The sequence below is a fragment of the Methylocystis sp. genome (assembly GCF_051061285.1).
Taxonomy (GTDB): Bacteria; Pseudomonadota; Alphaproteobacteria; order Rhizobiales; family Beijerinckiaceae; genus Methylocystis.
In genome coordinates this window covers 114,904-208,932 of record NZ_JBPFEA010000045.1, presented here as the reverse complement: position 1 = coordinate 208,932, position 94,029 = coordinate 114,904, and the positions used below count along the sequence as shown (strand labels likewise).

Here is a 94,029-nt window from a genome sequence, read left to right as displayed (position 1 = left end):
GAAAAGCTGGCGACGACTGCAAGGACAAAAGCTGTTGCCCAAGATCGTCAGCGGTGTAAAGTTCCGTGACGGAATCGAAATCGCGCGCGATCACAAATCCGCCGCTTGATTCACCCCGTCACCCAAAATCGCGCATAGCTCAGCGCTTCCCGAAAGAACTGTGACTCTTTTGCGCGATCGACATAGACGCTCGCATAGCCAGCGTTCAGCAACACTTCGCCGCTCCGCTCGACCGCGAGGCTATTCTCAAAGGCCTCGAGGGCGTCGGCATATTCCTTCTGACGCGCATAAAATTGGCCAAGCGTCGACCATCCGGCAGCATAGTCAGGATGCGTGTGCGTGAAGTTGACGAGCTCAGCGCGCGCGCGCGTCAGATCTTCCTGCTTTTCGTATGCAGACGACCTGGCGGTAGCGATTTCGAGTTCGACCGCCACCCTTTGCGCTGAAGGCAAATCTCCCCGGTCAAGCGCTTTTACAAAGTCCGCAAGCGCGCCAGCGGCGTCTCCGAGCGTTTTACGAAGATAGGCCCTTTGCGCATAGGCTTGGCCCGTGGCCTTGCCCCGCGCGATGAGCGCGTTTGACGCCCGTAGGGCCTCATCCGTATGGCCAAGCCCTGCAAGCGCGGCGATCGTCACGCGAAAAACGGCCTCGTCGGCTCGGGGGAAAGCCTCTGCCGCCCTGCCATAACGCAACGCGCTCACCCAATCGCGAGCGGCCAGAGCCTTGAAGGCCTTTTCAGCGACGAGCGTGTAGCGCGCCTCGTCAAGCGCCCGCGTGACGTTGAGCTTCTGATCGGCCGGAAGTCCATATTTCAAGGCCTGCTCGAAGTCTGTGACGGCGCCGCTCACATCCTTGGCCTGACGACGCATGAACCCGCGCTGTGCAAGAACCCTCGGGCTTTGCGGGACAGACGCAAGGTAGCGGTTCGCTTCCGCAAGCGCCTCAGCCTTGCACCCTTGGCGAAGAAGCGCCGTCAAGAGGAGGAGAACAGGCTCCTCCGCTTTGGGATCGAGACTATGCGCCTCTCTCGCCGCACGCACGGCCTCGTCCGGCCGCCCCGCTTTTAGCGCGTCATAGCCGCTGTTGAGCGCTTGCTGCAGGGGCGTCGCCTGCGCGCCGACCGGCGAAGCGCCGGGTTCATTGGCGCGTTCCGCCTCCGCAAGCGCGAGTTTTAGCCTCTTCACTTGCGCGGGCTCGAGGGCCGGCTGCGCGAGCGCGGCCCGGAAATCCGCAATGGCGCCGGGCAGGTCTCCAATCGTGCGCCGGCTGTATCCGCGCTGCGCGAGCAACGTCGAACTCGGCGTATTGTCCTTGATGAACGCATCCGCTTCTTTTACCGCTGCTTTAACCTGCCGTGATTTGGTCAACGCCGTCATGAGCGCAAATAGCGGCGCTTCGGCGTTTGGGTATTTGGCGCGCAGGGCGCGCGCCGCCTTCACCGCGCGAGCGTAATCGCGTTTCGCGATCGCTGCGTAAACCTCCGCGAGTTCGGCTTGCATAATGCTATCATGCTCAGCCTTGACAGCTTCCGCGAGCGCGTTGCGCAATGGCGACGTTTGGCTTGGCTCAATGTCGGGCGCGGCGAGCGCGGCTTCGAAATCCGCCGCCGCGCCTTTCAAGTCCTGCATGGCGCGACGCAAATAGCCGCGCTGGGCGAGAAGACGCCCGCTCGCCTTATTCTGCGAGATATAGCGATTCAGCTCGTCGAGGGCCGCCTGCGCCCGGCTCTGGCGGCTATAGGCTTCGGCGATAAGCCCGACGGGAGCTTCCGCTTTTTTATCGAGTTCGTGCGCCGCTCGCGCCTTCTCTATGGCTTCATTCAGCCGAGACTCGTTGAAGTCCTTATATGCGGCGCTCATTGCAAGATCGAAGAGCGCGACGTCGACTGCGGCGGCCTGCTCTTGGGTCAGCGCGCCGCTGTCTCGTGCGCTGCGCAGATCCGCCTCGGCGCCGGCGACGTCCATGAGTCGCTTGCGCAGATGACCGCGCTGAGCGATCAACGCCATCGAATGCTTATGGCTGGCGACAAAGGCGTTAATGACGTCAACCGCCTCGCTGGTTCGTCCCGATTTGTTCAGAATGTCGGCCAGCAGGCGGACGGGCATCTCGTATGCGGGCGCAAGGCTTCGCGCCCGCTGCGCGTATTTGAGGGCGCCATCGTAATCGCCCTTGGCCAGACGCGCGAACGCCAAGGCAAGCTCTTGGTAGCCGGGCTGGCCTGGCCGCGGCTCCTCGCGAACGCCGTCATTGTCGCCAGCGCGAGCTGCGATTGGCGTCGCGGACGCCAGCGCCAGCGCCAAAAATAGGATTGTTGCGCAAGGCCTTCGAAAAACCCGCCGCACGATTGCGCTCCATCTGCGTTGCAAAAAGCCGAGATTCCGACATCGGAATCTTCGAACGCGCGTCACGCGAATCAGGAACGAAACATATTGTTTTTGCTAACCTATAACCGCACATGAAGCAAAATCGGGCGGGCGCGCCTCGAACTCCGGGGCGATGGCTCTTCGCAAGGTCGCCGCATTCCCATGTTTTGCTTCGCACTAGAAATTGAATTTAAAATCTATACTTACGCCCATGGGACGCCCAGAAGGTTTGTACACGGAACCCAACCTCGCCGCACATGCAGGAGCAGAAGCAAAATGCAACTTATGGTGTTAATCCTCGTGCTGTTTACATTGATATCCCTCGCCGGCTTCATCGGAGCGTTCTTTTTTGGCGCGGCTGGAGCCGTCGCACTGATGGTGCTGGGTTTATCTATCTCCTTTATCGGAATAGCTTTTTTTACAGGCCGCTAAGATGTCGAAAAGTTCATTCGACAGCTCAGAACTTCTAATTTATACAGGCCACTAAACTGGCATCCCTGAGCAGAGCTGAGATGAACGCGTTGACAAACCTCATGAAAGCCGAAAGTCGCCTAACTAAATCAAAACTTTGCTGTTTATGCATCGTTGGGACACGACCCGAAGCCATCAAGATGGGCCCCGTCATCGCCGAACTCAATCGTTCGGATTGGGCATTTCCCTACGTGGTGACGACCGGCCAGCACGCTGATGTCGTCGAAGGAGCCCTAAAGGATTTTGGCGTGGTTCCTTCGCGCCGGCTGGACCTCGAACGTCGAAACGGCTCGCTGAATGAGCTGTTCGGCAAGGTGATCGCCGAGATGGATCGCGTGATCGACGAAGTTCGACCTGACTGCGTCATCGCCCAGGGCGACACGACGTCGGTTGCGGTCGTGTCGCTCGCCGCATTTCACAAGAGCGTGCCCTTCATGCACATAGAGGCGGGGCTCCGCACGGGAAAGCTCAACGACCCCTATCCGGAAGAGCTCAACAGGCGAATCGCCGGACTGACTGCGGCCATGCATTTCGCTCCGACCTCAGCGTCGCTCAATAATCTCCTGCGTGAAGGCGTCGTTCCTGGCGACTGTCTCGTCACTGGCAATACAGGCATTGACGCCTTGCTGCAGACGGCGGCGCACAAATTGCCTGCCCCGAAGGGGTTTCCGAATTTGCCGCGAGTCATTCTCGCAACGGCGCACAGGCGGGAGAGCTTCGGGGCGCCCATTGAAAACGCGCTGCGGGGCATAAGGGCGGCGGTCGACCGGCATGACGACCTCGGGTTGTTTTTCGTCAGCCATCCCAATCCGAACGCTCATGAGCCGGCGCGCCGGATTCTTGGCGGCCATCCGCGCATCGTGGTTACGGATGCGATCGACTATGGCGACATGGTCGCGGCGCTGAAGAGATGCTGGATTGTCGTCACCGACAGCGGCGGCCTCCAGGAGGAAGCGCCCGCGCTGGGAAAGCCCGTCCTCGTGCTGAGGAACACCACCGAACGGCCTGAGGCGGTTCGCGCCGGAGCGGTTCGCGTGGTCGGCACAAACTCCGCCGCGGTGTCGAGCGCGATCTCTCAGCTGTGCGACGACCCGGCGCTCTACGCCCGCATGTCTGTCCCGGTTTTCCCTTATGGCGATGGCCAGGCGGCGAAGCGGATCGTCGCCGCGATGCGTGCGCGTCTGGTGCGCGCGATTCCAGCATTGTCAGCGGCCTAGGCCGCTTCAGCGCTTCGCCGTGCCGACCCTTAGCGGCAAGGCGCACAAACAAAAAGTCCGACGCGCGCTCAATCTGCCGAACACGCGAGGCTGAAGAGCTTAAGGACGACTGATGTTTTTTGACCTGACCGACGCCACCGTCGCCTACGTCGACGCGCTGGTGGGACTTTTCCTTGTTTTTGGCGTCGCCATTATTCTTTACAGCCTCGACGATGTCTTCATCGACGTCGTTTACTGGCTTATGAGATTGTCAGGACGGATCCGCGCCGAACGATTTCAGCTTTCTGAACAGGCGCTGATTGAACAGCCGCAACGCCCCCTCGCGATCATGGTGCCGGCCTGGCGCGAAGAGGCTGTCATCTACGAAATGTTGAAGACCAACGCCGTCCATTCCGCGACGACGGTCTTTTTTGTTGGCGCCTATCCCAATGATGCCGCGACTCAGCTGGAAGTGCTGAGGGCGGCGGCGGAACTTCCGGAAAATGTCCGTCTTGTCGTCGGCCCGCACGACGGGCCGACAACGAAAGCCGATTGTCTCAATGCGATCATCGCGAAAATCGGCGAATATGAGAAAGCCTCGAACATAAAGTTTGAGGGATTTGTGCTCCACGACAGCGAGGATGTGATTCATCCGCTGGAATTTCCGCTGTTCAGCGCGCTCCTCGCCACCTTCGATTTCATCCAGATCCCGGTATATTCCTTCAGGCGCTCGCTCCTTCAGATGACCGCGGGCACCTATATGGATGAATTCGCGGAGTTTCATAATAAGGACCTGTTTGTCCGGCAGCGTCTTACAGGCGTTGTTCCGTGCGCCGGCGTGGCCGCCTGTTTCAGCCGGAAAGCGATCGAAGCTCTGAAGTCCTGGCGTCGGGGCGAGGTGTTCGACCCCATCGCTTTGACGGAGGACTACGACGTCGCCTTCGCCATGAAATCGCTTGGCCTGACGTCCGCGTTCGTTCTCAATGAGGCCCCCTATACGCTCGATATTCCGCTCGGGACCGATCAGGTGCAACGGATCGCAGCGCCGCTCGCGATCGCGACGAGAGAAAATTTTCCGAGCGACTACCGAGCCGCCTACCGCCAGCGCGCGCGCTGGCTTCTGGGAATCGGCTTCCAGGGAGCCGCGAAGCTCGGCTGGGGGAACACGCTTACCGAGAGAATCTTTTTTCTGCGCGATCGCAAGGGCATCCTGTCCGGCATCATCGCCGTCGTCGCCTATTTCCTGGCTTTCAACGCTATCGCGATCCTTGTCCTTGGAACATTCAGCGAAGAATGGCTTATCGCCGGCTACGCAATGCTCAACCCGACCCTGCGGCTGCTGTTTTTCATCAACATCATCTTGCTCATCAACCGGCTCGTTCAGCGCATGATCTTTACGAAAGTAATTTATGGGTTCGGCCAAGGGTTGATGGCGGCGCCGAGAGTCGTTTTTTCGAACCTTATAAATTTCTCTGCGGCATTGCGCGCCCTCTATATTTTCGTTTGGCGCCACAAAGTGCGCGGAGAACCGTTGAATTGGGACAAAACGAGCCACACCATTCCCGCGCAAAATGCTGAAACGGTTCGAGCTTAAATTGAAGCATCTGGAGCGCATAGCGTTCTGTCGGGGCCGTGATATGCCGCCCGTCGCGTAACCCGGCGGAGGCGCGAAACCGCCGAACTTCCGCTCGAGACATTCCGCGACGGCGGTCGTGACATTGCGCCGTCATTGTGCGCGCGAGCGGCGCGCCGGCTTATCCTCGAAATGAACGTGGGCGCCGTCCCTTTCGCGCGTGTTCGATGCGGAAGGCCGATGGCGGGGAATCTGCAGCAAGAGGTTGACAGACACCACTCTCGTGTAAATCTGATCGGGTCGCCTTTTGCCCAGGTCATGCAAATGACAGTAACGGTTACGGTTCCGAAAAAGGCCATGTCATGGGCCATCTTCGGATTTCTTGTCGCGGCGATCGGTGGCGCCGCCATCTCGCTTCAAAAAGAGGTGGCGGCGCAAACATCGGTCGAGCACACGCTCTTTGTGCGCTCGGCGCTTCTGCAAACTCTCTCCACCCTGCAGGATGCGGAAACCGGCCAGCGAGGGTTCTTGCTGACGGGCACCGAAGCGTTTTTGGAGCCCTTCCATAACGCCGATCGAACCATTGGCGAGCGTTTGGGCGCCTTAGAGCAGGCTATCTTCGACAACGAAGAGCAGATGCAACGAGTGAAACGTCTGCGTTCCGTCGTCGCAGACCGACTAGCTGCATTACAAAAACACATTCAAGAACGCGGAGCCACGCCGGACGCGACTTTCGCCGATCGTCTTAAAGACGGTAAACGTCTCATGGATCAGGCGCGAAGCGTTATCGGCGAAATGCTCACCGAAGAAGATCGGCTCTTGACGACGAGAAACGCCGAAATGCGCTGGACGCTGACGTTGACGCAGATTGGCGTTGCAGGCGCTCTCCTGTCAGCGGCTCTCCTGGGTTGGGCGACCCTCAAGGACCGACAGAGGCAGGTTGTCGAACTTCAGACAGCCAATGTCGCGCTTCGAATTGCGCTCAAGCAGGCGGCCGAGGAAAGCGAGCGCCGGGAGCGCGTGGAGGGCCAGCTCAGGCAGTCTCAAAAGATGCAAGCCGTCGGTCAGCTTACGGGCGGTCTGGCGCATGACTTCAACAATATGCTTGCCGTCATCGGTGGATGTCTTAACCTCGTAAAGCGCAAGATAGCGCGCGGCGAGATCGACAAGGATAGCTTGATCGATAAGGCCATGGAATGCGTTGATCGCGCCGCAGCCTTAACTCATCGCCTACTGGCCTTTTCGCGTCAGCAGCCGCTCGCGCCCCAGACCGTCGACGCCAATAAGTTGGTGGGCGGGATGGCGGAGATGATCCGACGCACGCTTGGCGAATCCGTCAACGTCGAGACGGTTCTCGCAAGCGGGGTCTGGCGGATCCACGTCGACCCCAACCAACTCGAGAGCGCGATTTTGAATTTGGCCGTCAACGCCCGCGATGCGGTGAACGATGAAGGCAAGGTGACGATTGAGACCTCGAACGCCTATATCGACGACCACTACGCGCGGGAACACGCCGAAGTGAAGGAGGGTCAATACGTATTGGTCGCCGTCAGCGATACTGGAACCGGCATGCCGCCGGAGGTTATCGCCAAAGCCTTTGAGCCATTCTTCACAACCAAAGGCCCTGGCAAGGGAACGGGGCTCGGCCTCAGTCAAGTGTTCGGCTTCGTCAAGCAGTCGGGCGGGCACATCAAAATCTATTCGGAGCCTGGCCAGGGCACGACGGTGAAGATTTATCTGCCGCGTTTCGTTGGCGAGGGAGAAGTCGCCGCTCAAAGCCACCAGGCAAACGAAATTCAAGCGGCCTTGAGGGGTTCACCGGAGATGCTCATCCTCGTCGTCGAAGACGAGGATCGGATGCGGAGCGTCGCCGTCGCGATGTTCAAGGATTTGGGGTATAGCGTGCTCGCTGCGGGAAGCGCCGCCGAGGCGCTTGCGCTTATAAACGCCAATCCTCACATCGATTTGCTATTCACCGACATCGTCATGCCGGACATGAACGGTCGCGCACTCGCGGAAGAGGCGCTGCGCCGTCGCCCCGATCTGAAGGTGGTGTTTACAACCGGCTTCTCGCGGAACGCCGTGATTCATAACGGCGTGCTCGATCGCGGCGTAAATTTCCTGCCAAAGCCATTCTCGATCGAGCAGTTGGCGCAGAAGGTCAGCGCTGTTCTTGGAGTGATGGAGGCCACCTGACGCCGCTCGCCGACAGCCAACGTCGTGCGCGGCTTCGGCTGGCGCTCTGTGGCGGTCGTCAGTGACGGCGCGGCTTGATCCCGCGGTCAGGCGTTTCCATCGCCGCCGGAGAGAATAGCGCCGGCGATGCGCCAGTTGGGAACGAAGCGCGCGGATGGCGGCGTTGCGGACGCGCTAATGATTTACGCACAAGTCCGGCGGAGGCGCAAAACCGCCGAACTCCCGCTCGAGGAGTTCGGCGAAGCCGATCGTGGTGCGATCTTCGAGGTAAGGTCCTATGATCTGCACGCCGATCGGCAAGCCGGTCTCGGTTCGATCGATCGGCGCCACGGTCGCCGGGAGGCCGGGGGTCGTGGCAAGCTCCGCCCACACAATCTGGGCGTCGAGGTAGGCGTAGGATCGGCCGTCGATCTCGATGCGTCGCGACTCGATCGGCGAATGGTCGTGTGGAAAAGCGGGCGTCGGCATCGCCGGGCAGAGCACGACGTCCCAGTCGCGAAAGAGCTCACGCCAGCGCTCCTGAAGCTCGCTCCGCGCCCCGTCGGCGGCGAGCCAATCCCGATGGCTGATGACCGCGCCGCGCGTACGTTCGGCCGCGAGGCTCCGGTTCCGGGGCGACAGCGCTGCGGCCGCGCTGCGAAGCCTGGCATAGACGCTGGGCCGCAAATCCGCGCCCCAAAATGCGGACAACAGCCGAACATAGAGACGCGCCGATTCGGCAAGGTCGGGCAGTAAGGGACTCGCATGCGCGAGTTTGGCCCCCGCACGGACGAGCCGCTCCGACAATCGACCCAGCGCCGCCCTCACCACGCTCGCGGTACGGCCAAGCGGATGCGTGTCGATGACGAGAACGCGGAAGTCCTTGAGGTTATCGTGCCGGGCGGAGGGCAGAGCCAGCCGGTAGCCGGCGCCGGCGCGTTCCTCGTCCGGCCCGGCGATCACATCGAGCGCAAGCGCGAGGTCCGCAGCGCTTCTGGCCATTGGACCGATGACCCCGAGATCGCAATGGCGCGGCAAGGGCGGCGCGCCCGGCGGGGTCAGTCCGCGATTAGGCACAAGACCCGATGTCGGCTTGTGAGCATAGACGCCGCAATAATGCGCTGGCGCGCGCAACGAACCGCCGCGGTCCGAGCCGATCGACAGCGGTCCGAAACCGCAAGCAAGCGCCGCCGCCGAGCCGCCCGAGGATCCGCCTGGCGTGAGCCGAAGACTCCAAGGGTTGTTGGTTGTGCCATAGATGTCGTTGTAGGTCTGCCAATCGCTCAGCATTAGCGGCACATTGGTCTTGCCGAGGATGACGGCGCCCGCATTCTTCAAGCGCGCGACGACCAAGGCGTCTTCTTGCGGCATGAAGCGCTTGAACTGCGGGTCGCCCCAAGTCGTCGGCAGTCCAGCAATATCGAAGGATTCTTTCACCGTCATCGGGACGCCAAGCAAGGCGCCCGTTCCGCCGCGAGACAGCGCGACATCGGCCGCCTTGGCCGCCTCGCGCGCGCGTTCGAAGTCTCGGGCGACGACGGCATTGACGCGCCGGTCCGCCGTCTCGATGCGCGCGATCGTGCGATCCGTGAGCTCCAGCGCGGAAATCTTTCGCGCCCGCAATGCGGCCAGGAGATCTTTAATCGTGCAGTAATCCCACTCCGATGCGGGAAGGGAATGGGTCTTCTGCGCCAACGCCCCGCGCGACCATGGGGCGGTCGCGGCCGCCAGAGCGGTTGTCGCTGCTGCGATCAAAACATCGCGTCGTGCTGCGCCAGTCATTGGACGTTCCCTGACCGTCGATCTGTCAGTCGCGCTGGCGACGCGCCGTCAATCGGCGACGGGCGTTGAATCGCTTTGAACGCCGCGTCCGATCGCGATCTGGCCGACCGACCCTTCGACGTGAAACGCGAGGCCCGTCATTTTGGCGAAGAGGTCGATGTCGCCGACGCCAATCGCACAGGCGCCGATCTCCATCTCCGCGGCCATCAGATAGAGCGTCTGCATCACCACGCCGACATGTTTCAGAACAAGCGCATAGGCGAAGCCGCTGTATTTCCAGGACACGCGGCCGAACCGCGCCGCCATCGTAATGAGGATTTGCGGGACCGCCGGCGCGCCCATGGCGAATTGCGCGTCCTCCAGCATCGCCGTAAGCCAATGCGCATTCGTCTCGATCAAAACAAGAGCGTGGCGGCTGGCGTCGTAATGATAAAAGCCGCGCGCCAAGCCCTCACATCGATCGACGGCGAGATAGAGCTCGAGTTCGTAGCTCGCGCCGCCCGACGGATAGGGACGAGGGGCGATCTCCAACTCCGGCTCATCCTGGCCATCGTCGGGCGCGCGCTCTCGCGATATGATTCTTGCGGCGCCGTCGAGAAGCCGCGCCACCTCCGCCAGCGTGATCGGGCGCCGCTCATCGAAGGCGCGGGTCGAGCGTCGGCGCCGCAGCAATGTCGCAAAGGCCGAAGGCGGCGGCGTCTCAAGCGTCTTCAGGTCGATCGCCGGCCCCGGCCAGCTCGGCCGCACCGCGGGCGGCGGCGCTGCGAGATCCGCGTAGGCGTAGAGGCCGCCGGAGGGATTGGCGTGCCGTCCATCGGTGCTGCGGGTGTGGAACAGCAGATCGTGGAAGTCCCATAGAACGAGATCGCCGTCGCCTTCGGCTGCGCGCAGCGCTTTGTCGGCATCGCGACCGGGCGTGAACAGAATCTGGCCATCGAGGAGCAGCGCCAGCAGCTCGACGCCCGGAAAGTCGGCTGAATCGCGGAGCTCTTTTACCGTGCGGGCCTCCGACAGATGAGCGATCATTGCTGTAACGCTTGGGTCGCACAGTCGGAAGAGCGCCATGGCGCGCGGCGATTCGAGCACCAGGTCGGCGCCGCGCCGCCGCATATAGGCAAAGCGCGACAGCGCGAGCGGGCGATCCTCGTCGATCTCGATTATCCGTGGCGCGTAATCGCGCATCTGCGGCTCGACGACGATGAGATCGGGACCGCTCGGCCCGCGAGCCAGGCGGTATTCAACGAGTCCGTAAAGCGCCAGCCTCCGGACGAGTTCGCCCATCTCCCCGTCCCGCTCCCCATCGAACGCCACGCCGGTCTCGAAGTCGGCGGCGCGCTCGGTGACATCGGCGGCAAACTTTCCGAACTCCACGGCCCGACCGTCGAAAAGGGCGGAGACGCCGCCCGTGGCGTCGCGTTCGAGCGTGACGCCCGGATTGAGTCGCGCGAAGAGCCGTGCCGGCGGCGCGGGCGGTTGGGAGGTTTCGCTAAGCAACTTAGGTGCGGGGGAACAAAGGGTTGACATCGGCTTCGCGCACTGGCCGCTTGCGCAGACCCAGCGCGATGGGCACGTCGTAGAGACGGCCGGGGCCGAAGCGGCGATAGAAATGCCGAAGTCCCGGAACGATCACCCGGACCACCGGCACATCAATATCCGGACGCGTCTGATCGAGGACGAGAAAATCATGTCCAGCCCGCGCGGCGAGCTTGACGCAGGCCAGCACCTGGTCGCGGCCGTCGAGTTGGGCGAAATTCTTGAACCGCGACCGCCCGAAAGACGCCTTGCCCTGCGGCCGCAGATAGGCGTGCTTGCGCAACGGCAGAGGGTCGCTTCCATAATCGTCGTCGGGCCCGGGCTCGGGGCGGCCGCCGAGGCTCTCGATGGCAAGAAACTGGTTGAGCTCGGTCATCGCGCGCAGCGTCGCGATCCTTGGATCGAAATGCGCGCCCGCCGCGACTTCGATATATTCCCGTCCGTCCTCGATCCAATGGGCGACGGCGACGACGACGGGAATGCCAAGATCGCTCGTTACGTCCAGCGCCCAGATGTCTCGGCCCATCTTGGCGAAAACGGCGCGAAGGTCGCGCACATAGCTGTCGCCAAGCTTATCGAGATCGATCTCTGGACGACGCGAACGGTTGTACCACCAGATCGCATATGCGTCCCGCTCAACGAGTTCGAGGAAACCCTGAATGATGGCCTCCTCGATCGTATTGCCCGCCGCGCAACCGTTCGAATCGGCGCTGATCTGATTGGCGCAGCCGGACTCGTGAAAGAAATACAGAAGGCCGGTGGGAACGTATTTGAAGCCCTCGTCGCGCAGCGACCACACTGGCGACCATTCCGTCTCCGCGGCGGGATCGAAGCGCTGTGCGCCCTCGCCGCAGCCGCCGCTTTTCGCGCTCTGCTCATATTGCGCGTCACTATAGAGCAGGATGTCGTTGGGCAGGATCGCCTCGCCGGCCGGGAAATCCGCGAATCGTCGGACGGTCCTGATCTCGTCGCCCTGGAAAATCCCGCAGTAGCGCTCGATCGCCTCCATCAGCGCGCTGGCTTCGCCCTGTTCAGCGACGCTGCCCTTGCCGTAGCTGTCTCCACTCAGCCCGGTCTGAAGGGCGTCGACGGTTTCGGGGCGCGGCGAAAAATTATGTCTGGCGACAAAGCTCGCGTCGAGCGGCTGTTGGCTCTTGATCCGATCGAGATGCGATACGACGCCAGTCAGCGGGCTCACATGCTTGCGATTGCGAGCAAGAGTGTCGCCCGGCGCGACCGATCTGTAGCCCCCGCTCGTCACAACGCTCGCGCTGCCGGCATGCAGCGGGATGGGCGTGGGCGCTCGCGCGGGATCGCGCAGCTCGGGGTCGCCGCAGCTTGGGCATTGCGGCCGAGCCGGCACATAATGGCGGGCGACGGTCGAGCCCATCAGATCCAGGCTCACGATATGCTGGTGCAGATCGGTGCGGAAGTCGCTGGCGATCGCCTTGGCGATCTCCGCGGCGGCGAGGCCAGCGCCGCTCAGGCCGAGCGGATGGGCGCCAAGCGGCGAGACAGCGACGCAGCGCGCCTCCTTGCGGCCCAAGAACGCCTTGACCTGTCGATTCCAGTTCATGCGATCGGCGAGGCATCTCCAGCAGGCGCTCTTGCCCGGGCTGAAGATTGGGCCGACCAGCGGGAAAACGCCGGAAGGCTGCACCAGCATCCAGTCCTGCTTTTTCTCGAGCCGCCGGCGGTTGAACTCCGCGAGCTGGCTTTCGAGATAATCGCCGACGAGCGCGATGGTCAGATCGCCGCCGCGTTTCACGACCTTAACGCCGAAAACGCCCAGGGCCTCCTCCAGCGCCCGCGCGCCGCCGATCCCGATGGCTTCGATCTGAACAGAGACCTTCTGCAGATTTTTCGCGGCGACGTCGGGCGGCAGGCCGAGACTCGCCCAGTAGGCCGCCGCAACGCCATCGGATGCGTCCATCGGGACGACGAAGCGGCGATCGAGCAGTCGCTTGAACGCCTCGTCGATTGAGTCGAGGGAAAACTCGGCGGAGAGCGCCTTGCGTATGGCGTCGGCGCCCTCTCCGGCGCCGATCCGCTCGGCCAGCGCGCAATAGAGCGCGCCACGAAGAAAAAACTTTCTGTCCTCCGAATAAAGACAGACCGCGTCAGGCGGCAGGACATAGACAGAAAAATTGGGCGAAAATCGAAGGACGTCGCCTAACCGCTCTTGTGAAACCGGCTTCGGCGCAAGCGGTTTAGATACGTCAATTGTCATTTGGCTGTCGCGCGCCCCCGTCTCGTCGCGCCCAGGAGCGACGAGATTTGTTCGATTCAGGAATCCGAGAGACGAACGTAGACTCACAGATCCGCGCGGAACATTATGTAAATGTTCCGCACGACCTGACTGCACGCCTCGCTTCGGCCCATGGCCATCGGGCCGAAGCGCCGATGGCCTATCGGAACCGACTCAGCCGTCAAATGTGCAGCGGTGCGTCACCCGCAACCACGGCAGCCGCAGCCGCGACAGCCACAGCCACGGCATCCGCCGCAGCCGCGACAGCCACAGCCACGACAGCCGCGGCAACCAACCCACCATGCGACCTGCTCGGTCTTCACGGCCGGCGCTTCTTCGCGATCGAAAAGGCGGAACGAATTCAGCCCCACGTCGAACACTTCCTGTTCGCGGAGGTCGATTGTGCGCGTCCGGCTCGTCGTCGGAGCCGTTGACGCCTCAGCAGGAGAACTATCAACGCAGGCGGCGCCTGCGAGCGACAAAGATACCCCCATCACGCCGAGGGCTTTCTTTCCTCGATGTTTGTTCTGTGGGTTGTCCGATGAGCGCGCCATAGACTCCTCCCAAAAAATCTCAAAAACCGCACGGATGCAGACAATAGCGCTCCTCGCGCGCTGGTCAATACTCATCCGGTAAATGGCGAGCCCGAATGTCTCAACGAACGCCGATCGAATGACGCCGGCTACGCATGAGCCCGCCATACCTCGCATCTTCAGAGATCACATCGTTAACGTCATGGACCGGCTCGCCGGAATATTAGCCCAGTCGACCCGGCGTATCGCCTCTTCGCGAACGCGCGATACGGCGGTGAACCGCATCCGAGGCCACGCGATCAAGAAACATGTTGGCCGCCGAAACTCCTGAGGCTGCCGCCCGGCTTCGGAGCGCCGACGAAGACTATTGGCGGCCTATGCGCCTTGGCGTAATGAACGAGTGGTCGCGCTACCGGATTTGTGCTGGGTTGGACCGCATGGCGGAGGCGCGAACAGCCGGAGCCGTCATATGCAGCGCGTAACGATAACGATCGACGAAGAGCTGATGAGCGCGCTCGATCAGTATATGGAGGCAGGCGGCCATCGAAATCGCTCCGAGGCCGTTCGCGATCTCGTCCGCGCAGGGCTGCTCAAAACGCCCGAAGCCGATGACAGCGCCCGCCCCTGCATGGCGGCGCTCGTTTACGTCTACGACCACGAGACGCGGCAGCTGTCGAAAAAACTGATGCATGATCATCACTCTCACGCCGACATGTCGATCGCGACGCTGCACGTGCATATCGATGAGGCGACCTGTCTCGAAGTGTCGCTGCTTAAGGGCCAGAAGACGGATGTCGAGCACTTCGCCGGCCATGTGATCGGCGAGCGCGGCGTTCGATACGGGCAGCTCGTCGTCTTGCCGGCGGATCTCGAGCAAGGCGAAGCGCCTCACGTCGATCGACAGCCGAGGGGAAATCACACGCATCACTCAAGCTAGATGTGAGATTGCAATATGTGGTCCATCCGGACGGGACCGAGGAAAATGGAGTTGCGAAGCTTCACCTTTTCCCGAAGGTCCGGATGAACATCCATAAGAAATGAACCGTTTGACGCCGCTCGGTCGAGCGGAATTGGCGCGTCGGGTGTTAGAGGTCTGCGAGCCGGTCGCCAAGGTCGCCCGTGACTTTCAGCGGGTCGTGCCGGCTAGCTCCTTAGCCCGCGCTGCGCTGCTTCACATAGCTGCGCAGGACGGCGTTGATGCGCCGCTGACAGCCCGGACCTTGCGCCTTGAAATAATCGATCAGGTCTTTATCGAGGCGAATCGAAATCGGCTGTTTTCTGGGAGGCATGACGACTTCTGCCTGGCTCCAGTCGATAGTCTCGAACTCCGCCCAATCGGGATCGGCTGCGACGGCGGCGTCAATTTCCGCTTCGGTCATTTTCTATCTCAACGTTATCCTTCGCTATCTGGCCGTGAGTCGGGCGGGCGAACCAAATGATCCCGGTGAATTCGCTCCCTGCCGCAAAGGAGTGCTAGGGAGAGCCGATGCGCTTTTCCCCTTCCTTCCTCGATGAGATACGGGCGCGGCTGCCCGTCTCCGAGGTCGTGCGCCAGAAGGTCAAGCTCAGGAAGGAAGGCAGAGAGTGGCGGGGCTTGTCGCCCTTCAACGCCGAAAAAACCCCCTCCTTTTACGTCAACGACCAGAAGATGCGCTGGTTCGACTTCTCCGCCGGGAAGAACGGCAACATCTTCGATTTTGTCATGGAGACGGAGGGGCTCTCCTTCCCCGAGGCGGTGGAGAGACTGGCGGCGCTCGCCGGCCTGCCGCTGCCCGTCGAGACCAAAGAGCAGCAGGAACAGGACCGACGGCGCGCGACGCTTGGCGAGGCGCTGGAGGCGGCGGCGGTCTTTTTCGAAAAGCAGCTCGCCGGCGCCGCGGGACGCGAAGCGCGCGCCTATCTCGACCGCAGACAGATTGCCTTGGCCGCGCGCGAAAAATTCCGTCTGGGTTTTGCGCCGGCCGAGCGTCATGCGCTGCGCGATCACCTCGCCGCCAAGGGCGCGAGCGTCGAAACGATGATCGAGGCGGGCCTGCTCGTCCATGGCGAGGATATCGCCGTTCCCTATGATCGGTTCCGCAATCGGGTGATGTTCCCGATCTGCGACCGCGCCGGACGGGTCGTCGCCTTTGGCGGACGCGCGCTGGAGATGGACGCCCAGGCCAAATATCTCAACTCCCCCGAGACGCCGCTCTTTCACAAGGGCGCGACGCTCTACAATCTGCACAACGCCCGCAAGGCGGCGCATGAGACCGGCGCGGTGATCGCCGTCGAGGGCTATGTCGACGTTATCGCGCTGACCGCCGCAGGTTTCCCCAACGCTGTCGCCCCGCTGGGCACGGCGCTGACGCCGGAGCAATGCGCCCTGCTCTGGCGCCTGGCCGAGGAGCCGATCCTCTGCTTCGACGGCGACAAGGCCGGATTGAAAGCGGCCTTTCGGGCGGTCGATACGGCGCTGCCGCTGATTGGCCCCGGGCGCTCGCTGCGATTCGTCCTTCTGCCGGACGGCCAGGATCCTGACGAACTGCTGCGCTCAAGCGGCGCGGAGGCGCTCGCGGAAGCTCTGAACCACCCGCTGCCGCTCGTCGATCTTCTGTGGATGCGCGAGACCGATGCGGCGACGCTCGACACGCCCGAGCGCCGCGCCGCGCTCGAGCGGCGGCTGCGCGAGATTGTCGGTCAGATCGGCGATGACGATCTGCGACGTCATTACCTCCAGGAGCTGGCGCAGCGGCTGGAGCGCCTCTTCGGCCGCGACCGACGCGGGCAGTTTCGACGCCCGGACGCGGCGCGGCGCGGCGCGAGCGGTCGCCGGCGCGCGTCCGACGATGGCCCCTTGACCATTGGTCCAGGCCTGGCGAATTCGCCGCTGTTTCGCGGCGTTAAGTCCGGGATTGCGCCGCGCGAGGCGCTTATCCTTCTGATTCTCATTAATCATCCAGATCTCATCGACTCCCGCGCGGAGGATCTGGCCACGCTTGATTTTGAGTCCGCCGACGCGCGCGACTTGCGCGACGCGCTCCTGCGATTCGCGGAAAGCAGCGCGGACGATAAGCTTGAGCTTCACCCGTTTCTGGCGTCGCTTGGACTTGCGCGGACGGTCGCCCGGCTCGAGGCGATGGCCGCCCATTCGACGCTCTGGAGCGTGCGCCCCGAGGCGGCGGCGGCGGACGCCGGCGAGAGCCTGCGACAGGCTTTCGCCTTGCATCGCAGATCATTGGCGTTAAATAGAGAGTTGCGCACGGTGCAAGCTCTGCTAGCCGAGAACCCCAACGAGCGGAATAATGCGCGGCTGAAGGATATTCAGACTCAGTTGTCGGCGCTAGATGGCGCAGAAGCTGCGGTGGAAGGATATGGATCGCTTTCCGGCCGGCCGTCGCGGAACTTGTGAAGTTAGCGCGGGGGTGAAGAGGGGACGGAAAGCGCGCCGCTAGAGGGCGGTGCGAGGGTTTGGTGCGGTCGGCCGGGCTTTTTCGTCCGCTTGCCGCGCTTTGGCGTAGAGAGGGCCGGCCTCTCTGGCTATTTTTGGAAAACTTGCGCCTTGCCTGGTTCGGGGAGCCGATCCGGGGCGAGGCGTTTGGAGCTTGTGGATGGCGAAGAAAGACGAAACTAAGGTCGAGAACGAAACCGTAGCGGCGACGGAGGCTTCCGACGGACCGCTTCTCGATCTCAACGACGCCGCCGTCAAGCGGATGATCAAGCTCGCGAAAAAACGCGGCTTTGTCACCTATGCCGAACTGAACGCGGTGCTGCCGTCCGAGGAAGTGTCGTCGGATCAGATCGAGGACGTCTACGCGATGCTCTCGGAAATGGGCATCACCGTCTCTGAAGGCGACGATCCGGACGACGTCGAGGCTGAGGAACAAGCCGCCGAAGAGGAAGAACCCGAAGGCGGCGAACTCGTCGAGAGCCCGCGCGCGACCGCGGTGGCGACGCGCACGTCGGAACCCGCCGATCGCACCGACGACCCCGTGCGCATGTATCTGCGCGAGATGGGCTCGGTCGAACTCCTGTCGCGAGAAGGCGAAATCGCCATCGCCAAGCGCATCGAGGCCGGGCGCGAGGCGATGATCGCCGGACTCTGCGAGAGCCCGCTGACCTTCCAGGCGATCATCATCTGGCGCGAGGAATTGGAAGCGGGCAAGGTCCTGCTGCGCGACATCATCGATCTCGAGGCGACCTACGCCGGGCCCGAGGGCAAGGCGGCAAAGACCGCTGAGCCGGCGCCCGCGGCCGACCTGGCGCCGGCGACGGCGCCGCGCACCCCGCCCGCCGGGCTGCAGGAGGACGTCCCGCCCGCCGAAGAAACGTTCGAGGAAGAAGACGACATGGAAAATTCCGTGTCGCTTTCGGCGATGGAATTGGAACTGAAGCCGAAAGTCCTCGAAACCTTCGCGCGCATCGCCGACGCCTATAAGAAGCTGCGTCGACTTCAGGATCAAAACGTCGAGAACAAGCTCAAGAACGAGACCCTGACCCCCGCTCAGGAGCGCAAATACAAGACGCTCAAGAAGGAAATCGTCGCCGACGTCAAATCGCTGTCGCTGAACCAGAACCGCATCGAAGCGCTGGTCGAGCAGCTTTACGACATCAACAAGCGACTCATCGGCTATGAGACGAAGCTCCTGCGGCTCGCCGACAGCCACGGCGTGATGCGCGAAGACTTCATCGACAAGTTCCACGGCTCGGAGCTCGACCCCAAATGGGTCATGCGCGTCGCCAAGCTTGGCTCCAAGGGCTGGAGGGAATTCGTCGCCGCGGACAAGGATCGCATCAAGGATCTGCGAACCGAGATTCACGCGCTTGCGACCGAGACGGGACTGGAAATCTCCGAGTTCCGCAAAATCGTGCATATGGTGCAGAAGGGCGAGCGCGAAGCCCGGCAGGCGAAAAAGGAAATGGTCGAGGCGAATCTGCGTCTCGTGATCTCCATCGCCAAGAAATACACCAACCGCGGCCTGCAATTCCTCGACCTGATCCAGGAAGGCAACATCGGCCTGATGAAGGCGGTCGATAAATTCGAATATCGCCGCGGCTATAAATTCTCGACCTATGCGACATGGTGGATTCGTCAGGCGATCACTCGCTCGATCGCCGACCAGGCGCGCACGATCCGCATTCCCGTGCATATGATCGAGACGATCAACAAGATCGTGCGCACCTCGCGCCAGATGCTGCATGAGATCGGACGCGAGCCGACGCCCGAGGAGCTTTCCGAAAAGCTCGCCATGCCGCTCGAGAAAGTGCGCAAGGTCCTCAAAATCGCCAAGGAGCCGATCTCGCTCGAGACGCCGATCGGCGACGAGGAGGATTCGCATCTTGGGGATTTCATCGAAGATAAGAACGCCGTGCTGCCGATCGAGGCGGCGATCCAGTCGAATCTGCGCGAGACGACGACGCGCGTTCTCTCCTCGCTGACGCCGCGCGAGGAACGCGTGCTGCGCATGCGCTTTGGCATCGGCATGAACACCGATCACACGCTCGAAGAAGTCGGCCAGCAGTTCTCGGTGACGCGCGAGCGCATCCGCCAGATCGAGGCGAAGGCGCTGCGGAAGCTGAAGCATCCGTCACGAAGCCGGAAGCTGCGGAGCTTTTTGGATAATTGACGCGACGCGCGGCTGAGAAACGAGGGATGACAAAGAAACCGGTCATTTTCACGATTTCCGCCGCAGGGGATGACGCGGCTTCGGTCTGGAGCGGCCATTGCGATGAAATTCCGGCGGCGGCTGACGCTCCAACGCTCGACGAACTCTTCGTGAAGATGTCGGCCATGGCGCTCGACCTGCTGGCGGACAATCATCCCGGCGTCGATCCGGCATCGGTATATTTGCAGATTTCCGCGCTGCGCGAGGTTGAATGGGCGGTCGCGTGATGGCGCCGCAGTTCGATCGTCCCCTGTGCGATTTATTGCGCGTCGCAGGTTGCATCATGGCGCGCCAGGGAAAAGGAAGTCACGAAATTTGGCATAGTCCCGTCACTGGACGCAATTTCGCCGTTCCCATCGGCATTCCCAGCCGCCACACCGCTAATGCCATTTGCGTCAGGCGGGACTAAAAAAAGCGTTTTGAACGATCACGCTGAGTCGGTCGCATTTCATACGGAAGCGATTGCGCAGACCAAGGCCGAACCTGCCTGAGGATGCTGCTCAGGGTTCTATCGGAGGGCTTGACCGCCACGGTCGTTCGGGTTTCACGGAATTTCACGGGAGTGCTATCGTAGCCTCTATGAACCCGCATCTCCGCCCGAGCGATCTCCCACTCTCGACCCAGGCCGCCGAAGGCATGCCTCGGCGCTGCTGGACCGTCGCGGAAATCGAGGAAATGGTCCGCGTCGGCATCATCGACGAAGACGAGCGCTTCGAACTGATCGGCGGGGAGGTCGTGCCCATGTCGCCCAAAGGGGCCCGGCATGAATGGATAAAAATCGAACTCAATCGTTTTTTTCAACGAGTTGCGCCGATCCATTTAAGCATTGCGCCGGAAACCACGCTGCGTCTTGACGCACGCACGTTCGTCGAGCCTGACTTCTGCGTCTTTCGTCGCGATCTCGATCTTAAGGCCCTCGACGGCCCCGCCGTCTTGCTTGCGATCGAAGTCGCGGATTCGAGCCTCAAATACGACAAGGGCCGCAAGATCGGCATTTATGCGGCGTATGGCGTTCGTGAAGTGTGGGTCATCGACGTCATTCGCGCCACGATCTGGGTTCACCGCCGATTGGGCGCGAGCGGCTACGCGGAGATCGCGGAGCTTCCGTCAAGCGAGCTTGCGACGCCGATGCTCGCGCCCGAACTTGCCGTGCGCCTGTCTGACCTCGGCATAGCGCCGACGTCGGACGAAGCCTAACTTTCGTCCCGCTCGATGCGCGAGTTCTTCTTCGTATCCGGCATCGTCGCGTAGACGATGAGCGAAATGAAGATCGCGGCGCTCGCATAGTAGAAGAACCAGCTCTCATGGCCATGCGCCTTGAACCAGAGCGCCACATATTCCGCCGAGCCGCCAAACAGCGACACCGTCGCCGCATAGGGCAAAGCGACGCCGGTGACGCGGATCGCCGCTGGAAAGAGTTCGGCCTTCACAACAGCGTTGATCGACGTATAGAGCGCGACGATCAGCCAGGCGCAGCAGATGAGCGCGAAGGCGATCCATGCGTCGCGCGCATTCTGAATGGAGGTCAGCAGCGGCGCGGTGAAGATCGTTCCCAGCACGCCGAAGGCGATGAGCATCGGCCGGCGGCCGACGCGGTCCGACACAGCGCCGTAGATCGGTTGAAGACAGAGCGCGAAGAGAAGCGAGCCGGCCGCAATCCACGTCGTCTCCGCATCGCTCAATCCGACGGAGAGCTTCAAGAATTTCTGCATGTAGGTCGTATAGACATAGAAGGCGACGGTGCCGCCGAGCGTCAGTCCAACGACCGTCGCCGTTTCGCGCTTATGCGCGAGGAGCGCGGTGAGCGACCCGCGCCGTCGTTCGGCGCGGGAGGCTTTGAAGGCGGGCGTCTCGACAAGGTCGCGGCGCATATAGAGCGCCACGATGGCGAGCAGCGCGCCGAAGGCGAAAGGGATGCGCCAGCCCCAATCGCGCAGCGCCTGAGCGTCGAGCGCGACATTCTGAAGGATGAGCAGCACGCAGAGCGCCAGCAGCTGGCCGGCGATCATCGTCACATATTGAAAGCTCGAATAGAAACCGCGGCGCTCGGGATGCGCCATCTCGGCGAGATAGGTCGCGCTCGACCCATATTCGCCGCCAAGACTGACGCCCTGTATGAGGCGCGCGACGAGCAGCGTCGCCGGCGCGCCGACGCCGATCGTCGCATAGGTCGGCGCGAGCGCGATGAGCAGCGAGCCCAGACACATCAGCAGCACCGAGAGCATCAGCGCGGCGCGCCGGCCGCGCCCGTCCCCGATCCGTCCGAAGACATAGGCGCCGATCGGCCGCATCAAGAAACCAAGCGCAAAGACGCCGGAGGCCGACATCATCTGCGCGAGCGGGTCTTCGCCAGGAAAGAATGAGTCGGCGAAATAAAGCGAAAAAGCCGAATAGACATAAAAGTCGTACCATTCGACGAGATTGCCGACCGAGCCGATCAAAATCGCGCGCAGTCGCGCCGCTTCGCTTTTAAGATCGATCGCCGCGTCATGCATGTTTTCTTCAGACCAGTTGGCTGGCGACGTTCACCATGAGCGCGAGGATCGTGGTGTTGTAGAAGAAAGCGACGATGCCATGCGTCGCCACCAGCAGTCTCATCGGCGACGAGCAGGTTTCTATGTCGGCCGTCTGAAAGGCGACGCCGATGACGTAGGAAAAATACAGGAAGTCGATGTATTGCGGCATCCTGGTGTTGGGAAAATGCAGTCCGCCTCGCGCCGTCGGCGGCTCGTCCGGATCATGCTCTTCCTCGAAGTAAAATTCATGCGCATAGTGAAAGGCGAATGTCAGGTGCAGGAACAGCCAGGAGTTCAGCACCGTGATGATGGTGAGCGCGACGGCTGCCCCCCTTTCCCAGCCTTCCATTGACTTCACCGAACCAAGCTCGACGACGACGGCGCCGAAAGAGGCGGTGGCGATTGCGGTCGTGAGCAACAGCATGACGACGCGGCCCTCGTCGAGATGCTGGGCGCGTTCGCGGATTGTATCGTGAGTGGCGCGGGCGATGAGCAGGTAGACGAGAACGAAATAGCAGAGCGCGACGGCGTTCCATGCGACGAGCGCGCGGGCGACCGGCTGCATCGCCTGCGGCAGAAGAAATCCGACGACGCCGCCGAAAGCGAAACTGAGAAAGAGCTGCGGGCGCGCGCGAACAATGCGAAATGGCGCCAGGATCGCCAACGCGCGCCGACGGGTCTTGGACAGTTCTTGTCGGCGCATCGGCGCGATTCCTCAGTTGCGCCGCGCGGCGACGAAACGGGCGGCCTCCGCCAGAACGTTCGTCGCCTCCCCCAGTCCTGTTTCGTGCAGCGCCGCCGTCGCTTCGGCGACCAGCGAGTCCCGTCTCGCGCGCGCGGCGTCGAGACCGAGAAGACCGACAAGAGTCGCCTTGCCGCGTTCGGCGTCTTTGCCCGCGCGCTTGCCAAGCGCAGCGCTGTCGCCCTCTGCGTCAAGAATGTCGTCAGCGATTTGGAACGCGGCGCCGAGCGCTTCGCCATAGCGCGTCAGCGCACGCGCCTGCGACACTGAAGCGCCGCCGAGGATGCCTCCGGCGTCGGCCGCGAAGCGTAACAGAGCGCCCGTCTTCATCGCCTGCATCTGCAAGGTTGCTTCGAGCGTGAGCGGCGTCGCGGCGGTTTCAGCGGCAAGGTCGAGCGCCTGTCCGCCGACCATCCCGCCAAGCCCCGCCGCGCGCGCCAAGGCGAGCACCAGCGCCGCGCGCACGCCGGCGTCAGGATGCGTCTGCGGATCGGCGACGACGTCGAACGCGTAGGTCAACAGCCCGTCGCCGGCGAGGATCGCCGTCGCCTCGTCGAAGGCCTTATGAGTCGTCGGCCGGCCGCGGCGCAGATCGTCATCGTCCATCGCCGGCAAGTCGTCATGGACGAGCGAATAGCAATGGATCATTTCAAGCGCGCAGGCGGTGCGCAGCGCCGCATCGCCGACGACGCCAAAGAGTCGCGCAGATTCGATGACCAGAAACGGCCGCAGCCGCTTGCCGCCGCCAAGCGACGAATAGCGCATCGCTTCGAGAAGGCGCGCGGGACGGGCGATCTCGCCGGGAAGCTGCGCAGCCGCGAGCAGCGCGTCGAGCGCAGATTCGGCGGCGTCGGCGGCGGCGTCGAGACGGCGCCTAAATTCCTCGGCGCATGCGGCTGCATCCATGAGAGCGATGTCCTTTAAAAGCAAACGACAATGGCTGCTAGCAAATTTACGTTCCAACCCCAAGGGCGCCATGCGCGCGCCTTTATGGCGAAAACCCGTCGCGTTTCGGGCTTTTCCTAAGCGGCGCGCGCCCGAATGTCGCACGATGTTGTATTTTTGCGACAGTCATTGCAGAGGGCATTTATTAAACTCCGCCCGACGCCAATGCGGCTTGCGGCATACCCAAGCGGCCGTCGGCCGCGGCGTCGGTAAAGACTCTCGCTGCGCGCATACGATCGGACTGATCCGGCGCCGCTTCGCCTGGATGCGGACGATCCAGCGTCACCCTAGGAGAAACGCATGAAGAAAGTTCTGCTGCTGACGACCGCCCTCATGGCGGCCGCGCCGCTTACGGCGTGCAACACGCCTGGTGAACGCGCAGCAGGCGGCGCGGTGATCGGCGGACTTGGCGGCGCGGGCATCGGCGCGCTCGCGTCCGGCGGACGCGCCGGCGGCACGCTCGCCGGCGCGGCGATCGGCGCGGCCAGCGGCGCCGTCGTCGGCGCGGCGACCGCTCCGCCGCGGCGCTGCGCGAAATGGGGCTGGGACTATTACGGCAACCGCGTCTGCGTCGCTTTCTATAACTACTAAGAGCGCGCCATTATTTTTAAAACCGCAGGCCCTTGCCTGCGGTTTTTCTTTTCCGCCCACGCGATCGCCACGCTCTGGGCGCCACGCTTCTTGATCTTGGAGTTGCGACCGCTAATTTGAGGCGAGCGGCGCCGCCTGGAGAGAGTTCATGCCAAGAGGCTTAACCAGACTGATGATTTTAGGGGCGATCGGTTTCTTTCTCGGCGCCGCGATCGTCGGCTATTACTCAGGCTGAAATTCTTCCCTCAGCTTGGCGTTCGATCTGAACGGAGGGAGCGCCGATCGGAATGAGCGCCGTCGGCCCTGCAGCGTTCCAGGCTGCAGAAGCTGGCGAAGAGTTGCGCGGCGAAGGAACGGCGCAGACGCGCCATATGCGGGGCGCTTGCGCATGAAGAGGCCGGCGGCGACGCGCCGCGCGCGGACGCAGGCGAGCTTGCGCGCTAATTATTGGTTAACCATGTTGATCTAAATGAGTGCAGACGAGGCGCAATCAGGAGACGTAGCGATGGCGATGAGCAACAGGACCAAGATTGGAATCATTCTGGCGGTTGGGGTTCTCGCCGGCCTCTCGTCGGCGTTGCTGTCCCTGCTGCTCTTGGCGGCAGCGGGCTTCCTGATCGCCTGGGGCCAGAATCCCAAAGGCGTTGAGGACTTTTTCGCAAGCCTTCCCTTGAGCGACTACAGCTCAAAAGCCTTCTCTCGCTTGAACGCGATCCTCTCGTAAGATCTCCCGCCGCGCGGCGCGCCTCGCGTCGCCATCCGTCCGCTTGATAATATAGAAAAAAAAGCCTGCCGGACCTCTCTGGCGGGCTTTAGCTGCGTGGAAAAGACGGCGCCGCTTTCGGCGGCCGCTCGCGTCCGGCGTCGAACTGACAGACAAATTATTGAGCTGGTGCTGCAAGAGAGGATTGAACTCTCGACCTCTCCCTTACCAAGGGAGTGCTCTACCACTGAGCTACTGCAGCGCTTGATCGCCCCAAACGCCTGAAATCGCGTCCGACGCGTTCGGCGTCTGTGTGCCACAGGGGCGCGCAAGTCGCAAGCGCGCGCGCGTCCAGCCCAGGCGGCGGCTGAACGCACGTTGATCGCGCCGCCGCGTCGGACGACCCCGCCGAAAACAGGTTGTGTTGTTCAAAATTACAACCTAGGATAGAAATATCGATCGATCATGTCGGCCCTTCACATCGAAGGCGCGTCCGCCCGGGTCGACGTCGCAATGCGCCGCGACGGAGGATCAATTGATTGAGAATTATCTTTCTGACGAACATTGGCAGGCCGTCGCTCCCGTCCTTCCCGGAAAACAAGGCGATCCAGGCTGTAGAGGCCGCGACAATCGGCTTTTTCTCGAAGCGGTGTTTTGGATTTTTCGCACCGGCTCGCCCTGGCGCAGCCTGCCGCCGCAGTTCGGCAAATGGTACACGACCTATACGCGCTACCATCGCTGGGACAGGAAGGACGTCTGGCCGCGCGTCGTTGCCGCGCTCAGCCACAACGGCAAATGCGATTTCCAATATGACAAATACGGGCTGCGCTTCGCGCCGTGCGATGAAATTGGCTTAGCCGAGCGCGCGCGAAACGATGCCGACGGGCGCCAGCGCGCCGTGGTCGGTCAATTGGTCGGAGTCTGAGACCAGCTACTGCGATTGCGATTGCGACTGGGACTGGCTGAAGGCCGCCGCCCGCCCGACGCGCACTTTGACGTCCAGTGTTTCGCCCGCGCCGCCCGAGTGCGCGCCGCGGATCGGCGCCGCGCCCAAATAGTCGAGCGCTACGGCGACGCGCACATGATTTTCCTGCGGCGCGACGCCATGCGTGGGATCGAACGCGACCCAGCCGAGATCCTCGACATAGGCCTCGGCCCATGCGTGGCCGGCGACCTGATCCTCGCCATCGCTGCTAAGGAAATAGCCGCTTACATAGCGCGCCGGCGCGCCGATCTCGCGCGCGCAGGCGATGAAGAGATGCGAAAAATCCTGACAGACGCCCTTGCGATGCTCGAAACATTCCGTCGCCGTCGTCGCCGAATGTGTGGCGGCGGCGTCGAATGTGAGTGACTCGTGAATCGCGCCAAGCAGCGCGTGGAGCTTCGCGAGCGTTCCGCTTTCCTTCGACGTCGTTTCGCGTGCGAAATCGCCGATCGCTGCGCTCGGCGTCGTCAGCGGCGTCTCGCGCATGTAAAGGATCGGCGGAAAGCGCTCGACCGCGCCTGACACGACTCCGGTCATGTCGAAGGTCGTCACCTCGCCTTCGACCACCGTGGAGATCGATTCGATCGGCCCATCGACAGAGAAGCGGTGAAGCGTATTGCCGAACGCGTCTTCCGACTGCACCAGTCGGCAATCGCGATCGACGTCGATGCGCCAATCGACGACATGCTGCCCATCGTGATTGCGCGGCGACAGGCGAAGATGCTGCACGGCCGTTCGCGGCGGCTCCGCATAGCGATAGGTTGTTTCGTGCCTTATGCGGATGCGCATCTGATGTCGCTCAGAAGAGATATTGCTCGGAAATGAGCGTGGCCAGTTGGTTGTTTTCAGTGATGAAGGACTGCACGAATTCGTGCAGCCCGCCCTGGAAGACGCTCTCCATACTCAGCTTTTCGAGCTTGCCATAGACGCCGCGGGCGTGACGCTGCGACACCCCCTGGCGCCCGTGGGCGCGGGCAAGATTGTCGAGATTGCGCACGATCGACTGATAGCAGGAAATCAGCGAGCGCGGCATCTCCGGTTTGAGGATCAACAGATCGGCGACGAGCCAAGGCTTCATGCTCGTGCGATAGACCCAGTGATAGGCGGTATGCGCCGATACGGCGCGCAGAATGGCCGACCATTGGAAATAGTCGAGCGAACCGCCGACGATCTCCTTCTCGGGCAGCAGCACATGATATTTGACGTCGAGCAACCGCGCCGTGTTGTCGGCGCGCTCGATGAACAGGCCGACGCGCGAGAACCAATAGGCGTCGTTGCGCAGCATGGTGCGATAGGCGCCGCCGTCATAGGTCAGCGACGTCTGCTTGATGACCTCGAGAAAGCGCGCAAGCTCCTGCGCGCAGGGGACGACGCCGCGCGACTCCAGCGCGCGCATTTCAAGATAGGCGTCGTTGATCGACTCCCACATTTCGATGGTCAACGCCGTGCGCACGGCGCGGGCGTTGGCGCGCGCCTGCTCCAGGCAGTTGCGGATCGATCCCGGATTTTCCGGCGCGAAGGTGAGAAATTCGATGACATTGGCTTCATCGACCGGACGTCCGGAGGCGTCGAACGCCAGCGCCGCGCCCGACGACAGCAGCACGCTTTCCCACTCGGTTTCTTCGCCGCCATAGGCCTTCGGCAGCGCGGCGAGGCGTCGCGACGCCTGAATGGCGCGCGCCAGAAAGTCGGCGCGCTCCATGTAGCGGGCGAGCCAGTACAGATTGTCGGCGGTGCGGGAAAGCATCAGCACGTCCGTTTATGAGTCGCTTTGGCGATCATCGGTGGTCGTTGCGGCATATGCGAGTTCTTATCACGCTTGCCCCATCGGCTCCTCGGCGACCCACGCGTCGTCGATCACCCAGGTGTCCTTGGTGCCGCCGCCCTGGCTCGAATTCACGACGAGCGACTTCTCCGTCATCGCGACCCGGGTCAGACCGCCCGGCACGACGCGGGCGCCATTGGCCCCCTGCAGCACGAAGGGCCGCAGATCGACATGACGCGGGGCGACGCCGGTCGCCATGGCGATCGGGCATGTCGAAAGCGCCAGCGTCGGCTGAGCAATGAAATTCTGCGGATGCGCCTTAAGCTTGGCGCGAAACTCCTCGATTTGCGCCTTGGCCGCATGCGGTCCCACGAGCATGCCATAGCCGCCGGAGCCGTTCACCTCCTTGACGACGAGTTCATCGAGATGGTCGAGCACGTAAGCAAGCGCTTCCGTTTCGCGGCAGCGAAAGGTCGGAACATTCTGCAGGAGCGGCGCTTCCCCTAAATAAAACCGAATAATGTCAGGCATGTAGGTATACATCGCCTTGTCATCGGCGGCGCCGGCGCCGACTGCATTCGCCAGCGTCACATTGCCTGCTTGATAGGCGCCCATCAGTCCGGCGACGCCGAGCGCCGAATCCGGCCGGAAGCACAGCGGGTCGAGGAAGTCGTCGTCGATGCGCCGATAAATGACGTCGACGCGGCGTGGGCCCTCGGTCGTGCGCATATAGACGACGTCGTCGCGAACGAAGAGATCGCGGCCCTCGACAAGCTCGACGCCGAGCTTATCGGCGAGAAACGAGTGTTCGTAGAAGGCGGAATTGTACTGGCCGGGCGTCATCAGGACGATCGTCGGATCGCCGTTGGCGCGCGGCGGCGCGACCGAGCGCAAGGTCGCAAGCAGCTCATCGGGATAGTTTTCGATCGGCGCGACGCGATGCAGCGCGAAGAGCTCCGGGAAAAGCCGCATCATCACTTCGCGGTTCTCGAGCATATAGGAGACGCCAGACGGCGTCCGCGCATTGTCCTCGAGAACGAAGAAGCCCTGATCGTCGGTGCGCACGATGTCGACGCCGGCAATATGCACGTAAATATCGTAGGGCACGCGCCGACCCGCCATCTCGGGGCAATAGGCGGGGTTGCGATAGACGAGATCGGCGGGAACGATTCCAGCCCTCAAGATCTCGCCGGCGCCATAGATGTCGGCAAGAAACGCGTTGAGCGCGGCGACGCGCTGGATCAGACCTTTTTCAAGCGTCGTCCATTCGCTGCGCGCGAGTATGCGCGGCAGGATATCGAAGGGAATGAGCCGCTCGGTGGCCTCCTGCGCGCCATAGACCGCGAAGGTGATGCCGATGCGACGAAAAAGCAGCTCCGCCTGCTCGCGCCGCGAGGCCAGGAGTTCGGGCGGGGTCTCCGCGAGCCATTGCGAAAGCTTGCGATAAGGGGCGCGGGTGCGGCCGTCCGCTCCAGCCAGTTCATCGAACTGCGTTATGCGTGAGTCCATTGCAAGAACTCCCTTTTGGCGGCCTCGGCTGGCGGCCTTTTTTGCAGTTCGAAGCAAGGACTGCGCCAATAGTCGCTGCGAAAATCTGTCACAGAGATCTACTATTTGGCCGAAGGATGATTCGCGCGGCGCTTGGTTTCTGGCGCAGCCTTATCGCCTATCCAACGGAGACGACGTCGGCAAGGTTCTTGAGAGCGCATGCACAGGCCTCGATCCTTCCTCACGTCGAGCGTCGGCGCCCCTCGACATGGAACGCCGGCGAGCGCCGCCGCGCGCCTGGCTTTTGTCGTCTCTCTTGGTTTTGCATTTTGCGCGCTGAATGCGAACGCGGCGCGCTGCGAAGACCGGCCGCCGGTCTTCAGCTGGGTCGGCATGTATATGGGCGCAAGCCTCGGCGGCGCCGTTCCGCTGCACGCTGGCGAGCGGCTGCTGCAGGCGACGAGCGGCTTCGGCGCGCCCGTCTTCGATCTTTATCCAAGTGGCGGGACGCGCCCAGGCGTCACCGTCGGCGCGCAGGTCGGCTATAATTGGCAAAGTGGCCCCGTCGTCTGGGGTTTCGAAACCGATCTCAGCCTTCTCGATGGCAGGCGCGGCCCGCATGGGCTTTTCCCCGCCTCGCCGGCCTATGTTCCCGGCCTTCCGGCGTATGCGCTCTCCGCCAATTCAAGCGCGAATTTCTTCGCGAGCATTCGCGGGCGCGTCGGCTACGCCTGGGACCGCTCGCTCTTCTATCTGACGGGCGGCGTCGCGGCGGGCGGCGCAAGAGGTCCGGCGACTCTGACGCTCGGCGCGAGAGGGCTCGATGCGATTTTCTCTGCGCCATGGTCGCAATCCTCTCGGATGAAATATGCCATCGGCGCCGGCTTCGAATACGCCTTCGCCGACAATTGGTCGGCGCGCGCCGAATATCTCTTCCTCAATCAGTCGCTGAACACACAGGTCTTCGACAATGGCGCCGGCTATTCCTATGTGTCGCGCATGCGCAATGAGAATCATCTGCTGCGATTCGGTCTGAATTATCATTTCGGCGCGAAGAGCGAGATTTCTGGCGAGTTGCACTACGGCCAGCACGCACATAACAGCCAAAATTCGGGCAATGGGGGGAACGCCGGCGATCCGGACGCCCCTGAACGCTACAGCGTGCATGCGCAGACGACGAATGTCGTCCAGGCCTATCCGCGGTTTCGCGCGCTCTATGACGGACCCAACAGCTTTCCTTCCGGCGGCAAGGCCAATGTCGGCTCAACCAGCGATCTATTTCTGGGCCTGCGCCTATGGGAGGGCGGCGCCGTCTATCTCAATCCCGAGATCGACGAAGGCTATGGACTGGCCAATTCGGTGGGCGCCGGAGCTTATGTAAACGGCGCCGTCGCTAAGGTCGGCCGAACGGCGCCCTATATGCGCTTCCAGCGTTACTTCCTGCGCCAGATCATCGGACTGAACGGCGGCGAGGGACAGCGCGATCCTGACGTCGGCTCCCGGAGCGAAGTGCTTGAATCGACGCAAAACCAGATTTCGGGCCGGGTCGACAAGGATCGCATCATCATCACGCTCGGAAAATTCGCCGTGCCCGACGTCTTTGACGACAATGTCTATGCGCACGACCCGACGACCGGCTTTCTCAATTTCGCCTTCAACGAGATGGGCGCCCTCGACTATGCGGCTGACGCCTGGGGCTATACTTACGGACTCGCCGCGGAGTGGAAGCAGGACTGGTGGACGGCGCGCGGCGGCGTGTTTCAGCTTTCGACGACCCCGAACGGTTTCGATATCGAACCGCAGCTGTTTCGACAATTCATGAGCATCGTCGAATTCGAGGCGCGCTATGATCTCTTCAGTCAGCCCGGCGCAATCAAGTTCCTGGCCTTTGGCGACAACGGCTATATCAGCAAGATCGACGACGTCATTCGTCACGCTTATCTTGCCGGCGAATTTCCGCCGAGCGTCGACACCGCGCGGGGACGCGCGGTCAAGACCGGCGGCGGCATCAACATCAAACAGCAGCTCGCGCCGCATCTCGGCTTCTTCTTGCGCGCCAGCATGGCCGACGGCCGCTACGAAACGGTCGATTACACCGACATTGATCGGCAGCTCTCGATGGGCGTGGTGGCCGGCGGCGCCTTATGGGGACGCGACGACGACGAAATCGGCGTCGCCGGCGCCTTCAGCGGACTACACGGTTCGCGCGTGCGCTATTTCGGGCTTGGCGGAACCAGCGTCTATATCGGCGACGGCGCGCTCTCCTACGCCGGCGAGAAAAATATGGAGGCCTATTACAAGATCGGCTTCGGCAAGAATATCGATGCGACCTTCGATTATCAGCTGCTGGTCAATCCCGCGCATAACAGCGCGCGCGGGCCGATCAACGTCTTCGGACTGAGATTGCGCGCCGCCTTCTGAAAAAAAAGCGTGCGCATAAACCGCTCCCCCCATCACCTGAGTGGAGAAATCGATGTATCGGTATCCTGCCCTTACGATCGCGATCGCCCTTTCTTTACTCGCCCCGCTGTGTGAAATGCGGCGCGCCTTGGCGCAGGAGGACAGCGCGACCACGCTCGCGGCGTTGCTGACAGGTCACGTCTATTCGGGAGCATATTACAGAAAGGAGAAGATCCAATCGGTTCAGCTGGCGCCAGGGCGGAACCTGCTCGGCATCGAGTTCGACGACGCCGAAGAGTCGCTTCCCGTAACCGCCATAATCCCCTTGCGCGAGGTCGGCGATGTGAAACTCACTGGCTCCACGGCAGAGATATCCTGCCGACAGCCGGATTGCATCTCTTTCACCTCAGAGGATTTTCGGCACGCGGTCTCCAAGCTCGAGCAAAATCCGAACGCACAACTCGTCGGCCTGAAACGAAGGAGCGTCGTTGAAATCGGCTGCAAGCCTGAAAACGGCAGGGCCGTCATGCGTGCGATTGTCAGCCTCCTGCGCGCGACTAAGGGCAAGTGACGCTCTATCAAGCGGGCGACGCGCGGGTAGCTTACGCCAGATAGTCCGGCAGCCTCCGCTCGAACTCCGAAAAATAGCGAGCAATAACGCTCACGTCGAAGCGCGCGAGAATGCTCTCCTTTGCTTCGCGGTCGAGAAGAAAGCGGAAGGCCGCGTCTATAAATCTTTGCGCATCGGCGCCGCCGCTGAGCCGCAGTAGATCTTTTCGTGAGAGCGTGACGCGATGCTGCGTTTCGCTTCCCTGATCGCGCACCGTCACGTCGAAGACGAGCGGATCGCCGTCTTCAATCATGCGCGCATCGATGGCGGTCACAGCAGCGCCTCCACATCCTTCGCGATCTGCTCGGGCGTGTCGGTCGGCGCGTAACGCTTCACGACATGCCCCTCGCGGTCGACGAGAAATTTCGTGAAGTTCCATTTGATCGCTTCGGAACCCAGAATTCCCGGCGCCTCGCGCTTGAGCAGGCGATAGAGCGGATGCGCGGTCTCGCCATTGACGTCGACCTTGCCGAACAGTGGAAAGGTGACGTCGTAATTCGCCGAACAGAAGGACGCGATCTCCTTCTCGGAGCCCGGCTCCTGCGCGCCAAACTGATTGCAGGGAAAACCCAAGACGACAAATCCCCGATCGGCGAATTTGCGGTAAAGCGCTTCGAGCCCGGCGTATTGCGGCGTGAAGCCGCACCGGCTCGCGACATTGACGACCAGCATGACTTTGCCAGCGTAATCGGCAAGCTTCCTCGGCTGGCCGTCGATCGTTGTCGCTTCGATGTCGAACAGCGTCATGAAACCCTCTCACGAAAAAGGAAGCCTGCGCCCCCAGACTACGCGACCAGCGTTCCCGAAGGCTCGGAGTCGCTTTCTGACGCTTCCTCGAGTCCGTATTCCTTCATCTTTCGATAGAGCGTCGAGCGACCAATTCCAAGTCGCCGCGCAATTTCCGACATCTGGCCGCGATAGTGCGTCAAGGCGAAGCGGATCGTCGCGGTCTCGATGTCGTCGAGCGTGCGCATTTCGCCGTTCGTCCCAAGCAGCGACATCGCATTCGGGTCGCGGATTTCGACGCGGACGATCTCGCGTTCGCGCGGCGCAGTCCCGGGGGCGCCCGGCGCAGGCGCGGGCGGCACACGCACTTCATAGCCTTGGACATGGGCCGCGATTTGCGGAAATTCGGCGACCGTCAGCTCGTCGCCGTCGGCGAGCACGACGGCGCGAAAGACGGCGTTCTCCAACTGGCGGACGTTGCCCGGCCAGTCGTAGCTCGTCAGCAGCGACAGCGCTTCCGACGTCACGCCGCGGATATTGCGGCCTTCCTCGGCGGCGAAACGCGCCGCAAAGCGCCTGGCGAGATCGGCGACGTCCTCGCGGCGACCGCGCAGCGGCGGAATGTTGATCGGGAAGACGTTGAGCCGATAGAAAAGGTCCTCGCGAAACAGCCCGCGTTTGACGAGATCGATGAGATTTTGATTGGTCGCCGAGATCAGTCGAATATCGACCCGGATCGCGCGCTTCGCGCCGACGGGATCGATTTCGCCTTCCTGCAGCGCGCGCAGCAACTTCACCTGAATGTCGAGCGGCAGTTCGCCGATCTCGTCGAGAAACAGCGTCCCGCCGTTCGCCTCAACGAATTTGCCGCTGTGCTTCTCGGTGGCGCCGGTGAAGGCGCCCTTCTCATGGCCGAAGAGAATCGATTCAACGAGATTGGCCGGCAGCGCGCCGCAGTTGACCGTGACGAAGGGCTTACCCTTGCGATCCGACGCGCCCTGGATGGCGCGCGCTACGATCTCCTTGCCGACGCCCGACTCGCCTTCGAGAAGCACCGGAATGGAGGAATGCGCCGCGCGCTGTCCGAGCCGGATGACGCGCGCCATGTCGTCGCTGCGCGAGACGAGGTCCTTGAAGGTCAGCGCGCCCTGCGCCCGGCGGCTGATGCGGCGCACTTCGTCGGCGAGCGCGTCGGCGGAGAGCGCGTTCTTGATCGATATTTGCAGGCGTTCCGCGCCGACCGGCTTGACCACAAAGTCATGGGCGCCGGCGCGCATCGCGGAAATGACGGCCTCGATCGACCCATGCGCGGTCTGCACGATCACCGGCGTCGCGAGCTTCATGTCGCGCATCCGGGTGAGCACGCCCATGCCGTCGAGGTCAGGCATGACGAGGTCCAAAATGAGCAGCGCTATGGCCTTGGCGCCAGGCTGCGTCAGCCGCGCAATCGCCTGTTCGCCGCTTTCGACGGTCTCGGTCTCGTAACCAAATCGCCGCGTCATAGCTTCCAGCAGACGACGTTGAACGGGATCGTCGTCCGCTATGAGAATGGTCGAGGTCATTTCGTCCCTTGCATTCCGGGATAATCGAGCGGCGAAGTCGCCGCGTCAGGCTTGGCGCGTCCCGGAACCGTCTCGGCGGCTCCTCAATCGTTGCCAAGCATAGTAAAGGCGGGGTTAACCGCGCCAAGACAAAACTTTGTAGCGCCTTCCGACCCTTCGACCAAGACCCCCAGAGGGCGATCGTGGCGATTTGGCGGCGAATCGCTGCAAGTTATGGAGATGTCAGCGCCATGGCGACGCCCCGCCGGCGCGCCGGGAACCGCGCGGCGGGAGGAAATCTGATGGATCCGCGCAAAATCGCCGGCAAGCTCGTGATCGCCACGCATAATCCCGGGAAGCTTTGGGAACTCAGGCAATTGCTCGAGCCACATGGCGTCGAGGCGGTTTCCGCCGGAGAACTCGGCCTCGAGGAGCCCGAGGAGACCGAACAGAGCTTCGCCGGCAACGCGCTTTTAAAGGCGCGCGCCGCCGCCATGGCGTCCGGATTACCCGCCTTTGCCGACGATTCCGGCCTTTGCGTCGCGGCGCTCGATGACGCCCCCGGCGTCTATTCGGCGCGCTGGGCGGGGGAGGACCGCGACTTCAAGGCCGCCTGCGCCCGCGTCGAGCGCGAGCTTGAGGCGCGCGGCGCCACGCCGCCCTATCGCGCGCATTTTACCTGCGCGCTCGCCATCGTCTGGCCGGACGGCCATATCGAGCAGTTCGAGGGCCGCGTCGACGGCGTTCTCGTCTTTCCGCCCAAGGGCGAGAAGGGCTTCGGCTATGATCCGATCTTCAAGCCCGACGGGCTCGACAAGACCTTCGGCGAGATGATGTCGGCGGAAAAACATGCCCTGCCGGGCGACGGCTCGCAGGCGCTGTCGCACCGCGCCCGGGCGTTTCAGGCGCTGGCGAAGGCGTGTTTGCGATAGCGGCCTGACTGAGCGCGGCGACGGCCTGTATTTCCTCAATGACGTTGAGGACGGACGCCGCCCGTGGCATCACATAGACTGGCAAACTCATCCGGGCGACCGGGTTAACGATCGCGATTTTTTTAACGGGGTCGATGATGGGCGTTTCGTTCGAAATGAGATCAAGGATTGATGGCATAGAAAGCTTCATAAAATATGACCCATTCGACGAAGCGTCGCAAACGAGTTTTGCTAGCAACCTTCGGGACCCTTGGCGACATCTACCCTTTCATCGCCATCGCGCACGCGATGTGTCATCGAGGACTCGATGTCGTAATTGCCGCTCCCGAGATGCATCAAGGCTCGATTGAGCGAGAGGGCATAGCGTACGCTCGTTTACGTCCACACGAGGGCGATATCCTGAACGCCCTCGGCGTCGACCTTTCTGGCGCCTATCGGATTATGCTCAAGAATCCCTATTTTATTCTCGATGAAATCTATCTACGATTCTTGTCCGAGTCCTACCACGACACCTTGGCAGCCGCCGAAGGTGTAGACGTCATAGTCTCACATAGCCTCCTTGTGGGGGCTAGTCTCGCGGCTGAAAAATCTGGTCTGCCATCCGCGCGAGTCGCTCTCGCACCGATGTACCTCCAGTCGGCGGCGGCTCCTTCGTTCACCCCACCAGCGCCGTATGTTTTGCTGCCCAGGTCGCGGCAGGCGATCGGGTACAACAGGTTGATCCGATCCTTCGTGCGCACCGGCATAAATCTTCGAATGAATCGTCTACGATCTTTTCGACGAGAGATCGGATTACCTGGTACACAGGAAGACTTCTTTCTGGATTTTGGAAGAAAGAACGGGGCATCGAAGATCTATGGCCTTTATTCGCCCAGCTTCGCAGCGCGCCCACCTGACGGGCCTGCGAACTTGGTCATTCCGGGTTTCCCCTTCTACAAACCTCGCGATGAGCGTCGGCGCACGCTGAGCAAAGCTTTGATGTCGTTCTTATCAGCGGGAAGCGCCCCGATCGCTTTCACCTTGGGTTCTTTCGCTCCCCAAGTATCCGGTAGCTTTTACGATATCAGCATAGCTGCTGCCCGCGCACTTGGAAGTCGAGCCATCCTCCTCGCTGGGCCAAAAGACGCCAACAGACTCGCAACTTCAGTTGGTCCGAATGAGTTCGTTTGCGACGATGCCCCTCACGACGAGCTCTTTCCTCTTGCGTCCTGCGTGGTCCATCACGGCGGAATCGGGACAACGGCGCAAGCCTTACGGGCTGGCAAACCTCAGCTGGTAGTGCCTTTTTTTGGCGATCAGCCTGACCATGGCAAGCGAATAGAGCGGCTCGGCGCTGGCCGCGTTATAAGTCTTTCCAGCTATAACCTACGAAATGTTGCCAGCGCCCTTACCGCGCTTGGTGACGGCCACTATCTGCGAGCAGCGCACGCGTTTGCTTTATCCATGCAAATGGAACGTGGGGTCGATGCGATAGTAGAGTGGGCGATTTGCGCTTGATGCTTGAAGCAGGTTGCTGCTGATTGAGGCGATTCGTGCCGCACGCCGATGCTTCAGCGAGTATTTCAGGAATGCGCGGTCAGTGGAAATGGGGTGTCCAAAGCGCGGGCTAAGCCTCGGTAACGCCAGATTCGCTCGAGCTTCCCCTTAAGCATTCATTTCGCTTGGCGTGCGCGCGCCTGCCGCTATGTTGAGAGGCAAAAGACCAGCCAAACGCCACAGGGAAACGCCAGGGGAACGCCCATGACCAAGCATGAAACTTTCGCCGCGCTCAAACCGCCGTTCAAACCGCGCTATGGCAATTTCATCAATGGCGCATGGGCGGACGCGAAATCCGGCCGCGTCTTCGACAATGTCTCGCCGATCACCGGCCAGAAGGTTTGCGAGATCGCCCGGTCCGACAAGGACGACGTCGAGGCCGCGCTCGACGCGGCGCATGCCGCCAAAGACGCCTGGGGCAAGACGAGCCCGACGGAACGCGCCATCATCCTCAACCGCATCGCCGACGTGATGGAGGCCAATCTCGGTCTCCTCGCCGCCGCCGAAAGCTGGGACAACGGCAAGCCGATCCGCGAAACGAGCGCCGCCGACATTCCGCTCGCGATCGATCACTTCCGCTATTTCGCCGGCGCCATTCGCGCCCAGGAAGGCGGCATCTCGGAAATCGACCACGACACCATCGCCTATCATTTCCATGAGCCGCTCGGCGTCGTCGGCCAGATCATCCCCTGGAACTTCCCGATTCTGATGGCGGTTTGGAAGCTGGCGCCGGCGCTCGCCGCCGGCAATTGCGTCGTCATCAAGCCGGCCGAGCAGACGCCCGCGAGCATTCTCGTCTGGGCGGAGCTCGTCGGCGAGCTTCTTCCCAAGGGCGTGCTCAACATCGTCAACGGCTTTGGGCTTGAGGCCGGCAAGCCGCTCGCCTCATCGAACCGGATCGCCAAGATCGCCTTCACCGGCGAGACGACGACCGGCCGGCTGATCATGCAATGCGCCAGCCAGAACCTCATTCCGGTGACGCTGGAGCTTGGCGGCAAGTCGCCCAACATCTTCTTCGAGGACGTCGCCCGCGAGGACGACGACTATCTCGACAAGGCGATCGAGGGCTTCGTCATGTTCGCGCTCAATCAGGGCGAGGTCTGCACCTGCCCGAGCCGGGCCCTGGTGCATGAGAAGATCTACGATCGTTTCATGGAACGCGCCTTGAAACGCGTCGGCGAGATCAAGCAGGGCAATCCGCTCGACCCCGAAACCATGATCGGCGCGCAGGCCTCCTCCGAGCAACTCGAAAAGATCCTGAGCTATATCGACATCGGCAAACAGGAGGGCGCGAAGGTGCTCGCCGGCGGCGAACGCAACGCGCTCGCGGGCGAACTCGCCGGCGGCTTTTATGTGAAGCCGACCGTGCTCGAAGGCCATAATCGGATGCGCGTGTTCCAGGAGGAGATTTTCGGTCCCGTCGTGTCGGTGACGACCTTCAAGGACGACGACGAGGCCTTGGCCATCGCCAACGACACGCTCTACGGCCTTGGCGCCGGCGTGTGGAGCCGCGAAGCCAACCGCTGCTATCGCTTCGGCCGCGCCATTCAGGCGGGACGCGTCTGGGTGAACTGCTACCACGCCTATCCGGCGCATGCGGCTTTCGGCGGCTACAAACAGTCGGGCATCGGCCGCGAGAATCACCGGATGATGCTCGATCACTATCAGCAGACCAAGAACATGCTGGTGAGCTACAGCGAAAAGAAGCTGGGCTTCTTTTAGCCCCCTCCCCAGCCCTCCCCCGCTTCGCGGGAGAGGGAGTCCGATCCGGGCCAGGATGCAAAGCCGCGCAATCTTCGTGGTTTGGGTCCCCTCTCCCATCCGAAGTCGGCTGTTGCCGACTTCGGGGTCAATGCGCAAACCGGGAATACCCGATTTGCGAAGCGGGGGAGAGACAGGAGGGGGTAGTGACCACGACAGTCAAAACGGCAAGAGTCATCGCCACGCCTGCGGCGCTTGATCTCATCGCGCGGCTGCGCGGCGAACATGGCGCGATCCTCTTCCACCAGTCGGGCGGCTGCTGCGACGGCTCGGCGCCGATGTGCTATCCGCAAGGGGAGTTCCTCGTCGGCGACGGCGACGTTCTGCTCGGCGAGATCGGCGGCGCGCCCTTCTACATCGGCGCGGCGCAATTCGATTATTGGAAGCACACGCAGCTCGTCATCGACGTCGTGCCTGGCCAAGGCGGCATGTTCTCGCTCGACAATGGCACGGGGCTGCGGTTCCTGACGCGTTCGCGGCTTTTTTCCGACGACGAGCTGGCGCATCTGGCCGCCGCGACGCCGGCCGCTGATTCACCAGCTTGAGCGCTGCAGCGAGGCACGATGCCTCTGCTCGGGTTCTTGCGTCCCAATGGACGGCGAATGGCGGCGCTCGAGCGGGCTCAGCGTCGCGCCCAGCCCGCCGGGGAGTTTAAGGTTGACACTGCGCCGCAGGGGCCGCATATGCCGCTGCATCGGCCGCTTCATCGCGGCCGCCGTCTCTTTGCGAGACGATGGGGGAATGTCCCGAGCGGCAAAGGGGGCGGACTGTAAATCCGCTGGCTAAGCCTTCGTAGGTTCGAGTCCTACTTCCCCCACCACTGGATCACCTCTTCCGCTGCGTCCCCGCCCCTCCGCCGTGGGCGGGTTCGCTAAACGCGCCTCATGATTTCGCGTCGTCGTGTCGCACGAGCCTGTAAAGATCGAACCGCCGGTCCCGTAGATTACGGACAGTGCCTTCCCGCCGCGCCCAGGCGAGGTCGGAGAGATCGAGATCCGCGACGGCGATGGTTTCGACATTTTCCGTTGTCTCCGCCGCGACGCCGTCGCGCGCGAAGGGGAAGTCGCATGGGGTCAAAATGCAGGACTGGGCGTATTGCACGTCCATGTTCTCGACGCCCGGCAAATTGCCGACATTGCCGGAGAGAACGACGTAACACTGATTTTCGATCGCGCGCGCCTGGCTGCAATATCTGACCCGAAGATAGCCCTGACGATTGTCCGTGCAAAAGGGCACGAACAGCAACTTCGCGCCCTCGTCGGCCAAAAGCCGGGCGAGTTCGGGAAATTCAGAATCGTAGCAAACGAGCACGCCAATCGGTCCGCAATCCGTGTCGATGGCGCGAATCTCGTCGCCGCCCCGAATGTTCCACCAGTTGCGCTCATTGGGCGTGGGATGGATTTTCTCCTGCGCGTGCACGGCTCCGTCACGCAGAAAGACATAGGCGACATTGCGAATATCGCCGTCGGCCACGCGGGTCGGATGGGAGCCGCCGATGATGTTGATGTTGTAGGACAGCGCCATCTGTCGCAGCGCCGCGACGAAGGGCTCCGTCCGTTGCGTCAGCGCTTCGATCGCTTCCACGGGGCCAAGACGCTTTTTTTCGAGCGCCAGCAGCTGCAGCGTGAACAGCTCCGGAAAGACGACAAAGTCCGATTTGTAATCGGAAACGACGTCGACGAAATATTCGATATTGGCCAGAAACTCTTCGAAACTTTTCACGGCGCGCTGCTGAAACTGAACGGTCGCAACCCGCACCCAATCCTTGGGGCGGATCGCGCTCTTCGTCGGCGTCGCCTCCTGGTCGACATAGGGGTTGCGCCAGACCATATGCGCGGCATAGCCGAGACTCTCGTGATCGCTCGGCATGTAGGCCTCGAGCACGCCGAGGGGCTCAAAACCATTGCCGATTTGAAAACTGGCGACCTGATCCCGAACTTTGCGCGCCTTGACGGCTTCGAGATAGGCCTCGGGCGTCTTGAATTCCTTGATTTTACGGGACAGTCCCGGCATGCGGCCGCCAAATACGATGCCTTTCAGCTCCAATTCTTCTGCAAGCCGCTTTCGGGCCTCGTAGAGCCGCTGGCCAATGCGCAAACCGCGCCAGTCAGGATCGACGCAGACTTCCATGCCATAAAGCCAGGGGCCGGCGGCGTCATGGCGAGAGGCGTAGCCGCCGCCGGTGATCTCCGTCCAATTATGCCGTTTCAGCGCGGTCGCCTCGTCGATGCGGAAGGTTGCCGCGTAACCAACGATTTTGCCTTCATAGTCCGCGACAAACTGACCTTCGGGGAAGGAGGTGATCTGACCGAGCAAATTCCCGCGGCTGTAAACGGGGAGCGAGGGATAGGCCCGCTTCATCATGGCGATGATGTCAGGGACGTCGCCACGGTTCGCGCGACGAATGACGAGCTGCTCCTGGGATTTGAGCGTCTTTGATTTCGTACTGAGGCCTGGGGGCACCGAAACGCTCGCTTTCTTGAGAAACTCAAATCTGTCGGACACTTCTAATCAATTGAATCGGGTCGAGGAAGAAAATCCGGAACTGGCGCGCAAAGCCGCCGGAAGGGGCGAGCGGCGCGGGCCTCTTGGCGTCGCGCATTAGGAGGCGCGAGGCTCGAAAAACCTTCCCTCCCATGCCCTTATCCTTCGACGCGGCGCTTCGCCTACGGCGAGAATTAAATGAACTGACCCACCGCCGACGGCAAAGATCGGCTTGCGCCTGCTCAACGCTCCCGCTTCCGCTGTCTTGTCCAGCGCAGCGGCGTTTGGCATGTTGCGCGGCCACGAACGAAGGGAGCGCGTATGACCGGAGTTTTCAGGATAGTCGCCGCCGTAATCTTGTTTTGCGTCGGCCTCGCGGCTCCGGCTATGGCCCATACGCCTGATATTTCGACAGGCAAAATTCTTCCCAAGGACAATCGAACCTATGCCGTCGAGGTCGGCTTTCTCGCCACCGATCTCGAGCGCATGTTTCAGGACACGATGAGCGAACGCGCCAGCGTCGACCTCTCGGGGCCCGGCGCGCTCGAAGCGGAAATCGGCAAATTTGTCCAAAAGCGTGTCGCAATGCGCGATGCGACAGGCCGGGCCTGCATCGCCAATGTCGTAAAGTCGGGCGAAGACCCCACCAACCAGGACAGCGCGCTCGTCTTGATCCGCTTCGACTGTGGCGGAACGACCGGAACGCTCTTCTATGACGCGACGAAGCTCCTCGCCACACAAGGCGCAAAGGGGAAGCATCTGGTCACCCTCGAGGGAAGCGAAAACGCCGGCCAGACCATGCTCTACCCCGACGATCCCCCGCTCGATCTGTCAAAGCCGATGGAAACCACCGCACAGCTGATGTGGAAGTTTCTCAAAGCCGGCGTCGAACACATCGTCACCGGCTACGATCATTTGTGCTTCCTGTTCGCGCTCATTCTGTGGGCTACCCGCATTTGGCCGGTCGTGAAGATCGTCACCGCCTTCACTATTTCGCATTCGATCACGCTGTCGCTGGCTGCGCTCAATATCTTCACGCTTCCCTCGACATTGGTCGAAGCGCTGATCGCCGCTTCGATCGTTTTCGTCGCTGTGGAGAACTATTTCTCGCGCGACGTCGACAACCGGTGGCGCAACACTTTCTTATTCGGCTTCATCCATGGCTTCGGCTTCGCCTCGGCGCTGACGGAGATGGGCGTGCCGCAAGGCGGGGTCGTGCCCGCGCTCGCCGCTTTCAACATCGGCGTCGAACTCGGCCAGATCGCCATCGTCTTCGCGGTCATGCCGATCCTGTTCCTGATCGACAAACAGACAGGCGGCAAGCGCAGCGAAAAGCTCGTCTACGTGGTCTCGGCGCTGATTGCGATTGCGGGCGTCTACTGGTTCTTTGAGCGAATCGGGGTTCTTCCCGGGTGAGGCCAGGATGACCTCATCGGTTGTCGCGGGCCCGCTGCGTCGACGAACACGGGTGAAACGGCGCGCCACTAAAGCGTGCGCCGCGGCGTCACGTTTCGCGCCGCGACCCTGCCGGATCCAACCTGCCGCCTATCCCTTTACCCGCGCATATTCCCCAGGCGCGTCGCAGATGATTTTGAGCTTGCCGCCGCCGGGCTGGCGCGCGGGGACTTTTCTGGGCGCCTGCGCCGTCACCCAGGCCAGCCAGTGCGGCCACCAGGAGCCCTTGGTTTCCCTTGCCTTCTTGATCCAGTCCTCGAAAACGCCCTTCGGGGGGCCGCCCGTCCAATATTGATATTTGTCTTTGGAGGGCGGGTTGATGATCCCCGCGATATGGCCCGAGCCGCCGAGCACGAAGGTCACCTCGCCGCCGAAAAACCTCGCGCCGCGAAACACGGATTGCGCCGGCGCGATATGATCCTCTCGGGTCGCGATCTCAAAGACCGGCACCTTCACCTGACGCAAATTGAGCCGAACGCCGTCGATGACCATCTCGCCGCGGGCCAGACGATTTTCGAGATAGCAGCTGCGCAGGTAGAAGGAGTGATTGGCCCGCGGAATGCGCGTCGAATCGGAATTCCAATACAAGAGATCGAATGCGGCGGGCTCGACCCCCTTCATGTAATTGTTGACGACATAATTCCAGATGAGTTCGTTCGGCCGCAGCATATTGAAGGCGTTGGCCATCTTGTAGCCTTCGAGATAGCCGGTGCGCGCCATGCTTTCGTCGAGCGCCGCGAGCCGCGCCTCGTCGACGAAAATCTGCAGATCGCCGGCGTCCGAAAAATCCACCTGCGTCGCAAAGAAGGTGACGCTGTCGATGCGATCGTCGCCGGTCGCAGCCATATAGGCGAGCGTCAGCGCGAGCAGCGTGCCGCCGACGCAATAGCCCGCCGCCGTGACCTTGCGTTCGCCCGTCGCCTTCTCGATCACGTCGAGCGCGGTCAGCACCCCCTCGTGCATATAGGCTTCGAACCCCTTTGTGGCCTTGGTCTCGTCGGGATTGACCCAGGAGATGATGAAGACCGTGAAGCCCTGCTCGACGGCCCAGCGCACGAAACTTTTCTCGGGGTTGAGATCGAGCACATAGAACTTGTTGATCCAGGGCGGCGTGATGAGTAGCGGCCGCGCATAAACTTCCGACGTCGTCGGCTCATATTGAATGAGCTCCATCACGTCATTGCGCCAGATCACCTTGCCGGGCGTATTCGCCAGATCGACGCCGAGTTCGAATTTCCGATCCGCGCTCTGGCGAATTTTCAGCACGCCGCCGCCCGCGGAAATGTCTTCCGCGAGCATTTTCAAGCCGCGAACCAGATTCTCGCCCTTGGCGTCCATCGTGGCGCGCAACAACTCGGGATTGGTCGGCACGAAATTGGATGGCGAGATCGCGCTCGAAATCAGCCGCGTATAAAAGACCGCCCTGGCCTTTGTCTGCGGGTCGAGGCCCTCGGCGCTCTCGACCATGTCGCCGGCCCAGCGCGACGCGAGCAGATAGGATTGCCGCAGCCAGTCGAAGAACGGATTCTCGTTCCATTCAGGCCCCGAGAAGCGCTTGTCGGAGAGATCCGAGGGGACAATCGGGGCGACATTCTCGCCGCCGTAGCGGCGAAGCGTCTGCCGCCAAATCTCGCTCAACCCGCTGTAAAGATCGGCCTGAGCGACGGCGGCGCGCTCGGGCTTCGACAGCCAATATTCGGCGACGGCGCCGAGAGTCTTGGTGGCGTCGGCGACGCTCGCGGCGAGTTCGCTTCGCGTTTCGTCGGGATTGGCGCCGCCGATCGCCGCCGCCAGCGCCTTGCGGCCCTCGTCCACGAGCTGCGCCATGTTGTCGGCGATCGCTTCGATATCAAACCGGGCGAATGTCTCCAGATTGGCGAGCGGCGCGGGAGCCCCGGCGCCAATGGGCGTCGCGGGCGCGGCCTTTTGCGGAGCGCTGGGCGCGGAAGGCTTTTTCGCCGCAGTCTTTTTCTTGGCCTTGTTCTTGGCCTTGTGGGACGGCTTCACCGGCGTTTCGGACTTGCCGAGCGCGGAGACCTTTTCCGCCGTGGCCCCTCGTTTCCGGTTGGCGGCGGGATCCTGGTCCTGGTTCGCGCTCATGCCCTAAACCTGTCTGTTTTTCGAATGATGGGGCGCGCCGCTCCGCAAACGCCGCGTCGCTCTGGTCTAACAACTGCGCGCTGATGAGAAAAGCTCTGCCGGCCTGGCGCGAGAAGATGCGTCCCGGCGACATAAGCGCGAATTATTACAATGCAATGCCGAAGCTCGCGCCGGAGCCAACGCTCTCCAGCATCGATTGTGCGAAAAAGTCGCATGGACCGGAATGGATAATGTCATTCAGCAGGATGCTATGCGGCGCCGGCGCTGTCCAGCGCCATGAGCTGCGGCGACAGCGGCAAGCCATGCGCGGCGGCGACGGGCGGCGAAAGAATGCGCCCGGCGGAAATTTCCAGCCCCGCGCGAAGATGCGGGTCGTCCTCAATGGCGCGACGCCATCCCTTGTTGGCGAGCGCCAGCGCGAAAGGCAATGTGGCGTTGTTGAGCGCGAACGTCGACGTGCGCGGCGTGACTCCGGGCATGTTGGTGACGCAATAATGCACGACCCCGTCAACGACATAGGTCGGGTCGGAATGGCTTGTTGGCCGTGACGTCTCGCAGCAGCCGCCCTGATCAATCGCGACATCGACGATCACGGCGCCGCGCTTCATCGTCGACAGCATGTCCCGCGTGATCAGGATCGGCGCCTTGGCGCCTGGCGCGAGCGCCGCGCAGATGACGAGATCGGCGCGCTTCACCGATTCGGCGATCGCGGCGCGGGTCGAATAAATGGTGCGCGCCGCGAAACCGAAACGCGTTTCGAGACGCCGCAGCGCGTCGGGGTTGCGGTCGGCGACAAGCACGCTTGCGCCCATGCCGAGCGCAATCGCCGTCGCCTGCGCGCCGACGCTGCCGGCGCCGAGAACCAAGACGTCGGCAGGCGGCACGCCCGGCGCGCCCGCGAGCAGAACGCCGCGGCCGCCCGCCTGCTTTTCAAGAAAATGCGCGCCGATTTGCGGGGCGAGCCGGCCGGCGATTTCGGACATCGGCGCGAGCAGCGGCAATCCGCCGCCGGGCGCCGTGACCGTCTCATAGGCGATGCAATGGGCGCCGCTCGCCATCAGCTCGCGCGTGAGTTCAGCGTCGGCGGCGAGATGGAAATAAGTGAAGAGCACATGGTCCGGCCGCAAATAAGCAATCTCGCGTCGCTGCGGCTCCTTCACCTTGACGATCAATTGCGCCGCGGCAAAGAGCGCTTCAGGACCATCGACGAGCGTCGCGCCCGCGGCAGCGTAATCCGAGTCCGACAGCCCCGCGCCCTCGCCCGCGCCGCGCTCGATGAAGACTTCATGTCTCGCATGGGCAAGCTCGGCGACCGAAGACGGCGTCAGGCCCACCCGATATTCGTTGTCTTTGGTTTCTTTCGGCGCGCCGACACGCATTTCCGGCTCCAAAATACGGCGTCGACTTGGGTAAAAATCTCGCCTTCGGGGAATATATGCAAAGGGCGACCTTTCAAAACAAGGGCGAAGGTCAAGCGCGTTTTCAGAACGGCGGAGAGGAAGAAATGCCGACCATCAATACGGACAAAGTCTGTTTCGTCGTCGTCAAGGCGCGTGAGCTTGAAAGTGAAGACGAGGGGATCGACGCGGACGCCTCGAACGCCACGGACGACGGTTTCGTCAGCGTGTTGACGGAGGACGCGTTCCCCACCATTCGCGACGAGGTTTCATCCTTTATCGAAGCCATGGACATCGACGAGCAGATCGAGCTCGTCGCCCTGATGTGGGTAGGACGGGGCGACTTCGCCGCCAGCGAATGGGGCGAAGCTCTCGCGCAAGCGCGAGCCCGGCACGAAGGCGCGACATCCGCCTATCTGCTCGGCGTTCCGCTTCTCGCCTCGTTTCTTGAAGGCGGCCTGGCGGAGTTCGGCGAGAGCTGCGAGCTTTTTGCCGCCGACCGGCAGTGATCGCCGCGACGTCGGAGAATGCCGGAGAGGACCTCGATACTAGAGCGAAAGCGACCATATTAACGTCATGCGGCGAAGCATTGAGGAGATCCCCCATGAATCGCAGGATTTTTGCAACCGCCCTGGCTCTATCGATCGCGGGCTTTTTCGCCCCCCGATTGGCCTACGCCGAAGACCATCTGGGTGAAGCCATCACCCACACCCAACAGGCGATCAGCGAAGGCAAGCAGGGAAAGGCCGAGGCGCTGACGATGCATGCGGAAGAAGGCTTGAAGCACGCAAAGGCCGCCGAAGCGCAAAAGCCGAACGAGCACACCAAACAGGGCATCTCGCATCTCGAAATGGCGATTGACCACGGCAAGCAGAAGCACCCCGACATCGCGACGAAACACGCCGAAGAGGCGCTGACGCATCTCGAGGCCGCCAAGAAATAGGCCGCGCCGCCCAAACAAAATGGAAAGAGCGGCCATACTGGGGCCGCTCTTTTCTTTTGCGGCTGCGCATGGCCGGGCGGCAATGACAGCGCCGCCTGGATCGCCTATGGACGTCATGGCGGACACGCCCGCCGACGGGCCATTTTGATGAAGCTTTCCTCGCTGCTGCGGGCCAAATCCATCGAATCGCTGCAAGCCGAAGCCGACCGGCCGGGCGGATTCCGTCGCGTGCTCGGCGTCTGGCAACTCACCGGCATCGGCCTTGGCGGCCTCATTGGCGTCGGCATTTTCGTGCTGACCGGCGTAGTGGCGGCGACTCAGGCCGGCCCCGGCGTCGCCCTCTCCTTCCTGATCGCCGGCGTCGCGAGCGCCGCGGCGGCGCTGTCCTACGCCGAATTCGCCGGCATGATTCCCGTCGCCGGCAGCGCCTACACATATGCCTACGCCGTGCTGGGCGAACTCGCCGCCTGGATCATCGGCTGGGACCTTCTGCTCGAATATGCGCTGGTCGTCGCCGTGGTGGCGATCGGCTGGTCGGCCTATTTGCAGGCGCTGCTCGCGCAATTCGGCCTCGCGCTTCCCGATTGGGCGAGCGGCGCGCCCGGAACCGGATCCGGCCGCGTCGTCGACCTTTTCGCCGCGCTCGGCGCGCTTGGCGTCGCCTTCCTGTTGACGCTGCGCATCGAACTCGGCGCGCGCTTCAACGCCGCGATGGTGGTCGTCAAGATCGCCGCGGCGCTGTTGGTGATCGTGGCGGGACTCCCCTATGTGCGCGTCGAGAACTGGACGCCCTTCATGCCCTTCGGCTTTTCCGGCGTGGCGCAGGGCGCGGCGGTCGTGTTCTTCGCCGTGTTCGGCTACGACACGTTGACGACGGCGGCCGAAGAAGCCCGCGCGCCGCAGCGCGACGTGCCGCGCGCCGTCCTTCTGTCGCTCGTCGTGGCGCTGACGCTCTATATCGCCATGTCGCTCGTGCTCACCGGAATCGTGCGCTACGACACGCTCGACAATCCGGCGCCGGTCGCGACCGCCTTCGCGTCGCTCGGCCTGCCCTGGGTGGCTTTTGTCGTCTCGCTCGCGGCGGTCGCGGGAATCGCCAGCGTGATGCTCGCCTTTCTGCTCGCCTGCGCCCGCATCTGGTTCGCCATGAGCCGCGACGGTCTGCTCCCCGGCTGGTTCGCGAAACTGCATCCGCGCTTTCACACGCCCTATCGGCCGACGCTGATCGCCGGCGCGCTGACCGCGCTCGTCGCCGCGCTCTACCCGATCAAGGAAGTGGCGGAGCTGGTGAATATCGGCACGCTCTCCGCATTCGTCGTCATTTGTTCGGCGATCATCGTGCTGCGCCGCACGCGCCCGGACGTGCCGCGCAGCTTTCGCGCCCCTTTCGTGCCGTTCACGCCGCTCGCCGGCATCGGCTTCTCGCTCTGGCTGTTGTCGCGCCTGCCGGCGGTGGCGTGGGAGCGCTTCGCGATCTGGATGGCGATCGGCCTCGCCATCTATTTTCTCTACAGCCGCCGTCACAGCCGGCTGGCGCAGGGCGTCGACGCGCCGCAAGACCGCCGGCAAAATTCGCATTGATGAGGCGCAAGGAAGCTTCCTTACGCCATTCACGAACAGTCACATTCAACTGGCCGTCGTCGCCAGTTCCGCCGCTCTATCCCCTGATCGTATCGAGCCCTCGATCGTCGCCGGCAGGCCCGTATTCGTCCAGTCGCCGGCAAGCCACAAATTGTCCCAGCGCGTCTTCGCATCGGGCCGGCGCTTCTCCTGCGCCGGCGTCGCGGCGAAGGTGGCGCGCTTCTCCTTCACGATCTGCCAGGGCGGCGGCGCCGCCGGCAGGCCCGTCGCGGCGGAGACCTCCGCCCAGATTTTTTCCGCCAGCGCTTCGCGCGACTCATCGATCAGCCGGTCGGCGCCGCTGATCGTCACCGACAGGCGATCGTCGAAGGCGAACAGCCATTCGGTGAGCGTGCCGATCATGCCGAGAAGCAGCGGCTGGCCCGGCGGCGGCGCGATCTTGAAATGCGCATTGAGGATCGCGCGAAAATCATCGGGCGCGACGAGACCGGGCAGAAGCTCCTGGGCGATCCACGGCGGCGTCGCGAGGACCACCGCGTCGCCTTTTTCCAGCGTCGCTTCCGCGTCGCCGAAACGCAGCGCGGCGACGCGAGACTCCTCGAAAGCGATGTCGCGCAGACGCGCGCCGAAGCGCGGCTCGACGCCTTTGGCGCGAAGCGTGCGCAGCGCCGGCTCGATGAAGGCGTCGCCGAGGCCGCCCTTGGCGACCATCGGTCGGCAGGCGTCGCCGCCGGCGGCAAGCGTCTCGCGCAGCACGGCGCCCGCGAGCGTGGCGGACGCCTCTTCAGGCTCGGTGTTCAGCGCCGAGAGCAGAACCGGTCGCCAAAGCTTCTCCCACAGCGGGCCGCGGCAACGCATGGTGTCGCCAATGGTCGCGCCGTCCTGCGCGAAGAGAAGCTTTCCGGCGCCGAGATAGTCGAGCGGCCCCGTGCCGGGAACGCGGCGGTCGGCGACAAACACCCACCAGGGAATGCGCGAGGCGTTCGGGCGCAGCGTCCAGCGCTCGGCCGTGCGCGCGTCGAGAAAATCGAAGGCGCATTCGTCGGGACCAACGAGCGCGTCGCTCGCGCCGATGCGCCTGGCGTAATCCCGCGCCGCCCGATTGCCCGAGAGCAGCAAATGATTGCCGTTGTCGATCGTCAGGCCGAGCGATGCGTCGAAATAGGAGCGGCAGCGGCCGCCGGCCATGCGCGCGGCTTCGTAGAGCGCGACGCGCCGTCCGGCGTCGGCAAGACGCAGCGCGCAGGCGAGCCCGGCGAGGCCCGCGCCGACGACATGAACCGTTTCGCTCACGTGAAGGCGTGTCGCAGGAAGGCGCTGACGAGCTTGAGACGGGACGCCCGCACCGGCGCGCGCGGCGCCGAAAAGCCGCGAGCCGCGAGATTGTCGAGGATCGAACGATAGCCGGCGGCCATGAGATAGGGCGCTTTCACCGCGCGCTTGGGCAAGCCCGCCATCACCAGATTCGCCTGGTCGTAATGTTCGCGGGCGCGGCAGAGGACCGGCGCGCACACCTCTTCGAGCGAGGGATGCGACAGCACGGCATGCGGCGCGAAGCTTGTCACTCCGGCCGTTTCAAGCGCCTCTCGGGGCAGATACAGCCGCCCGCGCGCGGCGTCCTCGTCGAGGTCGCGCAAGATGTTGGTGAGCTGCAACGCGCGGCCGAGGTGGTAGGCGAGCAGTTTCGGACCCGTCGGCAAATCGCATTCGGCGCCCGGCTCATCCTCCGCGAGACCGAAAGCGCGCACGGACAGCCGTCCCACGGCGCTCGCGACGCGGTCGCAATAGAGCTCAAGCTTTTCCCAGTCCGGCGCGCAAATATCCTCCTCGACGTCCATGGCCATGCCCTCGATCACCGATTCGAAATCGGCGCGGTCGAGTCGGAAACGGCGGACGGGTTCAGAGAGAAAGCTGACGCGCGCGCGGATGCGGCCGGCGTAAAGCTCATCGAGGTCGGCGCGCCACTGGTCGAGCGCGGCGCGGCGCGCGGCGCGGTCGCCCTCGTCGTCGGCGATGTCGTCAACGGCGCGGCAGAAGGCGTAAATGGCGAACATCGCGTCGCGCCGCGGCGGCTCGAGGATCCGCATCGCGAGATAGAAGGAGCTTCTGGTCGCGATGGCGCGCGTGCGCAACGTCGCGGAATCGGCGAGCGCGTCCATGGTCATTGGCGCGTCCTCGGCCGCGCTCTCGGAAGGGCCTCGGAATCCGCGCGGCGTGGACGCGAAATGCGGCGAAGAAGCGCGCCAAGCGCGCCCGCCGCCCCTTTGAGCGCAAAGCCGAACTTGCCGTCGTGAACCTTGTCGCGAAGCGGGTCGGCGACCGCGAGGCGCGCAATGAGCTGCTCGGCCAGCGTCTGGATGGCGCCGACCTCCATGGCGAGCCGCACGTCGTCGATCAGATCGGCGAAGGGACGCGATTGCGCGAGCAGACGCCCGGTTTTCTCGTTGAGGTCGCGGATCGTCGCCAGAAGCGGCGGCGGCGCGCTTTCTTGCGCGAGCATCTCGACAGACGCGCCATGCGCCGCGAGCGCATCCTGCGGCAGGTAGACGCGGTCGAGGTTGCGGTAATCCTTGCCGCAATCCTGCAGGTGATTGATGATCTGCAGCGCCGCGCAGAGCGCGTCATTGGCCGGCCAGACCCGGCCGGGATTCTCGCCGTGGAGATCGCAGACGAAACGCCCCACGGGCATGGCCGAATAACGGCAGTAGTCGACGAGATCGTCCCAGTCGCGATAGCGCAGCTGCGTCACGTCGCGCTTGAAGGCGGTGATCAGGTCGCGCGCATGCTGCGGATCGAGGCGCCGCTCCCGGCAGGTTTCACGAAGGCGGCGCGCGACGTCCGCATCCTTTTCCGCCTGTCCGATCAGGGCCGCGTCAAGCGCGTCCAGCAGATCCAGCTTCTCTTGCGCGGAAAGCGTCGGGTGGTCGGCGATGTCGTCGGCGGCGCGAACGAAGTCGTAGAAGGCGAGGATCGGCGCGCGATGGCGCGGCGCAATGAGAAAGGAGGCGACGGGGAAATTCTCGTCGCGATGGGTCTTTCCCGAACTCGTCTGCGCAATTTCCATATGACGCCGTCTTGCCGCTCCACGGCGCTGGCGCGCCCTATACCTCGATTTGGCGGTTCGCCTCGATCTCGCCGGGCGTTTCGCAGCGCTGCGCCGACTTTTGCGCGCGCGGCCCCTGGTAGCGGCCTTTCCATTCGCCGCCGCGGCCGCTTAGGTGCCGCCAAGCCGATTCAACCGTAAACCACGTATAGCATGCCGCGACCCCTGGCAAAGCAAAGGCGCGCCACCGCGACAGGCCGTAAAAGCGCAGCGTCGGCATATAGGCCTGCGCCATCAGGAGCCAGGAGACGAGCGCCGTCTCGCGCGCCGGCGATTCGCCGAACAGCGCCAGATAGGGCGGCGCAAGATAGGCGGCCGCCAAGCCAAAGAGCGCGCCCGCGAGACGCCAAGGGGAATAGCTGAGCTGCGCGTAGGCCGATCGCACGACCATTCGCGAGATATCGGCAAGGCGCGGATAGGCGCGCAGGCTATGGACGTCTTCGGTCAGACCCAGCCAGATCGGCCCTTGCGCCTTCATCAGCGCGCCCAGCGCGCAATCGTCGATCAGCGCGCCGCGAATGGCCCGCAGGCCGCCCGCGGTCGCGAGCGCCTCCGGGCGCAGCAGCATGACCCCTCCCGCGGCGCCCGCCGCCGGGTGATCCGGATCATTGATGTGGCGGAACGGGTAAAGCTTCTGGAAATAGAAAATGAAGGCGGGGACGAGCCAGCGCTCCGCGACGCTTTCGCAACGAAGTTTGACCATGAGCGAGATGAGAACGGCGCCGCGCGCCGTCGCGCCCGAAGCGAGTCGGGCGAGCACATGCGACGAAAATTCGATGTCCGCGTCGCAAAACAGCACGAAATCCGGGTCGATCGGCAAGCTTCGCACGTAATCGAACCCGCGTTGCATCGCCGCGAGCTTTCCCGTCCAACCGGCTTCGGGTCCGCGCGAGGAGAGAACCGTCAGGCGGCTCGAAGCGCCACAGTCGGCCGCGCAGCGGCGGGCCGCCTCGGCGGTGCCGTCGTCGCTCTCGTCGTCAACCAGAACAATGTCGAAGCGGCCATGGAACTGCTGCGCGAACAGCGAAGCCAGGCTTCTTTCGATGACGTCGGCTTCGTTTCGAGCCGGAACGATCGCCACGACATGGGTCGCCGGGACCGCGGCGTGACCGCCCAGGTTCCGGTCATGTTCGGTCAGCCGCCAGAACCCGCCGCGAAGCGCGATCAGATAGAGCCAAACGAACAGCCCGAGGGCGGAGATGACAATCGCGAGCATGGGCGAATCGGGGTAAGGATTCGACGAAGACCCGTCTTTTATCACTCGCGCTCAAGGCAGGCCAGCGCGCCCTCCTGTCGGTCATGTCCTACCGGCTCACCCAGCCCGCGTCGGTCTTGACGTAGCTTCGCTTCACTGCGGCCCAGGCGATGCGATGCGCCGCCTCCTCCTGCCGCGGGTCGCCGCGATGGGCCTCGAAGGCGTGGTTGAAGGCTTCGCGATAGATGTCCTGCGCGTGGTCAGGAAGGATGTGCCGGAGATTTTCGGGCAGGTCGGCGTTGCCGTCGTAGGGCATGCGACGGACCTCGATCAGGGGCCGGTCATCTCGCTGACCACCGCTTCCGCCGCCGCTGCGGGATCCGCTGCGCGGGTGATCGGCCGGCCAACGACGATATAGTCGGCAGAGGCTGCGACAGCTTGCCGCGGCGTCATGACGCGCTTTTGATCGCCGACGTCGGCGCCCTCCGGCCGCACCCCCGGCGTCACCAGCAGCATGTCCGAGCCTGCCAGCGGCCTTATGGACGCAAGCTCCATCGGCGACAGGATGAGGCCGTCGACGCCCTTCTCCTTGGCTTGTCTGGCGCGGCGCGCGACGAGTTCGGCGACGCCGCAGGCGTAGCCCGCTTCTTTCAGATCCGCGTCGTCATAGGAGGTCATCACCGTCACGGCGAGGAGCTTGAGCGCGCCGTCCGAGGCGCCTTCGCGAGCCGCCGCCATCGTCTGAGGAAAGGCGTGGATGGTGAGAAAGTCGACGCCGAGCCGGGCGATTTGGCGCGTCGCGCGCTCCACGGTGACGCCGATGTCATGAAGCTTCAGATCCAGAAATACGCGCTTGCCCGCAGCCTTCAGTTCACGCGCGAAGTCGAAGCCGCCCGGCGCATAGGCGAGCTCCATGCCGACCTTGAAGAAGGAGACCGTCTCGCCCAGAGCCGCGACCATCGCCCGCGCCTCTTCGACGCTTTCGACGTCGAGCGCGACGATCAGTCGGCGCCGCGGCTTCACGCCTTGCGCTTTCCGGCGAAGCCGGCGTAACCCGCTTTGCGATAGCGCCAGACGCGCGCGGGCGGAATGTTGAGCACGACCGGCGGCGATCCCTTGCCGACATAGGCGCCATTGACGCCACTGGCGTGCATCGGCATCGGCGATTTGGTCAGGCCGTAAGTGAATTGGATGAAGAGCCCCTCGTCGCCCATCAGTTCGAAGGCCTGGTTCAACAGCTCGACGCGATCGCGCTCCGGCCGCACCAGGAGCGGCAGGCTGGAGACGACGGTGGCGATTTTCCCCGGCACCTTGCCGTCGAGAGTCGCCTTGAGGCCATAGGCGTCGCCTTGCACGATGGTGACGCCAGGGAAGCGTTCGGAGAGCAGATGGCAGAAGCGGCTCTCATATTCGACGAGGACGAGGCGCTCGGGCGCGATGCCGCGGGCGAGCAGCGCCTGAGTCACCGGCCCGGTGCCGGGTCCGAGTTCGACGATATGGCCCTCTCTGTCCAGTTCGACGAAACCAGCCATCGTCTTGGCCAGCGCGCGTCCGGACGGCGAAACGGCGCCGATGAGGCGCGGATTTTCGATCCATTGACGGATGAAGCGCGCGTTATCCACGAGCCTCGCGCGCCCACTGGCTTTCTGCGTTCTGTGCGGCAACGACGCCCCTCCCGATCAGCGCGATGAAACGCGCAAACGGCCCCCGCGATCGGAGGGCCGTTGGGCCGATGATAGGAGAGCCGCGCGTCAAAAACAACGTGGCGTCTTTTAGCCTTCTGCCGCCTAACCCCCGAACAGATCCTTCATCCGCGCGAAAAAGCCCGTCTCCTCGGGATGCGTGTCAAGCGAGGACTCCTCCTCGAATTCGGCGAGGAGCTCCTTTTGCCGCTTGGTGAGCTTTTGCGGCGTCTCGACGCTGATCTGCACATGCAGGTCGCCTTGGTCGCGCCCGCGCAGCACCGGCATGCCCTTGCCCTTGGCCTTGAGCTGGCGTCCGGACTGCGCGCCCTCGGGAATTTTGAGCTTCACCTCGGAGCCGTCGAGCGCATGGACCTTGATCTCCCCGCCGAGCGCCGCGCGCACCATCGAGATCGGCACGCGGCAGTAGAGATCCGCCCCATCGCGCTGGAAGAACGGATGCGGCTTCACCGAAAGGAAGATGTAGAGGTCGCCGGGTGGCCCGCCCCGCAGGCCCGCCTCGCCTTCGCCGGCGAGCCTGATGCGCGTGCCGTCCTCGACGCCCGGCGGCACATTGACCGACAGCGAGCGTTCGATCGTCTTGCGCCCCGTCCCGGAACAGGAGGGGCAGGGATTCTCGATCGTCTCGCCGCGCCCCTGGCAGGTCGGACAGGTGCGCTCGATCGCGAAAAAGCCCTGCTGGGCGCGCACGCGTCCCATGCCGCCGCAAGTTGTGCAGGTCTTGGGTTTTGAACCCTTTTTCGCGCCTGTTCCCGAGCAGGCGTCGCAGGTCGCCGAGGTCGGGATTTTCAGCGAGGCGGCCTTGCCGCGAAAGGCCTCGTCGAGGGTGATCTCCATATTGTAGCGCAGATCCGAGCCGCGCTCGCGGCCGCCGGAACGGCTGCGCCGCCCCATGACGTCGCCGAACAGATCCTCGAAAATGTCGGCCATCGAGGCGCCGAAGCCCTCGCCTCCGCCGAAGCCGCCGCCCTGTTCAAAGGCCGCATGGCCGAAACGGTCATATGCCGCGCGCTTCTGCTGGTCGCACAGACATTGATAGGCTTCGTTCAATTCCTTGAAACGCGCTTCCGCCTGCTTGTCGCCAGGATGCCGATCGGGATGGCACTGCATCGCGGCCTTGCGGAAGGCGATCTTCAATTCGACTTCCGTGACCGTGCGGCTGACGCCCAGAACTTCGTAATAGTCGCGTTTGGACATGCTTGATTTTCTGATGGTGCGGCGGCGGGCCCTGGGCCGCGATCACATGAACGCAAGGAAACCCGGCGTATTCGCGCCGGGTTCCCGTTTCGCTACCGCATCGGAGCGGCTATGGCCAGTCCCGGCTTACTTCTTGTCGTCGCCGACGTCCTTGAACTCCGCGTCGATCACGTCGTCCTTGGGCTCCTCCTCGGATGCGCCGGTCCCCGAAGCCTCAGCCTGCTGCGCCTTATACATCGCCTCGCCGAGCTTCATCGAGGCCTGACTCAATTCGTTGGCCCTGGCCTTGATCGCGTCGGCGTCGTCGCCCTCGACCGCGCTCTTCAGCGCGGCGATGGCGGCTTCGATCGCGCTCTTGTCCGCGGCCGAAACCTTGTCGCCGAATTCGGCGACGGATTTCTCCGCAGCGTGGATCGCGGCCTCGCCATGGTTCTTGGCGTCGACGAGTTCGCGGCGGATCTTGTCTTCCGCGGCGTGCTCCTCGGCGTCCTTGACCATTTTGTCGATGTCGGCGTCGCTGAGGCCCCCAGAGGCCTGGATGCGGATCTGCTGTTCCTTGTTCGTCGCCTTGTCTTTCGCCGTGACATTGACGATGCCGTTCGCGTCGATGTCGAAGGTCACTTCCACTTGCGGCATGCCGGGCGGCGCCGGCGGAATGCCGACGAGGTCGAACTGGCCGAGCAGCTTATTGTTCGCAGCCATCTCGCGTTCGCCCTGGAAGACCCGGATGGTGACGGCGGTCTGATTGTCTTCGGCCGTCGAGAACACCTGGCTCTTCTTGGTGGGGATCGTCGTGTTCCGGTCGATGAGGCGCGTGAACACGCCGCCGAGCGTCTCGATGCCCAGCGATAGCGGCGTCACGTCGAGCAGCAGCACGTCCTTCACGTCGCCCTGCAGCACGCCCGCCTGCACCGCGGCGCCGATGGCGACGACTTCGTCAGGATTGACGCCCTTGTGGGGCTCCTTGCCGAAAAACTGCTTCACGACCTCCTGCACTTTGGGCATACGGGTCATGCCGCCCACAAGCACCACTTCGCCGATGTCCGCCGCCGACAGGCCGGCGTCCTTCAACGCTTTCCGGCAGGGCTCCACCGTGCGCTGAATGAGATCGTCGACGAGCGCTTCGAATTTCGCGCGCGTGAGCTTCAGCGTCAGATGCTTGGGCCCGGTGGCGTCGGCGGTGATGTAAGGCAGATTGATTTCGGTTTGCGTCGCCGAGGAGAGTTCGATCTTGGCCTTTTCGGCGGCCTCCTTGAGGCGCTGCAGAGCGAGTTTGTCCTTGGTGAGGTCGATGCCCTGCTCTTTCTTGAACTCGCTCGCGAGATATTCGACGAGGCGCATATCGAAGTCTTCGCCGCCGAGGAACGTGTCGCCGTTCGTCGACTTCACCTCGAAGACGCCGTCGCCGATCTCCAGGATCGACACGTCGAACGTGCCGCCGCCAAGGTCATAAACGGCGATCGTGCCCGACTGCTTCTTGTCGAGGCCATAGGCGAGCGCCGCCGCGGTGGGCTCGTTGATGATGCGCAGCACCTCGAGCCCGGCGATCTTGCCGGCGTCTTTGGTGGCCTGGCGCTGAGCGTCGTTGAAGTAGGCGGGGACGGTGATGACGGCTTGCGTGACCGTCTGACCGAGAAAGGCCTCGGCCGTCTCCTTCATCTTTTGCAGAATGAAGGCGGAAATCTGCGAAGGCGAATATTGCTTGCCGGACGCCTCGACCCAGGCGTCGCCATTATTCGCCTTGACGATCTTGTAGGGGACGAGACCCATGTCCTTCTTGGTCATCGGGTCGTCGTAAGTGCGGCCGATAAGTCGCTTGATGGCGAAGAAGGTCTTGTCGGGGTTCGTCACCGCCTGACGTTTGGCGGGCTGGCCGACGAGGCGCTCGCCGTCGTCAGTGAAGGCGACAATCGAAGGCGTCGTCCTGGCGCCTTCGGCGTTTTCAATGACCTTGGGGCTCGACCCTTCCATGACGGCCACGCAGGAATTGGTCGTGCCGAGGTCGATGCCGATAATTTTGCCCATATCGTTTCCTTTCGCTGGTGAACGCCGAACCCCGAAGCGGTCCGGTTCAAAAGGCGAAGGACGGCGGCTCGCCATGAGCCCGCCGCGCGATCCTTCACGCTTAGCTCTCCCAAGATTGTGTTGCGCTCACCCGGCCGCAAGAGCAGGCCGCGTATAGAAGAATCATTTCCTTGCGACAAGGCGTCCGGGCTGCGCAGGGGCGCGTCCCCGTCGCGGGCCACGCCGGTTTAGCCAGCGCCTGAAACAAGATTTCGCTTCAACAAAATTTGTCTTTACCTATTGACCAACTGCTGACGACTGACGATTATTGAAAATCGTCAGGAGGAACTCAATGCGGCTCTGGCGTCAATGGACAGGCTTCAATGCTCAACTATCGCTCGAGTCTTTGTGCGCTTGCCGCAGTTCTGACCGCGGCGCTCGCCGGCTGTGACGGCAAGGGCGAGCGGGCCGCCCAAGAGAACGAGCAGGGCGAGCGACCGGTGCTGGTCGCGCCGGCGCGCTACGCCGCGCAATCGCAGGCGCGCGAATTTGTCGCCACCATTCGCCCCAGGGTCGAGTCCGACCAAGGTTTTCGCATCGCCGGGAAGGTCGTCAAGCGCTTTGTCGAAGTTGGTCAGCGGGTGAAGGCTGGCGACCCGATCGCGGCGCTCGACGAGCAGGATCTGCGGCTGCAGAAGGAGCAGTCCGACGCCGAATTCGCCGCGGCGCGGGTGGCGCGAACTCAGGCCGTCGCCGATGAAAGGCGCGCCGCCGAACTGCGCGCCAAGGGCTGGACCGCGCAGGCGGCGCTCGATCGCGCGCGCGCCAGCGGCGAGGAGGCGCGCGGGCGGTTCCGACGGGCCGAACGCGCGGTCGAGCTCGCCCGCAACGCGCTGGACTACGCCATGCTGCGCGCCGGGGCGGACGGCGTCGTCACGCAAACGCTGGTCGACCCGGGGCAAGTGGTCGCGGCGGGGCAGCCTGCCGTGCGCATTGCCCATGCCGGCGAATTGGAAGCCGCCGTCGCGCTGCCGGAGGCGTTCGCGGCCGCCGCTGGAAAGGGCGAGGCGACCTTGACGCTCTGGTCGAAGCCCGGCGCAGTGTATCGCGCCAAGCTGCGCGAACTGAGCCCCGCCGCCGATCCGGTCACCCGCACCTTCGCGGCGCGCTTCTCTATCCTTAACCCGGATGCCGCCGTCGCGCTGGGAATGAGCGCCACGCTGCACATTTCCGCTTCGGATGCACAGCCCGTCGTCAGCGTGCCGCTCTCGGCGATCTACAATCAGGGCGCTGGACCCTCGCTTTGGAAAGTTGACGGCGAAGGGAACTTGCAGCTCGTTCCGGTGACATTGGTGCGCCTGGAGGCCGACGCCGCGCTTGTCGCCGGCGGGGTCAAGGACGGCGACAACATCGTCATCCTCGGCGTCCACAAGCTCGATCCCAACACAAAAGTCCGCGTGATCTCGCGGCAATCGCTTTGAGGCTCCGGCCATGGCTGGCGTAAACCTTTCGCGCTGGGCCGTTCAACGGCCGACGCTGATGCTGTTTCTGATGATCGCGATCAGTCTGACCGGCGCCTATTCCTACATGCGGCTGGGACGCGCCGAGGATCCGTCATTCACCATCAAGGTCGCCGTCGTCACGGCCTCCTGGCCGGGCGCGACGGCCACCGAGATACGCGATCAGGTCGCTGATCTGATGGAGAAGAAGCTTCAGGAGCTGCCCTTCCTCGACAAAATCGAGAGCTATACCAAGCCCGGCTTTGTGGCGATGCAGGTGACCTTCAAGGACACGACTCCGCCAAAGGACGTGCCGCAGCTCTTCTATCAGTTGCGCAAGAAGCTCGACGACATTGCGCCGACGCTTCCCGCCGGCGTGCGCGGCCCGCAAGTGAACGACGAATATGGCGACGTCGATACGGTGATGTATGCGGTGACCGGCGACGGCGCCGACTATCATGTCCTCGACAAGGTGGTCCAGACGCTGCGCCAACGGCTGCTCGCCGTCCAGGATGTGATCAAAGTCGACGTCTATGGCGATCAGGGACGCCGCATCTTTGTCGAATTCAGCGAGGCGAAGCTCGCGAGCCTGGCGATCCAGCCTCAGGCTGTCTTCGATTCGCTCGCCAAGCAGAACGCCATCAACGACGCCGGCGTTTTCGAGACGTCGTCGAACCGCGTGCGGGTTCAGGTGACGAGCGATCTTAAAGGCGCCGACGCGATCGCCGCGATTCCGATCGAAGCGAACGGCAAGGTGATCCGCCTCGGCGACATCGCCAATGTCTACGCCGGCTTCGAAGACCCGCCGAGTTTTCTCGCGCGCTTTAAGGGCCAGCCGGGTATCGTCGTCGGCGTCGTTATGGGAAAGGGCGCCAACGTCCTCAAATTCGGCGAGAACGTCGGCGCAGCGGTCCAGGAGATACGCGACAAGACGCCGGTCGGCATTGACATCGACCAGGTCGCCGATCAGCCGAAGGTCGTCGAGGAGGCGATCGGCGAATTCACGCGTTCGTTCATCGAGGCTCTGGTGATCGTGCTCGGCGTGAGTTTTGTCTCGCTCGGCTTTCGGACCGGCATCGTCGTCGCGCTCTCCGTGCCTTTGGTGCTCGCCATCGTTTTTATCTTCATGGGGCCGCTCGGCATCGATCTCCAGCGCATCTCGCTTGGCGCGCTGATCATTGCGCTCGGCCTTCTCGTCGATGACGCGATCATCGCCGTCGAGATGATGATGGTGAAGATGGAGCAAGGCTTCAATCGGATCAAAGCCGCGACCTTCGCCTGGGACTCGACGGCCTTTCCGATGCTGACCGGCACGCTGGTGACCGCCGCAGGGTTTCTGCCTGTCGGCTTCGCTAATTCCGCAGTCGGCGAATATACGGGTTCGATGTTCTGGGTATTGCTCGTCGCGCTGATCGCGTCATGGTTTGTCGCGGTGATGTTCACGCCCTATCTCGGCGTGAAACTGCTTCCCGATTTCGCCAAGCTGCATGCGCATCACGATCCGGACGAGATCTATCGGACGCCCTTTTATCGCTGGCTCCGCGCCGTCGTCACCTGGGCGGTCGACTATCGCGGCGTTGTGATCGCCGGCGTGATCGGCGTTTTCGCGCTCGCTGTCTTCGGCTTCTTCGTCGTGCCGAAGCAGTTCTTCCCCTATGCCGAGCGCCTGGAGCTCTTCCTCCAGTTGCGCCTTCCCGAAGGTTCGTCGATCGGCGCTTCGCTCGAGGCCGCGAAACAGGCCGAGGCGCTCCTCAAGGACGATCCGGACGCCGCCCTCTACACGAGCTATGTCGGACAGGGGCCGCCGCGGTTCTGGCTCGGCCTCAATCCGCAGCTCCCGAACGAAGCTTATTCCGAGATCGTCATCGTCGCCAAGGACATCGAGGCGCGCGAGCGCTTGAAGAAGAAGCTGGAGACCGCCATCGCCAACGGCGCTTTGCCGCAGGCCCGCGCGCGCGTCGATCGCTTCTATTACGGACCGCCGGTGGGATTTCCTGTGCAGTTTCGCGTGGTCGGCTCCGATCCGGCGACCGTCCGCGCCATCGCCTATCAGGTGCGCGACGTGATGCGCGGCGACGAGGGCGTCGACGATCCGCATCTCAACTGGAACGAGCAGACGCCGCGCGTGCGCCTCGTCATCGATCAGGATCGCGCGCGGCTCCTCGGGCTGACGCCGCAGGATGTGTCGAACAGACTGCGTCTGGCGATTTCCGGCGTGACGATCACGACCTTGCGCGACGGGATCGATCAGGTCGAAGTGGTCGCGCGCGCCATTCCTCAGGAGCGCGGCGATCTCTCGAGGATCGGCGACATGGTGATCTATGCGCGCGACGGCAAGGCGGTGACGGTCTCGCAAGTCGCGAAGATCGTCTACGACCATGAAGAGCCGATATTTTGGCGGCGCAATCGCGACATGAGCATCACGGTGCGCTCCGGCGTCAAGGACGGCGTGCAGGCGCCGGACGCAACGATGCGCATCTGGCCGCAGCTTGCGCAGATTCGCGAGCATCTTCCGCCGGGCTATCGCATCGAAATGGGCGGCGCGATCGAGGAATCGAAAAAGGGCAACGCGTCGATCTTTGCGGTTTTTCCGCTCGTCGGCCTCGTCATGCTGACCATCGTGATGTTTCAGCTGCAGAACTTCACGCGCGTCGCGCTCGTGATGATGAGCGCGCCGCTCGGCGTCATCGGCGCATCGCTCGCGCTCAATGTCGCTCACGCGCCGTTCGGCTTCGTCGCGCTGCTTGGCCTCATCGCGCTCTCGGGCATGGACATGCGCAATTCGATCATTCTCGTCGATCAGGTGCGACAAGACCTCGAGCGCGGCGAGAAATATCGTGAGGCGATCATCGGCGCGACGATTCGGCGGGTGCGTCCTGTCGCGCTGACGGCGCTCGCGGCGATTCTCGCCATGATTCCCCTGTCGGGCTCCGCCTTCTGGGGGCCGATGGCGCTGACCATCATGGGCGGGCTGTTTGTCGCCACTTTTCTTACCGTTCTGTTCCTGCCGGCGCTTTACGCGACATGGTTCCGCCGTCATCTTGGCGAGGGATTGGCCGAAGCCAAGGGCGTGCGGGCCCAGACTCTGGCCGACGGGCTTGCGAGGGGAGCGGCCGAATGAGCGTGATGGGAGCGAGCGCGCAGAACGCGCGCGAGACCGAGCAGCGCGCGAGAATCATCGCCACCGCAGAGCGGCTCTTCCGCGAGATCGGCTTCCAAAAGACCACGGTCGCCGATATCGCCCGCGAATTGCGGATGTCGCCGGCGAATGTCTATCGCTTCTTTGGCGCCAAATCGGAAATCAACGCCGCTGTCGCCCGCCATCTGATGAACGAAGTCGAACAGTCGGCGCAGAGCATCGCGCATGGGCCTGGTTCGGCGGAACACCGGTTGCGCGCGCTCATTCTGTCCAATGAGGCGATGAACGCCGAGCGCTACGTCGCCGACCGCAAGCTCCACGACATGGTGGAAGCGGCGCTGGACGAGAATTGGCCGATCATCTCGGATCACATCGACCGAATCGACGCCGCGCTCGAGCACGTCATTCGCTCTGGCATGGAGAGCGGCGAATTCGCTGACGGCGATGCGCAGCTCGCGGCGCGGCTGGTGCATGCCGCCTGTATTCGCTACTGCCACCCGCGACTGATGGTCGAGTGCGCCGATCGCCCGACTCCGACGAGCGCGCAAATGATCGAATTTTGCATTGCAGCGTTGCGCGCCGGCTTTCGCGATCTCAACCGATCGGCGACGTTGTCGCGCTAAACGCGATTCGACCTATACCTTCGGCGCCGGCGACGTATAATGAGCGAGCGGCGCTATTCGTTAGGATGCGACTGTGAGTCGCGGGAGCAACGGCGAAACAATCGGGCGGTCGATGAAGGTTACTCTGGTTCAGATGAATTCCGTTGGCGACAAGGCCTTGAACCTCGCCAACGCCCGCGCTTTGATTGAGCGCGCCGTTGTTCAGGAGCGTCCGGACTGGATTTGTCTACCTGAGGTCTTCGATTTCATCGGCGGCTCGCGCGCCGAGAAGATGGCCGCCGCCGAGGAACTGCCGGGCGGTCCCGCCTATCAAATGTGCCAGGCGCTCGCGCGCGAGCACAAGGTCTTCATACACGCCGGGTCGATTCTTGAAAAAGCGCCTGGCGAGGAGCGGTTGCACAACACCAGCGTCGCCTTCAACCGCGAGGGCGAGGAGGTGGCGCGCTACCGCAAGATCCACATGTTCGACATCACGGCGCCGGACGGGGCGAAATATCACGAGAGCGCCGCGTTCAAGCCGGGCGACTCCGTCGTCACCTATGACTGCGAGGGCGTCACCGTCGGCTGCGCGATCTGTTACGACCTCCGCTTTTCATATCTCTTCCAGGCGCTCGCGGATAAGGGCGCGGATATCGTCGCACTGCCGGCGGCGTTCACGCTGGTGACCGGCAAGGACCATTGGGAAGTGCTGTGCCGCGCGCGCGCGATCGAGATGCAGGCCTATCTCTGCGCGCCGGCGCAAACGGGCGCGCATAAGGCCGGGCATGAGACGCGCTTCACATACGGCAATTCTCTGATCGCCGACCCATGGGGCCAAGTCGTCGCCAAGGCTTCCGAAGGGCCGGGGCTCGTATCGTCCTATGTGGACGTCGACCGCATTCGTAAAATTCGCGCCATGATCCCGGTGGCGCAGCACAAGGTGAAACTCGCCGTTTGAGGGTTCCGCGATCGCCCGCCCGCAGGTCAGCGCCCGGTCGTTTCACCGGGACGTAGAACACGTGATCGCCCTTGCAAATCGGTTATTTATGCGTACTATGAGGCCATGGGTTCAGCGCCCATTTATTGCCATGTTGCGATTGCCAGAAGCTTCGAGGGGGAGTTGTGTTCAGCCCAGTCCCGACAGAACGATCATTGGGCGCTCTCTTCTCATGGTAAGGAGAACCGCTCCAGGCAGCACCTTGACGCGGGCGGCGCTGCGAGAAGCCGTCTATGGCTGTTGCCCGTCGCTGTCCCGCGCCGAAGCCCGCAAAATCCTGGACGCGACTTTTGACGAGATCAGCGAAGCTTTGCTCCGCGGCGAATCCGTAAAACTGCGTTCTTTCGGGACTTTCAACGTGCGCGCCAAGCGTGAGCGCATTGGCCGCAATCCCAAAACTGGCGTCGAGGCCACGATAACGTCGCGCCGTGTGCTGACCTTTAAGGCCTCGCCCGTGCTTGTCGCGCATGTCAATGGCGACGCGGTCATTCCTGAAGAGGACTGACTCCTCTATCATGGGGCTAGACGGCAATCGCCGGCGACGCGCTCGCGGCGAGCCGAACGGCTTCTCACATCCAAGGTGAAAGATGCGGAAATTGAGCGTGGCGGTCGCGGTCTTCGCGGCGCTTACCGCGCTGGTCGGCGCCCATAAGGGCGACTCCAGCCTATTCGTCCTCGTCGCCGCGGCGGCGCTCTGCGCCTATACGACATGGCGCGCGGCCGACATGTCGAGCTTCCTGAAAATCTTCGCCTTCATTTTTTCAACGGAGACGATCGTCTTCGGACTCGTCGGCCTCGCCCAGGCGGAAGGCCTATGGCCGGAGTCGATGAAAGACTATGCGCCGCCCGAAACCATGCCGCTCACCGTGGCGGTGTTCTCGATCATCGTTTACGCGATCTCGCACCTTGCAGTCGTGCGGGAGATGACGCGCATCGCCGATCTTTATTTCAGTTCGCGCGATCGTGGCGAAGGGCGCGTCTGGCCATTCCAGCCCTTTGCGGCGCGAGAGAGCGCGATCGCCATCGCCATGGTGGTGGTGCTGGTGCTGCTCAATCAAGGACAGGTCGGCATCACCGTCCGCCTGTCCTTCTTTAATCGTGACTGGTACAACGCCATTCAAGAAAAGAACGCTGCCGAGTTCTGGCGGCAGCTCTTCTTCGTGTTCACGCCATGGGCCTTCGTTTACGTCGCCTCCGTGATCATCGAATTCGTTCTGCAGTCGATGCTGATCATCCGCTGGCGCCGGTGGCTGACGGAACATTATATCGAGCGCTGGCTCGGCGCGCACACGCATTACGGGATGGCGCTCGCCGGGAGCGGCGCTGACAATCCCGACCAGCGTATCGCCGAAGACGTCAATCGCTTCATCAGCGGCGGGGAAGAAGGCTACGGCGTCTACACCTATTCGATCCTGATGATCTCCACCTTGAGTTCGCTCGTTTCCTTCGCCTATGTGCTGTGGGATCTTTCCGGCAATTATCCGCTGCCCGGAACGGAGATCTATATTCCCGGCTTCCTGTTCTGGGCGGTGCTGATCTATGCGGCGGTGGGAACGCTGGTGACGCATCTTATCGGCCGCACTCTCACCGGGCTCTACTTCGACCGGCAGAGACGCGAGGCCGATTTCCGCTTTTCGCTGGCCCGCATGCGCGAATATAGCGAGCAGATCGCGCTGCTCGGCGGCGAGCCCGCCGAGCGCGGCGCGCTGCTCCGGCGCTTCGCCGGCATTATCGTCAACTATCTGGCGATCGTGCAGAAGCGCAAGCAGCTGATGGTGTTCACCTCCACCTACGGACAGTTGTCGCCGATCATTCCTTATGTGATCACGGCGCCCTTCTATTTCGCCGGGCGCATTACGCTCGGCGTCATGACGCAGACGGCGAGCGCCTTTGGGCGGGTGGAGAGCGCGCTGACCTTCTTCATCAGCTATTACACCTCTCTCGCCAATTTTAAGTCCGTGCTCGACCGCTTGTCGTCCTTTGACCACGCGATCGATACCGCCCGCCGGCAGATGTCCGCGACGCAGATTGTCTCTCCGACGGACGGCGCTGATATTCGCCTGCGCGGGCTGACGCTTGCCTTGCCCGACGGACGCCAGATCGTGACGGTCGACGATCTGACGCTCGCCGCCGGCCAGTCGGCGCTGCTCACCGGCCCGTCGGGTTCCGGCAAGTCGACGCTGTTTCGCGCCATCGCCGGCATCTGGCCTTATGCTTCGGGCGAGGTGCTGACTCCGCGCGGCGCGAAGGTGATGCTGGCGCCGCAGCGGCCCTACATCCCGATGGGCGCGCTGGCCGACGCCATCGTCTATCCGGGCCACGTCGACGACTACTCGCGCGCTGACGTGCAGGAGGCATTGCGCGCTGCGCGGCTTGCGCCTTTCGTGGAGCGCCTCGACGAGGAAAACAACTGGGGTCAGCGGCTTTCAGGCGGCGAGCAGCAGCGCGTCGCCATCGCCCGCGCGCTTCTCGCCAAGCCGGACTGGCTTTTCCTCGACGAAGCGACGTCGGCGCTCGACGAACAGCTCGAAGAAGAGATCTACGCCATGCTGCGCGAACGGCTGCCCGCCACGACGATCGTCTCGATCGGCCATCGGTCGACGCTGCACGCCTTCCACGATCGATACATCGTCATGGAGCCGGCGCCCGGCGGCGTCTTTAGCCCGCGCGACAAGGTGCACGCGTGACGAAAGAGTCGGGGCGCGAAGGCGGACGATCGCTCAAGACGCGGGTCAAGACCGCGCGCAAGCGGTCGCTCTCCTCGACGCTATGGCTGGAACGCCAGCTCAATGATCCCTATGTCGCGCGCGCCAAGCGCGAGGGCTACCGCTCGCGCGCCGCCTATAAGCTCATCGAGATGGATGATCGCTATCATCTCTTTAAGCCGGGCGGCCGCATCGTCGATCTTGGCGCCGCGCCGGGCGGCTGGTCACAGGTCGCCGCCGCGCATGTGAAGGCGAAAGAGGGCAAGGGCAAAGTCGTCGCCGTCGATCTTCTCGACATGGAGGCGGTCGACGGCGTCGAATTCGCGGTGAAGGATTTCAACGATCCCGACGCGCCGGAATTCATCAGAGAAATGCTGGGAGGTGACGCCGACGGCGTGATGTCGGACATGGCCGCGAACGCCACTGGGCATCGGGCGACCGATCATCTGCGCATCGTCGCGCTGGCCGAGCTTGCCGCTGATTTCGCATGCGACGTGTTGGCGGAAGGCGGCTTCTTCATCGCCAAGGTGCTGCAGGGCGGAACCGAAGGCCAGCTGCTCACGCGCCTCAAGCGCGATTTCGCGACGGTGCGCCACGTCAAGCCGGCGGCGAGCCGTGCGGGTTCGGCCGAGCTCTATGTGCTGGCGACAGGGTTTCGCGGGCGGCGCTTCGAGTAGGCGGCGCGGCTACACGCCACGCGCACGCGCATAGGCCTCGACCTCGGCGATCCGCTCTTTCTTGTCATCGTCAGAAAGAAACGAGGCGGCGAAACTGTTTTTTGCGAACTGCGTCAGCTCGGCTGCTCCTAATGCGAAAGCCTGCTGAATCGCGCGGTAGTTCTCGTTCACATAGCCTCCAAAATAGGCCGGATCGTCGGAATTGACGGTCACGACGACGCCTGCCTCGAAGAGCCGCTGAATCGGATGCGCGCGCATATCGGGATAGACGCGAAGGCGTATATTCGACAGCGGACAGACGGTCAGCGGAACCCGCTCGCGCGCGAGCCGCTGAACCAGGGCTGCGTCATCGATCGCGTGAACGCCGTGATCGATGCGTTCGACCTTCAAGCGATCAAGCGCTTCGGAGACATAGGCGGCGGGTCCTTCTTCGCCCGCATGCGCCACGGCGCGCAGACCGAGCGAACGGGCGCGCTCATAAACCTCGGTGAACTTGCCCGGCGGATTTCCGGCTTCCGCCGAATCCAGTCCGACCCCGGTCATGCGAGCGAGCCAGGGGCGCGCCGCTTCGAGCGTGGCCATGGCGTCCGCCGCATCGAGATCCCGCAGGAAGCACATGAGGAGCCGCGACGTCGGCCCGCCCTCGCGCGCGACGTCGTTCAGAGCTGCGTTCAATCCCTCCACGACTGCGCCCAAAGGAACGCCGCGGCGCGTATGCGCCTGCGGATCGAAAAAGATTTCAACGTGGCGGATGTTCTCCTCGCGGGCGCGGTCGAGATATGCGCGCGCCAGATCGTAGAAGTCTCGCTCGGTCAAGAGCGCCTGCGTCGCCTGATAATAGAGATCGAGAAAGTCCGCGAGGTTTTGGAAATCGTATGACTTCCGCATCGCCTCGACCGAAGCGTATGGGAGCTTGACGCCATTGCGTTCGGCGAGCGCGAAGGCCATCTCGGGTTCGAGCGTTCCCTCAATATGAAGGTGAAGCTCCGCCTTCGAGAGCCCGGCGATGAAGTCTTGGGCTGCGTTCGACATAAGGTCCTCTTTCAGTCGATCTGGCGCTCGCGATCCTCATCGACAAGACCTCTCAGCCCTCGCTTGTCAGGCAAGTTACACGCGTTTTCGGCGCCCGGTCAGGTCGTCGCCCGCATTGGGCGCGAGCGGCAGGAAGCTCATTACCGAAAACATCGAGATCAACGCCACGACAATGAAGGCCGGCGCGAAGTCCGCGGCCTGCAGCGCGCCGCCGCCGCGCAGCGCGCGCGTCGCCTCCAGCGCCGCCGCGCCAATCGCGACGCCCGTCGACAGCGACAATTGCTGCGCGACGGAGGCGAAGCTCGTCGCGCGGCTCATCGCCTCCTGATCGACATCGGCGTAGGCGAGGGCGTTGAGCGCGGTGAACTCCAGCGAACGGAAGAAGCCGCCGATGAGCAGCATGCCCATGATGAACAGATGCGGCGTCGCCGCCGTAAAAGTGGCGATAAAAGCGAGAAAGCCGGCGCAGATAAGCGCATTGACGATCAGCACCCGCCGAAAGCCGAACATCCGCAGGATTGGCTGCGCGGTCGTTTTCATCGCCATCGCGCCCGCCGCCGAAACGAACGTCAGAAGTCCCGCTTCATAAGCGGAGAGTCCGAAGCCCGCTTGCAACAACAGCGGCAGCAGGAAGGGCGTTGCGCCCAATCCAACGCGAAACAGAAAGCCCCCAAAGACCGCCGCGCGGAACGTCGGGATCTGCAGGAGATCGAGGTCGACGATCGGATAGAGCGTGCGTTTGGCGTGGCGGATATAAGCGAAGAGCGCCCCTGCGCCGAGCGCGACGATCAAAACCACGACCGGCGCCGGCGCGAAGCCGCGCCCCGCGATCGTAAAGCCAAAGACCAGGCAAGAGAGGCCGACGCCTGAAAGGATCGCGCCGGCGAGGTCGAGCGGCGGCGTCCATTCCTCGCGCATATTCGGAATGAAGCGCGTGACGAGCATGACGCCGAGCGCGCCGATCGGGACATTGATCCAGAAGATGTAGCGCCAGTGAAAATACGTCGCGATGAAGCCGCCGATCGGCGGGCCGATCATCGGGCCGATGAGCGCCGGAATGGTGAGATAGGCCATGGCGCGCACGAGTTCGTGGCGCGGCGCGGTGCGCAGCAGCACGAGGCGTCCGACCGGCGTCATCATCGCGCCGCCGAGGCCTTGCACGATCCGGAACGCCACGATCGCGCCGAGCGAATTGGACAGGCCGCAGAGAATGGAGCCGAAGGTGAAGACGATGATCGCCGCGCGAAAGACGCGCCGGGCGCCAAAGCGATCCGCCGCCCAGCCCGAAAGCGGAATGAAGACCGCGAGCGATAGAAGATAGGACGTCAGCGCGAGTTTCAGCGCCACCGGATCTTCGTGAAGATCGGCCGCCATCGCCGGCAGCGCCGTGGCGAGCACGGTGCCGTCGAGCTGCTCCATGAAGAGCGCAGTGGCGATAATCAGCGGCGTGACGAAATAGGACAATACGCTCAGCCCGCTTTTGAAAGTGTCGCGTCAAGCCTGACGCCTGTGCACGGACTTCGCGTCAAATGAGCTTCAGCCCTCTGAAGCTGGCATGGCCATGGCGGCCGACGATGAGGTGGTCGTGGACCGTGATGCCGAACGGCTGCGCGATCGCGGCGATGTCCTTTGTCATGCGGATGTCCGCCGCCGACGGCGTCGGATCTCCCGAAGGGTGGTTGTGCGCCAGAATAAGCGCGCTCGCGCCGAGCTCCAGCGCACGCCTGACGATCTCGCGCGGATAGACGGGCGTATGGTCGATGGTGCCGACGCCCTGGACTTCGTCGGCGATCAGCGCGTTGCGCTTGTCGAGGAACAGGATGCGGAACTCCTCCCGCTCGGCGAAAGCCATCGCCGTCCGGCAATAGTCGAGCACCTCCATGAATGAGGAGAGCACAGGACGCTTCTGCAGGGCGCCGCGCGCAAGGCGTTTCGCCGCAGCTTCCACAAGCTTGATTTCGACGATCGCCGCTTCGCTGAGGCCTTCGAGTTCGCGCAGTCTCTCCGGCCGCGCCGCCACCGTCTCGGCGAAGGAGCCGAAGCGCGTGATCAAGGCCTTGGCGAGCGGCTTCACGTCGCGGCGCGCGATCGCGCGAAACAACAGCAGCTCCAGCATTTCGTAATCGGCGAGCGCCGCTTCGCCGGCATCCATGAAGCGATCGCGCAGTCGCTGCCGGTGACCGTGATAGTGGGGCGCGGACTCGCGCAGGCCTGAGCCGTCGCTGGAAGCGGCGTCAGCCGCCTTCTTCATGCGTCGGCGCGCGCGGCAGAGGGATTGTCGAGCCCCGCCGGCGACTTGGTGAAGACTTCCGCGCCCGTTTCGGTGACGCCGATGGAATGTTCAAATTGCGCGGAAAGAGAGCGGTCGCGGGTGACGGCGGTCCAGCCGTCCGACAATATTTTCACCTGCGAACGGCCGAGATTGATCATCGGCTCAATGGTGAAGAACATGCCCGGCCGCAACTCGACGCCCTCGCCCTTGACGCCATAGTGCAAAATATTCGGCTCGTCGTGGAAGACGCGCCCGAGCCCGTGGCCGCAAAAATCGCGCACGACCGAACAGCGCTCGCTTTCGGCATAGTGCTGAATCGCCGCGCCGATGTCGCCGGTCGTCGCGCCAGGCTTGACGGCGGCGACGCCCCGCTCAAGCGCCTCATAGGTCACGTCGATCAGCCGCTGCGCCCGTCGTGGAATTTCGCCGACGGCGAACATACGGCTGGCGTCGCCGTGCCAGCCGTCGAGGATGAACGTCACGTCGATATTGACGATGTCGCCTTCGCGCAAAGGCTTGTTGTCCGGCACGCCATGGCAGACGACATGGTTGATCGAGGTGCAGATCGACTTCCGGTAGCCGCGATAGTCGAGCGGCGCGGGATAGGCGCCATGCGCCATGGCGAAGTCGAAGACCAGATCGTCGAGCGCCTGCGTCGTCACGCCCGGCTGAACGTGTTCAACCAGCATGTCCAGCGCCTCCGCCGTCAGCCGGCCCGCGGCGCGCATGCCCTCGAAATCTTTGGGACCATGCAGCTTGATCTGTCCGCTTTTGCGCGCGGCGGGCGCGAGATGAGATTCGATAAAGGTCATGTAACGTGGCGGCTCGGCTTTCCTGGGCGAAGGGTATGCTCGACAAGGTAATGGTTTGAGGCGGCAACGCAAGGCTGCCGCGGGAGGCCGCCCACGATTCCGCTGGAAAGCGCGCAGCGCGGTCTTGGCGGGACAGCCGCGATTCACTATCAAAGGAAGCATGCGGCTTGCTACCGCGCCACGGGCGCAGGCACAAAAGGGCGTGGAAAGCGGGTGCAGCGAAAGCGAGTCGAGGGGATAGATTTCTGGCGGGGCGCGGCCCTCGCCATCATCCTGGTGAATCACATCCCGGGCAATGTGCTCGGCGCGATCACGCCGCGCAATTTCGGCTTTTCCGATGCAGCCGAAGGCTTTGTTTTTCTTTCGGGCGTTTCGATCGCCCTGGCCTATGGCGAAAAATTCAGGCGCAATGTCTTAGACGCCGCGGCTTCGCTCTACGGCCGCGCCCTGCGCCTTTACGGCGCCCATCTCGGTCTGACCGCGGCGGCGTTGGCGCTTTATGGCGTCGCGAGCTATTTCACGCCCTGGGATTTCATCGGCTCCGAGAACAGCCGCGCCGCGCCTTTCGCCGACCCGGCGCGAGGCGTCGTCGGCATTCTCGCGCTCAGTCACCAAGTCGCTTACTTCAACATATTGCCGCTCTATGTCGTGCTGATCGCGCTTGCGCCGGCGCTCTTCGCATGCGCTTCGCGCGGCGGTTTGCGCATGCTTGCGGCCTCGGCCGCGGTTTATGCCGCCGCGCGCTTGCTGGGGGTCAATGTTCCCACCTGGCCCGAGCCCGGCTACTGGTATTTCAATCCATTCGCTTGGCAATTTATGTTCGCCCTGGGGATCTACTGCGGCGGCGCGCTCAAAACGCGGGGGGTGCCTTATCACGCCATCGCCCATCGAATCGCTTTGGCCTTCACCATCGTTTCGACGCTCGTCGTCTCCAATGCATTCGGCTTGGCACCCGGGCTTGTCGACGCCGCAGGGCGCTATCTCGACTGGGACAAGACGGATCTCGGCGTCGTCCGCATCGTCGATTTCGTCGCCCTCGCTTATGTGCTTCATTTTTCGAAGATCACCGCGGCGCTGAGCCAAACGCGGCTTTTTCCATTTTTCACGCTGCTCGGCCGCAATGGCCTCTCGACCTATTCAAGCGTCAGCCTGCTGAGCGCGCTCGGGCAGATTTTGCAGGAGGCAAGCCTCGCTTCGCCCGCCCTTGACGTCATCTTCATTGTGGCCTGCCTGGGCCTGCTGCGCCGCATCGCCGCCGCCGTCGAGCAATTTACCCTGGTCGCGCCCGCCGCTGCGGAATGAGCGCCAGGGCTGGCGTTCACGGCCGCCATGGTCATAATCAGCGACAGGGAGGCCGGTAATGGCGCAAGAAACGGCGGGCGACAGGCCGGCAAGCGCGGCGGTTCTCGTGATCGGCGATGAAATCTTGTCCGGCCGCACGCAGGACGTGAACACTTGCTATATCGCGAATTATCTGGCGCAGATCGGCGTCGATCTGCGCGAGGCGCGAATCGTGCCCGACGAGACGGAGGCGATCGTCGAGGCGCTGAATGCGCTGCGCGCCCGCTACACCTATGTCTTCACGACCGGCGGCATCGGGCCGACCCATGACGACATCACCGCCGACGCGGTCGCCCGCGCCTTTGACGTCGACATCGGCGAGGATCCGCGCGCTATTGCGCTGCTCAGCGAGCGCTTTTCCGAGGCGGAGCTGAATTCGGCGCGCCGGCGGATGGCGCGCATTCCAAAGGGCGCGGAGCTGATTTTCAACGCCATATCCAAGGCGCCGGGATTCTGGATCGGCAATGTCATCGTCATGGCCGGCGTGCCGATGATCATGCAGAATATGATGGACGTGGTCGGGCCGCGGCTCGCGGCCGGCCCGCCGGTGCTCGTCGAGACAATCGAAGCTTACGGCGTTCCGGAAGGCGCCTACGCCGCGGGACTGGAAGCGATCGCGCGCGGCCATGATGGCGTGAGCGTCGGCTCCTATCCGTCCTTTACGAGCGCCGGATTCAGGAATCAGATTGTGCTGCGCAGTCGCGACGCGGCGCTCTTGGCCCGCGCGACGTCCGCGGCGCGCGCGATGCTCGCGTCGCTGTCGAAGGAAAGCGCGCGCTGACGGCGTGATCGTGGGAGGCTTGAAGCTGATGTACGGGTCCGACAAGATCTTTCCGGTCTCCTGGGACATTTTTCACCGCGACGCGCGCGCGCTCGCCTGGCGTCTCGCTTCTATCGGCGGATTTTCGGCGATTGTGGCGGTGACGCGCGGCGGTCTGGTGCCCGCGGCGATCGTGGCGCGCGAGCTCGGCATAAGGGTCATCGAAACCATCTGCGTCGCCAGCTATCACGAGGAAACGGAGCGGGGCGAGATCCAGGTGCTCAAGCCTCTGACCGACACGATTCTCGCGCGGCCAAGCTCCGAAGTGCTCATCATCGACGATCTCGTCGACACCGGCGCCACGGCGAAAGCCGTGCGGGACACGCTGGCGAATGCGCATTTCGCCACTGTCTACGCCAAGCCGCAGGGCCTGCCGATGGTCGACACTTTCGTCACCGAAGTCTCGCAGGACACCTGGATCTTCTTCCCCTGGGACACGGGCCTGTCGTTTCAGGCGCCGATCGGCGCGCCGGACGCCAAGCCCGAGGGCCGGCGACGACGGCGCATATAATCCGCTTGGCGGCGTCGGGTCAGCGCCCCTATAAACGAGCGCTCCGCGGGCGTGGCGAAACTGGTAGACGCAACGGACTTAAAATCCGTAGGGCCGCAAGGCCTGTGCCGGTTCGATTCCGGCCGCCCGCACCACGCAAGCGTCTTTCCTGTCTAGCGCCATCGCTGAGATTAGCATTCCACATCTCTGCAGGGGATCTGCCTAGACAAGCGCTACCGAGAGCCATTAGCTTAAGCTCGACAGAACCGCCGTTTATCGTCGGCGCTCCGTTTCGGCGCTTTCGAGTTTTTAATTTCAAAGACGTAGGACGATGAAATGAGAAACGATACATCCTCATTTTCACGATCGCTGTTTCAACTCGCTGCGATCATGGGCGCGCTGATTTGCTTCACCCGGTTCGGCCACGCGCAGAATGTCAGCGCTCAGGTGAATTTCATCAACAATGTCGGGCAGCAAATAATCGTCGGAGCCTATGGCCCGACAGGATCGAATCTGCTCCCGGGAGTTTCCTTTTCCGGCGGATGCACCTCTGACTCGAATAACAACTTGATCGTTCCTCAAGGCGCGACCTGCACTGGCTCGGTGAGCTGGCCTTCGGCGCAAAACAAGGTCTGCGCTAACACCCAGTCGATGACAGGTTGTACGCCTGCCTCTCTGCAACCGATGACGATAATCGAAGTCTCCGGCACGGGTTCCGGGCTCGGATATGACATCAGCGTGATCCCGAGAAATGTGGACGCGAATGGCGTCGCCTGCAACGACCCGCAATGGCTTCCGAACTGCACCTATTATGACTACGGCGTTGTACAGTCCGGCTACAACGTGTCCCAGTTGAATCCTATCCAGGTGGACCCTGCCAACCAGCAGAATAAAACTTCATCGCCGGGGTATTGCGCCAGTCAGGGGACCGCAAATTACAATTTCGGCGTTCAAGTCTCCTGCAGCGCTGGCCACGCCACCTTCACCTGCGGAGGGACGCCCTCTTTGGGAACTGCAAACTATCCAAGCGAATGTGGCTACAGCTCGCTCGCGCCGACTCTCCAGAACTGCAAAGGCAATTTGGGGACGAGCTGCTATCAGGCGTTCTTCAGCCCGATGAGCGACGGCGGCAGCAATCCCATGGGAACACAAACTGGCAACGGTCTCTACTACTGCGGCTATCCGTCGGGTACGGTGCAGCCCTACGACCAGTGCGCAAGCCTTAACGATCCGCTCACAATAACCTTCTCTTCGCCGCAGTGAGGCGTAACCGGGCGGCAGCAAGGCCGCGCCGGTTCGACTCCGCCATGCGACCGCTGTCTCGTAGTTGCGCGCCCGGCTTGTCGCCGCACTTTCCCTGGTCTGCAATTTGCTACCGCCTTCAGAAGTTGATCTTCTGAAGGCGGTCACGATGGCGTTCACCGCGATCTGTAACACCTCCGCCGTGAGCGAAGGCGGCATGGGCCTCTTTCACGCCGGCAAAAAGAGCGTGCTTCTGGTCTGGCCGACAGGCGGCGAACTCAGGGCCTATCGCGGGCGCTGTCCGCATGCGGACATGCCGTTGAGCGAGGCGACCTTCAACGGCCAGACCGTCATTTGTCCGCACCACCAATGGGGGTTCGACAGCACAAGCGGCAAATGCGTGACGCATCTCGTCCGCAATGCGCTCCACCCCTATGCGCTTCGCGTCGAGGGTGACGAGATTCAGGTCGATGTCGGAGCGGTAAAGCCGGCGCGCGCGTCGGCGCCAGCGTGAATGCGAACTGCAGTCGCGCGCACAGACTTGCGCTCACGGACTTAACCCGTAGGGCCGCAAGGCCCGTGTCGGTTCGATTTCGACTCGCACGCGGATAGGCGCGCGGCCAGCGAGCGGGCGCACTTTGCGCCCTGCCCGTCGTCGGATTTACGCAGCCTTCTTTTGCAGCTCGGCAATATAGGCCGTCGCCTTTTCAACGAGCGCGGCGATCCGCTTCTGCACGACCGGCAGATTGTCCTTCGCCTTGAGAAGCGCCGACCGCAGCTCGCTGATAGCCTTTGTCGTCAGCGGATGCGTCTTCAGCTTCGTCCACTCGGCGCGCAGATCGAGATTCGCCAGCCAGGCGAGCGTCTTCTCGGTCAGCGGATGCGCCTTCGCCGCCTCGACCTTGGCCTTGAGATCAATCGTCGAAAGATAGGCCAGCGCCGCCTTCGAACTTTCCTCGGCATGCTTGCGCGCGACGGGGAGAAGTTCGACAAATTTCACGGCGCCGCGCTTCGTCTCGCGCAGGGCGATCTCCGTCAGAACATTGGCCTTCAGCAGGGCGTAGAGTCTGGCGTTCAGCTTGCGCAGCTCTCCCTCGAGCCGCAGGATCGTATACTCCTGCTGTCTGAGCTGGTTGACGACGCCCTCATGCAGCGAATTGACGCTCTGCAGCTCCGTCCTGGCGCGTTGCAGCTCGGCGTCCAGCTGATTCACATGATCCCTGATGGCGTCGACCATCGGGAAAGAAAACTTACCGGCCTCGAGATCGGCCAGTGCGCGTTCGCCATCCGTTTTCGTAGCCATGCTCACTCCTCTCGCTCCGTTCGAACGACCATCAGCGGCCGATGGTTAAGACTTCGTTTCGCCCGGCGAAAACATCGGCAGTTTTTACAGTGGCGCATCGTCGCGGCGCGACGGCGCAGCCTACACCCGCCGCGACAGCGAGCGCAGGAATCCCTGCATCTCGTCCGTTAGATCGGTCTCGATCGCGGGCGCCATCTTCAGCAGCATATTGGCGATGAAGGCCTGATCGTTGCGCGTCTCGGCGAGGCATTCCTGCAACTCCGGCACGCTGTCCTCGATATGCGCCATGAAGGCGACGCCCTTTTCCAGCGTTTCCGTCCATTTGGCGCGCGTCCACAACGCCAGCGGATAGACGATCTCGTTCACGAAATTCGATTTGCGCGCCTTTTCGAAGAAGCGCAGGCCGGCGTTCCAGTTTTCGCGCGCGCGCATGGGCGGCGGCGGGATGTCGCCGGCAAGCATTTTCTGCGCGGCCTGCCCGACATGATCTTCAAGGCTCATCGGCGAGGCGATGGGCGAACGGAAACTCCACAGCGCCGTCGAACCTGGATACTCCTGGCCGAGCTGCTCGGTGAGCGCCGCGTCGACCTTTTCAACCGCGGCCTTGTCGCCTTTCAGCGCCGCGGCCATGCAAAAGGCAAAGAGCGCGTCTCCCCCGTAATTCACCGCGGCCGCGCCTTTGATCTGCTGCGGCGTCAGCTGTGGCGTCGCGCCGTCGGCGGGAACCTCGACGTCGCCCGCGCGCAGCGCCGTGATGAAACTCGTGATCTCGAGCCACGGCACATAATTCGCGATGAAGGCGTCGGGATCGACATGCACGATCGCGAGATTGAGCGGTTGCTTTCGTTTTTGCAGTTCCGCCATATCGGTCATAGAGCGCCTTTCATTCTTCGGCGAGCAGCACGCCGGTGAGGCAGACGTCGCCCTCGTCGACGACGAGTTTGATCGGCGTCAGCCGTTGGCCCTGACAGGGGCCGATGAAGCAGTGGCCGGTGTCGATGTCGAACTGCGCATGATGCCTGCCGCATTCGAGGAAATTGCCTTCCTCGTCCATGAAGTGGCCGGGATTGACGTCGAGCCGCTCGCCTTCATGCGGGCAGGCGTTTTCGAAACCATAGAAATTGTTGCCCTTGCGCGTGATCAGGATCGGATAGGGGGCGGCGTCGCCGCCCTCCTCGGCGCGCATCAGGACGAATCCCGTCGCCTCGGAGTCCTCGATCTCCTCTGTCCGACAAATCACATAGAGTTCGTCCATCGGCTCACCTTTCGGACAAAGTCGCGCGCCACGCCGGCGCCAGGCGCCCTTGCCCTGCCCTGTAGCAATCGATGAGCCAGACGCGACTTGACCATATAGGCAATTCACTATAACCCATGCGCATGGGCGTGAACCGGGCGTCCAATACATCCCCCAGCCGAGATGACCGAAGACTTGCTCGCGCCCAAGGCGCCACCCGACGACCACCTCCTCAAGGCGCAGCTCGTTCGCAAGATCGAAGCGCTGCTCAAGGAGCGCGGGTTGAAACAGGTGCAAGCCGCGCAACTCTTCGGCGTCAAGCAGCCGGACGTGTCGAAGCTGCTGCACGGCGATTTCCGGCAGTTCTCGCTGGAACGGCTCATGCGATTTCTCGTCGCCCTGGGGCAGGACGTCGAGATCGTCGTGAAGCCGCATCATGAATCGGCGAAGTCCGCGACGCTCAGCATCGCGTGACCGCAAATCAAAAAGGATTGCAATGAACGCCGCCGCGCGTATCGACGCTAATTTCACCGCCGTTTCCAGCGAGGCGCTGGAGACCAGCATTCAGAACGCCAAGCGCGCGCTGCTGTCGCTCGGCAAAGGCGATGGCCATTTCTGCTTCGAACTCGAAGCCGACACCAGCCTCTCGGCTGAATATGTGCTGATGCGCCATTTCCGCGCCGAGCCGGTCGACGCGGAACTCGAGCGCAAGATCGCGGTTTATCTGCGCCGCTGTCAGGGCGATCACGGCGGTTGGCCGCTCTTTCAGAGCGGACCTTTCCACATCAGCACCAGCGTCAAGGCGTATTTTGCGCTCAAGATGATCGGCGAGGACATCGACGCGCCGCATATGGCGCGCGCGCGCGCGGCGATCCTCGCCTATGGCGGCGCCGCCAAGAGCAATGTGTTCACGCGTTCGCTGCTGGCGCTATACGGCGAGATTCCGTGGCGCGGCGTGCCGGTCATGCCGGTCGAAATCATGCTGCTGCCGAAGTGGTTTCCGTTCCATCTCGACAAGATTTCCTATTGGGGCCGCACCGTTCTCGTGCCGCTGCTGGTGCTGATGACGAAAAAGCCGCGCGCGAAGAACCCCAGGAACATTCACATCGCCGAACTCTTCACGACGCCGCCGGAAGAGGTGAAGGTGTGGCCCAAGGGCGAACACCAGACCTGGCCCTGGGCGAATATTTTCGGGCAGATCGACAAGCTTCTGCGTTTGATTGAGCCGCACATGCCCAACGGCCCGCGCGAGCGCTCGATCGAACTGGCCATGGAATGGACGACCGAGCGTCTCAATGGCGTCGACGGACTGGGCGGCATCTTTCCGTCCATGGTCAACAGCCTGCTGATGTATGACGTGCTCGGCGCGCCGGACGCCGACGAGCGCAAGAAACAGGCGCGCGAGGCGATCGAGCGGCTGCTCGTCGTGACCGATATGGAAGTCTATTGCCAGCCCTGCGTCTCGCCGGTGTGGGACACCTGTCTGACGGCGCACACCCTTCTTGAGACGGGCGACGAAGACGCGCGCGAACAGGCGCGCCAGGCCTGCGAATGGCTCGCGCCCTTGCAGGTGCTCGACGTCAAAGGCGACTGGGCGGCGCAGCGGCCCGACGTTCGGCCCGGCGGCTGGGCCTTCCAATACGCCAATGCTTATTATCCGGACGTCGACGACACGGCCGTCGTCGTGACGGCGATGGATCGCCTCACCGCGAATGACGCCTCCCGTCCCTATGACGAACGCATCGCCCGCGCCAAGGAATGGATCATCGGCATGCAGTCGAAGAACGGCGGCTGGGGCGCCTTTGACGCCGACAACACATGCCATTATCTGAATCACATCCCCTTCGCCGATCACGGCGCGCTGCTCGATCCGCCGACGGCGGACGTCTCCGCGCGCTGCGTGTCCATGCTGGCGCAGCTCGGCGATACGATCGACTCGAGCGAATGTCTCAAGCGCGGCGTCGACTATCTGCTCAAGGAACAGGAAAAGGACGGCAGCTGGTTCGGCCGCTGGGGCGCGAATTACATCTACGGGACCTGGTCGACGCTGTGCGCGCTCAACGCCGTCGGCCTGCCGCACGAGCATGACGCTTACCGTCGCGCCGTCGGCTGGCTCGTCGCGATCCAGAACGAGGATGGCGGCTGGGGCGAAGACCTCGTGAGCTACAAGCTCGATTATAAGGGCTATGAAAAATCGCCCTCGACAGCTTCGCAAACCGCCTGGGCGCTGCTCGCGCTGATGGCGGCGGGCGACGTCGATCATCCGGCGGTCGCGCGCGGGATCGCCTATCTGCAATCGACGCAGAACGACGCCGGCCTATGGAATGAGGCGCGTTTCACCGCGACGGGTTTTCCGCGCGTCTTCTATCTGCGCTATCATGGCTATGGAAAATTTTTCCCGCTCTGGGCGCTCGCGCGCTATCGCAATTTGAGGCGCGCCAACAGCAAGCGCGTGCAGGCCGGGCTCTAGAAGCATCTTCCCGATAAAGCGATACGGCCCTTGGCCGGAGGAGCAATGGCGCGCACTGCTGGCCGCAGAAAAACCGCCGAACTGAGCGCCCTCGCGCCGATTCTCGTCATCGTCGGCATGAAGCGCGAGGCCGCCTGCGCCGCCGGCGAAGGCGTCACGACGCTGTGCAGCGGCGCGAATGTCGGGCGCCTGCGGCAAGCGCTCGATGCGCTCGGCGGAACCGATTTTTCCGCCGTCGTCAGCTTTGGACTGGCTGGCGGACTGGATTACGCGCTGGCGCCCGGCCATGTCGTCGTGGCCGACGCCATCGTCGGGGGCGACGCGCGGCGCGACACCCATTCGCGGCTCTCGTCAGTGCTGATGAAAGGCGCGGCCGCCGCCGGCTGCAAGGTTACGCCGGGGGCCATCATCGGCGTCGACCAGCCGGCGATGAACCCGGGCGCCAAGGCGGCGCTGCGCGAAGGCGCCCAAGCGGTGGCGGTCGACATGGAATCGCATCTTGCCGAAGAATTCGCGCGGCGGCGCGACATTCCTTTCGTCGCGCTGCGCGCGATCAGCGATCCGGCGGCGCGCGCGCTGCCGCCACTCGTCGCCAAAGCGCTGACGCCTGAAGGCGACATCCGCGCCTTCGGCGTCGCCCGCGAGCTGATCCGCGGGCCGCATCAACTTGGCGGCATGATTCGGGCAGGCCTCGACTCCCGCGCCGCCTTCGTCTCGCTAAGCCGCTGTGGGCCGTTGCTCGGCCCGTTGCTGCGCCTCGTGCTCGCGGATCTCTGAGAGCTTGGCGATGTTTTCGTCATAGACATATTCGGCCGGGCGCTGATTCTCGAGCGAAACGTCAGGCGCCATCGGCCCCTCGGTGCGCACCCCAAAGAGCGCGACGGCGGCGGCTCGCCAGGGCCGACGGACCGAATCGGCGACGGCGGTCGCCTCAAAACCCGAGTGCACCATGCAGTCGGCGCATTTCTCGTAATTGCCGACGCCGTAAGCGTCCCAGTCTGTCTCCTCCATCAGCTGCTTGAACGTCGGCACATAGCCTTCGCCGAGCAGATAGCAGGGTCGCTGCCAGCCAAACACCGTGCGCAGCGGCATCCCCCAGGGGGTGCAGCGATAGCTCACATTGCCGGCCAAAAAATTCATGAACAGCGTCGACTGGGTCAGGTCCCAAGCCTTCCCGCCCCGGCCGCGACGCAGAATGGCGCGGAACAGTTCCTTGGTGCGCGTGCGGTTGAGGAAGTGAGTCTGATCCGGCGCCCGCTCATAAGCGTAACCCGGCGAAAGCGTCATCCCGTCGACGCCGAGCGCCGTTGTCGCGTCGAGGAATTTCGCGACGCGCTCGGGATCGGCGTCGGAAAAGAAGGTGCTGTTGGTGGTGACGCGGAAGCCCTTGGACTTGGCGAGTTTGATCGCCTCGACGGCGCGCTCATAGACCCCGTCCTGGCAGACCGCGCGGTCGTGCATCTCCTTGTCGCCATCGAGATGGATCGACCAGGTGAAATAGGGGCTCGGCTTGAAGAGGTCGATCTTCTTGGCGAGCAGCAGAGCATTGGTGCAGACGATCGCGAATTTACGCCGCGCGACGACGCCTTCGACGATCTGAGGGAGCTCCTTGTGCAGCAGCGGCTCGCCGCCGGCGACCACCACCACCGGCGCGCCACATTCGTCCACCGAGCGCAGCGCGTCCTCGACCGATAGCCGCTTGTTGAGGATATGATCGGGATAGTCGATCTTGCCGCAGCCGGCGCAGGCCAGATTGCAGCGGAACAGCGGCTCCATCATGAGCACGAGCGGATAGCGCCGCACGCCCGTGAGGTGCTGCTTGAGCAGATAGACGCCGATCTTGGCGATATAGCGGAACGGAATGGCCACGGCTGACCCCTTGGAGACTTGACGGGTTCAAGGCCCATCAGCGCGAGTCGCGGCCGAACGGCCCAGCCGCAGACAGTAATCTCGCCGTCTAGCACGAATCGTTCAGGAAGGGGAAGCGGGGCGCCGCGCCGCACCCGCCCCCAAGGTCCGATGCGCGGCGCGCATCCGCCGGGAGCGCCGCCGACGCGCTGCGCCGCAGCGGCGGTCCGCCCTTGCGCCGGGGCGCAAATCCGTCTCAATTCGCCGGCAACGTCACCAACCCACATTGCTTTTTCCAAGGGAGCGGACATGCGCAGCCGGCTGGTTCCAGCGTCGAGAGCGTCTGCGCGATGACCACCTCCGCGCAGCAGGCGCGCGGCGCCGACGCCTCGGCCCCGCGGCGGCGCTTCGGTCTTTTCGACGCTCTGATTTCGCCGCTCGCGCGCCTGTGGAGCGGCGATCTCAACCTCGGCCGCGTCGGGATGGCCGCCGCCCTGCCCGTTCTGGGCTGGGTCTTCTACACAACCTCGTCCGGCATGATCGACATCATGCAGAGGGAGCCCGGAGACGTGATCGGGATCGCCGGCACGCTGATCGCGACGACCGCCGTCCTCACCATGCTCGCTGCGACATCCTGGTCGCTCGGCGTCGATCTTGCGGCGCTCATCGCGCGGCGGCGTATGGCCCGCGAACGCATGATCATCAAGACCGGCGTGACGGCGCTGGTCTTCGCCTTCGTCTTCTCGATCTCCGCCTTTTTTTCATTCACCTACTACTACAACAACATCTTCAAGCTCTCCTCGCGCAAGATCGTCGCCGAGCTGGCGCCGATGGAGCTTGCGACGGAAGTCCTGCTGCCGGCGACGAAAGACATCGCCGCCGCTTTCGAAGCGGCCTCCGCGCGCATCGCCGCGACGCCCAGCTACAAGGCCTATCTCGATTCGATCGACGGCCTTATCGACACCGCGCGGCAAGCGGGACCGGCGCTGCGCGACGCCATTCGCAAGCGGCAGGAGGCGCAGCAAGCGGTCATCGCGCAGGCCGCGAGCCAGGCCGCGCTGGAAATGGAAAGCGCGCAGGCGGCGATGCGTCAGCTCGAGGATGCGCGACGCGAAATCGAGGCGCTTGAGCGCAGCATCGCCGAACTCGACGTCATCATCAAAGCGAAGCAGGACGAGATGACGTCCATGGCCGCCACGGCGCGTCAGGAAGAACAGCTCGCCGTCGACGCCGCGCACGGACTCGATGGGATGGGCGCGGCCTGCGGCCCCAATTGCCGCGGGCATCAGGAGAAAGCCGCCGAAGCGATGCGACGCGTGTCGGCGCTCAGGCAGACGCTCGCCGGCCCCGCGAACGAACGCGCCAACGCGGTGAAGCGGCGCGACGCGCTCAACGCCCAGACGATCACGCTGAAACAGAAGGCCGAGACCGCGAGCGCCGCTTCCGGCCGGCCGATGCCGAAGGGCGAAGCCGCGCTCGATCTCGACGCGACGCTGCGCGACCTCGCCGCGCTGCGCGACCAGCTGCGCCTTGAGCCGACATGGCGCGCCGTGCGCGACGCGAAGCCTCTATGCGAACCGATTCTCGCGGCGGCGCGGCAATCAAATGCGCTGCCGGCAAGCGTGCCGCGCGACTTCACCTGCGAACCGCAGGGGGAGGCGCGCGATCTGCTCTCGGCGCGCGACGAAACGATCGCCGCGCGCGCGGCCTTCGATAAAAAATGCGGGCTGGAAGCCGGGCTGCGCGACGAACTCTCAGCGATTGTCGCCAAGATCCGCTCGGCGCCGGCGTCTGACAGGGGCGCCGCGGCAAACGGCTTCACCGACGCCAAAACTCTCGTCGACGCCTGCGTCGTCTCCGGCAAGGCGGCTGGGCTTTCAGACGACGAGGTGCGCGAGCTTTTGAAAAAAAGCGACGCCTATTTGCGCACGCACAGTTCCGAGCGCAATAAATTCGAACTGGCGCGCGAAGCCTTCTGGAGCTTCACCCCCGATTCGACGATGGCGATCGGCGTCGCGATGGCGCAGGACGCTTTTCTGTTCATCATGAAATTCCTGTCGGAGATTTTCAAACGCGGCTATGAGGCGCGCGAGCGGCGTCAATTCGCCGCGCCGATCGATCTTTCCGACGATGAGGAGCAGCCCGTCGACATCCGCGCGATGAAAGCCGTCCTGCGCGCGGCGCGTCCGGTTCACGGCGACATGAGCGAGATCGACCCTGACGCGGAAGCAATGTCGGCGCTGCCGCCGAATGTGCACGACAATATCGTCGCTATTCTCAATCGGCTCGTGCGCGATGAAATCGCTCATGTCGACCGCAAAGGCGCCTATCTCGTCGACAACGTCACCGTCGGGCAGATTGAGGCGCGGCTCTTCGCGGCGCTGAAGCCGCGCGCCGCCCGCGCCTTGCATTACTCGGCCGACGGCGTCGTCAGCGGCCCGCGCGCCTATTACTCGGACGCCGGCGCCGCGAACCTGCCACGGCGGCGCTCCGGCGCGCTTGAGCGCTACCTCGTCGCCGAACCGATGGAGAGGCGTTCGCCAGGTTAGAGTTCAGGCGGCGACGGGGGTTGCGCGCGCGGCGGCGCGCAACGACGGAAGGTAGCGCAGGCAAAGACCCTGCGGCGCGTGCAGCAGACCGGAAACGACGCTGATCTCGCGCCAGCGCGGATAGCTCGCCGGCAAAAACTGCAGCGCCAGGCCGACAGCTCCGAGAAACTCGGTCTCGCTCGCAAAATCGTCGGCGCCAAAGGTCAGCGTCGCGTCCTGGCCCGTTTCGGCGCCCCGCGCCAGAAATTCGAGCGTTGGCGTCGCCCAGCGGGTCGCTCCCAGCGCATCCTCCAGCGCACTCCAGACGTCCCGCGGATCGATGAAGCGAACGAGGTAACGCGCCGGCGCGGCGTTGTAGCGCGTCGCCTCGTCTTCGGTCACGAGATCCGGTCGCGCGTCGAGCTCGGCGTCCGCCATGGCGAGGAGCGCCGCCGGATGTCGGCGCCAGTCCGCGGCGCTCGCGCTCCAGACGGCGCTCTGCTGATAGAGGCGTCCGTGGCCGCTTTCGCCGTCTTCAGGCCGGAAACGCGCGCGCAAAAAAATCGCGCGGCGAGAATTCGGCTCCGGAGCGATCCGCGCGATGAAGGAGCCGCGTCGTCGAGAAGCCGGATCGACGAGATCAGGCTCGAAGCGGCGAAGCGCCATCAGACGCGGCGGCGAAAGCAGCCGGTCGTCGGCCGGCTGCAGATTGCAGCTGCGCAGGGTCACGCCATAGCCCGCGGTCGCCGGCACGCGCAGCGTCGCGCCAAAAGCGAGCTTCCCATAGTGCAGCCGTTCGAGAGAAATCTCGGCCGTTTCGTCGCCATTCGGCGCAGCTATGCGCATCGCGCGTCCTTTCGCGCGGGAAATCCGCGCGATCACCCTATGCGCAGAGCCTTAAGCAAGAATTGACGTAAATTCGCTTTAAAGCAGGTCCCGAAAAAGTTGACAGACTTTTTCGATGAGGACCTGCTCCAACATTTTGATTTGAGCGATTCCCTAGCCATCACATGATTCCATGTGATGGGGAAGCGCTTCAGGCGATCTCCTCGATGCGCGCGTCGAGCTGCGGGTAGGAAAAGGTGAAGGCGCTGTCGAGGCCGAGCGCGGCGTAAAGAAACGGCTCGGCGGTGAGAAACGGCCGCCAATATTCATTATAGGCGCGAGCCCCTTCGAGGCCGGCGCGGCGAAACCGGCGCTCGCCAGGCTGATGCGGATCGATGTTGGGATTCTGAAAGCGCTTCACGAAGCCATAGGCCGAGCAAACCGTGAAGCGCACCGATGCGTCGCCGTTCGGCGACTCCAGAGCCCGCAGCCGATCCAGCCATTGCACGGCGCGCAGCGATTTGCGCAAAGCGTGCAGCGCCACCGCCGGATCGCAGGCATAGGTGAAGGCGCTGGGCCCAAGGCGGGCAAACAGGCGCTCGTACTGCGAGAAGACGACGACGAGCCGCTTGAGCTTTTTCTCAGGCGCCAGCGCCAACCGATCGATGAGGCGCGCGAGATTGCCGGACCAGCCGGAATCCTCGAGCCGCACCAGCGGCAGCACGATCACGATGGCGTCCGCCTCAAGCATCTGCCTGGCGAGCTTGGCTTTGACATCATTGAGAATGGCGACTTCGGCGCCGTCCGGCGGCACGGCGATCTCGCCCGCCGAGTCGATGATCTCCAGAAGCCAGGGCCCCCGTAGCACCGCCGCCGGCGGGGCTTCGCCGTTGACCGTCAGGCGGAAGCGATATTCGTAGGTGTCGAGCGTGTCGGTGGCGAGGCCGCCCTCGGCGAATTCGCGCCGCAGCCGCTCATAGTCGCCCTGTTCGACCGACAGCAGGCTGGCTTTCTTTGGCTCGGCGCTCTCGGCGAAATATTCCGCCTCGGTGATGGGCTGCAGCGCGGGGCGCAGGCGCGGCGAATAGCCAAAGGCGCTTTGCGCGACGCAGTCGACGAGCGAGGCGAGCAGCGACGACTTGCCGCCCTTCTTGGGGCCGATCAGACAAATTGAAAGTCTTTCGGTCATTCACGCCTTCAACTCGTTGGAGCCAGCCTCTAGCGCGACAATACAGACCGATGGCGCCTGGCGAAAGGTGACGCGCGCGCCCCGGCCGTGGTAAGCGCGCTCATGCTTGAAGGCCTTCCCCCCAATAACGCCAGCCACATGCTGCGCCTCGATTGCGACGAAAAACGCGCCCGCGCCGTCGCCGACCTCATCGTCGAAACTTTCGAGCCGACAGAGACCGCCGCCGCCGCCTTCGAACTGGATGACGGCCCCCGATGGTCCGTCGAGGTCTATTTCGCGACCGCGCCCGACGAAGCGCAGATTCTTGCCCTGATCGAGGCCGCCGCCGACGCCGAAACGGCGCGGGCGGCGCGCTTTTCGACTGTCGCCGAGCAGGACTGGGTGGAGAACGCTCTTGCCGGATTGGCCCCGGTCCGCGCCGGCCGCGTGCTGGTGCATGGCGCGCATGATCGGGGCCGGCGGCGCGCGAACGACATCGGCGTCGAGATCGAGGCGGCGCTGGCTTTTGGCACCGGCCATCACGGCACGACGCTGGGCTGCCTTAGGGCGCTCGAGAGAATCGCCAAGCGCCGGCGCCCACGCCGCATTCTCGACGTGGGGACAGGCACCGGCGTTCTCGCGATCGCCGCCGCGCGGCTCTTTCGCCAACGCGTCGCCTGCGGCGATATCGATCCTGTCGCCGTGGCGACAGCCTCGGCCAACGCCCGCGCCAATGGCGCCGGCGCCGATGTTCGCCCGGTCGTCGCCACCGGGCTGCGCCATCCGTCGCTGCAAGGCCAATATGATCTGATCTTCGCCAATATCCTGGCGAAGCCTCTGCGCCTGCTTGCGCCGGAAATTGCCCGCGCCGCGGCGGCTGATGCGGAGCTGGTGCTTTCGGGACTGCTGGCGCGCGACGTGCGCGGCGTGCTCGACGCCTATCGCGCCCAAGGCTTTTTCCTGGCCGAGCGGGGCGACATCGAGGGCTGGGCGACTCTGGCGTTGAGGAGAGGCGGATCGTCCAGCGCCCCCTCCCTGTCCCTTCCCCTTTAAAGCGGGAGAGGATTGGGAAGGGGAAAGGCGCGCGCAAAGCATTGCCCTGCGGCAGGCGCGCGACTAGCTTTGCTCCATGTTCGAAGCGAAATTCCAAACATTCGTCGACGACGCCATGCGCGGCGACGGCGCGGCGCGCCTCAGGGCGCTGCGCACTGAGTTGAAACGGCAAGGACTCGACGGCTTTCTCGTTCCGCGCGCCGACGTCCATCAAAACGAATATGTGCCCAAATGCGCCGAGCGCCTCGCCTGGCTGACGGGCTTCACCGGGTCGGCCGGCTTCGCCGTCGTGCTGGAGAAAGAGGCCGCGCTCTTCGTCGATGGCCGCTATGTCATTCAGGTGCGCGGCGAGATCGACGCGAAGCTCTTCAAGCCGCTCGACATCGCGCAAACGACGCCCGCCGCCTGGCTCAGCGGACAAGCGCGCGAAGGCGCGCGCATCGGCTATGACCCCTGGGTGCACACCAGCGCGCAGATCGAACGCTTCGGGAGAATTCTCGCGGAAAAGAAGATCGAACTCGTTCCGCTCGACGCCAATCCGATCGATGCGCTTTGGATCGATCGCCCGGCCGAGCCGAAAGGCGCGGTGGCGATTCATCCGGCGCGTTACGCCGGCGAGAGCGCCGGCGCCAAGATCAAGAAGCTGCGCGCGGCGCTGAAGGATGCGGACGCGGCGTTGATGTCCGATCCGCATGCGATCTGCTGGGCGTTCAACATTCGCGGCGCCGATGTGGCGCATACGCCGATCCCGCTATGCTTCGCCCTGCTGCCCAAGGACGGCGCGCCTGCGCTTTACATCGACGATGCGAAGCTCGCGCCGAAGGTGCGCGCCGCGCTCGAAAAATTTCTGACGCTGAAATCGCCTGAAAGCCTCGTCGAGGATCTCGTGCAGTCTGGCAAGCGCGGCGCGACCATTCTCTTCGATTCTGCGACGGCGCCAGCGAAACTTGTCGAAACCTTGCGGGCGGCGGGCGGCAAGCCGCGTCTCGCCGACGATCCGGCGACGCTGCCGAAAGCGATCAAGAATGAAAGGGAGCTCGACGGCGCGCGCGAAGCTCATATCCGCGACGGCGCGTCGCTGACGCGATTCCTCGCCTGGTTCTCCGAAACCGCGCCGAAGGGCGGATTGACGGAAATCTCCGCCGCGGAAGCGCTCGAAACCTTCCGCCGCGAGAACGGCGACCTGCGCGACATCTCCTTCCCGACGATCTCGGCTTTCGGCGAACATGCGGCGATCCCGCATTATCGGGTGACGGAAACGAGCAATCTCAAGATCGGTCGCGGCGTCTATCTCGTCGATTCCGGCGCGCAATATCTCGACGGCACGACCGACGTGACGCGCACGGTGGTCGTCGGCCCGGCGTCGAAACAGTTGCGCGAACATTTCACCCGCGTGCTCAAAGGCCATATCGCCATCGCTCGCGCCGTCTTTCCCAAGGGCGTCTCGGGCGCGCAGCTGGATGCTTTCGCGCGGCGTGCGCTGTGGGAGGCAGGGCTCGACTTCGATCATGGGACGGGCCATGGCGTCGGCGCTTACCTCTCGGTGCATGAGGGGCCGCAGCGCATCTCGAAGCTCGGGACGACGCCCTTGCAGCCGGGCATGATTCTGTCGAACGAGCCCGGCTATTATCGCGCCGGCGAATATGGCATCCGGCTCGAAAATCTCGTCATCGTCGAGAAGCGCGAGATCAAAGGCGGCGAACGCGAGATGTATGGTTTCGAGACCATCACGCTCGCGCCTTTCGATTTGAATTGCGTCGAGCCGAAATTGCTGTCGCCGGAAGAAATCATCTGGCTGAACGCCTATCACGCCCGGGTGCGCAAGATCCTATCGCCGCTGGTGGACGCAAAGACGCGCAAATGGCTGCGGGAAGCGACGACGTCGATATGAAAGATCTCGAAACGGATGACGTTGATCGGTTGATCCTCAGAACTCCGCTCGCTCGGAGGAGAATGTCATGAGCACTGGCGCAGAATTTACTCCGAACGAACCCATCGCCGCATTGGCCGGCGAGGCCTTCGCCAAAGCCGTCACGACTCTGGCGCGCGGACACATGCTGACGCCCTTCGGCGTGGCGCGGTCGGAGTCCGGCGTCGATCAGCCGCAGCAGTTCGTCGTCAGCGATGCAGGCAAGATTGATGTCGCCGAAAGCGTCGAGGCGGCGCTGCAATGGCTTGAAGACGAAGCGCCCAACGCCGACGTCTGCATGATTATCCTCGACGGCTATTTCAGCAGTGATGACGGCCGCATCGACGCGGTGGTCGGCCGCGCGCTGTCGCTGAAGCGACAGTTGATGGTCGAGATCGCGTTGCCTTACGAAAGCGCCGAAGACGACGAAGGTCTTGAGTTTTCAGACCCGCAATATCGCTTTTCCGGCGTCGCCGAAGACGGCGTGGAGATCGAAACGATCGACGTCGACGCCGACGCCTTCGACGCGGTGTTTCGCAGCGCCTTTGCGAAACACGCGCCGGCCTAGAGCAGGTTCCGAAAAAGTTGACAGACTTTTTCGAGAGAGAACCTGCTCGGACGTTTTGATTTTGAGCGATGCCTTATCGATCATATGATTCCATGTGATCGGGAAGCGCTCTAGCGGCGTCACGCAAACATCACATAAACGTCACGCAACCTCTATCGCTTCGTCACGTAAACGCAGCCTCCGCGTCGCGAAACCGCAGCGTCCGTCGCGTAGCGTTGCGTCATGGCGTTCACATCGGACCAGCTGGCGAAGCTGACGCGAGACGCGTCACCAAAGCCGCAAGCAGACATCGGCGTCGCCTCCACTTGGGGCCAACGTCTCTTCGAACTTGACCTCGCGGCGGTTCATCTCTTCTCGCGAACCGCGCGCTCCGCGATCGGCAGATTCCTCGCCGTCGCCATCAGCAAGCTCGGCAATGGATGGATCTATCTCATCCTCGCGCCCATCGTCCTCATCGGCCTCGGCTGGCAGGGGCTGCATGTCGCGGCGCTCGCCGGCATGAACGCCGCGCTGCTGCATTTGCTCTATCCGATCATCAAGCGCCGCTTCGGCCGCAGGCGTCCGTTCCAAGTCGACGCGCGGCTGCCGTCGCTGTTGAAGACGCTCGACGATCACTCCTTTCCGAGCGGCCACGCCATGACCCTCACCGGCGTGCTCGCGCCCATCGTCATCGCCTGGCCGGCGACGACGCTATCGGCAGGCCTTTTTCTGCTGTCGATGGCCTGGTCGCGAATCGCGACGGCGCACCACTATCCAAGCGACGTCGCGGCGGGCGTGGCGCTTGGCGCCGGCCTCTCCTACCCGCTCGCGCGCGGGATACTGGCTTATTGGTGAAAGTCACGCCGCCTGCGGCAGGTCGAGCGCGCGCGTAGACGCGGGAATGACGCGCCCCTGCGCGGCCGATAGCGCGCCGTCGACAAGCTCCAAGCCAAGAAAGCGCGCGCGCTCGACCGGGCCCGGCATGGTCAGCCGCTCGGTGAATCGCCGCTCGAAACCGAAACGCGCATAATAAGGGGCGTCGCCGACGAGCAGCACGGCGCGATGGCGCAAGTCGGCCGCGCGCGCGAGCGACTCGCGAATCAGCGCGCCGCCGACGCCGAGCGAACGCGCCCGCGCCGCGACGGCGAGCGGACCCAGCAGCAGCGCCGCACGCCCGCCGGCAAGAACCGGCCAAAGCCGCAGCGTGCCGATAAGCCCGCCGACGCAGTCGGTCGCGACCAGCGCAAGACCCGGCGCCGGCGCCGATCCGTCGCGCAGCCGCTGGCAGGTCTTCAACAACCGCGCGGGACCGAAGGCCTCGTCGAGCAAAGCTTCGCGCGCCGTAAGGTCGCGCGTCGCTTCATCGCGAATCGTAAATGTCGCAAGAGCGACAACCGCTTGCAGCGCGGGGACGTGATTGGGGCATGCAAGTTCAAAGGCCATCTTTTCCTCCCTTAAGAAGGACAAGCGACCCTCGCGCCTGGCGCATGACGCGCCCGCCGAACGGGACTGACAGTAGTGTGAGGCGAATCCTTCTCCCGCTTGCAGGAGAAGGTGGCCCTCGCTTCAGCGAGGGTCGGATGAGGGTCCTCACCCGTCACGCGTTCCGCGTGACACCCTCTCCCGAACTGAAGTCGGCTGTCGCCGACTTCAGCGCTATCTGCGCAAACCGGGAACACCCGGTTTGCGGCGGGAGAGGGTGAGCGCCGACTCAGATCACATGCGTCTCGAGCGGCGGGAAACCGTTGAAGCCCACGGCCGAATAGGTCGTCGTATAGGCCCCGGTTCCTTCGATCAGCACTTTCGCGCCGATCTCAAGCGAGATCGGCAGCTGATAGGGCTGCTTCTCGTAGAGCACGTCGACGCTGTCGCAGCTCGGGCCCGCGACGACGCATGGACTCGTCGGCGCGCCGTCCGCCGGCGTGCGGATCGGATAGCGGATCATCTCGTCGGTCGTCTCGGCGAGGCCGTTGAACTTGCCGATGTCGAGATAGACCCAGCGAATCTCGCTGTCCTCCTCCGACTTCTTCGAGATCAGCACGACTTCCGCTTCGATCAGCCCGGCGTTGCCGACCATGCCGCGGCCCGGCTCGATGATCGTCTCCGGAATGCGGTTGCCGAAATGCTTCGACAGCGCGCGGAAGATCGCATTGCCATATTGCTTCACCGCCGGCACATTCTTCAAATATTTCGTCGGGAAGCCGCCGCCGAGATTGACCATCTGCAGATTGATTCCGCGCTCCGCGAGTTCGCGGAAAATCTCGGCCGCCGACTGCAGCGCGGCGTCCCACATGCGCGGATTGGTTTGCTGCGAGCCGACATGGAACGACACGCCATAGGCGTTGAGGCCCAGCCTGTGGGCATGCTCCAGAACGCCCGTCGCCATCTCGGGGGCGCAGCCGAATTTGCGCGACAAGGGCCATTCGGCGCCGGAGCCGTCGCAGAGAATGCGGCAAAAGACCTTGGAACCGGGCGCCACGCGCGCGATCTTTTCGACTTCCGCCTCGCAGTCGACCGCGAACAGCCGCACGCCGAGCGCATAGGCGCGGGCGACGTCGCGCTCCTTCTTGATCGTATTGCCGAAGCTGATGCGGTCGGGCGTGGCGCCGGCGGCGAGGACCTGCTCGATTTCGACGACGGACGCCGTGTCGAAGCACGAGCCGAGCGAGGCGAGGAGCGAGAGCACTTCCGGCGCCGGATTGGCCTTCACCGCATAGAAGACGCGCGTATCCGGCAACGCCTTGGCGAAGCCGACATAGTTTTCGCGCACGACGTCGAGATCGACGACGAGGCAAGGTCCGTTGTCGCGCCCGTTGCGGCGGCGCTCGGCGAGGAATTCAAGGATGCGGTCGGTCATTGTGGCCCCCTGCGCGGCGAACCGCGCCCAGAATCGTTGAGCGTCAACGGACATGCCGCTCCGTTCGCCCGCGCGCGATGGAGACGCGACGAACGTTGGGTTTAGCTGTCCAAGGCCGCGCGAGCGCAAGCGCTCACACGGCTGGTTGATGCGCCGTTGACTGACCGATGCGAAATGATGCGCGCCTGAGCGCGCACGCTTCCGCGGGTACAGCCATCGATTGGAAGGGGAGAATCCCGATCCGCACGCCCGGCAAGAAAGACAAGCCTCTTCGGTACGCCGACCTTTGGAGGGTCGACAGAGACGAAAAAGCCCGGTCCGTCGTTGCTTTAAGTCGCGATCCTCCGCAGAGACGGAGTTCGCCGGTTCGCCTCCGGCTGCCGGTTTTACGCTGGCGGTTAACCGGCCTCTTGTCCGGATCCCCGCCTACCGACACACGACCACAGGCACGTGCGATTTGGGCAAGGACTTAGATACGCGCTTTTGCCGCTGAGACAAGCGGTTTTTGCGCCATGCGATTATTTTTTCGGCGGGTGATGCATGTTGGTCGCGCGCGCTCGCCTTGGGTCGCCGGCTTCTTGCGCAAGCGAGACGATGAGGCTAGAGCAGCAGTCAATCAGCGAAGGCAAGACCTTGGTTCGGACGCGGGAATGACGCGAATAACACGGCGCCAATTCGCCGGGGCGCTCTCTGCAACAGGCGCGCAATTTGCGCTCAAAGTTCCGGCGCTGGCGGCC

The 94,029-nt window shown here is 63.4% G+C and carries 82 protein-coding genes and 3 tRNA genes (1 of these 85 only partly in view); 45 read left to right on the top strand and 40 right to left on the bottom strand.

The features are described from left to right. Window positions 1–110 precede the first annotated feature (110 nt). Window positions 111–2,192, bottom strand: coding sequence for a tetratricopeptide repeat protein (locus ACR65T_RS16365; protein WP_434497487.1), 2,082 nt, complete (start codon window positions 2,190–2,192; stop codon window positions 111–113). A 447-nt stretch (window positions 2,193–2,639) separates the two neighbouring features. Here ACR65T_RS16365 and ACR65T_RS16360 point away from each other — a divergent pair, with 447 nt between their 5' ends. The 4 genes from ACR65T_RS16360 (at window position 2,640) to ACR65T_RS16345 (ending at window position 7,799) form a co-directional block, all read left to right on the top strand. After that, complete coding sequence (locus ACR65T_RS16360; RefSeq protein ID WP_434497486.1) at window positions 2,640–2,795, top strand: hypothetical protein; 156 nt, start codon at window positions 2,640–2,642, stop codon at window positions 2,793–2,795. Between the two features lie 80 nt (window positions 2,796–2,875). Further along, entirely contained in the window at window positions 2,876–4,051 is a 1,176-nt protein-coding gene (gene wecB / locus ACR65T_RS16355; protein WP_434497485.1) for a non-hydrolyzing UDP-N-acetylglucosamine 2-epimerase, read from the top strand. Between the two features lie 112 nt (window positions 4,052–4,163). Continuing rightward, window positions 4,164–5,624, top strand: coding sequence for a glycosyl transferase family protein (locus tag ACR65T_RS16350; RefSeq protein ID WP_434497484.1), 1,461 nt, complete (start codon window positions 4,164–4,166; stop codon window positions 5,622–5,624). A 297-nt stretch (window positions 5,625–5,921) separates the two neighbouring features. Then, window positions 5,922–7,799, top strand: coding sequence for a CHASE3 domain-containing protein (locus tag ACR65T_RS16345; RefSeq protein WP_434497492.1), 1,878 nt, complete (start codon window positions 5,922–5,924; stop codon window positions 7,797–7,799). Window positions 7,800–7,973: 174 nt separating this feature from the next. On the opposite strand, the gene ACR65T_RS16340 is transcribed toward ACR65T_RS16345, so the two are convergent. The 4 genes from ACR65T_RS16340 to ACR65T_RS16325 form a co-directional block, all read right to left on the bottom strand. Next, complete coding sequence (locus tag ACR65T_RS16340) at window positions 7,974–9,560, bottom strand: amidase (RefSeq protein WP_434497483.1); 1,587 nt, start codon at window positions 9,558–9,560, stop codon at window positions 7,974–7,976. Between the two features lie 48 nt (window positions 9,561–9,608). Further along, a complete protein-coding gene (locus ACR65T_RS16335) occupies window positions 9,609–11,054 on the bottom strand; it encodes a SagB/ThcOx family dehydrogenase (protein WP_434497482.1) in 1,446 nt (481 codons plus the stop codon). Between the two features lies 1 nt (window position 11,055). Continuing rightward, window positions 11,056–13,323 carry a TOMM precursor leader peptide-binding protein gene (locus ACR65T_RS16330; protein WP_434497481.1) on the bottom strand — a complete coding sequence of 756 codons (2,268 nt, stop codon included), beginning with the start codon at window positions 13,321–13,323 and terminating at the stop codon, window positions 11,056–11,058. A gap of 192 nt (window positions 13,324–13,515) precedes the next feature. After that, window positions 13,516–13,644 (bottom strand): hypothetical protein, encoded by a 129-nt coding sequence (locus ACR65T_RS16325; RefSeq protein ID WP_434497480.1) that lies wholly within the window; start codon window positions 13,642–13,644, stop codon window positions 13,516–13,518. A gap of 699 nt (window positions 13,645–14,343) precedes the next feature. Between ACR65T_RS16325 and nikR the strand changes: the two genes are divergently transcribed. Further along, complete coding sequence (nikR, locus tag ACR65T_RS16320) at window positions 14,344–14,811, top strand: nickel-responsive transcriptional regulator NikR (protein ID WP_434497479.1); 468 nt, start codon at window positions 14,344–14,346, stop codon at window positions 14,809–14,811. A gap of 214 nt (window positions 14,812–15,025) precedes the next feature. On the opposite strand, the gene ACR65T_RS16315 is transcribed toward nikR, so the two are convergent. Beyond that, window positions 15,026–15,253, bottom strand: coding sequence for a BrnA antitoxin family protein (locus tag ACR65T_RS16315; RefSeq protein ID WP_434497478.1), 228 nt, complete (start codon window positions 15,251–15,253; stop codon window positions 15,026–15,028). Between the two features lie 107 nt (window positions 15,254–15,360). On the opposite strand from ACR65T_RS16315, the gene dnaG reads away from it, so the two are divergent. The 4 genes from dnaG (at window position 15,361) to ACR65T_RS16295 (ending at window position 20,716) form a co-directional block, all read left to right on the top strand. Beyond that, on the top strand, window positions 15,361–17,265 hold the full coding sequence (gene dnaG, locus ACR65T_RS16310) for a DNA primase (protein ID WP_434497477.1): 1,905 nt from the start codon (window positions 15,361–15,363) through the stop codon (window positions 17,263–17,265). 199 nt (window positions 17,266–17,464) lie between these two features. Next, window positions 17,465–19,480 (top strand): RNA polymerase sigma factor RpoD, encoded by a 2,016-nt coding sequence (gene rpoD / locus ACR65T_RS16305; RefSeq protein ID WP_434497476.1) that lies wholly within the window; start codon window positions 17,465–17,467, stop codon window positions 19,478–19,480. Window positions 19,481–19,506: 26 nt separating this feature from the next. Then, on the top strand, window positions 19,507–19,746 hold the full coding sequence (locus ACR65T_RS16300) for a DUF1902 domain-containing protein (RefSeq protein ID WP_434497475.1): 240 nt from the start codon (window positions 19,507–19,509) through the stop codon (window positions 19,744–19,746). A gap of 352 nt (window positions 19,747–20,098) precedes the next feature. Beyond that, window positions 20,099–20,716, top strand: coding sequence for a Uma2 family endonuclease (locus tag ACR65T_RS16295; protein WP_434497474.1), 618 nt, complete (start codon window positions 20,099–20,101; stop codon window positions 20,714–20,716). Here ACR65T_RS16295 and ACR65T_RS16290 read toward each other — a convergent pair. The 3 genes from ACR65T_RS16290 to ACR65T_RS16280 are packed head-to-tail and all read right to left on the bottom strand — an operon-like array spanning window position 20,713 to window position 23,683. Continuing rightward, entirely contained in the window at window positions 20,713–22,014 is a 1,302-nt protein-coding gene (locus ACR65T_RS16290; protein ID WP_434497473.1) for an MFS transporter, read from the bottom strand. The genes ACR65T_RS16295 and ACR65T_RS16290 overlap by 4 nt on opposite strands. A gap of 7 nt (window positions 22,015–22,021) precedes the next feature. Then, window positions 22,022–22,738 (bottom strand): DUF1345 domain-containing protein, encoded by a 717-nt coding sequence (locus ACR65T_RS16285; RefSeq protein WP_434497472.1) that lies wholly within the window; start codon window positions 22,736–22,738, stop codon window positions 22,022–22,024. A gap of 12 nt (window positions 22,739–22,750) precedes the next feature. Continuing rightward, a complete protein-coding gene (locus ACR65T_RS16280; protein ID WP_434497471.1) occupies window positions 22,751–23,683 on the bottom strand; it encodes a polyprenyl synthetase family protein in 933 nt (310 codons plus the stop codon). A 339-nt stretch (window positions 23,684–24,022) separates the two neighbouring features. On the opposite strand from ACR65T_RS16280, the gene ACR65T_RS16275 reads away from it, so the two are divergent. Both ACR65T_RS16275 and ACR65T_RS16270 read left to right on the top strand, forming a co-directional pair. Then, the gene (locus ACR65T_RS16275) at window positions 24,023–24,313 is read left to right on the top strand and encodes a hypothetical protein (RefSeq protein ID WP_434497470.1); all 291 of its coding nucleotides are present in this window, start codon (window positions 24,023–24,025) and stop codon (window positions 24,311–24,313) included. A gap of 511 nt (window positions 24,314–24,824) precedes the next feature. Continuing rightward, a complete protein-coding gene (locus tag ACR65T_RS16270) occupies window positions 24,825–25,037 on the top strand; it encodes a hypothetical protein (RefSeq protein WP_434497469.1) in 213 nt (70 codons plus the stop codon). 166 nt (window positions 25,038–25,203) lie between these two features. Here the strand turns inward: ACR65T_RS16270 and ACR65T_RS16265 are convergent. Continuing rightward, window positions 25,204–25,278, bottom strand: a tRNA-Thr gene (locus tag ACR65T_RS16265). 273 nt (window positions 25,279–25,551) lie between these two features. On the opposite strand from ACR65T_RS16265, the gene ACR65T_RS16260 reads away from it, so the two are divergent. Continuing rightward, entirely contained in the window at window positions 25,552–25,941 is a 390-nt protein-coding gene (locus ACR65T_RS16260) for a transposase (protein ID WP_434497468.1), read from the top strand. Window positions 25,942–25,947: 6 nt separating this feature from the next. Here ACR65T_RS16260 and ACR65T_RS16255 read toward each other — a convergent pair whose 3' ends face one another. The 3 genes from ACR65T_RS16255 to ACR65T_RS16245 form a co-directional block, all read right to left on the bottom strand. Then, the gene (locus tag ACR65T_RS16255) at window positions 25,948–26,790 is read right to left on the bottom strand and encodes a transglutaminase family protein (protein ID WP_434497467.1); all 843 of its coding nucleotides are present in this window, start codon (window positions 26,788–26,790) and stop codon (window positions 25,948–25,950) included. Between the two features lie 10 nt (window positions 26,791–26,800). Beyond that, window positions 26,801–27,748, bottom strand: a complete 948-nt coding sequence (locus tag ACR65T_RS16250; RefSeq protein ID WP_434497466.1) for an alpha-E domain-containing protein — start codon at window positions 27,746–27,748, stop codon at window positions 26,801–26,803. 66 nt (window positions 27,749–27,814) lie between these two features. Beyond that, window positions 27,815–29,275 (bottom strand): circularly permuted type 2 ATP-grasp protein, encoded by a 1,461-nt coding sequence (locus ACR65T_RS16245; protein ID WP_434497465.1) that lies wholly within the window; start codon window positions 29,273–29,275, stop codon window positions 27,815–27,817. Between the two features lie 198 nt (window positions 29,276–29,473). Between ACR65T_RS16245 and ACR65T_RS16240 the strand changes: the two genes are divergently transcribed. Then, complete coding sequence (locus ACR65T_RS16240; RefSeq protein ID WP_434497464.1) at window positions 29,474–31,675, top strand: carbohydrate porin; 2,202 nt, start codon at window positions 29,474–29,476, stop codon at window positions 31,673–31,675. A 52-nt stretch (window positions 31,676–31,727) separates the two neighbouring features. Then, window positions 31,728–32,225: a hypothetical protein gene (locus ACR65T_RS16235; protein WP_434497463.1), complete on the top strand. Its 498-nt coding sequence runs from the start codon at window positions 31,728–31,730 to the stop codon at window positions 32,223–32,225. Between the two features lie 31 nt (window positions 32,226–32,256). Here the strand turns inward: ACR65T_RS16235 and ACR65T_RS16230 are convergent, their stop codons facing one another. From ACR65T_RS16230 to ACR65T_RS16220, 3 genes are read right to left on the bottom strand one after another with little or no spacing between them, the layout of a single operon-like run. Next, window positions 32,257–32,538 (bottom strand): hypothetical protein, encoded by a 282-nt coding sequence (locus ACR65T_RS16230; RefSeq protein WP_434497462.1) that lies wholly within the window; start codon window positions 32,536–32,538, stop codon window positions 32,257–32,259. Then, window positions 32,535–33,011 carry a glutathione peroxidase gene (locus ACR65T_RS16225; RefSeq protein ID WP_256031872.1) on the bottom strand — a complete coding sequence of 159 codons (477 nt, stop codon included), beginning with the start codon at window positions 33,009–33,011 and terminating at the stop codon, window positions 32,535–32,537. Before ACR65T_RS16225 ends, ACR65T_RS16230 begins: the two co-directional genes overlap by 4 nt. A gap of 38 nt (window positions 33,012–33,049) precedes the next feature. Next, the gene (locus ACR65T_RS16220; protein WP_434497461.1) at window positions 33,050–34,552 is read right to left on the bottom strand and encodes a sigma-54-dependent transcriptional regulator; all 1,503 of its coding nucleotides are present in this window, start codon (window positions 34,550–34,552) and stop codon (window positions 33,050–33,052) included. A gap of 281 nt (window positions 34,553–34,833) precedes the next feature. Here ACR65T_RS16220 and rdgB point away from each other — a divergent pair, with 281 nt between their 5' ends. From rdgB to ACR65T_RS16195, 5 genes are all read left to right on the top strand, one after another. Next, the gene (gene rdgB, locus ACR65T_RS16215) at window positions 34,834–35,463 is read left to right on the top strand and encodes an RdgB/HAM1 family non-canonical purine NTP pyrophosphatase (protein ID WP_434497491.1); all 630 of its coding nucleotides are present in this window, start codon (window positions 34,834–34,836) and stop codon (window positions 35,461–35,463) included. 195 nt (window positions 35,464–35,658) lie between these two features. Then, window positions 35,659–36,960 carry a glycosyltransferase gene (locus tag ACR65T_RS16210; RefSeq protein WP_434497460.1) on the top strand — a complete coding sequence of 434 codons (1,302 nt, stop codon included), beginning with the start codon at window positions 35,659–35,661 and terminating at the stop codon, window positions 36,958–36,960. 243 nt (window positions 36,961–37,203) lie between these two features. Continuing rightward, the gene (gene adh / locus ACR65T_RS16205) at window positions 37,204–38,721 is read left to right on the top strand and encodes an aldehyde dehydrogenase (protein ID WP_434497459.1); all 1,518 of its coding nucleotides are present in this window, start codon (window positions 37,204–37,206) and stop codon (window positions 38,719–38,721) included. Window positions 38,722–38,906: 185 nt separating this feature from the next. Beyond that, window positions 38,907–39,305 carry a DUF779 domain-containing protein gene (locus ACR65T_RS16200; protein WP_434497458.1) on the top strand — a complete coding sequence of 133 codons (399 nt, stop codon included), beginning with the start codon at window positions 38,907–38,909 and terminating at the stop codon, window positions 39,303–39,305. A gap of 190 nt (window positions 39,306–39,495) precedes the next feature. Continuing rightward, window positions 39,496–39,580 (top strand) — tRNA-Tyr (locus ACR65T_RS16195). A gap of 62 nt (window positions 39,581–39,642) precedes the next feature. Here the strand turns inward: ACR65T_RS16195 and ACR65T_RS16190 are convergent. Next, window positions 39,643–41,265, bottom strand: a complete 1,623-nt coding sequence (locus ACR65T_RS16190) for a GNAT family N-acetyltransferase (RefSeq protein WP_434497457.1) — start codon at window positions 41,263–41,265, stop codon at window positions 39,643–39,645. Between the two features lie 300 nt (window positions 41,266–41,565). Here ACR65T_RS16190 and ACR65T_RS16185 point away from each other — a divergent pair, with 300 nt between their 5' ends. Then, entirely contained in the window at window positions 41,566–42,660 is a 1,095-nt protein-coding gene (locus ACR65T_RS16185; protein WP_434497456.1) for a HupE/UreJ family protein, read from the top strand. 129 nt (window positions 42,661–42,789) lie between these two features. Here ACR65T_RS16185 and phaC read toward each other — a convergent pair whose 3' ends face one another. Beyond that, entirely contained in the window at window positions 42,790–44,799 is a 2,010-nt protein-coding gene (gene phaC / locus ACR65T_RS16180; protein ID WP_434497455.1) for a class I poly(R)-hydroxyalkanoic acid synthase, read from the bottom strand. Between the two features lie 248 nt (window positions 44,800–45,047). After that, on the bottom strand, window positions 45,048–46,178 hold the full coding sequence (gene ald, locus ACR65T_RS16175) for an alanine dehydrogenase (protein WP_434497454.1): 1,131 nt from the start codon (window positions 46,176–46,178) through the stop codon (window positions 45,048–45,050). A 125-nt stretch (window positions 46,179–46,303) separates the two neighbouring features. On the opposite strand from ald, the gene ACR65T_RS16170 reads away from it, so the two are divergent. From ACR65T_RS16170 to ACR65T_RS16160, 3 genes are all read left to right on the top strand, one after another. Then, window positions 46,304–46,705: a DUF3775 domain-containing protein gene (locus ACR65T_RS16170; protein WP_434497453.1), complete on the top strand. Its 402-nt coding sequence runs from the start codon at window positions 46,304–46,306 to the stop codon at window positions 46,703–46,705. Window positions 46,706–46,800: 95 nt separating this feature from the next. Beyond that, window positions 46,801–47,139 carry a small metal-binding protein SmbP gene (gene smbP, locus ACR65T_RS16165; RefSeq protein WP_434497452.1) on the top strand — a complete coding sequence of 113 codons (339 nt, stop codon included), beginning with the start codon at window positions 46,801–46,803 and terminating at the stop codon, window positions 47,137–47,139. 147 nt (window positions 47,140–47,286) lie between these two features. Next, window positions 47,287–48,720 carry an amino acid permease gene (locus tag ACR65T_RS16160; RefSeq protein ID WP_434497451.1) on the top strand — a complete coding sequence of 478 codons (1,434 nt, stop codon included), beginning with the start codon at window positions 47,287–47,289 and terminating at the stop codon, window positions 48,718–48,720. Between the two features lie 45 nt (window positions 48,721–48,765). On the opposite strand, the gene hpnE is transcribed toward ACR65T_RS16160, so the two are convergent. The 9 genes from hpnE to dnaK form a co-directional block, all read right to left on the bottom strand. Further along, window positions 48,766–50,013, bottom strand: coding sequence for a hydroxysqualene dehydroxylase HpnE (hpnE, locus tag ACR65T_RS16155; RefSeq protein ID WP_434497450.1), 1,248 nt, complete (start codon window positions 50,011–50,013; stop codon window positions 48,766–48,768). Beyond that, window positions 50,010–50,885: a presqualene diphosphate synthase HpnD gene (gene hpnD / locus ACR65T_RS16150; RefSeq protein WP_434497449.1), complete on the bottom strand. Its 876-nt coding sequence runs from the start codon at window positions 50,883–50,885 to the stop codon at window positions 50,010–50,012. Before hpnD ends, hpnE begins: the two co-directional genes overlap by 4 nt. After that, a complete protein-coding gene (gene hpnC / locus ACR65T_RS16145) occupies window positions 50,882–51,784 on the bottom strand; it encodes a squalene synthase HpnC (protein WP_434497448.1) in 903 nt (300 codons plus the stop codon). Before hpnC ends, hpnD begins: the two co-directional genes overlap by 4 nt. A 37-nt stretch (window positions 51,785–51,821) precedes the next feature. Further along, window positions 51,822–53,039, bottom strand: a complete 1,218-nt coding sequence (locus ACR65T_RS16140) for a glycosyltransferase (RefSeq protein ID WP_434497447.1) — start codon at window positions 53,037–53,039, stop codon at window positions 51,822–51,824. 88 nt (window positions 53,040–53,127) lie between these two features. Further along, window positions 53,128–53,334 carry a ChaB family protein gene (locus ACR65T_RS16135; RefSeq protein WP_434497446.1) on the bottom strand — a complete coding sequence of 69 codons (207 nt, stop codon included), beginning with the start codon at window positions 53,332–53,334 and terminating at the stop codon, window positions 53,128–53,130. 14 nt (window positions 53,335–53,348) lie between these two features. After that, the gene (gene pyrF / locus ACR65T_RS16130) at window positions 53,349–54,041 is read right to left on the bottom strand and encodes an orotidine-5'-phosphate decarboxylase (RefSeq protein ID WP_434497445.1); all 693 of its coding nucleotides are present in this window, start codon (window positions 54,039–54,041) and stop codon (window positions 53,349–53,351) included. Next, on the bottom strand, window positions 54,038–54,640 hold the full coding sequence (locus ACR65T_RS16125; RefSeq protein WP_175093441.1) for an rRNA adenine N-6-methyltransferase family protein: 603 nt from the start codon (window positions 54,638–54,640) through the stop codon (window positions 54,038–54,040). The genes pyrF and ACR65T_RS16125 overlap by 4 nt, the downstream gene beginning before the upstream one ends. Window positions 54,641–54,805: 165 nt before the next feature. Next, the gene (gene dnaJ, locus ACR65T_RS16120) at window positions 54,806–55,918 is read right to left on the bottom strand and encodes a molecular chaperone DnaJ (RefSeq protein WP_434497444.1); all 1,113 of its coding nucleotides are present in this window, start codon (window positions 55,916–55,918) and stop codon (window positions 54,806–54,808) included. Between the two features lie 126 nt (window positions 55,919–56,044). Further along, on the bottom strand, window positions 56,045–57,943 hold the full coding sequence (gene dnaK, locus ACR65T_RS16115; protein ID WP_434497443.1) for a molecular chaperone DnaK: 1,899 nt from the start codon (window positions 57,941–57,943) through the stop codon (window positions 56,045–56,047). Window positions 57,944–58,305: 362 nt separating this feature from the next. Between dnaK and ACR65T_RS16110 the strand changes: the two genes are divergently transcribed. From ACR65T_RS16110 to ACR65T_RS16080, 7 genes are all read left to right on the top strand, one after another. Then, on the top strand, window positions 58,306–59,403 hold the full coding sequence (locus ACR65T_RS16110) for an efflux RND transporter periplasmic adaptor subunit (protein WP_434497442.1): 1,098 nt from the start codon (window positions 58,306–58,308) through the stop codon (window positions 59,401–59,403). Window positions 59,404–59,413: 10 nt separating this feature from the next. Then, the gene (locus ACR65T_RS16105; protein ID WP_434497441.1) at window positions 59,414–62,542 is read left to right on the top strand and encodes an efflux RND transporter permease subunit; all 3,129 of its coding nucleotides are present in this window, start codon (window positions 59,414–59,416) and stop codon (window positions 62,540–62,542) included. Then, entirely contained in the window at window positions 62,539–63,183 is a 645-nt protein-coding gene (locus tag ACR65T_RS16100; protein ID WP_434497440.1) for a TetR/AcrR family transcriptional regulator, read from the top strand. Before ACR65T_RS16105 ends, ACR65T_RS16100 begins: the two co-directional genes overlap by 4 nt. Before the next feature lie 112 nt (window positions 63,184–63,295). Beyond that, on the top strand, window positions 63,296–64,120 hold the full coding sequence (locus tag ACR65T_RS16095) for a carbon-nitrogen hydrolase family protein (RefSeq protein WP_434497439.1): 825 nt from the start codon (window positions 63,296–63,298) through the stop codon (window positions 64,118–64,120). 211 nt (window positions 64,121–64,331) lie between these two features. Beyond that, window positions 64,332–64,664 (top strand): integration host factor subunit alpha, encoded by a 333-nt coding sequence (locus ACR65T_RS16090; protein WP_124737291.1) that lies wholly within the window; start codon window positions 64,332–64,334, stop codon window positions 64,662–64,664. An 82-nt stretch (window positions 64,665–64,746) separates the two neighbouring features. Continuing rightward, window positions 64,747–66,846, top strand: coding sequence for an ABC transporter ATP-binding protein/permease (locus ACR65T_RS16085; RefSeq protein WP_434497438.1), 2,100 nt, complete (start codon window positions 64,747–64,749; stop codon window positions 66,844–66,846). Continuing rightward, window positions 66,843–67,541, top strand: a complete 699-nt coding sequence (locus ACR65T_RS16080) for an RlmE family RNA methyltransferase (RefSeq protein WP_434497437.1) — start codon at window positions 66,843–66,845, stop codon at window positions 67,539–67,541. The genes ACR65T_RS16085 and ACR65T_RS16080 overlap by 4 nt, the downstream gene beginning before the upstream one ends. A 9-nt stretch (window positions 67,542–67,550) precedes the next feature. On the opposite strand, the gene ACR65T_RS16075 is transcribed toward ACR65T_RS16080, so the two are convergent. The 4 genes from ACR65T_RS16075 to map form a co-directional block, all read right to left on the bottom strand. Continuing rightward, window positions 67,551–68,573: an adenosine deaminase gene (locus ACR65T_RS16075; protein WP_434497436.1), complete on the bottom strand. Its 1,023-nt coding sequence runs from the start codon at window positions 68,571–68,573 to the stop codon at window positions 67,551–67,553. Between the two features lie 75 nt (window positions 68,574–68,648). Then, window positions 68,649–70,037, bottom strand: a complete 1,389-nt coding sequence (locus ACR65T_RS16070; protein ID WP_434497435.1) for a DHA2 family efflux MFS transporter permease subunit — start codon at window positions 70,035–70,037, stop codon at window positions 68,649–68,651. 61 nt (window positions 70,038–70,098) lie between these two features. After that, window positions 70,099–70,824 carry a RadC family protein gene (gene radC, locus ACR65T_RS16065; RefSeq protein WP_434497434.1) on the bottom strand — a complete coding sequence of 242 codons (726 nt, stop codon included), beginning with the start codon at window positions 70,822–70,824 and terminating at the stop codon, window positions 70,099–70,101. Further along, entirely contained in the window at window positions 70,821–71,657 is an 837-nt protein-coding gene (gene map, locus ACR65T_RS16060) for a type I methionyl aminopeptidase (protein WP_434497433.1), read from the bottom strand. Before map ends, radC begins: the two co-directional genes overlap by 4 nt. 213 nt (window positions 71,658–71,870) lie before the next feature. Here map and ACR65T_RS16055 point away from each other — a divergent pair, with 213 nt between their 5' ends. From ACR65T_RS16055 to ACR65T_RS16030, 6 genes are all read left to right on the top strand, one after another. Continuing rightward, window positions 71,871–72,959, top strand: coding sequence for an OpgC family protein (locus ACR65T_RS16055; protein WP_434497432.1), 1,089 nt, complete (start codon window positions 71,871–71,873; stop codon window positions 72,957–72,959). Window positions 72,960–73,017: 58 nt separating this feature from the next. Next, complete coding sequence (locus ACR65T_RS16050) at window positions 73,018–73,779, top strand: competence/damage-inducible protein A (RefSeq protein ID WP_434497431.1); 762 nt, start codon at window positions 73,018–73,020, stop codon at window positions 73,777–73,779. Window positions 73,780–73,807: 28 nt separating this feature from the next. Next, the gene (gpt, locus tag ACR65T_RS16045; protein WP_175093272.1) at window positions 73,808–74,329 is read left to right on the top strand and encodes a xanthine phosphoribosyltransferase; all 522 of its coding nucleotides are present in this window, start codon (window positions 73,808–73,810) and stop codon (window positions 74,327–74,329) included. A 45-nt stretch (window positions 74,330–74,374) separates the two neighbouring features. After that, window positions 74,375–74,463 (top strand) — tRNA-Leu (locus tag ACR65T_RS16040). 181 nt (window positions 74,464–74,644) lie between these two features. Next, the gene (locus ACR65T_RS16035; protein ID WP_434497430.1) at window positions 74,645–75,571 is read left to right on the top strand and encodes a hypothetical protein; all 927 of its coding nucleotides are present in this window, start codon (window positions 74,645–74,647) and stop codon (window positions 75,569–75,571) included. Window positions 75,572–75,719: 148 nt separating this feature from the next. Beyond that, window positions 75,720–76,064 carry a Rieske (2Fe-2S) protein gene (locus ACR65T_RS16030; protein ID WP_434497429.1) on the top strand — a complete coding sequence of 115 codons (345 nt, stop codon included), beginning with the start codon at window positions 75,720–75,722 and terminating at the stop codon, window positions 76,062–76,064. Between the two features lie 147 nt (window positions 76,065–76,211). Here the strand turns inward: ACR65T_RS16030 and ACR65T_RS16025 are convergent, their stop codons facing one another. The 3 genes from ACR65T_RS16025 to ACR65T_RS16015 form a co-directional block, all read right to left on the bottom strand. Then, a complete protein-coding gene (locus ACR65T_RS16025; RefSeq protein ID WP_434497427.1) occupies window positions 76,212–76,853 on the bottom strand; it encodes a hypothetical protein in 642 nt (213 codons plus the stop codon). Between the two features lie 120 nt (window positions 76,854–76,973). Beyond that, window positions 76,974–77,726: a hypothetical protein gene (locus tag ACR65T_RS16020; protein ID WP_434497426.1), complete on the bottom strand. Its 753-nt coding sequence runs from the start codon at window positions 77,724–77,726 to the stop codon at window positions 76,974–76,976. A 10-nt stretch (window positions 77,727–77,736) separates the two neighbouring features. Then, window positions 77,737–78,108 (bottom strand): Rieske (2Fe-2S) protein, encoded by a 372-nt coding sequence (locus ACR65T_RS16015; protein WP_434497425.1) that lies wholly within the window; start codon window positions 78,106–78,108, stop codon window positions 77,737–77,739. Between the two features lie 162 nt (window positions 78,109–78,270). On the opposite strand from ACR65T_RS16015, the gene ACR65T_RS16010 reads away from it, so the two are divergent. The 3 genes from ACR65T_RS16010 to ACR65T_RS16000 are packed head-to-tail and all read left to right on the top strand — an operon-like array spanning window position 78,271 to window position 81,334. Next, window positions 78,271–78,561, top strand: a complete 291-nt coding sequence (locus ACR65T_RS16010; protein ID WP_434497424.1) for a helix-turn-helix domain-containing protein — start codon at window positions 78,271–78,273, stop codon at window positions 78,559–78,561. 22 nt (window positions 78,562–78,583) lie between these two features. Further along, window positions 78,584–80,557, top strand: a complete 1,974-nt coding sequence (gene shc / locus ACR65T_RS16005; RefSeq protein WP_434497423.1) for a squalene--hopene cyclase — start codon at window positions 78,584–78,586, stop codon at window positions 80,555–80,557. 45 nt (window positions 80,558–80,602) lie between these two features. Then, window positions 80,603–81,334, top strand: coding sequence for a phosphorylase (locus tag ACR65T_RS16000; protein ID WP_434497422.1), 732 nt, complete (start codon window positions 80,603–80,605; stop codon window positions 81,332–81,334). Here the strand turns inward: ACR65T_RS16000 and hpnH are convergent. Continuing rightward, window positions 81,275–82,426, bottom strand: coding sequence for an adenosyl-hopene transferase HpnH (hpnH, locus tag ACR65T_RS15995; protein WP_434497421.1), 1,152 nt, complete (start codon window positions 82,424–82,426; stop codon window positions 81,275–81,277). The two genes, ACR65T_RS16000 and hpnH, sit on opposite strands and share 60 nt — an antisense overlap. Window positions 82,427–82,755: 329 nt before the next feature. Between hpnH and ACR65T_RS15990 the strand changes: the two genes are divergently transcribed. Continuing rightward, window positions 82,756–84,954, top strand: coding sequence for a hypothetical protein (locus ACR65T_RS15990; RefSeq protein ID WP_434497420.1), 2,199 nt, complete (start codon window positions 82,756–82,758; stop codon window positions 84,952–84,954). A gap of 3 nt (window positions 84,955–84,957) precedes the next feature. Here ACR65T_RS15990 and ACR65T_RS15985 read toward each other — a convergent pair whose 3' ends face one another. After that, a complete protein-coding gene (locus ACR65T_RS15985; RefSeq protein ID WP_123177732.1) occupies window positions 84,958–85,779 on the bottom strand; it encodes a hypothetical protein in 822 nt (273 codons plus the stop codon). Between the two features lie 190 nt (window positions 85,780–85,969). Then, a complete protein-coding gene (locus ACR65T_RS15980) occupies window positions 85,970–86,947 on the bottom strand; it encodes a hypothetical protein (RefSeq protein ID WP_434497419.1) in 978 nt (325 codons plus the stop codon). A gap of 102 nt (window positions 86,948–87,049) precedes the next feature. On the opposite strand from ACR65T_RS15980, the gene ACR65T_RS15975 reads away from it, so the two are divergent. The 4 genes from ACR65T_RS15975 (at window position 87,050) to ACR65T_RS15960 (ending at window position 91,290) form a co-directional block, all read left to right on the top strand. Further along, a complete protein-coding gene (locus ACR65T_RS15975; RefSeq protein ID WP_434497418.1) occupies window positions 87,050–87,979 on the top strand; it encodes a 50S ribosomal protein L11 methyltransferase in 930 nt (309 codons plus the stop codon). 76 nt (window positions 87,980–88,055) lie between these two features. Then, window positions 88,056–89,870: an aminopeptidase P family protein gene (locus tag ACR65T_RS15970; protein WP_434497417.1), complete on the top strand. Its 1,815-nt coding sequence runs from the start codon at window positions 88,056–88,058 to the stop codon at window positions 89,868–89,870. Window positions 89,871–89,937: 67 nt separating this feature from the next. Next, a complete protein-coding gene (locus tag ACR65T_RS15965; RefSeq protein ID WP_434497416.1) occupies window positions 89,938–90,456 on the top strand; it encodes a hypothetical protein in 519 nt (172 codons plus the stop codon). 222 nt (window positions 90,457–90,678) lie between these two features. Then, window positions 90,679–91,290 carry a phosphatase PAP2 family protein gene (locus ACR65T_RS15960; protein ID WP_434497415.1) on the top strand — a complete coding sequence of 204 codons (612 nt, stop codon included), beginning with the start codon at window positions 90,679–90,681 and terminating at the stop codon, window positions 91,288–91,290. A gap of 3 nt (window positions 91,291–91,293) precedes the next feature. Here the strand turns inward: ACR65T_RS15960 and ACR65T_RS15955 are convergent, their stop codons facing one another. Next, window positions 91,294–91,878, bottom strand: coding sequence for a GNAT family N-acetyltransferase (locus ACR65T_RS15955; protein WP_434497414.1), 585 nt, complete (start codon window positions 91,876–91,878; stop codon window positions 91,294–91,296). Between the two features lie 268 nt (window positions 91,879–92,146). After that, window positions 92,147–93,292, bottom strand: a complete 1,146-nt coding sequence (locus ACR65T_RS15950; protein WP_434497413.1) for a type III PLP-dependent enzyme — start codon at window positions 93,290–93,292, stop codon at window positions 92,147–92,149. A gap of 650 nt (window positions 93,293–93,942) precedes the next feature. Between ACR65T_RS15950 and ACR65T_RS15945 the strand changes: the two genes are divergently transcribed. Continuing rightward, a protein-coding gene (locus ACR65T_RS15945) for a glucan biosynthesis protein (protein WP_434497412.1) crosses the window boundary here: on the top strand, window positions 93,943–94,029 show its 5' portion. It continues 1,482 nt past the right edge of the window; only the first 87 of its 1,569 coding nucleotides appear in the window; its start codon is at window positions 93,943–93,945; its stop codon lies off the right edge, out of view.

Bases quoted from the DNA above. Each gene is read 5' to 3' on its own strand.
- ACR65T_RS16300 (WP_434497475.1), top strand. From the start codon at position 19,507: ATGACAAAGAAACCGGTCATTTTCACGATTTCCGCCGCAGGGGATGAC.
- ACR65T_RS16275 (WP_434497470.1), top strand. From the start codon at position 24,023: ATGAAGAAAGTTCTGCTGCTGACGACCGCCCTCATGGCGGCCGCGCCG.
- ACR65T_RS16220 (WP_434497461.1), bottom strand. From the start codon at position 34,552: ATGACCTCGACCATTCTCATAGCGGACGACGATCCCGTTCAACGTCGT.
- wecB (WP_434497485.1), top strand. From the start codon at position 2,876: ATGAACGCGTTGACAAACCTCATGAAAGCCGAAAGTCGCCTAACTAAA.
- ACR65T_RS16105 (WP_434497441.1), top strand. From the start codon at position 59,414: ATGGCTGGCGTAAACCTTTCGCGCTGGGCCGTTCAACGGCCGACGCTG.
- ACR65T_RS16210 (WP_434497460.1), top strand. From the start codon at position 35,659: ATGACCCATTCGACGAAGCGTCGCAAACGAGTTTTGCTAGCAACCTTC.
- ACR65T_RS16285 (WP_434497472.1), bottom strand. From the start codon at position 22,738: ATGCGCCGACAAGAACTGTCCAAGACCCGTCGGCGCGCGTTGGCGATC.
- radC (WP_434497434.1), bottom strand. From the start codon at position 70,824: ATGAAGAAGGCGGCTGACGCCGCTTCCAGCGACGGCTCAGGCCTGCGC.
- ACR65T_RS16315 (WP_434497478.1), bottom strand. From the start codon at position 15,253: ATGACCGAAGCGGAAATTGACGCCGCCGTCGCAGCCGATCCCGATTGG.
- ACR65T_RS15960 (WP_434497415.1), top strand. From the start codon at position 90,679: ATGGCGTTCACATCGGACCAGCTGGCGAAGCTGACGCGAGACGCGTCA.
- ACR65T_RS16100 (WP_434497440.1), top strand. From the start codon at position 62,539: ATGAGCGTGATGGGAGCGAGCGCGCAGAACGCGCGCGAGACCGAGCAG.
- rdgB (WP_434497491.1), top strand. From the start codon at position 34,834: ATGGATCCGCGCAAAATCGCCGGCAAGCTCGTGATCGCCACGCATAAT.
- ACR65T_RS15980 (WP_434497419.1), bottom strand. From the start codon at position 86,947: ATGACCGAAAGACTTTCAATTTGTCTGATCGGCCCCAAGAAGGGCGGC.
- ACR65T_RS15955 (WP_434497414.1), bottom strand. From the start codon at position 91,878: ATGGCCTTTGAACTTGCATGCCCCAATCACGTCCCCGCGCTGCAAGCG.
- ACR65T_RS16340 (WP_434497483.1), bottom strand. From the start codon at position 9,560: ATGACTGGCGCAGCACGACGCGATGTTTTGATCGCAGCAGCGACAACC.
- hpnD (WP_434497449.1), bottom strand. From the start codon at position 50,885: ATGACCATGGACGCGCTCGCCGATTCCGCGACGTTGCGCACGCGCGCC.
- phaC (WP_434497455.1), bottom strand. From the start codon at position 44,799: ATGAGCGCGAACCAGGACCAGGATCCCGCCGCCAACCGGAAACGAGGG.
- ald (WP_434497454.1), bottom strand. From the start codon at position 46,178: ATGCGTGTCGGCGCGCCGAAAGAAACCAAAGACAACGAATATCGGGTG.
- ACR65T_RS16325 (WP_434497480.1), bottom strand. From the start codon at position 13,644: ATGGTGGGTTGGTTGCCGCGGCTGTCGTGGCTGTGGCTGTCGCGGCTG.
- ACR65T_RS16280 (WP_434497471.1), bottom strand. From the start codon at position 23,683: ATGGATGCAGCCGCATGCGCCGAGGAATTTAGGCGCCGTCTCGACGCC.
- ACR65T_RS16255 (WP_434497467.1), bottom strand. From the start codon at position 26,790: ATGCGCATCCGCATAAGGCACGAAACAACCTATCGCTATGCGGAGCCG.
- ACR65T_RS16330 (WP_434497481.1), bottom strand. From the start codon at position 13,323: ATGACAATTGACGTATCTAAACCGCTTGCGCCGAAGCCGGTTTCACAA.
- ACR65T_RS16250 (WP_434497466.1), bottom strand. From the start codon at position 27,748: ATGCTTTCCCGCACCGCCGACAATCTGTACTGGCTCGCCCGCTACATG.
- ACR65T_RS16290 (WP_434497473.1), bottom strand. From the start codon at position 22,014: ATGCATGACGCGGCGATCGATCTTAAAAGCGAAGCGGCGCGACTGCGC.
- ACR65T_RS15985 (WP_123177732.1), bottom strand. From the start codon at position 85,779: ATGCGCATAGCTGCGCCGAATGGCGACGAAACGGCCGAGATTTCTCTC.
- ACR65T_RS15990 (WP_434497420.1), top strand. From the start codon at position 82,756: ATGACCACCTCCGCGCAGCAGGCGCGCGGCGCCGACGCCTCGGCCCCG.
- ACR65T_RS16015 (WP_434497425.1), bottom strand. From the start codon at position 78,108: ATGGACGAACTCTATGTGATTTGTCGGACAGAGGAGATCGAGGACTCC.
- ACR65T_RS16090 (WP_124737291.1), top strand. From the start codon at position 64,332: ATGGTAAGGAGAACCGCTCCAGGCAGCACCTTGACGCGGGCGGCGCTG.
- ACR65T_RS16295 (WP_434497474.1), top strand. From the start codon at position 20,099: ATGAACCCGCATCTCCGCCCGAGCGATCTCCCACTCTCGACCCAGGCC.
- ACR65T_RS15950 (WP_434497413.1), bottom strand. From the start codon at position 93,292: ATGACCGACCGCATCCTTGAATTCCTCGCCGAGCGCCGCCGCAACGGG.
- ACR65T_RS15975 (WP_434497418.1), top strand. From the start codon at position 87,050: ATGCTTGAAGGCCTTCCCCCCAATAACGCCAGCCACATGCTGCGCCTC.
- ACR65T_RS16095 (WP_434497439.1), top strand. From the start codon at position 63,296: ATGAAGGTTACTCTGGTTCAGATGAATTCCGTTGGCGACAAGGCCTTG.
- shc (WP_434497423.1), top strand. From the start codon at position 78,584: ATGAACGCCGCCGCGCGTATCGACGCTAATTTCACCGCCGTTTCCAGC.
- ACR65T_RS16185 (WP_434497456.1), top strand. From the start codon at position 41,566: ATGACCGGAGTTTTCAGGATAGTCGCCGCCGTAATCTTGTTTTGCGTC.
- ACR65T_RS16135 (WP_434497446.1), bottom strand. From the start codon at position 53,334: ATGCCCTACGACGGCAACGCCGACCTGCCCGAAAATCTCCGGCACATC.
- ACR65T_RS16235 (WP_434497463.1), top strand. From the start codon at position 31,728: ATGTATCGGTATCCTGCCCTTACGATCGCGATCGCCCTTTCTTTACTC.
- adh (WP_434497459.1), top strand. From the start codon at position 37,204: ATGACCAAGCATGAAACTTTCGCCGCGCTCAAACCGCCGTTCAAACCG.
- ACR65T_RS16025 (WP_434497427.1), bottom strand. From the start codon at position 76,853: ATGGCTACGAAAACGGATGGCGAACGCGCACTGGCCGATCTCGAGGCC.
- nikR (WP_434497479.1), top strand. From the start codon at position 14,344: ATGCAGCGCGTAACGATAACGATCGACGAAGAGCTGATGAGCGCGCTC.
- dnaJ (WP_434497444.1), bottom strand. From the start codon at position 55,918: ATGTCCAAACGCGACTATTACGAAGTTCTGGGCGTCAGCCGCACGGTC.
- ACR65T_RS16075 (WP_434497436.1), bottom strand. From the start codon at position 68,573: ATGTCGAACGCAGCCCAAGACTTCATCGCCGGGCTCTCGAAGGCGGAG.
- gpt (WP_175093272.1), top strand. From the start codon at position 73,808: ATGTACGGGTCCGACAAGATCTTTCCGGTCTCCTGGGACATTTTTCAC.
- ACR65T_RS16245 (WP_434497465.1), bottom strand. From the start codon at position 29,275: ATGGACTCACGCATAACGCAGTTCGATGAACTGGCTGGAGCGGACGGC.
- ACR65T_RS16050 (WP_434497431.1), top strand. From the start codon at position 73,018: ATGGCGCAAGAAACGGCGGGCGACAGGCCGGCAAGCGCGGCGGTTCTC.
- ACR65T_RS16160 (WP_434497451.1), top strand. From the start codon at position 47,287: ATGAAGCTTTCCTCGCTGCTGCGGGCCAAATCCATCGAATCGCTGCAA.
- ACR65T_RS16350 (WP_434497484.1), top strand. From the start codon at position 4,164: ATGTTTTTTGACCTGACCGACGCCACCGTCGCCTACGTCGACGCGCTG.
- ACR65T_RS15970 (WP_434497417.1), top strand. From the start codon at position 88,056: ATGTTCGAAGCGAAATTCCAAACATTCGTCGACGACGCCATGCGCGGC.
- ACR65T_RS16030 (WP_434497429.1), top strand. From the start codon at position 75,720: ATGGCGTTCACCGCGATCTGTAACACCTCCGCCGTGAGCGAAGGCGGC.
- ACR65T_RS16020 (WP_434497426.1), bottom strand. From the start codon at position 77,726: ATGACCGATATGGCGGAACTGCAAAAACGAAAGCAACCGCTCAATCTC.
- ACR65T_RS16225 (WP_256031872.1), bottom strand. From the start codon at position 33,011: ATGACGCTGTTCGACATCGAAGCGACAACGATCGACGGCCAGCCGAGG.
- ACR65T_RS16035 (WP_434497430.1), top strand. From the start codon at position 74,645: ATGAGAAACGATACATCCTCATTTTCACGATCGCTGTTTCAACTCGCT.
- ACR65T_RS16270 (WP_434497469.1), top strand. From the start codon at position 24,825: ATGAGCAACAGGACCAAGATTGGAATCATTCTGGCGGTTGGGGTTCTC.
- ACR65T_RS16085 (WP_434497438.1), top strand. From the start codon at position 64,747: ATGCGGAAATTGAGCGTGGCGGTCGCGGTCTTCGCGGCGCTTACCGCG.
- ACR65T_RS16170 (WP_434497453.1), top strand. From the start codon at position 46,304: ATGCCGACCATCAATACGGACAAAGTCTGTTTCGTCGTCGTCAAGGCG.
- ACR65T_RS16345 (WP_434497492.1), top strand. From the start codon at position 5,922: ATGCAAATGACAGTAACGGTTACGGTTCCGAAAAAGGCCATGTCATGG.
- rpoD (WP_434497476.1), top strand. From the start codon at position 17,465: ATGGCGAAGAAAGACGAAACTAAGGTCGAGAACGAAACCGTAGCGGCG.
- dnaK (WP_434497443.1), bottom strand. From the start codon at position 57,943: ATGGGCAAAATTATCGGCATCGACCTCGGCACGACCAATTCCTGCGTG.
- ACR65T_RS16110 (WP_434497442.1), top strand. From the start codon at position 58,306: ATGCTCAACTATCGCTCGAGTCTTTGTGCGCTTGCCGCAGTTCTGACC.
- ACR65T_RS16140 (WP_434497447.1), bottom strand. From the start codon at position 53,039: ATGCTCGCGATTGTCATCTCCGCCCTCGGGCTGTTCGTTTGGCTCTAT.
- dnaG (WP_434497477.1), top strand. From the start codon at position 15,361: ATGCGCTTTTCCCCTTCCTTCCTCGATGAGATACGGGCGCGGCTGCCC.
- ACR65T_RS16240 (WP_434497464.1), top strand. From the start codon at position 29,474: ATGCACAGGCCTCGATCCTTCCTCACGTCGAGCGTCGGCGCCCCTCGA.
- ACR65T_RS16010 (WP_434497424.1), top strand. From the start codon at position 78,271: ATGACCGAAGACTTGCTCGCGCCCAAGGCGCCACCCGACGACCACCTC.
- ACR65T_RS15965 (WP_434497416.1), top strand. From the start codon at position 89,938: ATGAGCACTGGCGCAGAATTTACTCCGAACGAACCCATCGCCGCATTG.
- hpnC (WP_434497448.1), bottom strand. From the start codon at position 51,784: ATGGAAATTGCGCAGACGAGTTCGGGAAAGACCCATCGCGACGAGAAT.
- ACR65T_RS16000 (WP_434497422.1), top strand. From the start codon at position 80,603: ATGGCGCGCACTGCTGGCCGCAGAAAAACCGCCGAACTGAGCGCCCTC.
- map (WP_434497433.1), bottom strand. From the start codon at position 71,657: ATGACCTTTATCGAATCTCATCTCGCGCCCGCCGCGCGCAAAAGCGGA.
- smbP (WP_434497452.1), top strand. From the start codon at position 46,801: ATGAATCGCAGGATTTTTGCAACCGCCCTGGCTCTATCGATCGCGGGC.
- ACR65T_RS16360 (WP_434497486.1), top strand. From the start codon at position 2,640: ATGCAACTTATGGTGTTAATCCTCGTGCTGTTTACATTGATATCCCTC.